This is a genomic window from Dokdonella sp. (assembly GCF_019634815.1).
GTDB lineage: Bacteria > Pseudomonadota > Gammaproteobacteria > Xanthomonadales > Rhodanobacteraceae > Dokdonella_A.
In genome coordinates this window covers 1-115,343 of sequence record NZ_JAHCAP010000008.1, presented here as the reverse complement: position 1 = coordinate 115,343, position 115,343 = coordinate 1, and the positions used below count along the sequence as shown (strand labels likewise).

General features: G+C 64.9%; 87 protein-coding genes, 5 tRNA genes, 1 other RNA gene and 3 pseudogenes (1 of these 96 running past the window's edge). 42 read left to right on the top strand and 54 right to left on the bottom strand.

Annotation, left to right across the window (positions count from 1 at the left end):
• Nucleotides 1-566 carry the 3' portion of a zinc-dependent metalloprotease family protein gene (locus KF759_RS06260; protein ID WP_291223676.1) on the top strand. 115 nt of this gene lie to the left of the window's left edge, so 566 of the gene's 681 nt are visible here — the last part of the coding sequence; its start codon lies beyond the left edge, outside the window; it ends in the stop codon at nucleotides 564-566.
• Between the two features lie 92 nt (nucleotides 567-658).
• Here the strand turns inward: KF759_RS06260 and KF759_RS06255 are convergent, their stop codons facing one another.
• From KF759_RS06255 to KF759_RS06235, 5 genes are all read right to left on the bottom strand, one after another.
• A complete protein-coding gene (locus KF759_RS06255; protein WP_291223674.1) occupies nucleotides 659-2,374 on the bottom strand; it encodes a heparinase II/III family protein in 1,716 nt (571 codons plus the stop codon).
• A 114-nt stretch (nucleotides 2,375-2,488) separates the two neighbouring features.
• Nucleotides 2,489-3,244: a DUF1698 domain-containing protein gene (locus KF759_RS06250; protein WP_291223672.1), complete on the bottom strand. Its 756-nt coding sequence runs from the start codon at nucleotides 3,242-3,244 to the stop codon at nucleotides 2,489-2,491.
• Between the two features lie 46 nt (nucleotides 3,245-3,290).
• On the bottom strand, nucleotides 3,291-4,232 hold the full coding sequence (locus KF759_RS06245; protein WP_291223670.1) for a DUF3187 family protein: 942 nt from the start codon (nucleotides 4,230-4,232) through the stop codon (nucleotides 3,291-3,293).
• Between the two features lie 65 nt (nucleotides 4,233-4,297).
• On the bottom strand, nucleotides 4,298-7,492 hold the full coding sequence (locus KF759_RS06240; protein ID WP_291223668.1) for a multidrug efflux RND transporter permease subunit: 3,195 nt from the start codon (nucleotides 7,490-7,492) through the stop codon (nucleotides 4,298-4,300).
• A gap of 102 nt (nucleotides 7,493-7,594) precedes the next feature.
• A complete protein-coding gene (locus tag KF759_RS06235) occupies nucleotides 7,595-8,752 on the bottom strand; it encodes an efflux RND transporter periplasmic adaptor subunit (protein WP_291223666.1) in 1,158 nt (385 codons plus the stop codon).
• Nucleotides 8,753-8,995: 243 nt separating this feature from the next.
• On the opposite strand from KF759_RS06235, the gene KF759_RS06230 reads away from it, so the two are divergent.
• From KF759_RS06230 to KF759_RS06220, 3 genes are all read left to right on the top strand, one after another.
• A complete protein-coding gene (locus tag KF759_RS06230; protein ID WP_291223664.1) occupies nucleotides 8,996-13,915 on the top strand; it encodes an NAD-glutamate dehydrogenase in 4,920 nt (1,639 codons plus the stop codon).
• 117 nt (nucleotides 13,916-14,032) lie between these two features.
• On the top strand, nucleotides 14,033-14,797 hold the full coding sequence (locus KF759_RS06225; RefSeq protein ID WP_291223662.1) for an NAD kinase: 765 nt from the start codon (nucleotides 14,033-14,035) through the stop codon (nucleotides 14,795-14,797).
• 220 nt (nucleotides 14,798-15,017) lie between these two features.
• Nucleotides 15,018-15,290: a hypothetical protein gene (locus tag KF759_RS06220; protein ID WP_291223701.1), complete on the top strand. Its 273-nt coding sequence runs from the start codon at nucleotides 15,018-15,020 to the stop codon at nucleotides 15,288-15,290.
• Nucleotides 15,291-15,353: 63 nt separating this feature from the next.
• Here KF759_RS06220 and KF759_RS06215 read toward each other — a convergent pair whose 3' ends face one another.
• Nucleotides 15,354-15,659: a hypothetical protein gene (locus KF759_RS06215; RefSeq protein ID WP_291223660.1), complete on the bottom strand. Its 306-nt coding sequence runs from the start codon at nucleotides 15,657-15,659 to the stop codon at nucleotides 15,354-15,356.
• Between the two features lie 297 nt (nucleotides 15,660-15,956).
• Between KF759_RS06215 and KF759_RS06210 the strand changes: the two genes are divergently transcribed.
• The 4 genes from KF759_RS06210 to KF759_RS06195 all read left to right on the top strand — a co-directional run bounded on the left by KF759_RS06210 (nucleotide 15,957) and on the right by KF759_RS06195 (nucleotide 21,243).
• Complete coding sequence (locus KF759_RS06210) at nucleotides 15,957-16,949, top strand: hypothetical protein (RefSeq protein WP_291223658.1); 993 nt, start codon at nucleotides 15,957-15,959, stop codon at nucleotides 16,947-16,949.
• Nucleotides 16,950-17,171: 222 nt separating this feature from the next.
• A complete protein-coding gene (locus KF759_RS06205; RefSeq protein WP_291223656.1) occupies nucleotides 17,172-17,381 on the top strand; it encodes a cold-shock protein in 210 nt (69 codons plus the stop codon).
• Nucleotides 17,382-17,542: 161 nt separating this feature from the next.
• On the top strand, nucleotides 17,543-18,856 hold the full coding sequence (locus KF759_RS06200) for an amidohydrolase family protein (protein WP_291223654.1): 1,314 nt from the start codon (nucleotides 17,543-17,545) through the stop codon (nucleotides 18,854-18,856).
• A gap of 458 nt (nucleotides 18,857-19,314) precedes the next feature.
• Nucleotides 19,315-21,243 (top strand): hypothetical protein, encoded by a 1,929-nt coding sequence (locus tag KF759_RS06195; protein WP_291223651.1) that lies wholly within the window; start codon nucleotides 19,315-19,317, stop codon nucleotides 21,241-21,243.
• 239 nt (nucleotides 21,244-21,482) lie between these two features.
• Here the strand turns inward: KF759_RS06195 and KF759_RS06190 are convergent.
• The 5 genes from KF759_RS06190 to KF759_RS06170 all read right to left on the bottom strand — a co-directional run bounded on the left by KF759_RS06190 (nucleotide 21,483) and on the right by KF759_RS06170 (nucleotide 24,776).
• A tRNA-Asp gene (locus KF759_RS06190) sits at nucleotides 21,483-21,559 on the bottom strand.
• Between the two features lie 51 nt (nucleotides 21,560-21,610).
• Nucleotides 21,611-21,686 (bottom strand) — tRNA-Glu (locus KF759_RS06185).
• Nucleotides 21,687-21,705: 19 nt separating this feature from the next.
• A tRNA-Ala gene (locus KF759_RS06180) sits at nucleotides 21,706-21,781 on the bottom strand.
• Nucleotides 21,782-21,840: 59 nt separating this feature from the next.
• Nucleotides 21,841-22,872 (bottom strand): hypothetical protein, encoded by a 1,032-nt coding sequence (locus KF759_RS06175; RefSeq protein ID WP_291223649.1) that lies wholly within the window; start codon nucleotides 22,870-22,872, stop codon nucleotides 21,841-21,843.
• A gap of 101 nt (nucleotides 22,873-22,973) precedes the next feature.
• Nucleotides 22,974-24,776, bottom strand: coding sequence for an ABC transporter ATP-binding protein/permease (locus tag KF759_RS06170; RefSeq protein ID WP_291223647.1), 1,803 nt, complete (start codon nucleotides 24,774-24,776; stop codon nucleotides 22,974-22,976).
• Between the two features lie 123 nt (nucleotides 24,777-24,899).
• On the opposite strand from KF759_RS06170, the gene KF759_RS06165 reads away from it, so the two are divergent.
• The gene (locus KF759_RS06165; protein ID WP_291223645.1) at nucleotides 24,900-25,382 is read left to right on the top strand and encodes a DUF4399 domain-containing protein; all 483 of its coding nucleotides are present in this window, start codon (nucleotides 24,900-24,902) and stop codon (nucleotides 25,380-25,382) included.
• Between the two features lie 48 nt (nucleotides 25,383-25,430).
• On the opposite strand, the gene KF759_RS06160 is transcribed toward KF759_RS06165, so the two are convergent.
• Nucleotides 25,431-27,239, bottom strand: a complete 1,809-nt coding sequence (locus tag KF759_RS06160) for a DUF885 domain-containing protein (protein WP_345777425.1) — start codon at nucleotides 27,237-27,239, stop codon at nucleotides 25,431-25,433.
• A 26-nt stretch (nucleotides 27,240-27,265) separates the two neighbouring features.
• Nucleotides 27,266-29,284, bottom strand: coding sequence for a bifunctional 2',3'-cyclic-nucleotide 2'-phosphodiesterase/3'-nucleotidase (locus KF759_RS06155; RefSeq protein WP_291223643.1), 2,019 nt, complete (start codon nucleotides 29,282-29,284; stop codon nucleotides 27,266-27,268).
• Between the two features lie 169 nt (nucleotides 29,285-29,453).
• On the opposite strand from KF759_RS06155, the gene KF759_RS06150 reads away from it, so the two are divergent.
• The 4 genes from KF759_RS06150 to KF759_RS06135 all read left to right on the top strand — a co-directional run bounded on the left by KF759_RS06150 (nucleotide 29,454) and on the right by KF759_RS06135 (nucleotide 32,268).
• Nucleotides 29,454-29,819 carry a hypothetical protein gene (locus KF759_RS06150; protein WP_291223641.1) on the top strand — a complete coding sequence of 122 codons (366 nt, stop codon included), beginning with the start codon at nucleotides 29,454-29,456 and terminating at the stop codon, nucleotides 29,817-29,819.
• Between the two features lie 66 nt (nucleotides 29,820-29,885).
• Nucleotides 29,886-31,298 (top strand): glutamate--tRNA ligase, encoded by a 1,413-nt coding sequence (gltX, locus tag KF759_RS06145; RefSeq protein WP_291223639.1) that lies wholly within the window; start codon nucleotides 29,886-29,888, stop codon nucleotides 31,296-31,298.
• A complete protein-coding gene (locus tag KF759_RS06140) occupies nucleotides 31,298-31,699 on the top strand; it encodes a hypothetical protein (RefSeq protein ID WP_291223636.1) in 402 nt (133 codons plus the stop codon). The genes gltX and KF759_RS06140 overlap by 1 nt, the downstream gene beginning before the upstream one ends.
• Nucleotides 31,700-31,773: 74 nt before the next feature.
• A complete protein-coding gene (locus tag KF759_RS06135) occupies nucleotides 31,774-32,268 on the top strand; it encodes a transcriptional repressor (protein WP_291223634.1) in 495 nt (164 codons plus the stop codon).
• A gap of 27 nt (nucleotides 32,269-32,295) precedes the next feature.
• On the opposite strand, the gene KF759_RS06130 is transcribed toward KF759_RS06135, so the two are convergent.
• A complete protein-coding gene (locus tag KF759_RS06130) occupies nucleotides 32,296-34,329 on the bottom strand; it encodes a TonB-dependent receptor (RefSeq protein ID WP_291223632.1) in 2,034 nt (677 codons plus the stop codon).
• A gap of 105 nt (nucleotides 34,330-34,434) precedes the next feature.
• Here KF759_RS06130 and KF759_RS06125 point away from each other — a divergent pair, with 105 nt between their 5' ends.
• The 3 genes from KF759_RS06125 to KF759_RS06115 all read left to right on the top strand — a co-directional run bounded on the left by KF759_RS06125 (nucleotide 34,435) and on the right by KF759_RS06115 (nucleotide 36,202).
• The gene (locus KF759_RS06125; protein ID WP_291223630.1) at nucleotides 34,435-34,854 is read left to right on the top strand and encodes a MerC domain-containing protein; all 420 of its coding nucleotides are present in this window, start codon (nucleotides 34,435-34,437) and stop codon (nucleotides 34,852-34,854) included.
• A 172-nt stretch (nucleotides 34,855-35,026) separates the two neighbouring features.
• Nucleotides 35,027-35,875 carry a cation diffusion facilitator family transporter gene (locus KF759_RS06120; RefSeq protein ID WP_345777424.1) on the top strand — a complete coding sequence of 283 codons (849 nt, stop codon included), beginning with the start codon at nucleotides 35,027-35,029 and terminating at the stop codon, nucleotides 35,873-35,875.
• Nucleotides 35,876-36,016: 141 nt separating this feature from the next.
• Entirely contained in the window at nucleotides 36,017-36,202 is a 186-nt protein-coding gene (locus KF759_RS06115) for a 30S ribosomal protein THX (RefSeq protein ID WP_291223626.1), read from the top strand.
• Between the two features lie 40 nt (nucleotides 36,203-36,242).
• Here KF759_RS06115 and KF759_RS06110 read toward each other — a convergent pair whose 3' ends face one another.
• On the bottom strand, nucleotides 36,243-36,491 hold the full coding sequence (locus KF759_RS06110; RefSeq protein ID WP_291223624.1) for a hypothetical protein: 249 nt from the start codon (nucleotides 36,489-36,491) through the stop codon (nucleotides 36,243-36,245).
• Between the two features lie 24 nt (nucleotides 36,492-36,515).
• Here KF759_RS06110 and KF759_RS06105 point away from each other — a divergent pair, with 24 nt between their 5' ends.
• On the top strand, nucleotides 36,516-36,725 hold the full coding sequence (locus KF759_RS06105; RefSeq protein WP_291223622.1) for a cold-shock protein: 210 nt from the start codon (nucleotides 36,516-36,518) through the stop codon (nucleotides 36,723-36,725).
• Nucleotides 36,726-36,783: 58 nt separating this feature from the next.
• Here the strand turns inward: KF759_RS06105 and KF759_RS06100 are convergent, their stop codons facing one another.
• Nucleotides 36,784-37,671 (bottom strand): PhzF family phenazine biosynthesis protein, encoded by an 888-nt coding sequence (locus KF759_RS06100; protein WP_291223700.1) that lies wholly within the window; start codon nucleotides 37,669-37,671, stop codon nucleotides 36,784-36,786.
• Between the two features lie 98 nt (nucleotides 37,672-37,769).
• On the opposite strand from KF759_RS06100, the gene KF759_RS06095 reads away from it, so the two are divergent.
• On the top strand, nucleotides 37,770-38,336 hold the full coding sequence (locus KF759_RS06095) for an NAD(P)H-dependent oxidoreductase (protein ID WP_291223620.1): 567 nt from the start codon (nucleotides 37,770-37,772) through the stop codon (nucleotides 38,334-38,336).
• Nucleotides 38,337-38,385: 49 nt separating this feature from the next.
• Nucleotides 38,386-39,009: a rhomboid family intramembrane serine protease gene (locus KF759_RS06090; RefSeq protein WP_345777423.1), complete on the top strand. Its 624-nt coding sequence runs from the start codon at nucleotides 38,386-38,388 to the stop codon at nucleotides 39,007-39,009.
• Nucleotides 39,010-39,046: 37 nt separating this feature from the next.
• Here KF759_RS06090 and KF759_RS06085 read toward each other — a convergent pair whose 3' ends face one another.
• Nucleotides 39,047-39,709: a TetR/AcrR family transcriptional regulator gene (locus KF759_RS06085; RefSeq protein WP_291223618.1), complete on the bottom strand. Its 663-nt coding sequence runs from the start codon at nucleotides 39,707-39,709 to the stop codon at nucleotides 39,047-39,049.
• Nucleotides 39,709-39,966 (bottom strand): acyl-CoA-binding protein, encoded by a 258-nt coding sequence (locus KF759_RS06080; RefSeq protein ID WP_291223616.1) that lies wholly within the window; start codon nucleotides 39,964-39,966, stop codon nucleotides 39,709-39,711. Before KF759_RS06080 ends, KF759_RS06085 begins: the two co-directional genes overlap by 1 nt.
• A gap of 137 nt (nucleotides 39,967-40,103) precedes the next feature.
• Here KF759_RS06080 and KF759_RS06075 point away from each other — a divergent pair, with 137 nt between their 5' ends.
• Nucleotides 40,104-42,092 (top strand): SDR family oxidoreductase, encoded by a 1,989-nt coding sequence (locus KF759_RS06075; protein WP_291223614.1) that lies wholly within the window; start codon nucleotides 40,104-40,106, stop codon nucleotides 42,090-42,092.
• A 76-nt stretch (nucleotides 42,093-42,168) separates the two neighbouring features.
• Here KF759_RS06075 and KF759_RS06070 read toward each other — a convergent pair whose 3' ends face one another.
• The 3 genes from KF759_RS06070 to gloB all read right to left on the bottom strand — a co-directional run bounded on the left by KF759_RS06070 (nucleotide 42,169) and on the right by gloB (nucleotide 44,833).
• On the bottom strand, nucleotides 42,169-42,633 hold the full coding sequence (locus tag KF759_RS06070) for a phasin family protein (RefSeq protein WP_291223612.1): 465 nt from the start codon (nucleotides 42,631-42,633) through the stop codon (nucleotides 42,169-42,171).
• A gap of 95 nt (nucleotides 42,634-42,728) precedes the next feature.
• The gene (locus KF759_RS06065; RefSeq protein WP_291223610.1) at nucleotides 42,729-44,075 is read right to left on the bottom strand and encodes a transglycosylase SLT domain-containing protein; all 1,347 of its coding nucleotides are present in this window, start codon (nucleotides 44,073-44,075) and stop codon (nucleotides 42,729-42,731) included.
• Complete coding sequence (gene gloB, locus KF759_RS06060; RefSeq protein WP_291223607.1) at nucleotides 44,072-44,833, bottom strand: hydroxyacylglutathione hydrolase; 762 nt, start codon at nucleotides 44,831-44,833, stop codon at nucleotides 44,072-44,074. The genes KF759_RS06065 and gloB overlap by 4 nt, the downstream gene beginning before the upstream one ends.
• Before the next feature lie 68 nt (nucleotides 44,834-44,901).
• On the opposite strand from gloB, the gene KF759_RS06055 reads away from it, so the two are divergent.
• Genes KF759_RS06055 through dnaQ form a run of 3 tightly spaced genes read left to right on the top strand, consistent with a single transcriptional unit; the run spans nucleotide 44,902 to nucleotide 46,807 of the window.
• Nucleotides 44,902-45,657, top strand: coding sequence for a methyltransferase domain-containing protein (locus KF759_RS06055; protein WP_291223605.1), 756 nt, complete (start codon nucleotides 44,902-44,904; stop codon nucleotides 45,655-45,657).
• Nucleotides 45,654-46,109: a ribonuclease HI gene (rnhA, locus tag KF759_RS06050; RefSeq protein ID WP_291223603.1), complete on the top strand. Its 456-nt coding sequence runs from the start codon at nucleotides 45,654-45,656 to the stop codon at nucleotides 46,107-46,109. Before KF759_RS06055 ends, rnhA begins: the two co-directional genes overlap by 4 nt.
• Nucleotides 46,109-46,807, top strand: a complete 699-nt coding sequence (gene dnaQ, locus KF759_RS06045; protein WP_291223601.1) for a DNA polymerase III subunit epsilon — start codon at nucleotides 46,109-46,111, stop codon at nucleotides 46,805-46,807. The genes rnhA and dnaQ overlap by 1 nt, the downstream gene beginning before the upstream one ends.
• Before the next feature lie 9 nt (nucleotides 46,808-46,816).
• Here dnaQ and KF759_RS06040 read toward each other — a convergent pair whose 3' ends face one another.
• The 3 genes and pseudogenes from KF759_RS06040 to KF759_RS06030 all read right to left on the bottom strand — a co-directional run bounded on the left by KF759_RS06040 (nucleotide 46,817) and on the right by KF759_RS06030 (nucleotide 48,921).
• Complete coding sequence (locus tag KF759_RS06040; RefSeq protein ID WP_291223695.1) at nucleotides 46,817-47,524, bottom strand: PP2C family serine/threonine-protein phosphatase; 708 nt, start codon at nucleotides 47,522-47,524, stop codon at nucleotides 46,817-46,819.
• Nucleotides 47,525-47,854: 330 nt separating this feature from the next.
• A pseudogene (locus KF759_RS06035) lies at nucleotides 47,855-48,505 on the bottom strand (class I SAM-dependent methyltransferase); the annotation flags it as partial.
• Nucleotides 48,506-48,833: 328 nt separating this feature from the next.
• Nucleotides 48,834-48,921, bottom strand: a tRNA-Ser gene (locus KF759_RS06030).
• Between the two features lie 100 nt (nucleotides 48,922-49,021).
• Here KF759_RS06030 and KF759_RS06025 point away from each other — a divergent pair.
• Nucleotides 49,022-49,663 carry a response regulator gene (locus KF759_RS06025; RefSeq protein ID WP_291223599.1) on the top strand — a complete coding sequence of 214 codons (642 nt, stop codon included), beginning with the start codon at nucleotides 49,022-49,024 and terminating at the stop codon, nucleotides 49,661-49,663.
• Nucleotides 49,664-49,708: 45 nt separating this feature from the next.
• Here the strand turns inward: KF759_RS06025 and KF759_RS06020 are convergent, their stop codons facing one another.
• On the bottom strand, nucleotides 49,709-52,999 hold the full coding sequence (locus KF759_RS06020) for an Rne/Rng family ribonuclease (protein WP_291223597.1): 3,291 nt from the start codon (nucleotides 52,997-52,999) through the stop codon (nucleotides 49,709-49,711).
• A 634-nt stretch (nucleotides 53,000-53,633) separates the two neighbouring features.
• Between KF759_RS06020 and KF759_RS06015 the strand changes: the two genes are divergently transcribed.
• Nucleotides 53,634-54,608, top strand: a complete 975-nt coding sequence (locus tag KF759_RS06015; protein WP_291223595.1) for an RluA family pseudouridine synthase — start codon at nucleotides 53,634-53,636, stop codon at nucleotides 54,606-54,608.
• Nucleotides 54,601-55,314, top strand: coding sequence for an HAD family hydrolase (locus tag KF759_RS06010; RefSeq protein WP_291223593.1), 714 nt, complete (start codon nucleotides 54,601-54,603; stop codon nucleotides 55,312-55,314). Before KF759_RS06015 ends, KF759_RS06010 begins: the two co-directional genes overlap by 8 nt.
• A 6-nt stretch (nucleotides 55,315-55,320) precedes the next feature.
• Here the strand turns inward: KF759_RS06010 and KF759_RS06005 are convergent, their stop codons facing one another.
• Nucleotides 55,321-55,674, bottom strand: a complete 354-nt coding sequence (locus KF759_RS06005; protein WP_291223591.1) for a 4a-hydroxytetrahydrobiopterin dehydratase — start codon at nucleotides 55,672-55,674, stop codon at nucleotides 55,321-55,323.
• 96 nt (nucleotides 55,675-55,770) lie between these two features.
• Between KF759_RS06005 and KF759_RS06000 the strand changes: the two genes are divergently transcribed.
• Nucleotides 55,771-56,367, top strand: a complete 597-nt coding sequence (locus KF759_RS06000; protein ID WP_291223588.1) for an NfuA family Fe-S biogenesis protein — start codon at nucleotides 55,771-55,773, stop codon at nucleotides 56,365-56,367.
• A 41-nt stretch (nucleotides 56,368-56,408) separates the two neighbouring features.
• Here the strand turns inward: KF759_RS06000 and KF759_RS05995 are convergent, their stop codons facing one another.
• Both KF759_RS05995 and KF759_RS05990 read right to left on the bottom strand, forming a co-directional pair.
• A complete protein-coding gene (locus KF759_RS05995; protein WP_291223587.1) occupies nucleotides 56,409-56,753 on the bottom strand; it encodes a cytochrome c in 345 nt (114 codons plus the stop codon).
• A 25-nt stretch (nucleotides 56,754-56,778) separates the two neighbouring features.
• Nucleotides 56,779-57,054, bottom strand: coding sequence for a cytochrome c (locus tag KF759_RS05990; RefSeq protein WP_291223693.1), 276 nt, complete (start codon nucleotides 57,052-57,054; stop codon nucleotides 56,779-56,781).
• Between the two features lie 459 nt (nucleotides 57,055-57,513).
• Here KF759_RS05990 and KF759_RS05985 point away from each other — a divergent pair, with 459 nt between their 5' ends.
• From KF759_RS05985 to KF759_RS05970, 5 genes and pseudogenes are all read left to right on the top strand, one after another.
• The gene (locus KF759_RS05985) at nucleotides 57,514-58,713 is read left to right on the top strand and encodes an efflux RND transporter periplasmic adaptor subunit (RefSeq protein WP_291223585.1); all 1,200 of its coding nucleotides are present in this window, start codon (nucleotides 57,514-57,516) and stop codon (nucleotides 58,711-58,713) included.
• 11 nt (nucleotides 58,714-58,724) lie between these two features.
• Nucleotides 58,725-60,278, top strand: a pseudogene (locus KF759_RS14250) (efflux RND transporter permease subunit); the annotation flags it as partial.
• 435 nt (nucleotides 60,279-60,713) lie between these two features.
• Nucleotides 60,714-62,411 (top strand): annotated as a pseudogene (locus tag KF759_RS14245) (efflux RND transporter permease subunit); the annotation flags it as partial.
• On the top strand, nucleotides 62,408-65,530 hold the full coding sequence (locus tag KF759_RS05975; protein ID WP_291223581.1) for an efflux RND transporter permease subunit: 3,123 nt from the start codon (nucleotides 62,408-62,410) through the stop codon (nucleotides 65,528-65,530). The pseudogene KF759_RS14245 and the gene KF759_RS05975, both read left to right, overlap by 4 nt.
• 211 nt (nucleotides 65,531-65,741) lie before the next feature.
• Entirely contained in the window at nucleotides 65,742-67,469 is a 1,728-nt protein-coding gene (locus KF759_RS05970; protein WP_291223579.1) for a GGDEF domain-containing protein, read from the top strand.
• Between the two features lie 8 nt (nucleotides 67,470-67,477).
• Here KF759_RS05970 and KF759_RS05965 read toward each other — a convergent pair whose 3' ends face one another.
• Nucleotides 67,478-68,290: an AraC family transcriptional regulator gene (locus KF759_RS05965; RefSeq protein ID WP_291223578.1), complete on the bottom strand. Its 813-nt coding sequence runs from the start codon at nucleotides 68,288-68,290 to the stop codon at nucleotides 67,478-67,480.
• Nucleotides 68,291-68,494: 204 nt separating this feature from the next.
• On the opposite strand from KF759_RS05965, the gene KF759_RS05960 reads away from it, so the two are divergent.
• Entirely contained in the window at nucleotides 68,495-70,864 is a 2,370-nt protein-coding gene (locus KF759_RS05960; protein ID WP_291223577.1) for a M9 family metallopeptidase, read from the top strand.
• Nucleotides 70,865-71,290: 426 nt separating this feature from the next.
• Here the strand turns inward: KF759_RS05960 and KF759_RS05955 are convergent, their stop codons facing one another.
• The 4 genes from KF759_RS05955 to KF759_RS05940 form a co-directional block, all read right to left on the bottom strand.
• Entirely contained in the window at nucleotides 71,291-74,437 is a 3,147-nt protein-coding gene (locus KF759_RS05955) for an efflux RND transporter permease subunit (protein WP_291223575.1), read from the bottom strand.
• Complete coding sequence (locus tag KF759_RS05950) at nucleotides 74,434-75,906, bottom strand: efflux RND transporter periplasmic adaptor subunit (RefSeq protein WP_291223572.1); 1,473 nt, start codon at nucleotides 75,904-75,906, stop codon at nucleotides 74,434-74,436. Before KF759_RS05950 ends, KF759_RS05955 begins: the two co-directional genes overlap by 4 nt.
• Nucleotides 75,903-77,135 (bottom strand): TolC family protein, encoded by a 1,233-nt coding sequence (locus tag KF759_RS05945; RefSeq protein ID WP_291223570.1) that lies wholly within the window; start codon nucleotides 77,133-77,135, stop codon nucleotides 75,903-75,905. The genes KF759_RS05950 and KF759_RS05945 overlap by 4 nt, the downstream gene beginning before the upstream one ends.
• Nucleotides 77,136-77,288: 153 nt before the next feature.
• Nucleotides 77,289-77,807, bottom strand: coding sequence for a hypothetical protein (locus KF759_RS05940; RefSeq protein WP_291223568.1), 519 nt, complete (start codon nucleotides 77,805-77,807; stop codon nucleotides 77,289-77,291).
• 61 nt (nucleotides 77,808-77,868) lie between these two features.
• Here KF759_RS05940 and KF759_RS05935 point away from each other — a divergent pair, with 61 nt between their 5' ends.
• The 3 genes from KF759_RS05935 (at nucleotide 77,869) to KF759_RS05925 (ending at nucleotide 82,979) form a co-directional block, all read left to right on the top strand.
• Nucleotides 77,869-79,128 (top strand): dipeptidase, encoded by a 1,260-nt coding sequence (locus KF759_RS05935; protein ID WP_291223566.1) that lies wholly within the window; start codon nucleotides 77,869-77,871, stop codon nucleotides 79,126-79,128.
• Nucleotides 79,129-79,506: 378 nt separating this feature from the next.
• On the top strand, nucleotides 79,507-82,569 hold the full coding sequence (locus tag KF759_RS05930; protein ID WP_291223564.1) for a ligand-binding sensor domain-containing diguanylate cyclase: 3,063 nt from the start codon (nucleotides 79,507-79,509) through the stop codon (nucleotides 82,567-82,569).
• Entirely contained in the window at nucleotides 82,566-82,979 is a 414-nt protein-coding gene (locus KF759_RS05925; RefSeq protein WP_291223562.1) for a VOC family protein, read from the top strand. The genes KF759_RS05930 and KF759_RS05925 overlap by 4 nt, the downstream gene beginning before the upstream one ends.
• A gap of 24 nt (nucleotides 82,980-83,003) precedes the next feature.
• On the opposite strand, the gene KF759_RS05920 is transcribed toward KF759_RS05925, so the two are convergent.
• The 16 genes from KF759_RS05920 to KF759_RS05845 all read right to left on the bottom strand — a co-directional run bounded on the left by KF759_RS05920 (nucleotide 83,004) and on the right by KF759_RS05845 (nucleotide 106,060).
• On the bottom strand, nucleotides 83,004-85,505 hold the full coding sequence (locus KF759_RS05920) for a DUF349 domain-containing protein (RefSeq protein ID WP_291223560.1): 2,502 nt from the start codon (nucleotides 85,503-85,505) through the stop codon (nucleotides 83,004-83,006).
• The gene (locus KF759_RS05915; RefSeq protein WP_291223558.1) at nucleotides 85,505-86,722 is read right to left on the bottom strand and encodes a TraB/GumN family protein; all 1,218 of its coding nucleotides are present in this window, start codon (nucleotides 86,720-86,722) and stop codon (nucleotides 85,505-85,507) included. Before KF759_RS05915 ends, KF759_RS05920 begins: the two co-directional genes overlap by 1 nt.
• A gap of 2 nt (nucleotides 86,723-86,724) precedes the next feature.
• Nucleotides 86,725-87,609 (bottom strand): carbon-nitrogen hydrolase, encoded by an 885-nt coding sequence (locus tag KF759_RS05910; RefSeq protein ID WP_291223556.1) that lies wholly within the window; start codon nucleotides 87,607-87,609, stop codon nucleotides 86,725-86,727.
• Between the two features lie 74 nt (nucleotides 87,610-87,683).
• Entirely contained in the window at nucleotides 87,684-88,724 is a 1,041-nt protein-coding gene (locus KF759_RS05905) for an agmatine deiminase family protein (protein ID WP_291223554.1), read from the bottom strand.
• Nucleotides 88,724-89,116: a hypothetical protein gene (locus KF759_RS05900; protein ID WP_291223552.1), complete on the bottom strand. Its 393-nt coding sequence runs from the start codon at nucleotides 89,114-89,116 to the stop codon at nucleotides 88,724-88,726. Before KF759_RS05900 ends, KF759_RS05905 begins: the two co-directional genes overlap by 1 nt.
• 183 nt (nucleotides 89,117-89,299) lie before the next feature.
• Nucleotides 89,300-89,425, bottom strand: a complete 126-nt coding sequence (ykgO, locus tag KF759_RS05895; protein WP_005913193.1) for a type B 50S ribosomal protein L36 — start codon at nucleotides 89,423-89,425, stop codon at nucleotides 89,300-89,302.
• Between the two features lie 191 nt (nucleotides 89,426-89,616).
• On the bottom strand, nucleotides 89,617-90,111 hold the full coding sequence (locus tag KF759_RS05890) for a hypothetical protein (RefSeq protein ID WP_291223549.1): 495 nt from the start codon (nucleotides 90,109-90,111) through the stop codon (nucleotides 89,617-89,619).
• Between the two features lie 226 nt (nucleotides 90,112-90,337).
• Nucleotides 90,338-94,756 (bottom strand): DEAD/DEAH box helicase, encoded by a 4,419-nt coding sequence (locus KF759_RS05885; protein WP_291223547.1) that lies wholly within the window; start codon nucleotides 94,754-94,756, stop codon nucleotides 90,338-90,340.
• 41 nt (nucleotides 94,757-94,797) lie between these two features.
• On the bottom strand, nucleotides 94,798-97,473 hold the full coding sequence (gene mgtA, locus KF759_RS05880; protein ID WP_291223545.1) for a magnesium-translocating P-type ATPase: 2,676 nt from the start codon (nucleotides 97,471-97,473) through the stop codon (nucleotides 94,798-94,800).
• A 243-nt stretch (nucleotides 97,474-97,716) separates the two neighbouring features.
• Nucleotides 97,717-98,703: a tetraacyldisaccharide 4'-kinase gene (gene lpxK / locus KF759_RS05875; RefSeq protein WP_291223543.1), complete on the bottom strand. Its 987-nt coding sequence runs from the start codon at nucleotides 98,701-98,703 to the stop codon at nucleotides 97,717-97,719.
• 8 nt (nucleotides 98,704-98,711) lie between these two features.
• Nucleotides 98,712-100,493: a lipid A export permease/ATP-binding protein MsbA gene (msbA, locus tag KF759_RS05870; RefSeq protein WP_291223541.1), complete on the bottom strand. Its 1,782-nt coding sequence runs from the start codon at nucleotides 100,491-100,493 to the stop codon at nucleotides 98,712-98,714.
• Nucleotides 100,490-100,921: a biopolymer transporter ExbD gene (locus KF759_RS05865; protein WP_291223540.1), complete on the bottom strand. Its 432-nt coding sequence runs from the start codon at nucleotides 100,919-100,921 to the stop codon at nucleotides 100,490-100,492. The genes msbA and KF759_RS05865 overlap by 4 nt, the downstream gene beginning before the upstream one ends.
• Before the next feature lie 7 nt (nucleotides 100,922-100,928).
• Nucleotides 100,929-101,606 (bottom strand): MotA/TolQ/ExbB proton channel family protein, encoded by a 678-nt coding sequence (locus KF759_RS05860; protein WP_291223538.1) that lies wholly within the window; start codon nucleotides 101,604-101,606, stop codon nucleotides 100,929-100,931.
• Nucleotides 101,607-101,735: 129 nt separating this feature from the next.
• Nucleotides 101,736-104,045, bottom strand: coding sequence for a DNA internalization-related competence protein ComEC/Rec2 (locus KF759_RS05855; protein ID WP_291223536.1), 2,310 nt, complete (start codon nucleotides 104,043-104,045; stop codon nucleotides 101,736-101,738).
• Nucleotides 104,046-104,082: 37 nt separating this feature from the next.
• Entirely contained in the window at nucleotides 104,083-104,787 is a 705-nt protein-coding gene (lolD, locus tag KF759_RS05850; RefSeq protein WP_291223535.1) for a lipoprotein-releasing ABC transporter ATP-binding protein LolD, read from the bottom strand.
• A gap of 16 nt (nucleotides 104,788-104,803) precedes the next feature.
• Complete coding sequence (locus tag KF759_RS05845; protein ID WP_291223533.1) at nucleotides 104,804-106,060, bottom strand: lipoprotein-releasing ABC transporter permease subunit; 1,257 nt, start codon at nucleotides 106,058-106,060, stop codon at nucleotides 104,804-104,806.
• A gap of 166 nt (nucleotides 106,061-106,226) precedes the next feature.
• Between KF759_RS05845 and KF759_RS05840 the strand changes: the two genes are divergently transcribed.
• The 4 genes from KF759_RS05840 to KF759_RS05825 are packed head-to-tail and all read left to right on the top strand — an operon-like array spanning nucleotide 106,227 to nucleotide 110,811.
• Nucleotides 106,227-107,171, top strand: a complete 945-nt coding sequence (locus KF759_RS05840) for an AAA family ATPase (protein WP_291223531.1) — start codon at nucleotides 106,227-106,229, stop codon at nucleotides 107,169-107,171.
• Nucleotides 107,172-107,174: 3 nt separating this feature from the next.
• A complete protein-coding gene (locus tag KF759_RS05835; RefSeq protein WP_291223529.1) occupies nucleotides 107,175-108,158 on the top strand; it encodes a DUF58 domain-containing protein in 984 nt (327 codons plus the stop codon).
• Nucleotides 108,155-110,188 carry a DUF3488 and transglutaminase-like domain-containing protein gene (locus KF759_RS05830; protein ID WP_291223526.1) on the top strand — a complete coding sequence of 678 codons (2,034 nt, stop codon included), beginning with the start codon at nucleotides 108,155-108,157 and terminating at the stop codon, nucleotides 110,186-110,188. The genes KF759_RS05835 and KF759_RS05830 overlap by 4 nt, the downstream gene beginning before the upstream one ends.
• Nucleotides 110,185-110,811, top strand: a complete 627-nt coding sequence (locus KF759_RS05825) for a Slp family lipoprotein (protein ID WP_291223524.1) — start codon at nucleotides 110,185-110,187, stop codon at nucleotides 110,809-110,811. The genes KF759_RS05830 and KF759_RS05825 overlap by 4 nt, the downstream gene beginning before the upstream one ends.
• 18 nt (nucleotides 110,812-110,829) lie before the next feature.
• On the opposite strand, the gene KF759_RS05820 is transcribed toward KF759_RS05825, so the two are convergent.
• The 4 genes from KF759_RS05820 to dnaX form a co-directional block, all read right to left on the bottom strand.
• Nucleotides 110,830-111,174 carry a histidine triad nucleotide-binding protein gene (locus tag KF759_RS05820; protein WP_291223522.1) on the bottom strand — a complete coding sequence of 115 codons (345 nt, stop codon included), beginning with the start codon at nucleotides 111,172-111,174 and terminating at the stop codon, nucleotides 110,830-110,832.
• Between the two features lie 69 nt (nucleotides 111,175-111,243).
• A complete protein-coding gene (recR, locus tag KF759_RS05815; protein WP_291223520.1) occupies nucleotides 111,244-111,840 on the bottom strand; it encodes a recombination mediator RecR in 597 nt (198 codons plus the stop codon).
• 121 nt (nucleotides 111,841-111,961) lie between these two features.
• Nucleotides 111,962-112,285, bottom strand: a complete 324-nt coding sequence (locus KF759_RS05810) for a YbaB/EbfC family nucleoid-associated protein (protein ID WP_291223518.1) — start codon at nucleotides 112,283-112,285, stop codon at nucleotides 111,962-111,964.
• A 10-nt stretch (nucleotides 112,286-112,295) separates the two neighbouring features.
• Nucleotides 112,296-113,924 (bottom strand): DNA polymerase III subunit gamma/tau, encoded by a 1,629-nt coding sequence (gene dnaX / locus KF759_RS05805; protein WP_291223516.1) that lies wholly within the window; start codon nucleotides 113,922-113,924, stop codon nucleotides 112,296-112,298.
• 410 nt (nucleotides 113,925-114,334) lie between these two features.
• Here dnaX and KF759_RS05800 point away from each other — a divergent pair.
• Nucleotides 114,335-114,426, top strand: a tRNA-Ser gene (locus KF759_RS05800).
• A gap of 157 nt (nucleotides 114,427-114,583) precedes the next feature.
• Nucleotides 114,584-114,680, top strand: an RNA gene (gene ffs / locus KF759_RS05795) — signal recognition particle sRNA small type.
• A gap of 119 nt (nucleotides 114,681-114,799) precedes the next feature.
• Here ffs and KF759_RS05790 read toward each other — a convergent pair.
• Nucleotides 114,800-115,343, bottom strand: a 544-nt coding sequence (locus KF759_RS05790; RefSeq protein WP_291223514.1) for a hypothetical protein, incomplete at its 5' end; no start/stop codon positions are given.

Sequence of the window (115,343 nt, the reverse complement as noted above, 5' to 3'; positions counted from 1 at the left end):
GAAACGACGCACAGGCGAGCCCGGTCATCGCCGCACTTCGGAACGCTGTTCGCGCCGATGTGGTCAGCGTGGTCACCGAGAACTTCGCCACCCTCGGAGCCTGTGGCGTCGCTTTCGTTCAACGGCCGGGGTGCACCTTCCCGCCGACGGCGGGCTGCGATGTGGGGGCGCAGTTCAACGCCTTCGCCTACAACATCGTGGCGCAAGACTGCGCAATCGCCACCGACGCGTTCGCACACGAGTTCGGGCACAACCTCGGCGGTGAGCATGATCCAGCGCATGCTCCTGCACCGGCTCAAGCTTCCTTCGTGCATTCGTTCGGGCACTTCGTCAGCGGCGCTTTCGAGACGGTGATGTCAGTCTCCCGTCCCGCCGGCATCCCGCAGATTCTCCACTTCTCCAAACCGAACGTTTTCTTCGGGCCAAACCCGACCGGCATTGCGAACCAACGCCACAACGCGATGACAATTGAGACGCTGTACCCGGTGTTTCGGCAATTCCGCGACGGCCCTGTGTTCGCCGACGGATTCGAGTCGCCGGACGCGTGCCCGACGATTACATTCTGACTGGCGCTACTTAGTCGTTCGATGAGTGCAGGCAGCCGATTCCCGTTGCGCCTACGCGTGTTGCGTGATGAATGGGCGTTCCAGCCGCAGCGTCAGGCGTCGAAACCGTTGGCGAAGATCGTGTCGCCGGTGCTGAACTCGACCACATAGGCGTTGCTGCCACCGCTCACGTCCAGGCGCCAGCCGCGGTTGTAGGTTTCCCCGCCCCCGCTTTGCGTGGTCCAGTCGAGCGCGCTGAGCGTGGCATTGGCCGGTGAGATCACGCGGATCTTGAGGGTGCCCGCGGTGGCGGTCAGCCCGTTGATCACGGGCTGCACTGGCGTGTTGACCTGGAAGATCGCCTGCGTGCCGGCGCCAAGCGTGAAGGCATCGCTGACGGTGAGCTTGCGACCACCGAAGTCGATCGTGCGCAGCCAGGAGCCGACCGCCGGATTGCCGTTGTAGGCGGGCGTGAGGTTGGCGACCGCGTGCACGGCGCCGCCGCTGCCGGGCGTCACGGTCATGGTCGAGAGGGTTGATCTCACCTGGGGTACCACGGCGCCGTTGTTCACGAAGCGCAGCACGTTGTGCACGTCGGTTTCCTGCACGATGCCGCTGTGGGTCCAGATGTTTTCGGTCACCGCGAGCCAATCACCTTCGAACAGGGTGAAGTTGCCCTGGTCCTGATGCGCGTGGCTCTGCTCGAATGGCCCGGCGGTGAAATTGAGCCACATCGCGCCGGTATCCCATCCGGTGCGCGCGAACAACTGTCCGGTACCGTCACCGTGGTAGACGAGTGAGGCTGGCGGCGTGCCACCGGGGCCGGCAGGCTGCAGGTTGTGGCGATAGTTGAAACCGCTCTCCATGTCTTGATTGGCGATCGCGTGCAGCCACCACGAGGCATCATCGCGTGCCGCGGCATCGCTGGAAGCGCTGCGGGCGTGCAGCATGAGCTTGCGGTGATAATCGTAGATGACCGGCTCGGACACGCGCGCCTGGTCACCGATCGCGGCGACGCGATCGAGCGTCGGTACGGTGGCGTGAATCCACCACTCGATACTGTCGCTCACGTGGGCATTGCTGTTGGCAATGTCCTGGCCGGTCGAGTCCTTCCAGACGTGATAGATCTCGAACAAGGTGCCGTGTGACAGGCCATAGCCGGTGCCTTCCTCGCTGCCACCGCCGGTGAGCGTTGCGGTGTAGGCGAGCTGCTCGGGCCACTTGTCGTTCTGCAGCAGGTTGATCCATGTGGCATTGTTCGATGCCAGGCCCCAGTACATCGTCGCGCGCAGGAAGCTGTAGTGATAGTTGTTGGCGGGATCATCCACGCCCCAGCCTGCCCACGGGAACGGGTTGCCGCCCCAGGATGCGGAAGCGTGATTCCACACGTTCCATACCGCCTGCTGCGCGTAGTTGGCCCAGCGTGTCCTTTGCGAGGGCGTCACGTAGGCCGCGCACCAGTCGTAGGTGAGCGCGAGGTCCTCGATCATCGGCCCGACTTCGAGGTACTGGTCGCCCGAGATTTCGGGGCGGCCGCCGCCGGCGATCGCGGTTTCAGCCGCGCTGACCTGGGCCTCGACCATCTGCACCGCGAGGTTGGCGTATTGGGCCTGACCGGTGAGCTTGAACATCCAGGCGGCGTCAGCTGCCGAGAACGCGTAACCGGGATTGCCACCGACCGCGGCGTCGACGAAGTCCTTGAAGCGCAGGTATTCGGGCGAGCTCTGGTTGACGAAGGACAGATCGATCGTGATCGCTGCCTTGAGTGGCGCAACCGCGGTCAGTGCGAGGGCGAAGGTGCAGCCGAGCAGGGGGATGCGGCGGATCATAGCGGCGCTCCATGTCGTGTCGGCGCGATCCTACGCGATTGCCCGCCTTGGCAATGTTGGCCTGCACCACAGTTTGTGCAGGCCCATCGACGCGCGAGGTAGCCTGCTACTGGCTCAGTCGACGTAGGCAGCCACCATCACGCGCTTGCCGTGGGCAAGCTGCTCGTAGGCATCGGCGGGTGGTGATACCAGTTCGACTCGCGAGAAACCGACCTTGCGCAGGATCCAGAACAGGGCTTCGAGGCTGGGCACCAGACAGATGCCGGTGGTGCTTGCCTCGGGGCCGTGCGTGTCGTCGGTTTCGTCGATGATCCCGAACGAACCCTTGAGCGGCCGCACGAAGCGGTAGCTGCCGTAGTCGACCATGCCGCTCATGCCGGGCACGACCTGGGTCTCGACCACGCACAGGTGGCGGGTGAGCGCGCGCGCCTGGCGCAAGGCACCGATCGGGTTTTCCAGGTGATAGATCAGGCCGAGCATGAGCACGAGGTCGAATTGGCCGAGGCCGGTGGTGTCGAGCGCGTGCACGTCGCTGCGCAGCGTTTGCAGTTTCGACAGGTCCAGTGCGCTGCGCACCAGTTCGACATCGGCAATGTGTTCGGCGCGCGCATCGACCGCGAGTACCGCGTCCGCACCCCACTCGAGCAGTTGGGTCGAGAACCAGCCTTGATGGCAGGCGATGTCGATCGCCTTGCGCCCGGCCAGCGAGTCGCCGAAACGGGCGCGCACGATGTCGTGCAGCATCGCGCGCCGGGTATCGTGGATCGCATCGAGTGCGCCATCGTCGTAGGTCGGCGTGACACGGCCGCTGGGCAGCCGGAAGCGATAGAACCAGGTCTTGTCGAGCAGAGCTTGTTCGTTGGTGCTCATGGGGAAGTGATCTGCGGTTCAATCCTGCGATTGTAGCCGCGTCGGATCAGCGCGATAAGCCGACGAAGAAGGTCACGTCCTGGGCATGTCGCGCTGGCAGGTCCTCGACCAGGCCGGCGCGCAGACTCCAGCCGCTGTCTGCATGCCAAGCGCTCGACAGGGTCAGCGTCCCGGCCGAGCGCAGCAGCGAGATCGCCGAGTCGTAAGGCGCGCCGTGCCACTGGTACTGCGCCGCCACGTCCCATTGCGGTGTGATTTGGAATCCGAGCACGCCATCGACGAAGGGCACCTGATCCTTGCGACGCCCGTCGAGCAGATCGCCTTCGCCACGGAACCACACACCGGCACGTGCGCCCCAGCGCCAGCGCGTGGCGCTGGTCGATTGCAGCGCGGTCCACAGGCTGAGATCGGTGGCGCGATCATCGATCAGTGGCGAGACATGCGAGGTCGGAATCTTGAGGGTGCCGCCGAGCAGCCACTCGCTGCCCTCGCCGGGTGCGCGCCATGCCAGATCGAGCAAAAGCGGGGCAAGCCCGGAACGCGCGCGCGCGAGTTCCACCGCGTGGCCTTCGGAATCGCTGTAGCGGATCGTGTGGCCATTGCCCGGTAGCCTGCCGCGATCGCCATTGTCGAAGCCGAAGATACGGTGGAAGTCCTCGACGAAGCCGTCGAGAAAGCCTTGATCGAATCGCACCAGCGCAGTACTTGCACGCGCGACCCAGCGTTCGCCGAAACTGTGCGACACCGCGAGCCGCAGCTCGTGGATTTCCATGTCGTAGCGCAATTGCTCATCGCCACGGCTGATCCCGATCTCGGTGTTGCTGGCAGCAAGCACGGCGTCGAGATGCCACCCGCCGTCGGCGCGAGTCGTCGGCGGTGCGAACGGCAAGCCGCCTGCGGCGACGAAGGGATTGCTGTCGCGCCCAAACTGCCACGGCGCGGGCGCGTGGTCGGTGGCGGCTGTGGCTGTGGCTGTGGACAGCAGCATCAGTCCTGCCGCCAAGACCCGCCATTCCGACGCGCGCCGGGGGACGCGCGCGGGCGGGGCGCGCTTCATTTCTGTCGTCCCTGATTGGCCAACAGCGCGGCGCGGGTTTCTTCGATCGGCTCCATCTTGTCTCCAAGCAGGCGACGCACCGCAACGTAGAACACCGGGATGAAGAGCAGGCCGAGTACCGTCGCGAACAGCATGCCGCCGACCACGCCGGTACCGATCGCATGGCGCGAGTTGGCGCCGGCACCGCTCGAGATCGCGAGCGGGAAACAGCCGAAGATGAAGGCCAGCGAGGTCATCAGGATCGGCCGCATGCGCATGCGTGCGGCATCGATGACGGCACCGCCGAGTGGTCGGCCGGCACGCTGTTCGGCGACCGCGAATTCGATGATTAGGATGGCGTTCTTCGCCGCCAGACCGATGATCGTGATGATGCCGATCTTGAAGTAGACGTCGTTGGTGAGGCCGCGCGCCATCGTCGCCAGCAAGGCACCAAACACGCCCAAGGGCACAGCCAGCAACACCGAGACCGGGATCGACCAGCTTTCATACAGTGCGGCCAGGCACAGGAACACCACCAGCAGCGACAGGGTGTAGAGGATCGGCGCCTGGTTGCCGGAGATGATCTCCTGCAGCGATTGGCCGGTCCAGTCGTAGCCGAAGCCCTGCGGCAGGTCCTTGGCGACAATGTCCTGCATGGCCGTCATTGCATCGCCTGAACTGCGTCCGGCAGCCGGGTTGCCATTGATCTGCACGGCCGGATAGCCGTTGTAGCGCGCCAGGGTCGGCGGCGCCATTTTCCAGTGGGCGCTCACCACGTTGGACAGCGGGATCATTGCCGGCAGGGTGGTGCTGGTGCCGTTCGCGGTGATGGTTTCGGAATGGGTGGCGCTGGGCACGAAAAAGCGCGTCAAGGCATCGGGCCCCATGCGAAATGGCGCATCGGCCTGCATCGTCACGCGCTGCACGCGGCCCTGATTGAAGAAATCGTTGGCGTAAACGGGCGCCAGCATGAGCTGAATTGCGGTGTAGACCTCGCCAAGTGACAGGCCCATCGACTGCGCCTGCACCCGGTCGACGTGCATCTCCAGTTGCGGCGTGGGCGGCAGGGAATTCGCGCGTACGCCGGTCAGCAGGTCCTTGCGCTCACCGGCCTTGGCCAGCAACACGTCCTGCGCCTGCGCAAGCGCCTCGTGGCCGCGGCCGCCACGATCTTCCAGATACATGTCGAAGCCGGCAAAGCGGCCAAGGCCGCGGATGGTCGGCTGATTGAGCACGTTGACGGTGGCGTCCTTGATGTTTTCAGACAAGGTCCGGTTGAGCTGCTTGATGACTTCGGTGGCGACTTGCTCGTGGCGGGTCCGCTCGGCCCAGGGCTTGAGGCGGATGAAGGCCATGCCGGTATTCTCGCCATTGCCCATGAAGCTGAACCCGGTCACTGCGATCACGCCCTGGGTCGCCTTGTTGGCGAGTACGAGTTCAGTGATTTTTGCCATGGTCTGGCGGGTGCGCTCCATGCTCGCTCCGGCGGGCAGTTGCACGACGCCCATGATCGAACCCTGATCTTCCTCGGGTACGAAACTCGAGGGGATGCGGGTGAACATGAAGCCGCACAGCACGGTCACGACGAGGAAGGCGGCGAGCCAGCGCGGTGCATGGCGGATGGCGGCAAGGGTGTGGCCCAGGTAGGCGTTGCGCAGACGTTCGAACCCGCGATTGAAGGCGCGGAAGAAGGCGTTCTTGTCGGCCTCGTGCACGGGCTTGAGCATGGACGCGCACAGCGCCGGCGTGAAGACCAGGGCGAGGAAGGCCGAGAACGCGGTCGACAGGGCAATCGTCACGCAGAACTGGCGGAAGATCACGCCGACCGAGCCGGCCTGCAAGGCGCTGGGAATGAATACCGCCATCAGCACCACGGCAATGGCGACCACCGCGCCGGAGATCTGGCCCATCGCCTTGCGCGTTGCCTCCTTGGGACCAAGGCCTTCCTCATCCATGATGCGTTCGACGTTTTCGATCACCACGATCGCATCATCGACGACGATGCCGATCACCAGCACCATGCCGAACAGGGTGAGCTGGTTGATCGTGAATCCGGCCAGCCATAAACCGAGGAAGCCGCCCATCAGGGCCACCGGCACCACCAGCAGCGCAATCGTGGTCATGCGCAGGTTCTGCAGGAACAACAACATCACCAGAAACACCAGAACCACCGCTTCGCCAAGCGTCTTGACCACTTCGCGGATCGAAAAGACGATGAATGGCGTGGTGTCGTAGGGGACAAACCATGTCACCCCTTGCGGAAAGCTGGTCGAAAGCTCGGCCAGTCGTGCCTTGACGGCTTCGGCAACGCTGAGCGCATTGGCGCCGGTCTGGAGCTGCACGGCAAAGCCGGCCACAGGCTGGCCGTTGTAGGCAACCGAACTGCCGTAAGAGGAGGGTCCCAGTTCGACCCGGGCGACATCCCTGAGTCGCACCGTGGTGCCGTCGTTGTTCGCGCGCAGAATGATGTCTTCGAACTGGGCGGGCGAGGTGAAGCGGCCTTCGGCGGTGACCGTGGCCGAGAAACCGTTGCCAGGCACCGCAGGTTGCGCGCCAAGCGAACCGGTGGCGACCTGGATGTTCTGCGCACGCACTGCCGCCAGCGCCTGGGCTGCCGAGAGGTTGTAGCCATGCAGCTTGTCGGCGTCGAGCCAGATGCGCATCGCATACTCGGAACCGAACTGGCGCACGCCACCGACGCCGGGTACACGCTGGATTTGCGGCACCACATCAGCGGCGGCGAGGTTGTTGAGGGCCGCCGAATCGAGACTGCCAGTCTCCGAGCGCAGCATGCCGATCAGCAAGAAGTCCGGATTCTGCTTGGCGACGACGATTCCCTGCTCGACCACCTCATTGGGCAAGCGCGGCGTCGCCAGCGCGACCTTGTTCTGGGTCTGCACCTGGGCGGTGTCGGCATCCGTGCCCGGTTCGAAGGTGAGCGTGATCGAGGCGGAGCCGTCCGAGCCGGAATTGGCGCTGAAGTAGGCGAGGCGGTCGATGCCGGTGAGTTGCTGCTCGATCACCTGGGTCACCGATTTCTCGACGGTGGCCGCATCGGCGCCCGGGTAACTCGTCGAAATCACCACCTGCGGGGGAGCGATCGACGGGTACGACTCGATGCCCAGGCTGCGCACGGACAGCACGCCACCGAGTGTGATCAGGATCGCGATGACCCAGGCGAACACCGGGCGATCGATGAAGAACTGTGACATGGGAAATTCCTTGCAAGCTCGGAGCCTTGAATTGATCCGGTTGCGCGTTGGGTGCCAAGCCTCGGTGCGCGCGGCACGATGCCGACGTGCGGGTCGCGGGCGTCAATGCGCGGCGATGGGTGCCGTGGCGCCAGCGCCCGGGTCCTGCCACGGCGTGGCCTTCACGGCGATGTCCGGACGCAGCTTCTGGATATTGCTCATGGCGATCTGATCACCATCGGCAAGCCCTTCGGTGACGATCCAGCGGCCGTCCTGCGCAGTCTCGGCCGCAATGTGCTTGAGCGCAGCCTTGCCATTGGCGGCCACGTACACGTAGAGCCCCTGCGCATCGCGCTGCACGGCAGACTGCGGCACCAGCCAGGCCTGCTTGATTGCGCCCAGTTCGAGATCGACATTGACGAACATGCCCGGCATCAGGTTGTGCTTCGGATTGGGCACGCTGCCGCGGAGGCTGACTGACCCGGTTGCCGCGTCGACCGTGGCAGCGGTGAAATCGAGCAGGCCGGTTTCCGGATACGGCGTGCCGTCTGGCAGGCTGATCCGCAACTGCACCTGATCGCGCTGCGTGAGCGTGATCTGTCCGCTCGCGGCGGCCCGACGCATGGCTTCGAGTTCACCGACCGCGAGGCTGAAATTGACGTACAGAGGGTCGATCTGCTCGATCGTGGTGAGCAGGGTGGCATCATTCTGCCCGACCAGTGCGCCCTCGGTGACCTGCTGCTTGCCGGCGCGGCCACTGATCGGCGCGCTCACTTGGGCATAGCCCAGATTGATGCGTGCGGACTCGACATTGGCCTGCGCCTGCTTGACCGCTGCGGCAGCGGTACGCTCGGCGGCTTCGGCGCTGTCCAAGCTCGAACGCGACAGCAGGCCCTTGGCGGACACCGCGCGCGCGCGCTCGGCGGCAATGCGGTTGTTGTCATAGGTGGCCTTGGCCGCGGCGAGATTGGCAAGTTGGGCATTGAGGGCGGCCCGCAGCGGCGCAGGATCGATGCGAAACAGAAGCTGCCCCTGCTTGACGTCGCTGCCTTCGTCGTAGACGCGCTGTTCGAGGATGCCTGCCACGCGGGCGCGGACGTCGGCACTGCGCAACGCGCTCAGGCGGCCCACTGTCTGTCGAGACAGCGGCACGCTCTGCGCCGCAGCGGTCAGCGTGCCGACTTCGACGGCCTGTTCCGTCGGCGCGATTGGCTTGCCGCTGCCACAGGCGCCCAGCGTCACCACCACGGCGACGACGAGGAAACGATGTGCGACCTTCATGGGAATCCTCGGGATGTCCAGTGAATCGTTCACGATGGCAGGATCTCCGCCATCCGGGGAGTGTAGGAAGTTGGGCCGCCACGCGTGCTTGCAGGAATTGCCGGGCATGCGCATCACGGTCTCGTGCGGCAGCATTTTCCGTGGGTGGTTTCAAGTCCGCGCGGGCCGGCGCGTGGTGGCCTTGTTCAGGGGCGCGGCGTATCCTTGCGGTCTTTTGCAAACCGGCCATTTTTCGGGAGCGACATGAGCAATTCCGGCGTTTCGGGCAGTGCGGCAATGGAAGCGATCCTCAGCCAGCTTCCGTCCTTGATCGCTGCAGGGCAACAGGCTGATGCCGCGCGACTTGCGCATGCTTTGCTGGAGCGCGTGCCGCGCGACGAAGTCGAGGCGCGCACGGCGCAGGAATGGGCGACGCTGGTCGCGGCGGCCTTGAGCTTGCTTGGCGAGCGTCAAGCACGTACACCCGTCGTGCGCATCAGCGAAATCGGCAGCGGCCGCAGTGCGCGAACCGCGGTTGACGTGGTTACCGATGACATGCCTTTTCTGGTCGATTCGGTCGGCATGGCGATCGCCGATGCGGGGCTTGCCACGCATGCGCTGATCCATCCGGTGATCGCCGTGCGGCGTGATGCAGCGGGCAAGCTGCAGTCGCTTGCGGAAGGCCATGCCGAAGCTGCCGTGGTCGAGTCGCTCATGCATTTCGAAGTCGATCGCGTCGCCGACGCCGATGCGGCTGCCGCACTCAAAAGGGCAGTGGTCGAGGCGCTCGCCGACGTGCGCGCCAGCGTCGGTGACTGGCAGGACATGCGCAAGACGATGCTGCGCATCGCCGACGACCTGTCGCAACGCAAGCTGCCGGTGGCTGCCGAGGGTGTGGCCGAGGCCCGGGAATTCCTGCGCTGGGCTGTCGACGACAACTTCACCTTCCTCGGCTATCGCGAGTACGAGGTCGCCAGCGTCGACGGCGAAGAAGTGCTGCAGGCAGTGGAAAACTCGGGTCTGGGCATCCTGCGTGGTGCCGAGCGCGCGCAGGCGGCACGATCCTTGCGCACCCTGGTCGCGCGGCAATTGCCGCAATCGGGTTCGATGGACGCCATCATCCTGACCAAAACCAACGCGCGGGCACGTGTGCATCGCGCAGGCTACATGGACTACATCGGCGTGCTGCGCTTCAACGAAGCCGGGGTGCCGATCGCCGAGCAGCGTTTCCTTGGTTTGTTCACCACCAATGCCTACATGGCGCGGCCGCAGGACGTGCCGCTGGTGCGGCGCAAGGTCGAAGCCGTGCTCAAGCGTTCCGGTCTGCGTCGCGACGCGCATTCGGGCAAGGCGCTGCGCCACGTGCTTGAACTGCTGCCACGCGACGAACTGTTCCAGGCCGACGAGGACGACCTGTTCGACCTGGCCACCAGCGTGCTCGCTCTGCGTACGCGACCGCGGGCGCGCCTGTTCGTGCGGCGCGACCGCTATGGCCGCTTCTATTCGTGTCTGGCTTATGTTCCGCGCGAGAGTCTCAGCAGCGATGCGCGCGATCGCATCACCAACCTGCTGAGCACGACCTTGCGCGGCAAGCAGGTCGACTCCTCGGTGCAGGTCAGCGAGTCGCCGGTAGCCTTGCTGCATCTGGTGATTCGTCCGCAACCGGGCGAGCATGCCGAGTACGATGTGGCTGCGCTCGAGCGCGGCGTGGCCGGGATCGTGCGCGACTGGAGCGAAGAACTGCGCACGGCCCTGATCGAAGCGCATGGCGATGTCGCCGGACGCCAACTGGCGACACGCTATGCCGGACTTCCGACCAGCTACATCGAGACCGCAACGCCGCGTGGCGCGGCGGCCGACATCGCGCTGGCTTCGCAGTTGCAGGGTGACGACGATATTCGACTCAGCCTTGCGCCCTCGCATCGGGATGCCGCGACCCAGCATTTCAAGATCTTCCGTCATGGCAGCGACATTTCGCTGTCCGAGGTGATCCCGCTGCTCGAGAACATGAACCTCAAGGTTTTGACCGAGCAACTGGATGAGCTCGATCTCGGCGATGTTCACCTGCGCATCCAGGACATCGTGGTGCAGCCGCAAACCCGATGCGCATTCGATGTCGCCCAGATCGGGCCGGCCTTCGAGCGCGCGTTCGAGCAAATCTGGCGCGGCAACGCCGAGAACGATGCGTTCAACAAGCTGATCCTCGGTGCGCATCTTGGCTGGCGCCAGGTGGCGATGTTGCGAGGCTACTGCAAGTACCTGCTGCAGACCGGCGTGCCGTTCTCGCAGAGCTACATGGAAGAAACACTCAATCGCTATCCGGCGCTGTCACGCTTGCTGGTCGAACTGTTCGAGGCAGGGTTTGATCCTGCGCGCGAGGCAGGTGCGGTCGCCGGGGCGGATGAATTGGTGGCCCAATTGCGTGCGTTGTTGCCCGCCGAGGTACTGGCAAAGTTGCCGGGCGACTACCTCGACACGCTGACCGCCGCCCGGGCGCAGCCGCGGATTGGCCAGATCACGGCGGTGGTGAGTGCGATCAAGGCGTTGTTCGAGCATGTCGCCAGCCTCGACGAAGACCGCATCTTGCGCGCCTATCTGGGCGTGATCGGCGCGACCCTGCGCACCAACTATTTCCAGAACGCACGAGACGGCAAACCGCACGCATACATCGCCTTCAAGTTCGATTCGTCCAAGGTGCCGGACCTGCCAAAGCCGCGGCCGTATCGCGAAATTTTCGTCTACGGTGCGCGCGTGGAAGGCATCCATCTGCGTTTTGGCGCGGTCGCGCGCGGTGGCCTGCGCTGGTCTGACCGCCGCGAGGATTTCCGTACCGAGGTGCTCGGTCTGGTCAAGGCGCAGATGGTCAAAAACACCGTCATCGTGCCGGTCGGTTCCAAGGGCGGCTTCTTCGTCAAGCGACCGCCGGCCGAGCGCGACGCGCTGTTGGCCGAGGGCATCGCCTGCTACAAGATGTTCATCAACGGCCTGCTCGATGTCACCGACAACATCGTCGACGGCAAGATCGTGCCGCCGCGCGACGTGGTGCGTCACGACGCCGACGATCCGTATCTGGTCGTGGCTGCCGACAAGGGCACGGCGAAATTCTCCGACATCGCCAACGGCATCAGTGCCGAGCATGGCTTCTGGCTCGGCGATGCCTTCGCATCGGGCGGTTCGGTCGGCTACGACCACAAGGGCATGGGCATCACGGCGCGCGGCGGATGGGAATCAGTCAAGCGCCATTTCCGCGCCTTGGGTCACGATTGCCAGAGCGAGGACTTCACGTGCGTCGGCATTGGCGACATGTCCGGTGACGTGTTCGGCAACGGCATGTTGTTGTCGCGTCACATCCGCTTGATCGCGGCATTCGACCATCGCCACATCTTCATCGACCCGAACCCGGATGCAGCCACTTCCTTCGCCGAGCGCGAGCGCATGTTCATGCTGCCGCGGTCTTCGTGGGAAGACTATGACGCCAAGCTGATTTCCAGGGGCGGCGGCATTTTCCCGCGCAGCGCAAAGACGGTCACCCTCTCGCCCGAGGCGCGTGCGGCACTGGGCATCAGCAGCGACGAGCCGCTGACACCGACCGCGCTGGTCAGCGCGGTGCTCAAGGCGCCGGTCGATCTGCTGTGGAATGGCGGCATCGGCACCTACGTCAAGGCCGAGAGCGAGACCAACGCCGATGTCGGAGATCGTGCCAACAACGCGCTGCGCGTCAATGGCGGCGAGCTGCGTTGCAAGGTGGTGGGCGAGGGCGGCAATCTCGGCTGCACGCAGAAGGGGCGCATCGAGGCCGCGCGCAAGGGCGTGCTGCTCAATACCGACTTCATCGACAACTCGGCCGGGGTGGATACCTCGGACCATGAGGTCAACATCAAGATCCTGCTCAACGACGCCGTGCAGCGCGGAGAGCTGACGATCGAACGGCGCAACTCGCTGCTCGCCGAAATGACCGACGAAGTCGCACGCCTCGTGCTCAACGACAACTATCGGCAGAATCAGGCGATCACGCTGATGGAGCACATGTCGGCGCAGCGCATTGGTTCGAACGCACACTTCATTCGCACGCTCGAAGCCGAGGGCATGCTCGACCGCCAGATCGAGTTCCTGCCCAGCGAAGCCGAGCTGGCCGAGCGCAAGGCCCGTCATCAGGGCATGACGCGTCCTGAACTGGCCGTGCTCTTGTCCTATTCCAAGCTCAAGCTGTTCGAGCAGTTGCTGCATTCGGACGTGCCCGAAGATCCTTTCCTGTCCAAGGAACTCGTGCGCTATTTTCCGGAGCCCCTGCAACAACCCTATGCCGAGCACATGCAGCGGCATCGACTCAAGCGCGAGATCATTGCCACCGCGGTCACCAACTCGCTGGTCAACCGCATGGATGCAACGTTCATGTTGCGCATGCAGGAAGATACCGGGCAGGGGCCGGCGGCGATCGCCAAGGCCTACAGCGCAGTGCGCGAAATCGTCGGCTCGCGTGAGCTATGGGCAGGAATCGAGGCGCTCGACGGCGAAGTGGCCGAAGGCGTGCAGATCGATGCGCTGCTCAAGATCTGGAATCTGCAACGCAATCTGACGCGTTGGCTGCTCAATCATCGCGGCAGCGTGCTCGACATCGCCGAGCTGGTCGGTCGCTACGGCCCCGGCGTGAACGCTCTGCGCGCGGCGTTTCCGCGCGTCCTCACGGCCAACAGTCGTGCCGACTACGATGTCGATGTCGAGAAATGGCAAGGTCTGGGCGTGCCCGAGCAACTCGCGCAATCGCTCGCACAGATCGCCGAGCTCGATGCCGCGTTCGACATCATCGAAGTCGCGATCGACAGCGGACAGGCACCCGATCGTGTCGCCGCGGTCTACTTCGAACTCGCGCACGCGCTCGATATCAATGGCCTGCGCCGCCAGATCGAAGCGCTGCCGGTGGAGAGTCGTTGGCATGCGCAGGCACGCGGGGCATTGCGCGACGAACTGTCATCCCAGCATTGCGCCTTGATGCGGCAGATCCTCGCCGCGGCGCCGGCGAAGGAGCCGCATCCAGTGGCGCGCTGGATGGAGCGGGACGATCCGGCGCTCAAGTTCACGCTCGGCATGCTCGAGGAGATCAGCACCCAACCGGTCGACTATCCAATCGCATCGGTGGCGCTGCGCCGCATTGCCCAGCTGGTTCAGGCTGGCGCCAAGAGCTGAGTCCGGCGGCAAGGCAACGCTGGCCGGCGTTGCCGTGAAGCGTGCGAATACGGGCCCGGCTTTCGCCGGGCCCGCCAAGATGCGAAGCTTCGGCACCCGTCCCAAGGGCATGCCCTGATGTCCCAGCGTATCGCCTTCGTTGCCGCACAGACCGAAGAGGCCGCCGCCGCGCGCGTCGAACTCGTCGCGCGTTATGGCGACGCGTCGCTCGAGACGGCCGAAGTGATCGTTGCGCTCGGTGGGGACGGTTTCATGCTGCGCAGTCTGCACCGGCACATGGCGCGTGGCGTGCCGGTGTACGGCATGAAGCTCGGCACGGTCGGCTTTCTCATGAATCAACATGCGGTCGACGGATTGCCCGAGCGCATCGCCCAGGCCCAGCCGACCTTGCTGCGGCCGCTGGAGATGCGGGCGACCACCGAAGCCGGAGGCGATGCGGTGGCGCTGGCCTTCAACGAAGTCTCGTTGCTGCGCCAGACCAAGCAGGCGGCGCATGTGCGCGTTGCGCTCAATGGTGTGGTCAAGATCGAGGAGCTGGTCTGCGATGGCGTGCTGGTATCAACCACTGCGGGATCGACGGCCTACAACCTGTCCGCGCACGGCCCGATCCTGCCGCTGGGTTCGCAGTTGCTGGCGCTCACGCCGATCAGTCCGTTCCGGCCGCGGCGTTGGCGCGGCGCGATCCTGCCGGCGGTGACCGAGGTGCGCTTCGAGATCCTCGATCACTACAAGCGCCCGGTGAGCGCGACCGCCGATTCGCACGAAGTGCGCGATGTCGTCGAGGTCCGCATCCGCGAGTCGCGCGAACGGACGATGACCCTGCTGTTCGATCCCGAGCACAACCTCGAAGAGCGCATCCTCAACGAGCAGTTCGAGCTGTAGCCCACTGCATGGCTGCTTTCGCGGTTTGCACGGCGAGGTCGATTCGCCATGTCGGCAGCGCAGCTGCGGATCTTGCCGCACGCTGAACCATGGGATTGCGTGGGTCAACGCATGGTGTCCAATCTCGTTGAAGCCGATGTCGGATCGCCCGATCCGGTTTCACGAGGAGATCGCAATGCTGTCCCGCAAGCTCTCAGGTTCGATGTTCGCGGCCGCCCTCATGCTCGGCGTGTGCACTGCCGTTCCGGTGCAGGCGCGCACCTGGGTCGGTGTTTCCATTGGTTTTGCGCCGCCGCCGGTGCGCGTCGAACGCGTGGGCATCCGCGCCGGTTACGTGTGGGCGCCGGGCTATTGGCGCTGGAGTGGCAGTCGTCACGTCTGGGTGGGTGGGCGCTGGCTGCCGGCGCGGCCCGGTTATCACTACGTCGGGGCGCACTGGGTGCATTGGGGCCACGGCTGGCGTTTGCGCGGCGGCGGCTGGGTGCGTCGGTGAGGTGCACAGCCGGACACGGCGACGTCACCCAGGCAAGCGGGGCCCTTCGTGGGCCCCGTCGTGTCACTGCCCGTGCGACCAGCGTTGGTATTCACGTGTTGATATACGGCCGTCGCGATTGCTGTCGGCAAAGATGAAGTCATTGGCGAGCGGTGGATAGGCAATGGCGTCGGCGGGGGTGAGATAGCCACGCAGAGCGACATCCAGTTGCGCGAATGGCGGGGCCGGGCCGAAGTGATTCAACGGCGCCTCCCGCGTGGTCACGATCAATTCGCCCTGCGCAGTCTGGTAGCGCGCGCTGCTGATGGTCTGGGCCTGGGCGTTGCCGGCGAGCAGGATCGCGGCGAGGCCTGCGAGTTGACGGTACATGTTCGAAACCTGTGCATCGACGCCGGGGCGGCGCCGATTGGATCTTGAGCCGCGAGCGGTTAACGTCGGCGAACCGTCGCATGGCGGGTGTTGAACTTTTCATGGCGTGGGGGCGAGATGCAATCGGGAAATCCGCGGTGTGTGCACGTCATGCTGATCGCTGCTGTCCTTGTCGGCGCGCTAGCGGGCTGCGGCAAGGAGCCGACGCCGGCTGCCGCGCTCATGGCATCGGAGGCCGCCGTTGTCGAGCCCGGCTCCATCGCACCGGCTCCCATTCGCGAACCTGCCGCAGAGGCGATGCCGAGTTTGCCGGAGAATCTTGCACAGGTTTCCGGTGCGATGATCGATTCGCTGCTCGACGGCGCGCGCCAGGTGACTTCGGCGGCGTGTCTGGCGAAGTCGGCTGCTGGCGAGGGTTCGAAGCTTGCGGTGCAACGCTGGACCGACGCCCAGGGCATCATCCACTACTCCGATCGCAAACCACCGACCGGCGCGCGCGATGTGCGCACGGTCACGCTCGCTGCGGTGCCGCGCGTCGTGATCGAGGCAAGTGGCCACGACGTGAATCTGCCCGACCAGTTGCAGCAGCGAGCGGTGGCGGATGCGCTGGCGGTCGAGCGCGTCCTGCATGACACGCTTGCGGTGTCGATTCCCCAAGGTTTGAGTTTGCGGATTGTTTTCGTGCGCTCCGCGCAGGAGTACGCGCGCCTGATCGGCGCGCCTGCGCTGGCGCAGTCGGCAGGCGCCTATTCGACCGCGACGCGCACGATTCATGTGCGCATGCAGGACGAGGGAGAAGGCAACTTCGCCGTGCTGCGCCACGAGATCGTGCATGCGCTCGTGCACGAGGCGGTCGGCAACCTCGCGGTGTCGATCAACGAGGGGCTGGCTGAATACTTTGGCCGCTATCGCAGTGCCGGCATGGGTGGGCAGGTCGACATCGGCAGTGAACGGACGGCGCTGCTCGCGGCAGCACCGGACGGCGATGGCACCGAAGCGCTGGTGGATCTGCTGGCGCCGGAAGGTGAAGCCTTCTATCTCGACGGCAGCACGATGGCCGCACGCGAAATGCGCTATCGACGAGCGTTCGCACTGGTGGCGATGCTCATGGGCAGCAGCGAGGGGCGCGACGCGCTGGGCGGATTGCTGCACCAACAGGCCGCGGCGCCGTGCACGGCGGTGGCGCCGGAGCGCTGGTTCGAGCAGCACTACCCCGGCGGACTGCGCTCGCTCGCGCAAGCGTGGCAGGGTTTCATGCGCAGCCCGCCGCAAGAAGTGCGCTCCTATTGAGCCTCACAGGCGGCCTGCGTTGTTGCGCACCGCAGCATGCGCGCGAGGCTGGCAAGACCGCGCGAGTCGAGTAGACTTGCGCCGCTGTGTCTGCACGGTTTTGCGTGCGCGGGATGTTTCCGTGCGCGACGGATGATCCGCTTCATCGTTTCACCGGCATACCCAGTGCTCGCCATTCCGCAAGGAATGGGATTTTTCCCCAGCGTTGCAACGGAGAGTTACATGTCGGATCGTGAATCGGGTACCGTCAAATGGTTCAATGAGAGCAAGGGCTTCGGCTTCATCAGCCGCGAGAATGGGCCGGACGTGTTCGTGCATTTCCGCGCGATCACCGGTTCGGGCTTCAAGACCCTGCAGGAAGGCCAGAAGGTGACGTTCCGCGTCGTGCAGGGCCAGAAGGGGCTGCAAGCCGAAGAAGTTTCACCCGCCTGAACTTTTCTTCCTGAAAGACACCGGAGCCGCAGCCTCGCGCTGCGGCTTTTTTTGTGCGGCGCGTGGCGTCCCGAGGCATCACGCGGGCTTCGAGCTTGCCGCAACCTTGTTTGCGTGCGCACAATCCAAAGCCGCGATCGCTGCCTGTCGAAGGGGGTCTCATGCGTCCATCTGTCTTGGTGGGTGTTCTCGTCGCGTTGTGCATCCTGAACCGGCCATCGCTCGCCAGCGCCATGCCTGCGCCGGCTGGCGATCTGCTGCTGGTGCCTGACAAGGTCTGGAGCGGGCAGGATGATGTCGCCCGATCCGGACTCGCCGTGCTCGTGCATGATGGCGTGATCGCCGCGGTGGGCGCCGAGGCGTCGCTCGAGATCCCAGCCGGCGCGCGCCGCATTGCCCTGCCGGGCGCCACGCTCACGCCGGGCCTGATCGACCTGCATTCGCACCTGTTCCTGCACCCCTACAACGAGGTGTCGTGGAACGATCAGGTGCTCAAGGAGCCGCAGGACTATCGCACCGTGCTCGCGGCGAACCACGCCAGGGCAACGCTCATGGCCGGCTTCACCACCTTGCGCGATCTGGGCACGGAAGGTGCGGGCTACGCCGACGTGTCGATCAAGCGCGCGATCGATGAAGGCTTGATCCCCGGCCCGCGCCTGTTCGTCGCTACGCGCGCGATCGTCGCCAGTTCCAGTTATGGTCCGGGGCCGAAGGGCTTCCGGCCCGACCTCGATCTGCCGCAGGGCGCGCAGCCGGTCACCGGCGTGGACGAAGCGCTGCGCGCGGTGCGCGAACAGGCCTCACGCGGGGCGGACTGGATCAAGTTCTACGCCGACTATCGGGTCGGCCCGAATGGAGAAACCATGCCCACGTTCAACGCCGTGGAAATGAAGACAATCATCGACGCTGCGCACCAACTCGGCCGACCGGTCTCGGCGCATGCGGGCAGTGACGCGGGCGTGCGCATGGCGGTCGAGGCCGGCATCGATACGATCGAGCATGGCGATGCCGCGACCGAGGCCACCATGAAGCTGCTCAAGCAGCATGGCGTGGTTTACGTGCCGACCCTCACGGCAGTCGCGGCGATCGGTGAATACTTCGAGAAGTACGTGCCCGGCGGCGAGCCGACGCCACGCATGCGCGAGTCCGAACATGCATTCCGTACCGCGCTCAAGCTCGGCGTGACGATCGCCAATGGCAGCGATGTGGGCGTGTTCAAGCATGGCGAGAACTGGCGTGAACTGGAGTGGATGGTCAAGCTCGGCATGAGCCCGGCGCAGGCGCTGCATGCAGCCACCGACATCGCCGCGAAAGTCCTGCGCCAACAGGATCGGATCGGCCGCATTGCGCCGGGCATGCGCGCCGATCTCGCCGCCTTCGAAGGCGATCCGAGCGTTGCAATCGACGCGCTGCGCAAGCCCGTGTTCGTGATGAAGGACGGTGTGGTGTATCGCGCGCCCGACGATGCGCGCTGAGACAACAACCATCTGAATGTGCGAACCAGTGATCTTCCGTGCACGATCAAATGATGCAGGAAGCTGCGGTGCTCGGAGATGCCAGCCGTGTCACATTGGTACGCGTGGCGTGAGGGACTGCCATGCTTGGTAGTTCGTCATGCTTCGCCTGTTTGTGTGCTCGCGTTGAGTTGCTCGCGCGACCTGCATGGCTTGTTGGCGCGGAAATTGCACATCGAGGAAGCGTTTGAGAACGGCCCTGGTCCTGCATACAGCCGTAACGGACTCGCTGTGCATTGTGCTTGACTCGGCAATCTCTCGCGCGGAGCGCGGCCAAGATCTAGGTCAAGTAGATCGACATGGCAGGCACGCGTCGATGGAGGCGTACGCAGGCGGTTCGCGCAGGTCCGCATGTCGAAACCATGGGGTCGCGAGAGCGGCATCACTCGGATAGTTCTACCGGAGCGGGGGGAATGAGTATGAGTTCTTTTGAGACTGCGGGACGTTCAAGGATGGTGCGGACCTTGGTCGCGATTGTTGCGGCCAGCTTCGTATCACCTGCGGTCATGGCATCGCAAACAGACATTTCGGGCCCATCTGGCAGCATGAAATTCGGAACTACGGTGACAGCGCTGCCAAACGGGAACTTCGTTGTCACGGATCCACAAGCGACGATTGCTGGTCAGGTGAAGGCAGGCGCGGTCTACCTCTACTCTCCCGCGGGGACCCTGATTTCCACACTGACTGGAACCATGACCTATGACAGCGTTGGAAGCGGCGGCATCATCGTGGTCGGCGATGGGAATTTCGTGGTCTTGAGTCCGAGTTGGAGCAGTCCATCGGCCACCGATGCTGGTGCCGCAACATGGATCAGTGGCACGAGCGGAATGAACGGACCTGTCTCTGCAAGCAATTCACTGATCGGTTCAGCAAACAACGACAACGTAGGCTTGAAGGCGTTCGCGCTGACCAACGGGAACTATGTCGTCTTGAGCCCATACTGGAACGGTGTGGGTGCGGCGACATGGGCCAATGGCAACACTCCGACGGCGGCGCTGGTGTCCATAACCAATTCATTGCATGGCACGACTAATGGTGATTCCGTGGGGTTTGATGGCGCCGCGCTTTCAAATGGCAACTACACGATCAACAGCCCGATGTGGAGCAACGGGTCGGTCGACGCTCGCTATGGCGCCGTGACTTGGGTCGATGGAACGGAGGCAACAGGTACTGCGGTTTCCATCACCAATTCACTGTACGGGACGACAGTCGGTGACCGAGTTGGGGTGTCCGGAACGGTTGCATTGAGCAACGGTCATTACGTCGTATCCAGCAGGTATTGGAACAATGGTGTGCCAGATGCCCGCGTCGGGGCTGCCACATGGGGCAATGGTCTGGTCGGAACGGCAGGCGCCGTGACGACCAGTAACTCACTCCATGGCGCCGCGCCTGGCGAAGAGGTGGGCACAGTCATCGCACTTCAGGACGGAAATTACGTGGCGTGCACCCCGTATTGGTCGAATTCGATGGGCGCCGCGACTTGGGGGAGTGGCACCGTCGGTGTGGTGGGCGTGGCTTCGACGGGCAATTCGCTGACGGGCACAGTGTCCGGGGACAGGGTCTGCAACAAGGTGGATGCACTGATTGGCGGCAACTATGCTGTAAGCAGTCCGAGTTGGAATGGTGGGCAAGGTGCTGCGACCTGGTGTGCGGCCGGGGGTATTTGTACAGGACAGGTGACAGCAGCGAATTCCTTTACCGGCACGAAGTCTGGATGGGCGTTCGCTCTGGCGGACGGGAATTACGCTGTCGCAAGCCCCGGCTGGAATAACGGCGGTGCGACCGCTGCGGGCGCGGCAACCTGGGCCAGCGGTTCGCTCGGCTTGTTCGGACAAGTGGCGCCAGGTCAGTCGCTGATAGGTGTTTCTGCCAACGACCGGATAGGAAGTAACGGGATCGTGGGCACGGCGGCAGGCAGTTATGTGGTTGCGAGCAATAACTGGCATGACGCTGGTGGTGCTCAGGTTGGTGCAATCACTTGGGTTCGTGGCGGCCAGGCGCTTCCGGGATTGGTCACGGCCAGAAACTCATTGGTCGGTGGTAGCTCAGGCGATGGCGTCGGCTTGGCCTTCGGCTTGAGTGACGGCAACTATGTGGTGTACATCCCCAGTTGGGACAATGGCGCCCTCGCCGATGCAGGGGCGATGACTTTGGCGAGTGGGCACTACCGGCTCGTTGGGAAAGTCGCGGCATGGAATAGTGTGCGTGGTGGTGTGGCCAATGGTGGCGGTTCGATGGTGTACAGCTATGACCCGACACGCCAGCAGTTGGTCGTCGGCAGGCCAGCAGAGAACATTGTCAGCCTCTTCACGATGGATCAGATTTTTGCCGATAATTTTGAACCCTGACGGCGGGGTGCCCGCCATGCCCGAGTATGGACGCTTGGCGCGCAGGGCGTGTCTATCCTGTGTTGGTCAACCTGTGCGCATCCACAACCTCCGGAATTCTTCCGTCCTGCGCACAGTCGTACTCACAATCCGTTCCGGCTGTCATTGGACGCCGCTGAACGCCGTTCAACAAAAAACCCCGCGAATCGCGGGGTTTCTGTGTTCCGTCGGACGTTCTCGGACGCCGTCGGACTTGTAGATGGCGGAGCGGACGGGACTCGAACCCGCGACCTCCGGCGTGACAGGCCAGCATTCTAACCAGCTGAACTACCGCTCCGCGCTGTTTTCACTCTGCCGCATCCTGCAGCAATCGTTCCTTTCACTGAACTGGCGTCCCCAAGGGGATTCGAACCCCTGTTACTGCCGTGAAAGGGCGGTGTCCTGGGCCTCTAGACGATGGGGACGTCGGAAACCGGAAACCTTTGGTGGAGCCAGCCGGGATCGAACCGGCGACCTCTTGCATGCCATGCAAGCGCTCTCCCAGCTGAGCTATGGCCCCTCAAGGGAGCGCGAGAGAATAGTGAGCTGCGCGCCTTTCGTCAACCTCAATTTGCATCCTCAGCGGTTGCGGCCGAACAGGCCGCTGCGACGCTGCTCGGCGCCGGCATCGCGATCGCTCGATTCGGCTTCGATATGACCGCTGGCGTTGTAGGCATTGATGAAATTGGCAACGTCGGCAGCCGATGAGCCGCTGGCCTCGGCAATTTCCTCGACGGTGGCGTGGGCTTTCATCATCGCGGTGGCGATGCGGAAATGCTTGGGGAATTCGCGTTCGCTCTGCGGCCAGCGCGCAAGCTTGTAGCGGCCGGCCGGATCCAGCTGGGCTTCGAGCTGGCCGTTGCTGCCAAGCAGGTGGGCAAGCCAGGACAGGCGCGCGTAAGGCAGGGAAGCTTGGTTGCGGATCGCGGGCACCAGGGTGGTGGCATCAAGCTGCTCGAGCTTGATTGCGTCCAGCGGCAGGCTGCACCAAGGCGAAAGCGCCTTGAGGGAAACGTCCTCGGCATAGGCGAGTTGATGACTGCCGTCGAGCACCAGGGCCGGTTGGCCATCGTGACGAAGGCGCCAGCGCTTGCCGGGCTGTTCGGGGCTGCCGAGCAGGTCGAGCAGAGTTTGCGGTCCGGCCGGAATGGCGGCCACGGGCGGCTCGGCGTGGGCTGCCGCTTCGACCTGGACCGGCGCCGCCGGCGCCGGGCGAATCGGAGTCGCGGTGACGGCTGCAGCCGCGTGGTTGGTTGGGGCAGGGGTGTGCGCGACGGGCGGGGCGGCACTGATTCGCACAGCAGGTACGCGGGCGGCGACATCGGCCAGCAGCGCGGCCAGTGCGCTGGTCGAAAACGGCTTGCGCAGATGGTATTCGGCGCTGTGGGCATCGCCCGAAGAAACGGCCGCGACCGGACGACCTGTTGACTGAGCCTTGAGCCAGTCCATGTGTCCGTAGACCGAATCGACATCGACCAGCAGCAGGTCGGCGCTGTCGGCAGTGCCCATCTGCCAGGAACGATCGGGCAGGTTGTCGAGCAGGCGCGTCAGCACGGTGTTCTGGTCGGCAGTGGCACCGAGCATGTAGAGCGTGTGGGTCTTGCGATTCACTGAGGTGCGTCCATCAGGGGTTTGGCAATCCGCTAGCAAGAAACATACCGGCAATCCGGCCGATCCCGACCAGCCAATTGCGCCAAAACTGACGTTGAGTGTCAGGCTTCGACCGGCTCGGTGGCATTGCCGGTTGCATTCGCGTCAACCGCGCGTTGCTGCATTGCCCACAGTTTCGCATAGCGGTCCCCGGCCGCAAGCAGTTGCGCATGCGTGCCGCGCTCGACGATGCGCCCCTGCTCGAGCACGAGGATGAGATCGGCGTTGACGATCGTCGACAGCCGATGGGCGATCACCAGTGTGCTGCGGCCGCTGGCGATTTCGACCAGCTCACGTTGAATGATCTTTTCGGTGCGGGTGTCGAGTGCACTGGTGGCCTCGTCGAAGATCAGGATGGCTGGCTGCTTGAGCAGGGTGCGGGCAATCGCAACGCGTTGCTTTTCACCACCCGAGAGTTTGAGCCCGCGCTCGCCGACGTTGGTTTCGTAGCCATTGGGCAGCGACTCGATGAAGTCATGGATGTGGGCGGCACGAGCGGCGGCGATGACTTCCTCACGGCTGGCCTGTGGCCGGCCATAGGCGATGTTGTAATAGATGGTGTCGTTGAATAGCACGGTATCCTGCGGCACGATGCCGATCGCAGCGCGCAGCGATTGCTGGGTCACCGTGCGGATGTCCTGGCCATCTATCGTGATGCGCCCTGCGTTCACGTCGTAGAAGCGGAACAACAGGCGCGCAAGTGTCGATTTTCCCGCGCCGGTGGTGCCGACCACGGCTACCGTCTGGCCGGGGGCGACGCGGAAGCTGAGGTCATGCAGGATCGTGCGCTCGGGCTGATAGCCGAAGTCGACGTGGTCGAAGACTATCTCGGCACCAGTGACCGCCAGTGGCAAGGCGCCCGCGGGATCCTCGACCTCACGCGCCTCGCCGAGCAGTTCGAACAGGCGCTCGATGTTGATCAGGCCCTGCTTGACCTCGCGGTAGACCATGCCGAGATAGTTGAGCGGCGCGGAGAGCTGAAGCAGGAAGGCATTGACGAGGACGAAGTCGCCGATCGTCATGCTGCCCGCGATCACGCCCTGTGCCGACCGCCACAACAACAGGGTCAGGCCGACCGCGACGATCGTGACCTGCCCGACATTGAGTACGGCAAGCGTCTTCATGCTCTTGACGGTCGCCTCTTCGTAACGAATCAGCGAACGGTCATAGCGCGAGAATTCGTGGCCCTCGTTGCCGAAATACTTGACGGTTTCGTAGTTGAGCAGTGAATCGACCGCGGTCTCGTTGGCTTCGGTGTCGGCCGCCTTGGCAGCGCGGTAATAGCGCATTCGCCACTCGGTTACCGAGAAAGTGAAGGCGATGTAGGCAACCAGGGTCGCGAGCGTGATCAGGGTGAACGAGACATCAAAGCGCGACATCAGGATGGCGCAGACGATGACCACTTCGAGCAGGGTCGGCAGGATCGTGTAGATCGTCCAGTCGAGCAGATCCGAGGTTGCGGTCATGCCGCGCTCGACGTCGCGGGCAACGCCGCCGGTGCGCCGGTCGAGGTGAAAGCGCAGGCTGAGCCGATGCAGGTGCTCGAAGGTGCGCAAGGTGACATTGCGCGAGGTGCGCGCAAGCACGCGCGCGAACACCACCTGACGAAGTTCCTGAAAAGCCGCCATGCCCATGCGGAACGCGCCATAGGCGAGCAGCAGGGCCAGCGGCACCAGCAGCGGGCGTGGCGAGAGGTCGAGCGCGTCGACCAGCAGTTTGAGCACGATCGGCACGCCGATCGTGGCCAGCTTGCCTGCGACCAGCAGGATGAGTGCGAGCCCGACGCGGCCACGGTAGCGCCACACTTCAGGCCAGAGGCGTGTAATGACCGACCAGGTATCGATGCGACCGCGGAATTGGCTCACGAATTCGGACCTGATGAACGCGAACGCAATAGGTTGGGGGCATTCATGCTCATCACAAGCCGATGAGCTCGAACCCGCCCAAGGGCTATGATGGCGTGGTTTCGTGATCGAAGGAGTCAGTTGATGAGCATTTTTCCACGCCGTGTTCTTGTTGGAGCCATCTCCAGCCTTGCCTTGGCCGCAATGTCACCCGCGCTGGCACAAGACGCGACAAGCCATGCAAGCCATGAGGCGCCGGGCGGACTTGCGCCGTTGCCCGCACCCAAGGGCGCCAAGGTCGAGATTCTTTCGCCGCGCGATGGCGACACGGTCGGCCGCGAAGTCACGGTCAAGTTCGGCATCAGCGGCATCGCACTCAAGCCGGCAGGGGATGCGACGCCGGGTTCCGGGCATCACCATCTGCTGATCGATGTCGACAAGCTGCCGCCGCTCGATCTGCCGATTCCAGCCGATGCAAACCATCGCCATTATGGCAAGGCGCAGACGCAAGACACGATCGAACTGACGCCGGGCACGCATACCCTGCAGCTCGATCTCGGTGATGCGCGGCATGTGCAGTTCGATCCGCCGATCGTCTCGCCGCGCATCACCATCCACGTCAAGTGAGTGCTTGGCCGCGCTGCCGATCCGGAGTCGGCAACGCGGCGCACGACATCACTGGATCGGCAGGTCGAACATCAGCTCGCGCACATGGCGCACCGGTGGCGAGCCGAACGACAGCACGGCATCGTTGTAGCGACGTTGGTTGAAGGATGCGCCCCAACGCTGCTCGGCTTCGCGGCGCAGGTCGAGGTGTTCCTGCCAGCCGACGAAATAGGTCGGCAGTTGGGCTGCGGTGAGCTGGGCGCGCACCCACTTCGCCGCCGCCTCGCGCTCCTGCTGGAAGGTCTTGACCGTCATCAGGTGCATTGCCTCATCGCGCGTCATGCCGTCGACCTGCACCCCCTGGTCGAGCAGGGCGTTGGCGATCACGCGCAGGTTCCATTTCAGGTGCACGAGGTCGAACAGCGGATCGTGGTCGAGAAAGCCCTGATCGACCATGAGCTGCTCGGCATACACCGCCCAGCCTTCGATGAAGGTGCCCGAGCCGAGCACCGCACGCAGCACCGACGGGTAGCGGTTGGAATGCCAGAGCTGGAGGAAATGTCCGGGCATCGCCTCGTGCACGGTGAGCTCGGCGATCGAGCGCGTGTTGTATTCGCGCAGGAAGGATTCGACCTGCGGCTTGGTCCAATCGTCCGGAATCGGTGAGACCGCATAGAAGGTCGCCAGTCCCTTGTCGAGCGGGCCGGGCGAATCGCAGTAGGCAAGTGCCACGCCGCGTGCGAATTCGGGCATGGTGATGACCTCCACCGGTGCATCAGGCATGGCGACCAGATCGTGGCTGCGCACGAAGTCGGTGGCCTTGGCGAGTTCGGCCTGCGCGGTCGCCACCACCTGGTCGCGCGCGGGATGCTCGGCGTAGGCAAGTTCCAGCGCAGCCTGGATCGCTGCCTGCTGCTGCTTCTCGTTCGGATGCTCAGGCAGCGCAGGCGCCTTGCGCTTGCCCTTGAGTACGCGCCGCGCGATTTCGTACATCTGTTCGCGGGTGTCACTGAGTGCCTGCTCGGCGCGTTCGCGGATTTGCTGGCGGGAGAGCGGTGAATTGAGCGAAAAGGCAAGCTTCTGATCGTACAGCGTGGCACCAATGCGGAAGTCACCTCTGGCCTTGGGTACCAGTTCGGTGTCGATCCATTTCTGGTTGTCGTCGATGGCCTTGCGCAGCCCGGCAATCGCGGCATCGAGCCGTTGCCGATCTTCGCCGCCCAGTTCGCCCGCATGCGGAATGATCTGGTCGTCGACGATCGCAAGCACGCCCTTGAGCTGCCTGGACGCGGTTTCGGCATGGATTTTCGGTACCCGCGCCGGATCCAGGTTCGCACGCATCTGCGCGTAGAGCCCGGGCAGTTTCTCCATGCGTGCGGTGGCGGAGCGCAGGCGTTGCGGCAGCGGGGCGAAATCGCGTGCCATCAGAGTGAACAGCGAATTGCCGGCTATGCCGGTATAGATCAGCGGATTCCAGGCCCACTCCTGCAGCGTTTGCGCTGACCAGATATCCGATTGCAGCTGGTTGTGCAGGATCGCGTAATCGACCTGGTTCTCGCGCGAGAGCGCGGCGCGGTCGATGTGATCGAGATCAGCCAGCACCGATTGCGAGAAAGCGAGCGCATTGGCACGGGCAGTGGGACCGAGGTCATCGAGCGCGCTGTCATGGTGGTGGTCGCCGAACTGGGTGGCGTTTACCGGACTGGCCTTGAGGATGCCGTCGAGCCAACGTTGGCCCAGCGCGCTGAACTGCGCATCGGCGCTTGCGGGCGCGGTTGAAGCCGATTGCACCGGTGACGTGGTCGGCGGTGGCGTCACTTGCTGCGCGCAGGCGCCAAGCAGGAGGGCAATGGTGAGGGCGAGTGGCAGGCGGGACATGGCGGGCTCCTGAACAAGCGCGAAAATCAGCGGGTGGTTGTGGACAGATCGATGGCATAGAGCGAAGTACCGTCGCCATTGTCCTTGAGCACGCGGATATTGACCAAGCCGGCAGCCTTGGCGAGCTCGAGCTTGCCGCTGGCCGATGCGAAGGTCACCGCAGCCTTGGTCTTGACCGGCACGAAGTGCCAATTGCGATTTGCGCCATCCTCAGCGCGTGTCAAATGACGGTGTTCGCGCACCCAATCGATCAGCACGTCGCGATTGGCGTCGGGCGCCGCCAGCACGATGTTGCTGCCATCGAGGCCGGGAAAGCTGCCGCCACCACTTGCCCGGTAGTTGTTGGTGACGACGATGAAGTCTTGGGTCGGCATCACTGGGGCACCGCGATGGCGCAGATCGACGATACGCGAGCCTGCCTCCCTGGTCACATCGATCGCGTAGCTCAGGTCACCCTGGATCACGTCGAAGTTGTAGACGGAAAAGCGCCGGTTGACGAGTACCTGCACGTCGTTGCGGTCGGGGTCGATGCGATTGAAACGCTGCGCGGATCGCTCGAGCCAGGCTTTGAGCGTGGCGCCGTCGATCTTCACCGCCGTCAAGGTGTTCGGGTAGAGATACAGGTCGGCGGCGTTGCGGATCGCCAAGGGGCCGGCCGGCACATCGGTATAGTCGCCGGGGCCGCCAAAGCCGCCCTTGAATGGAGCGGCCGCAGACAGCACCGGCAATTCCTTGTACTGCGGCAGATTGTCGGCGATGTAGCGACGTACGTAGTCTGCTTGTGCAGCGTTGACCGGCTGCAGCGCGCTGACATCGCCGACATCGGCGAAGTAGGTCGTCATCGGGTAGTCGCTGTCACCGATCGGCGTGGCGACATAGCGGCGCGTGGCTTCATGCACGGGCTCGACCAGCGTGGCGATTTCCCGATCGGGTTCGACGTAGCTGCCATCGGCCTGCTTGATGTCGCGTACCTCCACCTTGGTGGTGTCGGGGTCGATCTTCCAATGGCCCGCTTCACGCACCAGCGCGAGCTGGATCACGCCCAGACTCTTGCCCCAGAAATTACCCATGACCGCTGGCTTGCCGTGGATGAAACCGCGCTCGTCATCCACGCCCGCAATGCCGGCAAATCGACGCTTGCCCTTGCGCTGGCCTTCCGGGAAAACGGTGTGCGAGTGGCCGAGCAGGAGCACGTCGATGCCGGGCTCGGCGGCAAGATAGAGATTGGCGTTCTCCATCATCGGCATGTACTGCGAACGGTCGATGCCACCGTGCGAAATCGCGATCACCAGATCCACGCCTTGCGCACGCAGCCTGGGCAGGTACTGGCGCGCCGCCTCGACCAGGCCCTTGACGAAAATCTTGCCCTCGAGATTGCGCTGGTCCCACATCATGATCGGTGGCGGCGTGAAACCGATGATGCCGATGCGGATCGGCGCCGTGAGCTGTTTGCCGTCGAGTTCGACCTTGAGCGTGCGCTCGAGTACCGCGTAGGGCGGGAAGATCGGCTGCTGGTCGCGCGCACTGAACACGTTGGCGAGCACCCGCGGGAAGTTCGGCCCCGCACAGCGGCGCGTGTTGACGCCATCGACGTTCATCGTCTCGCCGCTGACCTGGGCGAGGAAGGGCAGGCCATAGTTGAATTCATGGTTGCCGATCGTGCCGCCGTCGTAGCCCAATGCATCCATCGCGCGGTAGATCGCCAGTTCCTCGGTACAGGGCAGTGGTTCGACCAAGGCCTGATAATCAGCCAGCGCCGTGCCCTGGATGGTGTCGCCGGCATCGAACAGCAGGCTGTTGGGAAATTCAGCCCGGGCCTGGCGGACGAGGGTTGCCATGCGCTCGAAGCCGAGCGTCGGGTCGGCCTTGTCCTGGTAATAGTCGTAACTGCGGATGTTGGCGTGGAGGTCGGTCGACTCGAGGATCGCCAATTGCGCGCGCGTGCCGACCGGCACGGTCGCGGAATGGTGCGGCGCATGTGCGCAGGCGGTCAGCAGGGCCAGCAGGCAGCAAAGCAGGAAGGTGCGGAACACAGCCGGGGTCATGCCGCGGAACTCCAGATTGGACGGGACGGGTGAAGGCGCTTCAGCCGAGGCGGCTGCGTGTTTTCCGCAGCCGGAGGATGCAGGGGCGCATGGGTTGATTTGCAAGAGTATGCCAATGGCATGACTTCTGCTTTGCCTGTCTTCTCGAATTCATGCGAGCGGAGTGTTGATGGACCTCAGAATTGCATCGATCGGACTGGCGCTGATGCTGGCCGGCTGCGCCGCGCAGGGCTACCGCCCACTCGTCGACTCCGGCGTGAGTCGCGGCAACTACGACGATGATTTGGCGGATTGTCAGGACCTTGCCGCGCAGCGGCCGGCCGCGGCGCCCGCTGCAGGTGGCGCCGCAGCCGGCGCCGTGATCGGGGCGCTGCTCGCGGTCGCAGTGGGGCTGCGCGGTGACGATGTCGCGCATGTCGCGGCCTGGGGCGCGGCCAGTGGCGGCATCGACGGCGCCGCCTTTGGCGTTGCCCGGCAGCGCGAGATCGTCAGTCGCTGCATGGCGGGCCGCGGCTACGACGTGCTGGACGACTGATCAGCAGTACGTCGGCAGGCCGGGGCGCTTCGACTAAACTACGCGTTTTCCCGCAAGACGCCGCGCATGACCGTCCGTACCCGCTTTGCCCCCAGCCCCACCGGCTACCTGCATATCGGTGGCGCGCGCACCGCGCTGTATTGCTGGCTTGAAGCGCGCCACCGTGGCGGCCAGTTCATCCTGCGCATCGAGGATACCGATCGGGAGCGTTCCACCGATGCCGCGGTCCAGGCGATCCTCGACGGCATGAACTGGCTCGGTCTTGCCCACGATGAGGGCCCGTACTACCAGACCTTGCGCATGGATCGCTATCAGGCGGTGGCTGCGGAACTGCTCAATGCCGGCAAGGCCTACTACGCCTACGAGACCAAGGAGGAAATCGAGGCGATGCGGGCGGCAGCCATGGCCAAGGGTGACAAGCCGCGCTACGACGGCCGTGCACGTGACCTGAATCTGCCGCGGCGCGAAGATCCCAATCGCGTGTTGCGCTTCAAGAATCCGGCTGCCGGCACGGTCGTGTTCGAGGACAAGGTCAAGGGGCGCGTCGAATGGAGCAATGCCGAACTCGATGACCTCGTCTTGATTCGCTCCGATGGCTTTCCCACCTACAACTTCGCGGTGGTGGTCGACGACATCGACATGGCAATCACCGACGTGATCCGTGGCGACGACCATGTCAACAACACGCCGCGCCAAGTCAACATCTATCACGCGCTCGGCGCCAGGGTGCCGAGTTTTGCCCATCTGCCGATGATCCTCGGTGCCGATGGGCAGAAGTTGAGCAAACGGCATGGGGCGGTCAGCGTGATGCAGTACCGCGACGATGGCTTCCTGCCGCACGCCCTGCTCAATTACCTCGTTCGTCTGGGTTGGTCGCACGGCGATCAGGAAATCTTTTCGATCGCGCAGATGATCGAGTTGTTCGACGCAGCAGACGTCAACAAGGCGGCATCGCGTTTCGACCTGGAAAAGCTTTCGTGGCTGAACCAGCAATACCTCAAGAACGATGATCCGGCCGAGGTTGCCGTGCATCTGGGATGGCACCTGAGCGCGCAAGGCTTCGACTTGCGCGATGGGCCGGCGCCGGCCGACGTGGTGGTGGCCTTGCGCGACCGTGCGCGCACCCTCAAGGAGATGGCCGAAAAGGCGCGCGTCTGGTACCAGCCGTTGCTGGCCTTTGATGAGACTGCTGTCGCCAAACACCTGCACACGGCCACCGCACGCGCGGCGCTGGAAGCGGCGCTCGCGCAACTCGCGGCGGTATCGCAGTGGCAGGTCGAGGCGATTCACGGCGCGATCGAGGCGGCGGCGGCAGACATCGGCGAAGGCATGGGCAAGATCGCGCAGCCGTTGCGGGTGGCAATGACCGGAACCCAGGTCTCGCCATCGATCGATCAGACGGTCTATCTTGCCGGTCGTGACGAGGCCCTGCGTCGCATCGAGGCCGCGATTGGCATGATCGGATCGGGAGACTCCTGATGGCGCTCGAGTGTTCGCTGTCTGCCTTGGCTGCACTGGATCGGGACGATCTCGATGCGGTGCAGGCCTTGCTTGATGCCTGCACCAAGGCTTTGCTCGAACCTTCCCTGTGGTATTGGGCCCTGGGCCTGACGGTCGCTTGTGCGCTGGTGGGCGCCTTGCTCGGCATGACCAAGGGACGTTGGCTGTGGGGGCTGTTGTGGGGACTGGCGCTGGGACCGATCGGCTGGATCGTGGTGATGTTGTCGGCCTCCAGGCAGCCGTTGTGCCCCGAGTGCGCCAAGCCCAATCCCGCGGGGCTCAAGCGTTGCCGGCATTGCGGGACCGATCTTGCCCTGGCGGCGACGCGTTCTTCGCGCTCGCGGCTGCGTGATGCGAGTCAGTCGCGCAACTGGAAGTGAGCGCTGGCGCAGACGGGCAGGATTCAATCCCGCTGCCGTCGGCGCTAGCATGCCGTGCCACAAGGTGAATCCGGATGTCGCCAAACCTGCACCAGCACGTACAGCGCCATGAGCATCGCCATGATGCCCGAGGCTTCGTCGCTGCGGTCGAAGTCGCCTGCGAATCGCGCGGATTGCGACTGACCCCGCTGCGCCTGCGCGTGCTCGGATTGATCGCGGCGGCAGACAAGCCGATCAAGGCGTACGACCTGCTCGATCAATTGCGCGCGGACCACGGCAATGCGGCGCCGCCGACTGTTTACCGCGCGCTCGATTTTCTGCTCGAGAACGGCTTCATCCACAAACTCGAATCGATCAACGCCTTCGTTGGCTGCCACCATCCCGAAGAAGCACATCAGGTTCCATTCCTGATCTGTGACGAATGTTCGAGTGCCGCCGAATTGTGCGACGAGCGGGTGGCACTCCTGCTGGGCGAGCAGGCGCGTGAGCGCGGCTTCACTGCGCGCGCGCAGACTCTGGAAGTGCATGGTGTTTGCCGCACATGCGCGCGCAAACACAATAGCGGCTGAAATCGGTCGAGGCGTTCCGACGCCGGCTCAGAAAATCCCGCGCACGCCGACGCTGAAATTGCGTCCTGGCAGTGGCACTTCGTCCTTGACCAGCGAAGTCGACAGGCGCGCGAGCCGGTTGCCGAGATTGCTGCCATCGACAAACACTTCCCAGCTCTGGCGATCGGTGTTGAGGAAAGACCACGCCAGATGCGCGCTGAGCAGGGTGAACCCCGCGGTCGGTGTTTCATTGATCGCGATGCGGTCGTGACTGAAGTAGCGCGTCACGCCGATGCTCGCGCGCCAATCGTCATCGTGCCAGCGCAGTTCGGAGCCGAGCCGACCGGTGGGAATGCGCGGCACGTTGCCGCCGCCATTGCCGAGCGTGGCGCGGACGAGATCGCCCCAGAGCCGCAGGTCGAAGTGACCACTGGCGTTGCTGGCCAAATGCCAGGTTGCTTCGACCTCGCCGCCGCGGAAAAGGGCGTCACGCTGCGTCCAGTGGCGCACCGGCAAGCCCTCTTCGAACGCGCCGGCGTCGACGAGATGTATGAAATCATCGTAACGGTTGACGTATAGCGAGGCTTTGGCTTCAAGCCGGTTGCCGTGGTAATGCAGTCCGACTTCCGCCTGATTGGCGGTCTCGACAACGAGTGCGGGATCGCCGATTTCCCAGCTGAAGGATGCTTGATGCGGCCCGTGTGCAAACAGCTCCTCTTCTGCCGGAGCACGTTGGGCACGATCGAGATTGAGGGTCAGGTGCCAGACAGGGTCGAGGCGCCAGACGAGGCTCGCCGAAAGATTGAGCGGATCGAATGAGCGTTCGATCAGGCCATGTGGCCGGCTCGATTGGCTGTCGATGCGCGCCCCGAATTCCGTCGTGACCGCGCCAAGGTCGCGGCGCGCGGAGATGAACAGGCCCAGCGCATGGGTCCGGGTTGAAGGAATGAAGGATTCCTCGCCGATCGCTGCCAGTTCACGCTGCTTGAACTGCAGTCCGAACGCGCCGAGCCAATTGGCCCAAGGCTGTGTGTTGGCAACCAGGCGCGCTTCGCGGCTGCGATTGGTGAACAGGGTGCCGGCGAGCTCGCCCTCGTATTCGGTGTGCTGGTAGTCGACATGGCCCAGATTCCATTCCAGCCGCTGCAGGCCGGGCAGCGGGGCGGTGAGCGCGCCGCGTGCCTCGACGCGGGTCTGTTGCATGCGCAGGTGGACGGCAGGCTCGCCTTGCGCCGGATGACCGGGTTCGGCGGGATTGCCGTAGTCATTGAGATAGCGTGAAACCGCGAGACCGGCATATCCCCAATCATCAATCCAGGAACCACCCAGCGCGCCCGTGCTGGTCTGCACCGCACTGTTGGGCAGGATCGCGCCGGGGATCGTGTAATCGTGATCATCGCGGCGCAGGCCGTCGGCATGGAAAGCCAGATGGCCGCTGCCTGCGTCAAAGCGAAAAGCACCGGTGTTCCCCGACGATACACTGTCCAATCCAGCCTGTACGCGGCCGCTTGAGCCGGAACCAGGCAATTGCTCGGGAATGCGTCCATCGATGACGTTGACCACGCCACCGATGGCTCCCGAGCCGTGCAGCAGTGCAGCCGGACCCTTGAGGATTTCAATGCGGTCGGCGAGAAACGGTTCGATGCTCACGCCGTGGTCCTGACTCACGGCCGAGACATCACCGGAGCCCATGCCATCGGCAAGTACGGCGACACGCGGCCCGTCGAGCCCGCGAATCACCGGACGACCGGCACCCTGACCGAAGGCCGTGGTCTGCACGCCCGGGATGTTCGCAACGGTCTGGCCAAGCGTACTTGCGCGCACTTCATCGAGACTGATGCCATCGAGGACGCTGGTGGGCGCGGCCAGAGCGTTGACCGCGGGTGCCGCGGTCGACGCCTTGACGTCGACCGTTGGCAGGCGAGTCGTTTCGTTGCGGTCGATGTCCGGCAATGAACCGGTTTGCTCACGGTCCTGCCCGGGAGGCTGAGCATGGATCGAAAGCCCGGCTGCGGGGACGTTGGCGATGGGACAGACGAGCAACACGAAGTTGAGTGAAGCGGACAGGGAACGGCTGGTCATGAGGCGATTCAGGGTTGCTAGATGCGATGTTATGAAATAACATAACGCCTTCGCCCTGAAACTGGAAGCCGCTCCCGGTATCGGTTCGCTCAAAGCCCGCTGCGCATGCAATCTTCGCAACTGCACCAAAGCTGGACTGTCCTTGCCGATCGATTCGGAGCAACTGCTTCGTTCCTGTGTGCGCTGCATTGCGCCCTGCTGCCGTTGCTGATTGCGGTCCTGCCAGTCATCGGACTCGGATTTTTGGCCGACCATCGCTTCGAACGCGGATTCGTGATTTTTGCCGCGCTGCTCGCTTCGATCAGCCTGTGGCTGGGCTATCGACGCCATCGCCGGACGAATGCCTTCGGCTATTTCGTTCCGGGAATTGTCTTGATGGTGGTCGGAGCCCAGCTTGCATTGGATGATCCCGCCCATCTGCACGCGCTGCTCGTGACTGTGGGCGGCAGCCTTGTCGCCTTTGCCCATGTGGCCAACCTGCGCCTGGCACGGCGGCATGTGCATGATGCTTCCTGCAGACACTGAGCGCGGGTGATTGTGTAACCGGGCGGCAGATCCATAGCATCCGGGCTCATCACGCATCCCTCGGTTCGAACCGCCGATGTCGCACTCCCACAGCCACGCGCACTCCCATAGCCACGCGCACGACCACGATTCGATCGCGGCGTCGCCCGACCGGCGAGAGGGGAAGCTGTTCGTGGCCTTTGCGCTGACCTTGGTCACGCTCATCGTCGAAGCCATCGGCGGTTATCTGTCCGGCTCACTGGCCCTGCTCGCAGACGCCGGACACATGCTGGTCGACGCGCTGGCCTTGCTGTTTGCCTGGCTGGGGGCGCGGTTTGCCAAACGCGCCGCCGATGAACGACGCAGTTACGGCTATGCACGCGTCGAAGTATTGGTCGGATACACCAATGCGCTGGCCCAATTTGTTCTGGTCGCCTGGATCGGATTCGAGGCGATCAGCCGCCTGTTTGCGCCGGCGCCGATTCTCAGCGGCCTGATGTTGTGGGTGGCGATCTCCGGCCTGGCGGTCAATGGCCTGGTGCTGCGCATGCTGCACGGTCACGACGAGAACGACCTCAACACCGCCGGCGCCCGTCTGCATGTGATGGGTGATCTGCTCGGTTCGCTCGGCGCGGTAGTGGCGGCCTCGTTGATTGCTTGGTTCGACTGGTTGTGGGCTGATCCGGCAATCTCGATCCTGGTTTCCTTGCTGATCCTGCGCAGCGCCTGGCGGCTGCTCGCACGCAGTGCGCATATCCTGCTGGAAGGCGCGCCGCAGGGTCTGGGGGCCGCGCAACTGAGCGAGGCGGTCACCGCCGCCGGAATCGGCGTGGATGAAATTCACCATGTGCATGTATGGGAACTTGCCGGTGGCCGAGCCATGGCAACCCTGCATGCGCGGATTGGAGCCAGCGCCGAACCCGACACGGTATTGGCGCAATTGCGTTCGCTGCTGCGTGAGCGGTTCGGCATCGTGCACGTCACCGTGCAGATCGAATCAACGCCCTGTCGCGGCGAGCAGTGCGGTGGCCTGCACGGCTGACAGGTCGCGCAAGCTTCGGCCTTGCCGCTCAGGCTCAGTGAATCCGGCATCGAACGGACATGACATGGCGCTGCCCTAGTACGGGAGCTGCGCAGGCTGCTATCCTGCGCGCCCGTTTACCGAACCGTTCGAGGATTTTTCATGGGCAAGGGCGATCGCAAGACCCGCAAGGGCAAGATCTCGATCCGCAGTTATGGCAATGCACGACCGCATGTCGCCAAGAAAGCCGCTGCCGGCGTCGCCAAGCCCGCAGTGAAGAAGGCCGCAGCGCCGGCCAAGAAGGCTGCCGCCCCGGCCAAGAAAGCCGCTGCCAAGAAGGCGGTCTGATCCTGTCGCCATCAGGCCTGCGCGAGCGGTTGCGCGGGCCTCATGCCGAGGCAAATCCTGTGGAGAAAGTCGCGGCCGGATCGGCTTGGATGCCCGTACCTGCGATTGCTTTACAGAAAGTTAGCTTTTTCAGCAACATGCCGGTATAGTCGCGCGCACTGTGTTTGCTAGGGTCACTGTGAATCGTGGCCTTGATGCAGTTGATCTGACGATCCGCTTCATCGTTTCGCCTCGCTAGCTCCCGGCAACCCAGTCTCGATGCGGAATGTTCCGCAGTCGTGATGTCCATTGTGTTTTCAGGAGTTTTGCAAAGATGTCGAATCGTCAAACCGGAACCGTCAAGTGGTTCAATGATGCCAAGGGCTTCGGCTTCATCACGCCGGAAAGCGGCCCGGATCTGTTCGTGCATTTCCGCGCGATCCAGGGCACCGGCTTCAAGTCCCTGCAGGAAGGCCAGCGCGTGAGCTTCATCGCCGTGCAAGGCCAGAAGGGCATGCAGGCTGATCAGGTGCAGGTCATCTGATCCTCGCTGTCCATGCTGAACGACATGAACCCCGGGCCGCAATGCCCGGGGTTTTTGATTATGCGCAATTGCGCTCCTGCGGCGGCCAATCGACGCTGCCGGCAATGATCGTGTGGACAGCACCACCAACCCAGATTTCACCTTGCTCGATCCGCACATCGATTTCGGCGTCGTGGCCGATCTCGCGTCCTTGGCTGACGTGATAGCCGTGCGCTAGCGAGCCTTCGGGTTCGCGTCCGGCGATCCACGCCGCGATCAGCCCATTGGCTGCTCCCGAGGCCGGATCCTCGGTAATTCCGACCCCGGCCGGAAACGCGCGCACGATCAGTTCGTGCCGACCCTGGCCGCGCGCAAAGATGCACAAGCCCAGGCTCTCGCTTTCGCGAGCAAGTTCGGCAATTGCCGCGTGATCCGGACGCCATGCGCGCAGATCGGTTTCCCTGGCGAATTCGACGACCCACCAGCGGCGGCCGCCATCGAGGAAAGCTGGAGGAAGACTCCCCAATTGGATGCCTTCAAGCAGCCGCGACAATCGACCGTCGACGCCCACACGCAGGACACGTGCCGCCGGTGCACGCACCAGCAGCCGTCGCCGACCGCCAGCTTCGTTAACGCGGATTGGCAGCAAGCCCGCCTGGCATTGCTGGACCAAGGGACGGTCAAGTTCGACGATTCGCCTTGATTCGAGCACCGCATGGGCGCTGCCAATGGTCGGATGCCCGGCAAAGGCGATCTCGCGCTCAGGGGTGAAAATGCGCACGCGATAGTCAGCCGAGATCTCGGTTGCCGGCAGAACGAAGGTCGTTTCGACCAAACCTGTCCATGCGGCGAAATCCTGCATCTGCGTCGTGCTCCAATGCTCGGCATCAAGCACGACGCCGAGCGGATTGCCACCGCCGCAGCGCAAGGCGAACACATCCAGTTGCAAATAGCGGGACCTCAAGATCAATGCGCTCCCTGCGTGGCTCGTGCATGATATTGCAACGCCCCGCCCATGTCGTTTCGAGCGCGCGTGGCCATTTTGCACCGGCAGGAGAGGATTTCATGAGTCGCGACATCGCGGTAATCGTCGGCAGTCTTCGGGCTGGCTCGTTCAACCGCAAATTTGCCAAGGTACTGGTCGAAGTCGCACCCGCGTCGTTGCGCTTGTCGTTTGTCGAAATCGGCGCATTGCCGCTCTACAACCAGGATCTGGATGACGGCAGCAAGGCGGTACCACCGGCATGGATGGCGTTTCGCGAGCGCATGCATGCGGCGCAGGGAGTGCTGTTCGTGACCCCCGAATACAACCGGTCGGTGCCCGGCGTGCTCAAGAATGCAATCGACGTGGGTTCACGTCCCTATGGCCAAAGCGTCTGGCAGGGCAAGCCCGCGGCGGTGGCAAGCGTGTCGATCGGTGCGATCGCCGGATTCGGCGCAAACCATCATTTGCGCCAGTCGCTGGTCTTCCTCGACATGCCGACCCTGCAACAGCCCGAAGCCTACATCGGCGGTGCCGACAAGCTGTTCGATGACAACGGCCAGCTGCTCAACCAGGGGACGCGCGACTTCGCCGCGCGGTTCATGCAAGCCTACGCGGCCTGGGTCGAACGAATCGTGCAGTCGCATTGAACCGGGTTGATGGTTGTCAGATTCCATCTTTCTTCGAGGATTCCAAAACGTGGCCGAACCAGGCATCGTGACCCTGCTCATCATCGGCGTGACCTGTGTCGTGTCGTTCATGGGATTTTCCAATCAAACGCTGATTTCGCGCCTGATCCTGTGGCCGCCGGCGATCACGCGCGGCAAGGAATACTGGCGCCTGGTGAGTTGCGGCATCATCCACGCCGATGTGCCGCATCTGCTGTTCAACATGATCACGCTCTATTTTTTCGGGCGTCTGATCGAAATGTTTTACACGATGCAGGCCGGACCGCTGGCCTATTTGTTGTTTTACGTCGGGGGCCTCGCAGTGTCCTCGTTTCCCAGCTGGTACGAGCATCGCAACAGCAGCAGCTATCGCAGTTTGGGTGCTTCGGGTGCGGTCAGCGCGGTGCTGTTTGCCTACATCCTTCTGCAACCGTGGGCCACCATCATCGTCTTCGTGGTACCGATGCCGGCGATCGTCTATGCGGTGCTGTACCTTGGCTACACGATCTACATGGATCGCCAGCGCACGGATTACGTCAACCACAACGCGCACCTGTGGGGCGCGATCTACGGCATCGTGGTCACCATCGCGTTCCAGTGGCGTGTGTTGCCGGCCTTTTTCGCTCAACTGATGCGGCCATTCGCATCAGGTTGAGATCGCTGCGAGCTGTCGCAGGCAAGGGCGGAAACGCTTACGCGCCGTAGGCTGCCGCCAGACGCTCAAAATGCGCACGCGCAGTGGCGTCGAGGAACGGGGCAAGCAGGGCGATCACACGGCGCATGCCCAGCAGCGGATCGTTGGCGTGACCGTTGAAATGGCCACTGCGCACCGTGTCGTAACCAACCCAGAAGGTGACCAGTGCGATCGCATTCTCGACCAACGGCGGCAAGTCCTCTTCGCGCGCGTGCAAGACGCCGGTTTCAACCAAGGCACGCAGGAGGGAGGTTGCGCTGATGCTGGCGCGGTCGAGGATGCGCGCGAAGCGAATGCGGACCCGGCGGTTGCGGGTGAGGATATCGACCAAATCGCGGTGCAGGAAGCGATAGCTGCCGATCGCCTCGAACAGCAAATGCAGCTGCAACCACAGGTCTTCGAGGTTGGGTGCGCGCGTCGTGGGCAGCAGCAGCGCCTCGTCGATGCGTGCTTCGTAGCTCGCGAACAGCTGCTCGACGATGTCGTCCTTGCTGCGAAAGTGGTAGTACAGGTTGCCCGGGCTGATGCCGGTTTCGTCGGCGATGTGGTTGGTGCTGACGTTGGGTTCGCCAAACGCGTTGAACATGGCCAAGCTGGCGTCGAGGATACGCTCGCGGGTGCGCGTGGCGGCGGGGCGCCGGGTGGCGCGTAGTGACTGCATCAGCCGCCGAGCTTCTTGACCAGATCGATGTACTTTTGCTGCGCTTCCTCGTTCTTGGTGCCCTTGAGCTTGGCCCAGGCTTCGTACTTGGCGGTGCCGACGAAATCGAAAAAGCCGGGTTTGGGCCCGGAAACGTCACCCTCCGAACCTTGCTTGTAGAGCGCGTAGAGCTTCAGCAGGGTGTCGTTGTCGGGACGCTCATCGAGCTTTTTGACGGCTTCTGCGGCCTTTTCGAAGCGTGCCTTGAGATCAGCCATGACGGATTTCCGTAGCGCAGCAGCAAAGAGAGGCGCAGCTTACAACAGCGGGGCCGACCGACGTCAATCGAACATAGCCAGTCACGCTGCGGCACGGCTATGCTTGCCACGGCACGCATCTTGGAAGGGGACAGACGATGACGTATTTCGTTACCGGCGCCACAGGATTCATCGGCAAGCGGCTGATCGAGAAACTGCTGGAGCGCAAAGGCACAGTCCACTGTCTTGTACGCAAGCAATCGATGCCAAAGTTTCTCGCTTTGGCGGACAGCTTTGGCAGCGAGGGCAAGCGTCTGGTCGCCGTCGTGGGCGACCTGGGCAAGCCGCGGCTGGGATTGGCGCCGGCAACGGTGCGGGAGCTCGCGGGAAAGGTGAGGCACTTCTTCCATCTCGCCGCGATTTACGATCTTTCCGCCGATGAGAAGAGCCAGATCGTCGCCAATGTCGAAGGCACCCGTCATGCAATCGAGGCTGCCGAGGTTCTGCGTGCGGGCTGCTTTCACCACGTGAGCTCGATCGCTGCAGCCGGGCTGTATCCTGGCGTGTTTCGTGAGGACATGTTCGACGAAGCCGAGGATCTGGATCATCCATATTTCCGCACCAAGCACGATTCCGAGGGCCTGGTGCGCAAGGAATGTCGGCGGCCTTGGCGTGTCTATCGCCCCGGCATCGTGGTGGGCGATTCGCGCAACGGCGAAACCGACAAGATCGACGGACCGTACTATTTCTTCCGCCTGATCAAGAAGATGCGGCAGACACTTCCGCCCTGGATGCCGACAATCGGACTCGAAGGGGGGCGCATCAATATCGTGCCGGTCGACTGGGTTGCGACCGTGCTCGACCACATCGCCCACAAGCCAACGCTTGATCGCCATACTTTCCACCTGACCGATCCGGCACCGCGGCGAATTGGCGAAGTGCTCAACCTGTTCGCGCGCGCCGGTCACGCGCCACAGATGACGATGCGCCTGGATGCCCGCATGTTCGGCTTCATTCCGGGCAGCGTGCGTGCGGCGATTGGCAACCTGCCGCCGGTGCGTCGCGTGGTCAATGTGCTGCTGCGCGATCTGGGCATACCCGCGGCGGTGATGAAATTCATCAATTACCCGACGCGCTTTGACTGCCGCGAAACCGAACGCGCACTCAAGGGCTCGAAGATCAAGTTGCCCAAGCTCGAAGACTACGCCTGGCGCTTGTGGGACTACTGGGAGCGCCACCTCGACCCCGACCTGTTCGTCGATCATTCACTGGGCGGCAAGGTACGCGGAAAAGTGGTGCTCATTACCGGTGGCTCGTCGGGGATAGGCAAGGCGGTCGCACTCAAGGTTGCCGCCGCCGGCGCCAAGCTGGTGATCTGCGCGCGCGGCGAAGACGAGCTGGCACAAACCAGGGCCGAGATCGAGGCGGCTGGCGGCATTTGCCATACCTATGTCGCCGATCTTTCCGAACTCAAGTCCTGTGATGAACTGGTCTCGCGGGTACTCGCCGACCACGGCCATGTCGACATTCTCGTCAACAACGCCGGGCGTTCGATCCGGCGTGCGATCAGTGCCAGTTACGATCGTTTCCATGATTTCGAGCGCACCATGCAGCTCAACTACTTCGGTGCCCTGCGCCTGATCATGGGCTTTCTGCCGAAGATGACCGAGCGTCACCGCGGCCACATCATCAACATTTCGTCTATCGGTGTACTGACCAATTCACCGCGTTTCTCGGCCTATGTGGCTTCCAAGGCGGCACTGGATGCGTTTTCGCGCTGCGCCCAGGCCGAGTTCTCGGACAATGGCGTCAACTTCACCACCATCAACATGCCGCTGGTGAAGACACCGATGATCGCGCCGACCAAGATGTACGAATCGGTGCCCACGCTGTCACCCGAGGAAGCCGCCGACATCGTGGTCGAGGCGATCATCGAGCGGCCCGTGCGCATCGCCACCCGGTTGGGGACCTTTGCCCAGGTGTTCTACGCGCTGGCGCCGCGCGTCTACGAGATCGTGATGAACACGGCATTCCGCCTGTTCCCCGATTCACAGGCATCCAAGGGCATGAAGGGGCGCGGCGATGCAACCGAGCCGACCACCGAACAGATCGCCTTTGCCTCGTTGATGCGTGGCGTGCACTGGTAGCACGCAGGCGACGTGGACTGCGGAAACGAAAAGAGCGGGCCATGCCCGCTCTTTTCCAGCCTGCCATGAAGCGCAGTTACTTGGCGCCGCGCTTGGCAGCGACCTTGCGCACGGGAGACTGCTTCTTGCCGCCGCGGGCAAGTTCATCGATGCGGGCTTCCAGGCGCTTGATGTCGGCTTGACCGGGGATGCCCAGTCGCTTGAGCGAACGCGACACGCGATCTTCGAATACCTTTTCGAGCTTGTCCCAGGTTTCCTGGCTGCGCTCACGCACCTGGCCCAGCGTGCTTTCGACGTTGCCGCGCGCCTCATCGACCTTGGATTGGGTGAACTTGCGGGTCTTGGCTTCGAGCGAGGTGCCTTCCTTGACCAGTGCCTCGAACAGCTTGCTGCCTTCCTGTTGCGCCTTGGCAAAGGCGCCCAGACCGGCAAGCCAGATCTGCTGGGCTGAATCGATCACGCTCTTGCCGAGGTGGCGGGCATCGCCGCCGGCATGGGAAGTTGCCTTCTTCGCAGCGCTCTTGAGTTTGGGCTTGGCCATTGTCGTGTTCTCCTTGGGTCGCGGCCCATGCCGCGTCGTGGAGAGTCTGGATGCGCGGACTAGAGCAGTCACACTAGGGCAGCGCGGCTTCAATATCAGCTTTCGTCCGGCTGCAGTCGCAAGCGACTGCCGATGCGCAATTTGCCCGTGGCTTGCGGATTGAGCGCGCGCAGCGCGCGCAGTGACAGGCCGTGCCGACGCGCGATCGAACCCAGGGTGTCGCCGGCGGCAATCACGTGCACTGCGGCAGCGGCTGTGCGCACCCGCGGTGTGGCCGCGAGGCGCGGTTCTCGCCCGGGCAGCAGCAGCCGCGTGGTGTGGGTGACATGCCCCCCGACTGGCATGGCATTGGCTGCGGCGAGCGCTTCTGGCGGTATGCCGCTCGCGCTGGCCCAAGTGTCCAGCTGACCACTGCGACCGGCAGCTTGCTCATGCCAGTCATTCCAGTACGCCAGTGGAACCGACGCGGCCGCATGCCGGAACGAATCAATCCGTGCGTGTGGGATCAGCAGTCGGCGTGGCGCGGACTCGGGCATGCGATCGTCGAGATAGGCGGCGTTCCAGCTGCGCAGCTTGTCGAGGGGCAAACCCGTCAGGCGCGAGGCCAGGCGCAAATCCATGCCGTTCTCGAGATCCACCACGGTAAGTCGGGTATCGGTCGTTGCCTCCGGCAACGTAACGCCGTAACGCGACGGGTCTTCGATGATGCAGGCCAGCGCCAGCAGGCGATCGAGATGATCGTGACTGACCCGGCGCAGTGGCAGCTTGCCCAGTTGCGCCGCCGATAGTTCTCGCGCATCGCGTTCGCCGAGCGCTCGCTTGACACGAAATTCGCCGGCGTTGAAGGCCAGGTCGGCCAATCGCCAATCGGCGAATTCCTTGTAGTAGTGGGCAATCAGATCGAGTGCGACCCGGGTCGAATCGACGAGGTCGAGCCGGCCATCGTAATCACGCTCCACGTGCAAGCCGTTCGCGCGGGCAGTCGCGGGAATAATCTGCCACATGCCCGCCGAACCCTTGCCGCGTGCAGGCAACGGGCGGTAGTCACTTTCGACGAAGGGCAGCATCGCGAATTCAGCGGGCAGGCCGCGTTGTTCGATTTGTTCGGTGACCCAGTCGAGCAGGGGCAGGGCGTCAGTCCATCGGGCGAGAAAATGGCGTGGCGAACGGGTGTAGGCGCGCGCCCAGTGCTGGACCTGTGGCCGATAATCGCAGCGCTGCATTGCGAAGTACTCACGCAGTCTCGGCCAAGGCGAGATCGGCGCGGGTGCACGCGCAGGCGCAGCTTCGGGCGCCGCCACGGGCGGTGGCGTCGGTGCCGCCTGCAGGGATTGAGATTGTGGCGGCTGCGGCGGACGCTGCGGCGCGGGTGCGCAGGCAGCCAGCAGCAGCGCGAGGGCGGCGAGGCCGAACGAACCTTGCCGGTGCCATGCGTGCCTCATGCCACGACCGCCTTGAATTGGTCCTTGTGTCGGCGCAATTGGGCAAAGCGTTCGACGCGCGACCCGGCGTCTGCTGCGCCACCGATCGGCAGGACACTGACACGCAGGAACGGGTTGCAGGCCAATTCATCGCCCAGGGTTGATGGCAGGCTCGGCAGGCCGTCTGCACGCAAGGCGCGGGCCCGGGCTTCGTACTGGGCAAGCGCCGTGTTGTGCGGATCGATGCTGCGGGCGAAGGCACAATTGGCGAGCGTGTACTCATGTCCGCAGCAAATGCGTGTCGATGCGGGCAGGGTTGCCAGGCGGTCGAGCGACTCGAGCATTTGCTGCGGCGTTCCCTCGAACAGGCGCCCGCAGCCGACGCTGAACAGGGTGTCGCCACAAAACAGCATCTCGTGGCCGAAATAGGCTACGTGACTGAGCGTATGACCGGGCGTCGCGATCACCTCGAACCTGAATAGGCCGTCGGCGAGCTCGAGTTGCTGGCCGGCCTCGACGCGGATATCGGCCTCGGCGATGCGTGGGTCGAGAGGCGCATGGATTGCCGCCCCGCTGGTGGCTGCGAGTTCGGCGGCACCGCCGATGTGGTCGGCGTGGTGGTGCGTGAGCAGGATCGCACGCAAGCGCCAGCCAGTGCGTGCCAATGCGGCATGCACCGGCGCTGCCTGGCCGGGATCGACGGCGACCGCATTGCCGACCTCGTCAGCGAGCAGCCACACGTAGTTGTCGCTGAGCGCGGGGACGGCTAGCAGGATCATGGATCGCGGACTATAGGCGGCCACTTGCTGCGAATGGTTAACTCGATGTTGGTGTCGCGGGACCACGCTTGCAAAAGATCGCCCGTGTGCGCACGCGCAGCGGTTACACTTTGCCGCAACAACCAGCGGCCGAAGCCTTGATTTCCGCTCCCGACAGCCTCTACGCCTTGCCCGAACCCACTGCGCTGCTGCGCAGCGAACTGGCGCTGGTGCCGCTGCTTGCTGCGGCGCGACCCGCGGGTCATGCCCTGCTTCTGCAGGCTTGTGCGACGCATCAAGACTGGTCGGTGGACACGCGTCACCTGCGCCTGTCACGACTGCATGTCGATGGCGACGGCTTGCGGGGTGACCTCAGCTGCCGCGCGGATGCACTGCCGTTCGAGGATGCCGCATTCCAACTGGTGGTGGTGCAGCATGCCGCCGATGCCTTGCCCGCCGCTCCCGACCATCTCGCTGAACTCGCGCGCGTGCTCGCGCCGGGAGGCACCCTGCAGTGGTTCGGATTCAACCGATGGAGTCCGTGGCTGGTCTGGTTGCATTGGCGGGCGCGTGGCGGTCTGGAAGCGCCAACGACGAGTGGCGCCGATGCCTTGCGCAGACGCTTGTCCGCGCTGGGCCTGTCGGTCGGGCGCGCACGCATGTTCGGTTCGTGCTGGCCTTCGCTCACTGATGCCGATGGCGTTATCAAACCATTGCGCGCGGCCTGGGCGTTGACGGCATGCAAGCAGCAAAGCGTGCTCACGCCCCTGCGACCGCAGCGCAAGCGCGTGCGGATCGCTGCACGACCGTCGCTCGCGGTACCGAGCCGGCGCAATGCCGGATGAAGCAGCAGCGCAATCACGTCGAGTTGTTCACCGATGGCGCCTGCCTGGGGAATCCGGGACCAGGGGGCTGGGGCGCACTGCTGCGCGCCGGTGGGCACGAGCGCGAACTCAGCGGCGGCGAAGCACAGACGACCAACAATCGCATGGAACTGATGGCGGCGATCGCGGGGCTGGAGGCGCTCAAGCGGCCTTGCGTCGTCGAGATCACCACCGATTCGCAGTACGTCAAACGCGGCGTCGAGGAATGGATGGCGCGCTGGCAGGCCAATGGCTGGCGCACAAGTGATCGCCAGCCGGTCAAGAATCGCGAACTGTGGGAACGCCTGCGGACTGCCCTGGCTGCGCATCAAGTGCGCTGGCACTGGGTCAAGGGCCATGCCGGGCATGTCGAGAACGAGCGCGTCGATGTGCTGGCGCGTACCGCAGCGGAAATGGCACGGGAGGAGGCTTGATGAGACAAGTGGTGCTGGACACCGAAACCACCGGACTCGAAGTCGCGGCCGGCCATCGTGTGATCGAAATCGGCTGCATTGAACTGGTGCAACGGCGGCGCAGCGGGCGCGAGTTCCGCACCTATCTCAATCCCGATCGGGCGATCGACGAAGGTGCGCGCGCGGTGACCGGCATCAGCGACGAGTCGCTGATCGACAAGCCGCGCTTCGGCGAGATCGCGCAAGAATTCCTCGACTTCATCGGTGACGCCGAGCTGATCGCCCACAATGCCAGCTTCGACATCGGCTTCCTCGACGCTGAACTGCAGCGCGCAGGATTTGCTGCACACAGCTTGGGCGGGCGCGTGTCGGTCATCGATACGCTGGCGTTGGCGCGCGAAAAATATCCTGGCCAGCGCAATACGCTTGACGCACTGTGCAAGCGACTCGACGTCGACAACAGCCATCGCAGCCTGCATGGGGCGATGCTCGACGCCAACCTGCTGGTCGAAGTCTATCTCGCGCTGACTTCGGGCCAGGCGGCACTCGGTTTTGCCGAGGAAGACAGCACCGCGCCAACGCGCGCCAACGTGGAACTGCAGCTCATCTTGCGGCCGCTCGTGCGCCGTGCGAACAGCGCCGAACTCGTCGCACATGACGCGCGGCTAGCCGCGATCGAAGCGGCGTCGAAGGGAAATTGCGTGTGGCAGCGCAGTTGAACGGCCGCCTCAGGTGCGGCGCACCAGCAGCACGGTGACGTTGTCGGAGCCGCCGCCTTCGAGTGCTGCGAGGATCAGGTGCTCCACGCACTCCTGCGCGCTCAGGTCGATGCGTGAAAGGATGGCTGCGATCGCATCGTCGTCGACCTCCTCGGTGAGGCCGTCACTGCACAGCAGGAGCTGCATGCCCGGTTTGAAGTCGCCGCGCACGCTTTCCACCCGCAGGGCCTGCGGATCGGTCACGCCCAGAGCCTGAGTGACCACGTTGCGATGCGGATGGTTGCGCGCCTGCTCGCTGGTGATCGCACCCTGGTCGATGAGTTCCTGCACGTAGGAATGATCCTGCGAAATCTGCCGCAGGCTGGCGTCTTCCCACAAATAGATGCGGCTGTCGCCGACCCATGCGACTTCGTAACTGTTGTCCTTGACCAGACGCAGCGCGGCGATCGTGGTGCCCATCGGCAAAGCTTCGGAACGGCGTGTCGAGTGGCGAATGATTTCCTCGTCGGCGAGCTGGATCGCACGCACCAGCGTCGTGCCACTGCCAACCTCGCGGATCAGGGTATCGCGAGCCAATGCGCTGGCGACTTCGCCGTGTTCGTGCCCACCCATGCCGTCGGCAACGAGCCACAGGCCGAGATCGGTATCGGCGTGATAGGTGTCTTCGTTGTGCTCGCGGCGCAGGCCGACGTGGGTGCTGTGTCCGAATTCGATCATGCGCGCAGCGACTGCGGTTGGCTTCCTGACGGTCGATGATGAGGCCGAACGCGATCCTTGCGCAAGCCGGGTCGGGTGCGATGCCAGGCGCAGCCGGAACCTTTCGGTGACCGCGGCAAGTGCATTGCGCGGCTGTGCGGAGCCGGCGTCTCCTTCGCGGACCTGTTGCGCAAGCATGGCCGGCAGGGGCGGGACCTGGGCTGTGCGGGTATTGCCAGCGGGCACTGCCACCGGCCGCGGCAGTGGGCGGCGGGCCACCAGTGCCAGTTCGCGCGGCCCGGCTTGCCAGGGCGCACCGGTTACGGCGTCGAGCAAGAGTTCAACTTCGAATCCCGCGGCAGTCAGCTCGGCGGTGATCGAGGCCGGGTCGAAGAATTGCAACCAATTGTAGATTTCGAGCTTGCGGCCGGCTTCGAGGATCAGATAACGGTCGAGGAGTATCTTTTCCCGAGGGTAGAGAAACGACTTGTGGAAACCGAAATAGTCATGGGCCGACCAGAACCCATCCATCAGCCGCTCCGCGCAGGTCGAAGCTTCGCGCAACGTGGCGAACTGGTGTGTGGTGAAGACGTCGACTACCAGATGGCCACCCGGGCGCAGCATGTTCTTCACGCGGGTCAGCAGTGAACTGCGCTGGGTTGGGGAAAGCGTGCAGTATTCGCCGTAGATCAGGCAGACCAGATCCTGCCGATCGGGCAGGTTGCCAAGCAGATAGTCCGATTGTTGATAGTCGATTGTGAGGCCGTGGGCCTGCGCGCTCGCCCGGGCATGTGCAATCGAACGCGCCGAGAAGTCGATGCCGATCACCTTCGCCCCGAGCCGGGCCATCGGTTCGGCATACAGTCCAGGACCGCATCCGAGATCACAAACCTGCGTGCCGGCAAGTTGGAACTTGCGGTCGAGCCACTCGATCGTCTGCGCAACCTTCGGCGCGCTGCGTGAGGCACTGTCAACGGCCGGGTCGAGATGGTGGCGCAGCATTTGCGCAGAGATGTGCGGATCGGTCCAGATTATGGCCGCCGTGTACCGTGAAAACGGTAGTGGCCTTTGCTGAAAGGCGAGCAGATCCTCGTACACGCAGCCAACCCCCCGGTTTGCCGGTTCATGGTACGCCTTGCGGTCCACGACGCACATGCTGCAGGTCACACAAGCGCTGCGAGGCGAGGCTGAGGGGTTCGGACTCAATCGACTGGCGGCGCATCTGCTGTCGCTGCCGGCAAGGGGAAAAAGGGATGCCGGAAGCTGCGCGCGCGGCGCCCCCGGACCCACTCATCGAGTTCGGCGGCTGGCGGCAAGTAGCTGTTTGCGCTGGCGGAAGGGGTGGGATTCGAACCCACGGATGGTTGCCCATCGCCGGTTTTCAAGACCGGTGCAATCGACCACTCTGCCACCCTTCCGTTGTGTTGCCGTGGCTGCCGAGGCCGCGATTATATGCGGACGCGCCGTCGTGCATGCGCTATCTTTCGATCGTGCAGCGGCAACCAGGGGAGACGAGGCATGATCCGCGTGGCACTGATCGACGACCATGAACTGGTACGCACCGGCTTTCGCATGATTCTCGCACAGCAAGCCGGGATCGAGATCGTCGGGGAAGCAGCTGACGGCGAGCGTGGCCTGGCCCTGATCCGCGCCAGCGAACCCGATGTCGCCATCGTCGATGTACACATGCCGCAGCTGAGCGGGATCGAACTCACTGACCGCGTGCGCAAGCACAAGCTCAATACCCGGGTCATCGTGTTGACGATGGCCAGCGAGGCACCGTTCCCCAAGCGTCTGATCGAAGCAGGCGCCAGCGGCTATCTGACCAAGGGCTGCGCCGCCGATGAACTGGTGCGAGCGGTGCGCATGGTGGCCGAAGGCAAGCGCTATCTCGAACCGGAGATCGCCGCCGCCTTGGCCCTGGACAGCATCGACGGCCACGAAGGCTCGCCTTTCGATGCCCTGTCGCGACGCGAACTCGACGTTGCCCTCATGCTGGTGCGCGGTGAACCGATGCAGTCCATTGCAAGCAGACTCAGCCTGAGCGCGAAGACGGTGGCGACTTACAAGTATCGGCTTTACGAGAAACTCGGCGTCGACAATCCGGTGGCGCTTGCCAATCTCGCGCGCCGCCACGGCTTGCAACCCGATCCGGCCTGAGTGACGCACGGCGCGAGGCGCCGTGCGTTCGCGATCAACCTTGCATCAAGGGGCGTTGCCGTCTGCTTGTGGCTTGGGCGCCTCTTCCGGCTTGGACGGTTGTGCAGCAGGCGACGGCGCGTCGGCCGATACGCCGCTGGCCTGTGGTGCGGCAGGGGCGGGCGTCGGTCTGGCGAAGGCGGGTTCCGCCGCGGCGTGCTGCTTGGCCGTGCCTGCACCGGGCGCGGTGTTGCCACCGTTTGCGGGAGGATTGGCCGGACGCGGGGCGCCGAGCGGAAGATCGAGCGTCTGCGTGCCGGGGAGCGGCACGGGCGCGCCACTCAGGGCCGCAGCCACGGATGCCGCGATCGGATTGGTATAGACCGGCCGCGGCGGCAGCGGCGCCGCTTGCGCCGCTCGTGGAGCCGCGGCCGCATCGCTGCGGCGTTCACTGGCCGGCAGGCGCGTATCGCCTGGATCACGCGGGGCTGCAGGTTCACCCCGTGGAGGCGATGAAGGATCTGACTGCGCAGCTGCGTCGGATTGGGCAGCCTCGTCACGCGGGCGGGCCGAGGCGTTGACGTCAGGTTGCGCCAGGCTCGACGCTGATGCAGGCGCGGACGTCGGCGCTTGGATTGCTGCGGCGGGTGCCACCGCTTCGCTGCGCACGGCGACGGGCGGAGGCGTTGGCGTCGGCGTTGGCGCGCTTGCGCCTTCGCTGATCGCTGCCACCGGCCTTGTCGGCAGATCGGGGCGCCGCGGTGCCTCGGCCGGTTCGGCACGTGTCGGTACGCCTGCAAACAGGGGCGCCGAGGGCGTGGCCGTGCCGACATGCGCGGTCGCGGCGGTTGCCGACTGAGCCGAGCGCTCTGTCAGCGATGGCGGCGAGGCGGGCGTCGACGCTGCGGCGTCGATTGCGGGCGCAGGCGCGTCACTTGATCGGACGGCTGCGGGGGCACCGGGCGCTTGTGCGGTGAGGGCCGCGGCACGGGCGTCTTCGGCACGGTCCTCATCGTCGAAATCGTTTTCGCCCAGACCGGCGGCATCACGTTCCTGTCCACCCGCGGCGGCAGCACCATCCTTGCGACGACGCCGACCACCCCGGCGACCGCGGCGCCGCGTGCGCAATTCCTCACGTGCGGTTTCGCCGTTGGCAGCGGCATTGCCGTCGATGGGGGGCGTGGCGGTGGCATCCGTGATCGGCTTGAGATTCTCGGTCGCTTCAACCGGAACAGACGTCGCGCCCGCCGTTGCAACTGCAGCTGCAGCCGGTTTGACAGTTGGCGGCGTCGGCTTGGCTTCGTTGCGTGGCGGCGCGTTGTTGCGTGCAGTCGCGGCGGCATGTCCCTGGCCACCATGGCCCGCGGCGCGATCCTCGCGCCTGGGCTGCTGACGCTCGCGCTTGTCGCCTGGCTGATTGCGATTGGCATTGTTGCCACGTCCCTCGCCACCCCTCTGGTCGCGATGGCCGGTGTTCGAACCGCCGCCGCGCGAGGACTGTTGCTGCTGCGGCTTGGCGCTGCCCGCTGCCGGTCGCTGCGGTATTGCGGCCGGGCGTGCTGCGGCTACACGCGCGGGTGGGGGGCGCGTAGTCGCTTCCTGCTCGACCACCCGTTCGCCGGCGCCGAACAGGCGCGCTATGCGTGCAAACAATCCGGTCTTCGGTGCGGGCGTCGCCGGCGCCGGCGCCGGACGTGCCGGCAGGTTGCGCGGTGCAGCGGCTGCGCCTGCCGCGGCGGGCTCGGGACGTTCGGGCGCCGGCGTGGCTCGCACGACGCCTGCAACGGCAGGCTGTTCGGGCTCTTCACTCGGGCGCAGCATCGTCGGCAGCGGAGTCGCCGCGACCGGAGTGGTGCGCTGGTAGCTGGGCTTGCTGTCCTCGCCGATGTCGGCGGCGCGCAGGCGCTGGATTTCCAGATGTGGCGTCTCGAGCTTGTCATCGGCAACGACGATGACGTTGACGTCATGCCGAGCCTCGATCTCGGTGAGCTGCTTGCGCTTCTCGTTGAGCAGGAAGTTGGCGACGCTCGGTGGCGCCTGCACCAGCACCTGACCGGTGCTGTCCTTCATCGCGTGTTCCTCGACCAGACGCAGCGCAGACAGCGACAGCGACTCGACGCTGCGGATGCGGCCATGGCCTTCGCAACGCGGGCAGACGATCTGGGTCGATTCGCCCAGGCTCGGGCGCAGGCGCTGGCGCGACATCTCGAGCAAACCGAAGCGCGAGATGCGGCCGATCTGCACGCGCGCGCGATCGAGCTTGAGCGCGTCCTTGAGTTTTTCCTCGACATCGCGCTGGTGGCGCGGGCTGTCCATGTCGATGAAGTCGATGACGATGAGGCCGCCGGCGTCACGGATGCGCAACTGGCGCGCGATCTCCACTGCGGCTTCGCAGTTGGTGTTGAACGCGGTTTCCTCGATGTCGCTGCCCTTGGTTGCCTTGGCCGAGTTGATGTCGATGGCGGTCAGCGCTTCGGTCTGATCGATCACGATCGAGCCGCCCGACGGCAGGCGCACGGTGCGCTCGAACGCATTCTCGATCTGGGTCTCGATCTGGAAACGCGAGAACAGCGGAGTGGTGTCCTGATAGTGCTTGAGCTTGCGCAGGTTGTTGGGCATCACCTGCTGCATGAACTCGCGCGCATCCTGATAGAGCTCTTCGTGGTCGACCAGGATCTCGCCGATGTCGTTGCGCAGGTAGTCGCGCAGGGCGCGGATGATGAGCTTGGATTCCTGATAGATGAGGAACGGCGATGGGCGCGCTTGCGCGGCTTCGGATATCGCCTTCCACAGTTGCAGCAGGTAATCCAGATCCCACTGCAGTTCCTCGGCGTCACGGCCAAGGCCGGCGGTGCGCACGATCAGGCCCATTTCGTCGGGGACGTTGAGGTGGTCGAGCGCTTCCTTGATGTTGGCGCGATCCTCACCCTCGATGCGGCGCGAGACACCGCCCGCCTTCGGGTTGTTGGGCATCAGCACCATGTAGCGGCCGGCCAGGCTGATGAAGGTGGTCAGCGCGGCACCCTTGTTGCCACGCTCTTCCTTCTCGACCTGGACGACCAGTTCCTGACCTTCCTTGAGCAGCTCGCGGATGCCGGCCTTGTTCGGATTCAGCCCCGCGGTGAAGTATTGCGGGGAGATTTCCTTGAGCGGCAGGAACCCGTGGCGGTCGGCGCCGTAGTCGACGAAGCAGGCTTCGAGCGACTGCTCCACGCGCGTGATGCGCGCCTTGTAGATGTTGGATTTCTTCTGTTCGCGAGAGGGGATTTCGATATCCAGATCGTAGAGGTTCTGTCCGTCCACGATCGCAACACGCAACTCTTCGCGCTGAGTTGCGTTGATCAACATGCGTTTCATTGTCGTTTGATTCCTGTAGCGGCGCTCGACTGCCGTCGGCGCTGCGCGGTTCTCGCGCTGCGCGGCTCCGCATTTCGCGGATCGACGGCGGCAGGTGCGCCTGTTGCTGCCGACGCTTCCGCGCGTCGACCAAGGTTTTGGTGTCATGCCCGCCCGTGAACCCGCGCCGTCAAGGGGACGGCGAGCAATTCACGATCCAACCCACTACGATCTGGCGAGCGGTGCCGCGTGTCGCTCCAACGGAGTGCTCGAACCCACGGCACACGCAAGGACGTGTGGGAAGGATGCGTCATTGTTTGCTTCGGCCTCCCGCGGATGGGGACCAAAGCGACGCAACCAGCGTCCGCAGCATATCAGGCCGAGGGGATTTTTTTCAATGAAGACACGGACTTCGGCGAGAAATCGCAGTTCCGGACGCAACTCGGAGGGCGCTCGCAAGGCAGGGGCCTCGACGCCGGCCAAGGCGAGCGCCTCGGGCAAGGCCCGGCGCGCCCCATCGGGCCCGGAACGCAAGCACAGCGCCGCACGTGGCCGGCCAGCCGGCGCAAATGGCGACGGCCCTGCGAGAGCTCGGTCCGGCAAGCGGTTGGCACCACCGCAGACCAGGCCCGCGCGCAACGAGCAGAGTGGCCCTTTGGCCGGACCGGAGCAGGCGGCGCCGCGTGTCGAGCGCGTGGTGGTGGCCGAAGACAGGGACGGCCAGCGGCTCGACAATTTCCTTGCCTCGCGCCTCAAGGGCGTGCCCAAGAGCCTGATCTACCGCATCTGCCGCAGCGGCGAGGTGCGCATCAATGGCGGTCGTGCCAAACCCGACCAGCGGGTAGCCGCTGGAGACGAAATCCGAATTCCACCCGTGCGGGTTGCCGAGCGCGGCGAGTCCGGACCACCGCCAGCGACACAATTGGAACGGATCGAGGCCGCGATCATTCACGAGGATCGTGACTTTCTCGTCATCGACAAGCCGGCCGGCGTAGCCAGCCACGGCGGCAGCGGCGTGAGTTTTGGTGTGATCGAACTGCTGCGGGCGGCTCGGCCGCACGACACCCTCGAACTGGTGCATCGACTCGACCGTGACACCAGCGGCGTGCTGGTACTCGCACGCAAGCGCTCGGCGCTCACCGCCTTGCAGGCTGCAATCCGCGCCGGGCAGACCGAGAAGCACTATCTCGCCTTGCTCGCAGGTACGCTGGAACGCTCGCCCTGGCGTGTCGATGCGCCCTTGCGCAAGTCGGTGCTGCAGGGCGGTGAGCGCATGGTGCGAGTCGACGAAGAAGGCAAGCCGTCGCGCTCGCGCTTCATCGAGCTCGAACGATTGGGCGCGGCGAGCCTGGTCGAAGTCGCACTCGATACCGGCCGCACCCACCAGATCCGCGTGCATGCCCAGCACATCGGCCATCCCCTGGCCGGCGACGAAAAATACGGTGCGCGCGGGTTCAACAAGGCGATTCGCGAGCGCGGCCTGCGGCGGCTGTTCCTGCATGCGGCGCGTTTTGCTTTCGAGCTGGGCAGCCGCAGTTTCCATTTCAGTGCGCCGCTCGCGCCCGAATTGGCGCAGGTGGTCACCGCGCTGCAGCGGCAGCCGCTGGCGATGGTGGCCGAGGATGATTGAACTGGTCGGCTTCGACGGCGATGACACGCTCTGGCACAGCGAGGGTTACTACCAGCACGCGGGCGTCGAATTCGAACGCATCGTCGGGCAGTACATCGACGTTGGCGATGCGGGCGTGCGCGCGCGCCTGAATGCCGCCGAGCGCCGCAACCTCGCATTGTTCGGCTATGGCGCCAAGAGCATGGCGCTGTCGATGGTCGAGGCGGCGATCGAGCTCACCGACGGTCGTATCAGTGCTGCCGACATCCATCGCATCATCGCCTTGGGCAAGAGCTTGCTCGAGCATCCGGTCGAGCTCTTGCCCGGCATCGCCGCTGCGGTCGCCGCGGTCGCCGCACACCATCGCATCGTGCTCATCACCAAGGGTGACCTGTTCCATCAGGAGCGCAAGGTCGAGCAGAGCGGATTGGCCGACCTGTTCCAGCGCATCGAGATCGTTTCCGAGAAGGACTCGCGGCGCTATGCACAGGTGCTGGCCGAATTCGAAGTGCAGCCGTCACGTTTCGCGATGGTCGGCAACTCGCTGCGCTCGGACATCGAGCCGGTGATCGAACTGGGCGGTTGGGGCATCCACATGCCCTATCACGTGACCTGGGAACACGAGCTCGAGCACAACGTCGATGTCGCGCATCCGCGCGTGCAGACGATTGCGGGCGCCGAGGGCATCGTGGTGGCGCTCGATCGCTGCAGCGGTGCCACCGGGTGAACTTGATCAGCCAGCGCGCAGATCCTCGACCTTCGCAGCACAGATGAAATCGTTGAGTGACAGGCCACCGACATCGTGCGTGGAGTAGTGCACGCCGACGCGGTTGTAGGCGACGTCGAGTTCGGGATGGTGGTCCTCGCGGTGCGCAATCGATGCGACCGCGTTGACGAAAGCCATGCTGTGAAAGTAATCGGCAAAGCTGAAACTCTTGCGTATGCCGTGACTGTTCGGGTCGATTTGCCAACCCGGCAGCTGCGCGAGCAGTTGGGCGGAAGCATCGGCGCCCAGGGCGTCGTCGGGGCCTCGGCGTGGTTGGCAATGTTGATTGCGCAAGCCGGCAATTGAATCGGTGGCAGACATGGGCATGCTCTTTGGGCGAAGACGCAAGTATAGGCGCTGATGACGCAGACTCTTTTCAGGACTAAAATAGTCCTGTTTTTCGTCTCGAGCCTTTCGATGATTTCGATTTCGCCTACGGCGCAGGAATATTTCCGCAAACTGATCGAGCAGCAGGATTTGCCGGGTCTGGGGATCCGCCTCGTTGCGGTTCATCCCGGGACACCGCGTGCCGACTGCCAGCTTGAGTTCTGCGAAGCCGGCGAACGTGACGGCAGTGAGTTCGAGATCCCTTGCGGGGCATACTCGTTGTTTGTCGCTGCCGACAGCCTGTCCTGGCTCGAGGCTGCCAACATCGATTTCATCCGATCGGGAACCGGCGGTGAGCTCACCATTCGTGCCCCCGCGCTGCGCGGCGCCGTGCCGGCTGCCGATACGAGTCTGAGCGAGCGCGTGCGCTACGTGATCGAGTCGGAAATCAACCCGCAACTGGCCTCACATGGCGGCCACATCAGCCTCGACTCGATCACGCCCGAAGGCATCGTGGTGCTGCGTTTCGGTGGCGGCTGTCATGGTTGCGGCATGGCCGATCAGACGCTGCGCAACGGGGTCGAGACCACGCTCAAGGCGCGCCTCGCGGAAGTTACCGGGGTGCGTGACGCCACCGATCATGGCAGCGGCGACAAGCCGTACTACGCGCGTCAGGCGAATGCCTGAGACGCCGGCTGCCTGTTGCGTTTGGCGAGGGCTGGGCCGGCTTACTTGTCGAGCTTGCCGTCGAGCGTGCTGAGTTTGCCCGGCAGCGCCGCAAAGTAGGCCGCAAGATCTTCGATTTCCTGATCGGTGAGCGGCTTGGCGAAGCCGAGCATGATCGCGTTGCTGCGCCCGCCTTCGCGGTACTCATGCAGGGCACGCTGCAGGTAATCGCGGTACTGGCCGGCCAGGCGAGGGTATTGGGGATCGATCGAGTTGCCGTCCACGCCATGACAGGCCTGGCAGACGATCGCCTTGGTCTTGCCGGCTTCGATGTCGCCGGCTGCCTGCGCCGGAACGACGGACGTGACCAGCATCGAAACCGCGAATGTTGCAAGAGTGCGCTTCATGGAAAAGTCCTGATCTGGCTGCCGATTACGGCGTGATGCTGGAAAGGAAGGCGGCGATGTCGCGGATGTCCTCGTCGGACATGCTTTCGCCCTGGGCGCGCATGGTCGGATGCGAGCGCTCGCCCTTCTTGTATTCGGTGAGTGCGCTGACCAGATACTCGTAGTTCTGTCCGCCGATGCGCGGCACATGGTAGTTCGGATAAGGGTTTTTCCAGCCTTCGATGCCGTGGCAGCCGACGCAGGTGTAGGCCTTGTTCCGGCCGGCGGCAGGATCACCCTTGTCAGCCGCCAAGGCAGGCATGGAACACAAAGCCAACAGCAGGAGCAGCGCAGTCGCTCGCATCATCGTGTCTTCCCGTGATGAGGGTGGAACAAGGGTGGATCGGCGAAGTATAGCCAGCAAGTTCCGCCGCGGGCCACTGCGAGAGGTGGCTGCGATCAACGAAGTGGTGTGTGTCGCCAATCGCGCAGGCGCGCCCGATCGTGGATCGCTGTTGCACGCCGCTCGGATCCAATCGCGGCTGCGCTGCATGCAACCAGGACGATTCGGTTCGCATCCAACGGGCGTTCCCTGCCACAAGACACAGTGACGCTCGGCTCACGACATCGCCTCACGGCCGGTCGACCATTGCACTGGGTGAGCTCGAAATGAGACCACCGCGAGCCGAAGCTCGGGAGCCGAGCATGACTTGCGGCCCATGGTATTGGATTAGTGTTGTAGTAATGTACAACACCATCGCATCGCGGGAAGGCTATCTGCATGAAAACACGAGACTTTATTTCACGTTTGCCAGGCTTCGGATCGCTGGCGCGGTCGCTCGTGGGCGTGGCTCTGGCGCTGGCACTCGCAGCGTGCAGCACGGGCAACTCGACGCCGGTTGCCGGTGCGGCCGATGCGAGCAGCGCGATCCCGGTGGAAACCGCGACCGTGTCCCAGCAGTCGATCACGGCGAACTATTCAGGCACCGCCTCGCTGGAAGCCGTGGGCGAAGCTCAAGTCGTGGCCAAGGCCAGCGGGATCGTGCTCAAGCTCCTCGTCGAGGAAGGCATGTACGTCAAGCGGGGCCAGTTGCTGGCCCAGCTCGATGACGATGCGGCGAGCAACAAGCTGGCGCAGGCGACCGCCAACCTGCGCAAGGCACAGGCCTCATACGACAAGGCAGAGAAGGGGTTCGCGCTCAAGATCACGCCCAAGGCGGACTACGACAGCATGCGCTATGACCTCGAGGCGCAGAAGGCGATCGTCGCCGGCGCGCAGCTCGATGTCTCCTACACGCGCATCCTCGCGCCGATCGATGGCGTGATCGCCAAGCGTTCGGTCAAGGTCGGCAATCTCGTGCAGATCAACCAGGCCTTGTTCGACATCGTCGACCTGGACCGCTTGCAGGCGGTGCTCAACGTGCCCGAGCGCGATCTCGACACGCTCAAGGCCGGGCAGAGCGTGGTCATGCAGGTCGACGCGCTCGGCGGACGCAGCTTCGAAGGCATGATCGCGCGCATTGCGCCGGTGATCGATGCGGCCAGCGGCACCTTCCGTGCGACCTGCGAATTCCGCGATACCACGCGCACGCTCAAGCCCGGCATGTTCGGCCGCATCGAAGTGGCTTATGACCAGCGACATGACGCACTGGTGGTGCCGCGCAATGCGATCACCGAGGAGGATGGCGAGACTTCGGTATTCGTGGTCGAACCGGCGCCGGCCACTGCGCCCGCGGTGGCGGGCAAGTCGGCTCCGGCGAAGGAACCGGCGCCGCGTTTCGTGGCCAAGCGTCGCGTGGTGAAGCTCGGTTATGCCGAGGATGATCGCGTCGAAGTGCGTGACGGCATCCATCAAGGTGAGCGCGTGATCACGCTGGGTCGCAATGCGGTGCGCGATGGCACGCAGGTGCAGGTGCTCGCTGACGGCAAGGCCGCGCTTGCAGCAACCGCGACGGCACAGCTCGCCGGGCTGCATCGGTGAACCTGCCGGAATTCGCCATTCGGCGGCGCGTGACGGTGGGCATGTTCACCGTCACCCTGGTGTTGTTTGGCCTCATCGGCCTGAGCAACCTCAAGGTCAACCTGCTGCCCGACCTGTCGTATCCGACGCTGACCGTGCGTACCGACTACGAGGGCGCCGCGCCCGCTGAAATCGAGAACCTCGTCAGCCAGCCGGTCGAGGAAGCGGTCGGCGTGGTCAAGAACATCCGCAAGGTGCATTCGGTTTCACGCACCGGCCAATCCGATGTCGTGCTCGAGTTCGCGTGGGGCACTGACATGGACATGGCCAGCCTGGAGGTGCGCGACAAGCTCGATACCGTGCAATTGCCGCTGGAAGCCAAGAAGCCGCTGCTGCTGCGCTTCAATCCGTCCACCGACCCGATCCTGCGCTACGGTTTGACGATGGCCGCGGGGCAGGGCAGTGGCGAGCTTTCGCTCAAGCAGTTGCGCCGCTTCGCCGATGAGGATCTCAAGAAGCGGCTCAGCCCGGTCGCAGGTGTCGCTGCAGTCAAGGTCGGCGGTGGCCTGGAAGACCAGATCGACGTGCTCATCGATCAACAGAAGTTGGCACGTCTTGGCATCGACATCAACGACATCAACACGCGCCTGAAGAGCGAGAACGTCAACGCCTCGGGCGGGCGCATCGATGAAGGCAGCCAGCGTTTCCTCGTGCGCACCGTAAACCAGTTCCAATCGCTCGAGGAAATGCGCGACCTCATCATCAAGCTCGACGGCAACGTGCCGATTCGGCTCAAGGATATCGCCACGGTCAGTCAAGGCCACAAGGAGCGCGAGGGCGTGGTGCGCATCGATGGCCGCGAAGCGATCGAGCTGGCGATTTACAAGGAAGGCGATGCCAATACCGTGACCGTGGCCAAGGCAGTCGATGCGGCCATGCAACAGCTCAAGAGCGGCCTGCCGCCCGGCGCGGGCCTGACCACGATCGAGGACCAGTCGCAATTCATCGAGGCAGCCCTGCACGACGTCAAGAAGGATGCGCTGATCGGCGGCGTGCTAGCGATCCTCATCATCTTCCTGTTCCTGCGCGATGGCTGGAGCACTTTCATCATCTCGCTGTCCTTGCCGGTTTCGCTGATCGCGACCTTCTTCTTCATGGATCAGCTGCACCTGTCACTCAACGTGATGTCGCTGGGCGGCCTCGCGCTCGCCACGGGCATGGTGGTGGACGATTCGATCGTCGTTCTCGAGAACATCGCGCGCCTGCGCGAGCGTGGGCTTGGCATTGCGCAGGCTGCGGTGCGCGGCACCGCCGAAGTCGGCATGGCCGTGACGGCTTCGACCCTGACCACGGTCGCGGTGTTTTTTCCATTGGTCTTCGTGCAGGGCGTTGCCGGGCAATTGTTCCGTGACCAGGCCTTGACGATCACCTTTGCGATGCTGGTTTCGCTGGCGGTGGCGATGACCCTGATTCCGATGCTCGCCTCGCTCAAGGCGCGCTCGCCGCTGGCCTGGCAGGAAGAACCGCCGGGATCGCAATCGTTGTGGGCGAAGGCGCTCGGTGGCAGCACGAGCCTGTTGCGCTGGCCGCTGGACAGTCCACGCCGCATGCCGCGTCGCCTGCTGTTCGCCGTCACGCTGCCGCCGCGGCTGCTGATTGCGCTGGTCTACTTCATCCTCGTTTGCCTGCTGATCGGCATCGGCCTCTTGGTGCGCGGCGTCACGTACATGGGCTTCCGCTGCGCGCGCGTGCTGCACGGGAGCAGCGCGGAAAGCTGGCGCGAACGCCTGCAGGGCGACCTCGGCACGCTGCGGAATCTGCTGCGCACTTCGGCGGCGGACTACGGCCGCTCGCCAAGCCAGCGCTTGATCGCTGCCTCGAGTCTGCCGCTGCGTGTGGTCGTGCTCCTCGCGCTGCTCGCATGGATGGTGCTGGCGCGGCTCGCTGCGCTGCTGTTGTGGTCCGTGGGCTGGCTCGCGCGCAAGCTGCTGGCTGGTCTCGGCACCATCGTCAGCGGCAGTTATGAGCGCGCCGCAGCGGCCTACCATCGCTTCCTCCCGCGCGCACTCGCGCATCCCGCGCGCGTGCTCGGCGCGGCGGCGCTTGCCTTCGCGCTCACCCTTGCGCTGGTGCCCAGCCTCGGTCTCGACCTGATTCCGCAGCTCGCACAGGGTCGCTTCGACATGACCGTGACCCTGCCGCCGGGTACCCCGCTTGCCGCATCCGACCAGGTGGTCGCGCAGATCGCGAGCAAACACGCCAAGGATCCTGGCGTGGCCTCGATCTATGGCGTTGCCGGTTCGGGGACGCGGCTCGATGCCAATCCGACCGAGTCGGGCGAGAACATCGCGCGCCTGTCGATCGCGCTGGTCGATGGTGGCAGCAAGGCGATCGAGGCCGCCGAGATCGAGCGCCTGCGCAATGACCTGCCGCGCAGCGATGCCAGCGTGAAGTTCGCGCGCCCGCAGTTGTTCAGTTTCTCAGCGCCGCTGGAAGTGGAGATCCGCGGACATGACCTCGATGCATTGTCCGCTGCCGGCCAGCGGCTGAGCGAGCTCATGCGCGCCTCGCCGCGCTTCGCCGATGTGAAATCCAGCGTCGAAGGGGGGCATCCCGAGATCCAGATCCGTTTCGATCAGGATCGCGCCGCGGCGCTGGGCCTTACCACGCGGGCGATCGCCGATCGCATCGTGCGCAAGGTCAAGGGTGAGGTGGCGACGCGATACGACTTCCGGGATCGCAAGATCGATGTGCTGGTGCGTGCGCGCGCCACCGATCGGGCCGGCGTCGCCGACATCGGCAATCTCGTGGTCGGCTATGTGGCAGCCAGATCGACCGCGGCATCCACGCCCGGCCAGGTCGCAGGCGCCGGGGAAGTCACGCTCAACGACACACCGCGCAGTCCCAGCGACACACCGATCCGTCTGTCAGCGGTGGCGGACATCGTCGCGACCCGGGGGCCGCTCGAGATCCACCGCGTCAGCCAGGAACGTGTCGCGATCGTCTCGGCCAACCTGCGCGAAGGCGATCTCGGCAGTGCGATCGCCGAGGTCGAGTCGATTGTGGCTGCGCATCCGCTCGCCGCGGGTGTGCGCGTGCATGTCGGCGGGCAGAGCGAGGAACTCGACGCATCGGTGCACTCGCTGCTGTTTGCGCTGGGCCTGGCGATCTTTCTCGTCTATCTGGTGATGGCTTCGCAGTTCGAGTCGCTGCTGCATCCCTTCGTGATCATGTTCTCGATCCCGCTCGCTGCGGTTGGCGCGGTGCTTGCGCTCAAGCTTTCAGGCTCGGCGATCTCGGTGGTGGTATTCATCGGCCTGATCATGCTGGTCGGCATCGTGGTCAAGAACGCGATCGTGCTGATCGACCGCGTCAATCAGTTGCGCGAAGCCGGAGTAGCCAAGCGCGACGCACTTGCGCAGGCCGCCGAGTCGCGCCTGCGCCCGATCGTGATGACGACGCTGTGCACCTTGATCGGCTTTGCGCCCCTCGCGATGGCCTGGGGTGAGGGCGCCGAGGTGCGGGCGCCGATGGCGCTGACCGTGATTGGCGGTCTGGCGGTATCGACCCTGCTCACCTTGATCGTGGTGCCGGTGGTTTACGACCTGCTCGATCGCCGCGGCGACGCCTGGTACGTGGCGCGTGGACGCATGTTGGCGGCGAAGGCGCAAGAACAGGCCCCGACACCCGCAGGGGCGGCCGCGGGAGCATCGGCGTGAGCATTGCCGAACTCAGCCTGCGTCGCCCGGTCACCACGATCATGGTGTTCGTGTCGATGGTCGTGGTTGGCCTGATCGCCGCGTTCCGACTGCCGCTCGAGCAATTTCCGTCGATCGATGCGCCATTCCTGTTCGTGCAGATTCCGTACCCGGGTTCGACGCCTGCCGAGATCGAACGCACGATCACGCGGCCGGTCGAGGAGGCGCTGGCGACGATTCCGGGCCTCAAGCGCATGAACTCCACTTCCGATGCCGAGTCGGCGCAGGTATTCCTCGAATTCAAGTGGGGCCAGCCGATTGCGATCAAGGCGGTGCAGGCACGCGAGAAGATCGATGCGATCCGCGCCGAATTGCCGACAGACCTGCAACGCTACTTCGTGCAAAAGTTTTCCACCGCCGATGAGCCGGTGCTGCAACTGCGCATCGCCTCGAAGGGGGCCGATTTGTCCAATGCCTGGGATCTGATAGAGCGCGAGATCAAACGTCCACTCGAGCGCGTGCCCGGCGTCGCCAGCGTCGAGGTTTCCGGGATCGGCAAGCCCGAAGTGCAGATCGAACTCTCGGCCGATCGCCTGAGTGCGCACCACATCGGCCTCAACGATCTCTACCAGCGACTGCGCGATGCCAACTTCGCGTTCTCGGCCGGGCAGATCGATGCCGATGGCAAGCGCTTCCGCGTCGAGCCACAGGGTCAGTGGCAGAGCCTCGACGATATCCGCGCACTGCCCATTGATGCGCGCGGCCTCAAACTCGGAGACATCGCCAGCGTGAGCCTGCGTCCGGCACGGGTCGAGTTCGCGCGTCGGCTCGACGGCAAGGCCGCGATCGGCATCGACATCCGCCGCGAACGCAATGCCAACCTGGTCGACGTCGGCACTGCGGTGATGGCGCAAGTGCGGCGCATCCAGGCCTCGCCCGAGTTGCAGGGCATGACGGTGTACGCGATGGAGAATCAGGCCGACAGCGTGACCGGCTCGCTCTCACAGCTGGCACGTGCCGGCCTCGAAGGCACCTTGCTGTCGGTACTGGTGCTGTTCTTCTTCCTGCGCGATTGGCCATCGACGTTGATGGTGTCGCTGTCGATTCCAATTTGCTTCGTGATCACGCTGGGATGCATGCATTTCCTTGGCATCAGCCTCAACGTGCTGTCGATGATGGGTTTGTTGCTCGCGGTGGGCATGCTGGTCGACAACGCGGTGGTCGTGGTCGAAAGCATCTACCAGTACCGCGAAAAGCACCCGGATCGTCCCTGGTACTGCGCCGTGCGGGGCACCCAGGTCGTCGGCGTCGCGATTGCCGCGGGCACTCTGTCGAGCGTGGTCGTGTTCCTGCCCAACATTTTCGGCGAGGTCAATGACATCTCGATCTTCCTCGCCCAGGTCGCGATCACGATGTCGATTGCGCACCTGGCGTCGTGGCTGGTGGCGGTGAGCCTCGTGCCGATGTTCGCCGCGCGCCTCGCACCGCCGAAGTTCCTTGGCCGTGAATCGGCAGTCAGTCGCCTGCGCGAGCGCTACGGACGCGTGATCGGCTGGACGCTGGCACATCGACGCTGGACCATGCTTGCCCTGATGGCGATGGTTGCACTCAGCTTCGTGCCGATGGCGCTGACCAAATCCGACCTGTTCGACAGCGGGCAGTCGCGCAGGTTGCAGCTGTTCTACCAGCTCAACGCCAACTATCGCCTTGCCGACCTCAAACCCGAGATCGTCAAGATCGAACGTTACCTGGAAGCCAACCGGGAACGCTTCCAGATCGCTTCGATCTACAGCTGGTATGGCGAGCAGGGGCAGGCAGTCACGCGCATCCTGCTCACCGAGCCGCCGAGCGGGCTGGGCGAATGGGCACTGAGCCTGATTGGACGGGGCAGCACCCGCCCCGCGTCACGGATCAAGGAGGAAATCCGCGCGGGCTTGCCGCGGCTGGCAGTCGGTCAGGTCGGGTTCGATGGCAACGGCAATGGCAGCCTCAGCGGTGGTGTCGACATCTCGCTGATCGGTGATTCGGTGGAGCAACTGCAGGATTTGTCTGCCAGCGTGGTCAAGACCCTCGCGCATCTGCCGAGCCTGCGCGACGTCCGCGTCGACCAGGGCAATGGTGATCGTGAGATGCAGACGCGCGTCGATCGCGTGCGCGCACGCCAGTACGGTTTCGACGCGCAAACGGTTGCCGACTTCATCCAGATCGCATTGCGCGGCATGCCGTTGCGTGATTTCCGCATCGATGACCGCCAGTTGCCGGTGTGGCTGCGGTTCCAGGGTAGCGATACGCGCAGCCTGGCCAGCCTGTCCGACTTCAAGCTGCGCGCCGCCGACGGCAGCCAGGTGCCGCTGATGGCGATGGTGAACGCGGATTCCAAGGCGACGCCGTCTGCGATCAGCCGGGTCGATCGCATGACCTCACTCAAGATCATCGCCAATCTAGCCGACGGCAAGACCATGCCCGATGCACAGCGCGAGATCAGCGCGGCGCTATCCGGCATGGCCTTTCCGCCCGGATATCGCTGGAGCTTCGGGCAGGGCTTCGATCGTTCCGATCAGGCCGGCTCGCAGATGCTGTTCAACACCTTGATCGCCCTGCTGCTGGTCTATGTGGTGATGTGCGCGATGTTCGAATCGTTGATCTTCCCGGCCGCAATCCTCACCACCTTCGTGTTCTCGATCTTCGGTGTGTACTGGCTGTTCTGGCTCACCGGAACGACCTTCTCGATCATGGCGGCGATCGGCATCCTGATCCTGATGGGCGTGGTGGTGAACAACGGCATCGTGATGATCGTGCACATCAATCAGTTGCGTCATGACGGGCACGCGCGCAACCAGGCGCTGGTGCTCGGCGCGCAGGAGCGACTGCGCCCGGTGCTGATGACGATGGCAACCGCGATCCTCGGCATGCTGCCACTCGCGCTGGGCGGCGCCCAAGCCTGGGACAATGGTCCGCCGTACTATCCGATGGCACGCGCGATTGCCGGCGGCCTGACCTTCTCGACCATCGTGACCCTGCTCGCACTGCCTTGCATCTACGCGCTGCTCGATGATGCGCGCATCGCCACGCGAGGGCTCATCGCGCAGGCGAGGGTGGGGCAGGTGCGCTCCGCCGGAACTGTTTTGCCTCAACCCTGAAGAATCGTGTGCTGGACATGCGCGCCATCGCCACCGGTTCGACCCTTCACGATCTTTCACTTGGGTTGGTCGGTTGCTTGTGCTAGGAAGGCCGCAACGGGTCGGACATCGGTGGTTGAAAATGCGAGTTCCAGCGGGGCGCGTGCTGCAAGGTGCACGTGGGCTGCTGCTTGTGGCTGCACTGGCGTTTGCGACGCCAGTGTGCGCGCAGGTGGATAAGGCAACCGGTTTCGACCTTGGCGCGTACCGGCGCTCCGCAGTACGCGATCGCGGTGCCGCAATCAGCGAAGGACGCGCCGCGCTTGCGGCCAAGGTGTTCGCCGACGCGCCCAGGCAACGCATGTTCCTGCTGTGGTACATGGGTGGCGCCGCAATCGGCAAGCCGGATCTGGAAGCACTGCAGCAAGTGCTGCGCGATCTGGAAGCGCTCGCCGATTCCGGAACCCAGGGTGCACACGCGCTGGCCGGGTTCCTGCGTGCGCAGCGTCAGCTCGATCACGGCAACAAGGCCGACGCGCTGGTCACCGCCCTCACGGCCGCCAACGCGGTACCGGAGGGCGACTCGGACTTGCGTTCGATCGCGAGCTCGGAGCTGTGCTGGGACTACCTCAGTGCCGGACAGGCCGAGCGCGCACTCGAACACTGCCATCGCTACACGCAGTTGGCCCAGCAGACCGGCAATGCCATGACCCTGGCACGCGCGCAGTACATGGAAGCCGGCGCGTTGAGTACCGCCAAGCGATCGAAGGAGGCGATCGTACGCTGGCGCGAGGCCCTGGCCACCGTCGAAGCGGCCGGCGAGTCTGCACTTGCGGGTCGGGTTTACAGTGGACTGGCGGTGGATCTCAACGCGAGCGGTGATTACGCCGCCGCATTGGGCGCCGCGCGCCGTTCGGTAGCGGCGGCACGTGGCAGCAAGAACACGTTCAGCGTGTGCATCGCCCAGGCCCAGGAGGCGCGCGCCCTGCTTGGACTTGGCCGCGCGACCGAGGCGCTGGCAACCGTCGACTCGGCACTGGCGGCGATGCATGACATCGACAGTCCGCCTACCGTGCTCGAACTGCGGCATATCAAGCGATCGGCCCTGCTTGCAACCCACGCGCCGGCCAGTGCGATCGCTGCGCTCGACAAAAGGCTCCAGGCCGATGCCGAGCCGGCTTCCGATCCCAAGCGCGCCAGCCTGATTGATGAGCTCGAGCAGCGCTACGTGAAGCGCGAGCAGGCAGTGCATGTCCGCGAGCTCGAGCAGGAGAACCGGCGCAAGGAGCTGGACATCGAAGCGGCGCGCCAGCGCGCCGGCACCCTCGAACAGCAAGCGCAGAAGCAGCGCATGCTCAAGCTGGCATGGGGCGCAGCCGCAGGCGTGCTTGGCATCATCGTGATCGCGGGCCTGCTGGTGATCCGTGCCCAGCGCAGGCTCGCCAGCACGCTGCACGAGCAGGCCTTCCACGATGGGCTCACGCGCTTGCCCAATCGACGTGCCTTGCTGCAACGGCTACGCGAGCTGGAAACCGGCGAGCCAAGGCTAGGTACCGATGCACTGCTGGTTATCGACATCGATCACTTCAAGCAAGTCAACGACAACCACGGCCACCTCGCAGGCGACCGCGTGCTTGCCATCGTCGCGCATGCGCTCCTGCTGCACGAGCCGCGCGCGGGAACGGTCGGTCGCCTGGGCGGCGAGGAATTCGTCATCCTTGCGCCCGAGCATGCCCTCGAGGCAGCACTGAGCCTTGCCGAGCAGGTCCGCAAGGAGATTGCCGACATCCGCGTGCAGCTGCATGACGGTAACGTGATCGCCGTCACCACGAGCATTGGCGTGGCCTTGCGCGAGGGCCAGGCCAGGACCGCTTCGGCCGACTGGTTCGCCGCCGCCGATGGCGCGCTGTATCGGGCCAAGGCGCAGGGCCGTGACCGCGTGGTGCTGGCCGAACCTTGAAGCGCGCCTCATGCAGCCCCGTCAGGCGGGTGCATGAGAAGTCGATACTGGCGCGGCGTCATCCCGGTGACCTGGCGAAACTGGCGCGAGAGCGCGCTCTGGTCGGAAAACCCGCACTGCATCGCGATATCGGCAATGGCGAGACCCGATCGCGCCAGCATGCGGGCCGCATGATCGACACGCGTCTTGATGAGGTACTGGCCGGCCGAGATCTGGAAGATCTTTTTCATGCGCCGATCCAGTTGCGCCGCCGACAATCGCGCGCGGCGCGCGAGATCCTCGATCCGCAGGGGCTCATCGAAATGCTCGAGCAGGTAATCGATCGCCTCGGCGAAACCCGCATCGATCAGGTGCGCACGCGTGGGCTCGACCAGATCCTTGGATATGCAGGCCAGCCCGATGATCGCACCCTTGTGGTCATGCAAGGGTTCCTTGGTGGTCAGGCACCAGCCGGCGCTGCCATCGCGATAGACGGTGAGATCGAGATTGTCGATGATCGGCTTGCCGGTGCGAAACAGGCGTTCGTCCTGGCGCGTGTAGCGCTGCGCCATCGGCTGCGGAAACAGATCGAACGCGGTCTTGCCGATCGCATCCTGTTTGCGTTGCAACCCGCAGCGCGAGACCGCGGCTTCGCTCATGCTCACATAGCGACCGTCGAGATCCTTGATCGAGTAGACGATGTCGGGCAGGCGATCGAACAAGGCTTCGACAAAGGCCGACGATGCGATCGCGGCCAGAAACTGCGCGCGCCAGTCGCTGCGCGGATCGCGTTGCGGAGCATTGGCAGCGCTTCTGGAAGATGCTGATTGACGCCGACTCATGGCTGTTCCCCTGAAGGACGCACGCATTCGCACGCTCGCGATTCGGACGTCATTGTGCAGATTTTCGCGGAAGTGCGAAGATTCCCCACAAGACGCACTCCCGTCACGATGCAATGCTCGTTGCCACGCCTGCAAGCCTTCACGACGTGCTCGTGCCGGCTTCGGCGCATGGGGCTGCTCATCTTGAATCCGTGGGAGGGTGCGATGTCGTTCACCAAGAGAATGCTGCAAGCCGGCGTGCTTGCGATCACGTGCATGTCCGGCATCGCCATGGCGAAAGCGGATGCGCGTGCCGACTATCCAGCGCCGCAGGGCGCCACTATCGACGGCAGCGTCGGCAACCGAATGCCTGGGCACGTACAGCAGCGGCCGCTGACGCCTGCCGAACTGCCTCCGCTGCCGAGCACGCGCGATCACCTGCGGGTCGATTACGACCGCATGCCGGCGTCCATTGCAAGGCCACTGGGCAGCTGTGACGTCAATGCATTTGCCACCTCGAGCGGCGGCGCTCTGGTTGGCGCGGTCAAGGCCGCAACGACCGACTGCATCAACAGCCTGTTTTCGATCAGTGCGAGTGTCGGCGCCCAGGTGTTTCCCGAGTCCAAGATGGTCACCATCGCCAATGCGCTGGCAGCGAACTCCGCCAGCTATGCGGGCAACAACGACAGCAGCACGCTGCAGTTGATCCTGTACCTGCGCGCCGGCTATTTCCTGCAGTGGTACAACCCGGCGGAAATCGGTGACTACGGCCCAACGCTGACCAATGCAATCCGGCCTGCGCTCAATGCCTTCGTTGCCAATTCCCATTTCCAGGACGTCAATGACAACCATGGCGAGGTGCTTTCCGAATTCGTCACGCTGATCGACAGCTCGGCCGAAAATGCCAGCCAGCTCACGGCGGTTCGTGGCATCCTCGATCGCTACGATGCCTCATGGGCCAGCTACTGGTACATGAAGAGTGCCGTCAACAATGTCTTCACCGTGCTGTTTCGCGGGCACTACAACGATGACTTCCGCGCCGCGGTGCAGGTGGCGCCTGGCAACGCAATCCTCGACACGCTTGTCAATTTCATTAACGACAACAAGACCGCGGATCTCGGCAGCGACCGGGAATACCTGCTGCAGAACGCGGCCGGTGAGCTAGCACGCTTCCTCAACGGCAACACTTCGTCCTATGGCTATCCGCCCGCATTCCACACCGTCGTCCATCCCAAGGCCAAGTCGATCCTCGATCAATTCAGCCTTGGCGGCAGCGGTGCGGGGATCTACGTGCGCATGGGCGGCGTGATCGACTACTACGACCATGCGCATTGCAGCTATTTCAACCTCTGCAGCTTTGCCGACGATCTCGAAGACTATGTTCTGCCTGCCGCCAATGCGCGTGACTGCAGCCCGACCCTGCGCGTGCGCAGCCAGGCGCTGACTCCGGCCCAGCTCGATTGGGTGTGCGCGCGGGTCGGCGGTGAGGAGAGCTTCTTCCACGCTGCGGTGCAGTCCAACAACGTACCGGTCGCTGATGACAACAACACCCGGCTGGAAATGGTGATCTTCCATTCCAGCACCGACTACGAGACCTACTCGGGCACGATCTTCGGCAACGACACCAACAATGGCGGCATCTATCTCGAAGGCGATCCCGCGGCAGCCGGCAACCAGCCGCGCTTCCTCGCCTACGAGGCTGAGTGGCTGCGTCCGACTTTCGATGTGTGGAACCTCACCCACGAGTACATCCACTACCTCGACGGTCGCTTCGACTGGCACGGTGCGTTCGGTGATTACCCGTTGGACGCACCGGCCTCGGCGGTCTGGTTCATCGAAGGCTTTGCCGAGTACATGTCCTATTCCTACCGCGAGCTCGTCTACGGCGACGCGGTGGACGAGGCGGCCAATCCCGACAAGTTCACGCTGGCGCAGCTGTTCGATACCGAGTACAGCACCGACTATGCCCGCACCTACCAATGGGGTTATCTGGCGGTGCGCTTCATGTTCGAACATCATCGCGATGACATCACCGATCTGTTCGTGAACGTGAGCCGTCCGGGCAACTACACGCCGGGCTATGCGAATTGGCTCAGCCCTATCCGCAGTGCCTACAACGCCGAGTTCCGTACCTGGCTGGTCTGCTTCGTTGCCAACGATGGCGACACCTCGACCTGTGGCGGTACACCACCGCAAACGGATCGAATCTTCGTCAATGGTTTCGATGGCGATGGCACACCACCGGGCGGCGGGGTGCCTGAATGTACCGACGATGACGTTCGCGTACTCGAGGACGGCTGCAAGCGCAGCGGATTGTCGGCCGCTTCGACCAACGTGGACGTGTGGCTGCTCATCTACGTACCTGCCGGCAAGACCCGTCTCGTGCTGACGATGAGTGGCGGAACGGGCGATGCCGACATGTACCAGAAGGCAGGCGGATGGCCGAGCCCGAGCACATACGACAATGCAGCAACCCAGGTCGGAAACAACGACACGATCAGCGTGAGCAATCCGGCCGAAGGCTGGCACATGATCTTGCTCAAGGCCAAGACCTCTTCGTTCGAGAATGTCGAGGTCGCCGCCGACTTGCAGTGAGCACTCCCGGAGCCCACCCACCCCAGACCGGCTCCGGATTGCCGCGCGGGTCGGCCATGATGGACGGCCCGCGCCTTTTGCTGATGCTCATTGTCGCGGCGGGCTCTTGTAGAGCCGAGCTCGAAGCGCTCTTGTAGAGCCGAGCTCGCTCGGCTCGAAGCGCACGGCAGCGGAGCAAGCTCCGCTCTACGACGGTGGTGGGTTTTGTAGAGCCGAGCTCGCTCGGCTTGAAGCATATGGGAGCGGAGCAAGCTCCGCTCTACGAGAAGCACGGCAGCGGAGCAAGCTCCGCTCTACGACGGTGGTGGGTTTTGTAGAGCCGAGCACGCTCGGCTCGGGGCGCATGGGAGCGGAGCAAGCTCCGCTCTACGACGGTGGTGGTGCGCGCTCTTGTAGAGCCGAGCTCGCTCGGCTTGAAGCGCGGGATCATCGTTCGACGCTCGAGCGGAATGAGCGCGGGCGACGCATGAGCCGGTATACCACCGGGATGACCAGCATCGACAGCAACGGGGCGCTGAGCATGCCGCCGAGCATCGGCGCGGCGATGCGCTGCATGACTTCCGATCCCGTGCCGTGGCCGAGCAGGATCGGCACGAGTCCGGCGAGGATCACCGCGACCGTCATCGCCTTCGGCCGCACGCGCTGTACCGCGCCTTCACGGATCGCGGCGAGCAGCGTTTCATCGTTTTCCGGCTCGCCTGCAGCAAGCCGGCGCTCCCAGGCATGGCGCAGATAGAGCAGCATGATCACGCCGAATTCCGCCGCCACGCCGGCAAGTGCGATGAAGCCGACCGCCGCGGCGATCGACATCGCGTAGCCGAGTGCGTAGAGCAGCCAGAAGCCGCCGACCAGTGCGAAGGGCAAGCTTGCGAGTATCAGCAGCGCCTCGTCGATACGGCGGAAGTTGAGATACAGCAGCACGAAGATGATGAGGAGCGTTGCGGGCACCACCAGCTTGAGGCGCTCGAGGGCGTGCTGCCAGTATTCGAACTGGCCCGACCAGCCCAGCGCGTATCCGGCGGGCAGCTTGACCTCGCGCGTGACAGCGGCCTGCATGTCATGCACCGCCGAGACGATGTCGCGATCACGCACGTCGACGTAGACCCAACCCGAGAGACGTGCATTTTCGCTCTTGAGCATCGGTGGGCCGTCGGCGATGCGCAGATCGGCCACCGCGGACAGCGGCAACCGTGCACCGCTTGCGGTCACCAGCGGCAGATTGCGCAAGGCCGTCAGCGAGTCGCGCAGCTCGCGCGGGTAGCGCACGCTGATCGGAAAGCGCGCGAGTCCTTCGATCGTTTCACCGATCGCCGCGCCGCCCACCGCCGAGGCGATGACCTCCTGCACGTCGGCGATGTTGAGACCGAGGCGTGCGGCGGCGACGCGATCGATATGGATGTCGATGTAACGCCCGCCCGCGAGCCGCTCGGCCAGCGCCGAATTGACGCCGGGCACCTTGCGCACCACCGCTTCGATCTGGCGCGTGATCGTGTCGATCGTGGCCAGATCCGGGCCGGCAACCTTGATTCCGACCGGACTCTTGATGCCGGTGGCGAGCATGTCGATGCGATTGCGAATCGGCGCCACCCAGGTATTGGCCAGTCCCGGGACTTGCACCCGTGCATCGAGTTCGGCGATCAGCTTGTCCATGGTCATGCCGGGACGCCACTGTGCATGCGGTTTCAAATGGATCGTCGTTTCCAGCATTTCCATCGGTGCCGGGTCGGTTGCGGTGTCGGCGCGCCCGGCCTTGCCGAACACGCGCGCGACTTCGGGCACGCTCTTGATCAGACGATCGGTCTGCTGCAGGAGCTGCGAGGCCTTGTCGGCGGACAGCCCAGGCAGGGCCGTGGGCATGTACAGCAGGTCGCCTTCATCGATATGCGGCAGGAACTCGCCGCCCAGACGCGTCGCCGGCACGAGGGTGACGAGCAGCACCAGCACCGCGCTGACCAGGGTTGTGCGCGGATGCCTCAGGGCGGAATCGAGAACGGGTCGATACAAGGCGATCAGGCCACGGTTGATCGGATTGCGCTGCTCGTCGGGCAAGCGACCGCGAATCAGATAGCCCATGAGCACGGGCACCAGGGTCACGCTCAAGCCGGCGGCCGCGGCCATTGCGTAACTCTTGGTCCATGCCAGCGGGCCGAACAGCCGACCCTCTTGCGCCTGCAAGGTGAACACCGGCATGAACGAGAGCGTGATGATGAGCAGCGAGAAGAACAGTGCCGGCCCGACTTCGGCCGCCGCCCGGGTCACCACCTGCCAGTGTTCGGCGCGCTCGATCGTGCGCCCCGGATTTTTCGTGCGCCAGCTTTCCAGATGCTTGTGCGCGTTCTCGATCATCACCACCGCAGCGTCGACCATCGCACCGATCGCGATCGCGATGCCGCCCAGCGACATGATGTCGGCATTGACGCCCTGATAGTGCATCACGATGAAGGCCGTGAGCACACCCAGCGGCAAAGCCACGATCGCGACCAGCGCCGAGCGCAGGTGAAACAGGAACACCAGACACACCAGCGCGACCACGATGAATTCTTCGATCAGCGTGCCGGTGAGGTTGCGTACCGCGCGGCCGATCAGTGCCGATCGGTCATAGGTCGGCACGATCTCGACGCCAGCCGGCAAGCCGGCCTTGAGGCTGGCGAGTTTGGCCTTGACCGCCTCGATCGTGGTCAGTGCGTTCTTGCCAGGGCGCATGATGACGATGCCGCCGACGACTTCGCCCTCGCCATCGAGTTCGGCCACGCCGAAGCGCAGGGCCGGTCCGATCTGCACGCGCGCGAGATCACCGAGCTTGAGCGGCACGCCGTCGGCGCCGAGCTTGATCGGGATGTTGCGGAAGTCATCGAGTGTCTTGAGATAACCATCGGCGCGGATCATGTAATCGGCCTCGCCGAGTTCCACCACCGCGCCGCCGGTTTCGCCATTGGCGCGGCGCACGGCTTCGATCACCTGCGCGGGCGTGACCGTGCTGCCGGCCAGTCGCACCGGATCGAGGAGGATCTGGTATTCGCGCACCATGCCACCGACACTGGCGACTTCGGCGACGTCGGGTACGGTCTTGAGCTCATACTTCAGGAACCAGTCCTGCAGCGCGCGCAATTCGCCCAGATCATGCGCGCCGCTGCGATCGACCAGCGCGTACTGATAGACCCAGCCGACGCCGGTCGCATCGGGCCCGAGCGAGGCGCTTGCACCAGCCGGCAGGCGCGCCTGCACCTGGCTGAGGTATTCGAGCACGCGCGAACGTGCCCAGTACGGATCGGTGCCATCGGCGAACAACACGTAGACGTACGAATCACCGAAGTACGAATAGCCACGCACCGTGCGCGCACCGGGCACCGAAAGCATCGTCGTGGTGAGCGGATAGGTCACCTGATCCTGCACGATCTGCGGTGCCTGACCCGGCCAGCGCGTCTGCACGATCACCTGCACGTCGGACAGGTCGGGCAGGGCATCGAGTGGCGCGCGCAGCACCGCCCACGCGCCCCACGCGCTCAGCAGCAAGGTGATCAGCAGGACGAGGAAGCGGTTGCCTACCGACCAGTGGATCAGGCGCGCGATCATTGCGGCGTCCCCGGCATCGCATGGTTCATGTGTTCATGTTCCGAAGCCTTTGCAGGCGCCGGCGCAGGCGCAGGCATCGCATGGTTCATGTGTTCGTGATCCATTGCCGGTGCGGGCGCTGGTGTTGGCGCCGGTGCAGCATGATTCATGTGCTCGTGATCCATTGCCTGCGTCGATGTGGGCGCAGCCGCTGGCATCGCATGATCGGCGTGCTCGTGATCCTGCGCCGACGCTTGCGCCGGGTCTGGACCAAGCCGACGCAGGCTGCCGCGCAGGTTCGCCTCGGAATCGATCAGGAACTGCCCCGAGGCCACCACGCGCGCACCGGAATCAAGCCCTTCGAGAATCTCGGTGCGGCCATTGGCTTCTGCGCCGATGCGCACCTCGTGCGGCATGAAGCGGCCGGCCGATTCCTCGACGATCACCACGCTGCGCGTGCCGGTGGTGATCACTGCCTCGCTGGGCACGAGCACGCGCTGGCGGCCATCATCAGCACGCAGGCGCACGCGTGCGAGCATGCCGGGCGCGAGCGCATGGTCGGTGTTTTCGAGCACGATGCGCACGCCGAGCGTGCGGCTGACCGGATCGACCTGCGGCAACACCGCGGCGATCGTTCCATCGAAACTGCGCCCCGGCCATGCCGGCACCTCGATCTGCACCGGCAGACCCGAACGCAAGGCGGCTGCTTGAGCCTCGGGCACGGCGGCTTCGACCCAGACCTGATCCAGGCCATTGATGCGAAACAGCGGCATGCCCGGCTCGACCGCTTGACCTTCGCGCGCATCGATTGCCGCGAGCACACCGTCGCGCGGCGCGACGAGGGTCACGCGACCGTTGGCGGCGCCCGTGCGCTCGCTCTGGCGAATCGCCGCATCAGGTACGCCGAGCACTTGCAGGCGCTGACGCGCAGCCTTGCGCAACGCCGCAAGATCGCTGCCCGGCATGGCGCGCAGGGCGTGGTACTCGGCCAGGGCGGCGGCCCATTCCGGCGCGACCAGATCCGCGAGCGGCTCACCCGCTCGTACTGGCGCGAGCACGCGCCGCGCATGCACGCGTTCGAGATAGCCGCGCGCACGCGCCTGTACCACTTCGACGGCCGACGCATCGAAGGCGATCGTGCCGGCGACGGTCAGCGGTTGACGCAAGACCCCACGTTCGGCCTTGACCACACGCACGCCAAGGTTCTGCGCGGTGCGTGCATCGATCTGCACGCCATCGCCGCTTTCTCTGGCAGCATTGGCGTACTTGGGGACGAGGTCCATGTCCATGAAGGGCGAGCGTCCCGGCTTGTCGAAATGCTGGTCGGGATGCATCGGGTCGTACCAGTACAGGACCTGGCGCTGGGGCGTCGCCGCCGTGGTCGATGCCGCGGGCACATGATTTGAGTGCTGCGCCGGGCGAATCAGGTAACCGAGCGCAACGCCCACGAGCAGGGCGATGACGACGAGAATCATGGCAAGGCGGTTCATGGCTGCGGCTCCGTCGGCATCAGATAGTTGAGCGCGGCCCAGGCGCGCGCTCGTTCGCGTTGTTGTTCGAGATCGGCAAGCCGGGCCTGGATTGCGGCATTGCGCGCGGCAAGCAGGGGCGTGATGTCGCTGCCCCCGGCGCGGTAGGCAGCAAGCGCGACCGTGCTGCGCTGTTCGGCCAGAGGCAGCAGGGTTTGCGCGTAGCGTTCCACGCGCCGTGTCGCGGCCTGCCAGGCCGCGAGCAGCTGCGCGGTCTTCTCGCGCTGCACGCGCACCGCTTCGATGCGCTCGGCCTCGCGTTGATCGAGTTCGGCCTGACGCGCGGCGATGGTCGCGTCCTGACGCTGGCCGGGAAACAGCGGCAGGTCGACGCGCACCTGCACCGACAGCATGTCGGCATAGGCCGGGCCACGATGGCCGTAACCGACTTCGAGGCTCCAGTCAGGCTTCTTCTCGGCGCGGGCGAGGCGCAACTGGCTTTCGGCGGCATGCTCGCGCGCGCTGTAGCTGAGCAGGCTCGTCTGCCGCTCGACCTTGTCGAGGAACATCGCCGGCGTATTGGGCAATTGCGTGAAATCGGGTGCTTGCGCCAGCGCGCGCTGCGCTGCGTCGTTGCCGAGCCAGCGGGCCAGGGTGGCCTGCGCCTGTTCGAAGTCGCGGGCATTGTCATCGAGCTGGTCTTCGAGCTGCTCGCGCGCCGCTTTTGCTGCAAGCACATCGGCAGCGCTGCCGCCGCCACCACGAAAGACTGCTTGCGCCGTGCTGAGCTCGGCGTCGAGCTGCGGGCGCAGAGATTCGATCAGGCTGCGTGCGCGTTGCGCGTAGTAGACGTCGATCCACGCGATGGCAGCCTGCCGTTGCACATCCAGCCGCGTGGCCGCAAGCTGGGCGCCGGCCACTGCAGCTTCGGCCTGGGCCGACTCGCCACGCAAGCGGCGTTTCTCGCGGCGCGGGAACTCTTGCATCACGCCGATCATGTGGGTGGTCATCGAGTCGCGCGTGAGGCTGAAGCGTTCGGGACCAGCCAGCGGCAGCGACTGGATTCCGGCGATGAGCTGCGGATCGGGCAGCTGTGGTGCGCGCACCGCGAGCGCATCGGCCGCCGCGAGGGCGGCACCCTGTGCGGCAATCGCGGGCGCGTTGCCCTGGGCGAGGCGGACTGCCTCGGCCAATGACAAGGGTTGGGTGCTGTCGGCCTGCGCGAGACCGAATGCCGACAACAACAGCATCGTTGCCGTCAGGTGGCGTGAACGAAAAGGTATCCGCACCGATGGGTGCGGCAGGCGCGAACTGGCGCGCGAGCAAGTGAACATGACAAGACTCCAGGCGGAATGCACCAGAACGCCGCGCAGGCGCGGCGCCACGCAATCAACGCTCGGAGATCAAATCTGGAAGCTGCAGTCGCGGATGTTCAATGGCGGCGCGGTGGCGCGTGCGCGCAGTTCAAGCTGATCGTGCCCGCAGGGCACATCGAGCCTCGCCGCCAGCGGCAGGATCCACGACGTCGGTGGCAGCAATACCGGCACGCCCGGAGCAGGTGGATGATCGGGCGCGGGCGTGACTGCACTGCAATGCTGGGCGCACAGCAGGGTCTCGTCCGTCGCAATCGAAGCCGTCGGGTGGCAGCAAGCGTGTTCGTCCGCCAGCGCTTCATGCTGCACCGGCACCGCCATTTCGAACGCGCACAGATGGCGCGCCAGCGCGAACTGCTGGAACAGCAGGCTGAACAGTGCGACGAGCACGATCCAGCGGCGGTGGCGGCGACGAAAGCTCAACGGATCGAACAGGGCATTGCGATGACGGGAGCGGCAGTCTACGCCATCACCAGCGACCGTGCAGCCGCGACGATCCGGACCCGGCTCGAGACTCGCAACGCGGCCCATGCCACTGACCAATGGCATAGGCGCAAGCTGCGGCCGGCTGCGAGAGTCACTGCTTCTGCCCAGCCCGGTGAAGCGCGCCATGTCCCGATCGAATCAGGCTTTCCCCGCGTCCAACATCGCCATGCGCTGTGCTTGCCTGTTGCTGTTGGGCAGTGCGAGCCTTGCCGCGCATGCCGCGCAATGCCCCTTGGTCGAGCCACCAATGGAGCAGGCGCTCGCCGTGCACGCGCGCATGCTCACCGTCGATACCCACGTCGATATCAGTCCCGATTACGGCAGCGTGAAGTTCGATCCGGGCATCTTTACTGCCAGTCAGGTGGATTTTCCAAAGATGCGCGCAGGTGGCCTCGACGCCGCCTTCCTCGTTCTCTACTCGGGGCAGGGCAAGCTCGATGAAACCGGCTACGCCGAAGCGCGCGACATGGTCGAGCGCAAGTTCCAAGGCATCAGGCGTGCTGCCCTGGCCTATCCGGCGCAGGCTGGCCTTGCCACTAGCGCAGCCGAAGTACGCGCCCTGCATGATCAGGGCAAGCGGGCACTCTTGATGGGCATGGAAAACGCCTATCCGCTCGGGCCGAGCGTCAAGGACGTGCCGATGTGGGCCAAGCGCGGCGTGCGCTATATCAGCATCACCCACATGGGCAACAACCAGTTCGGTGGCAGTTCCAATCCGAACGAAAAACTCGGTGACGGCAAGGCCGATCCGGGCCTGACTCCGCTTGGCAAGGAACTGGTCAAGGCGCTCAACGACAACGGCATCATGATCGACGTCTCTCACGTCGGCAAACGCACCATGCTCGATGCGGCCAAACTCTCGCGCGCACCTGTCCTCGCCTCGCATTCGGGCGTGAAGGGCGTGTACGACAACCTGCGCAACCTTGACGACGAACAGCTCGACGCAATCAGGAAATCCGGCGGCGTCGCGCAGATGGTTGCCTTCCGCAGCTATGTGGCCGCCACCGATCCGGCAATAGAAGCCGGCATGAAGGAACTTGGCGCCAAATACTTTCCCGATGGCTGGAAGGAGGCCAAGCCGGAAACGGTCGAAGCCTTCCGCAAGGAGAGCAGGGCGCTGCGCAACAAGCATCGGGACACCGATCTCAAGCAGTTCGTTGACCACATCGACTACGCGGTGAAGCGCATCGGCATCGAGCATGTTGGCATTGCTTCCGACTTCGACGGCGGCGGTGGCGTCAAGGGCTGGGACGACGCCAGCGAAACCGCCAACGTCACCCGCGAACTGTTGCGTCGCTGCTACAGCGAGGACGACATCCGCGCCTTGTGGGGTGGCAACCTGCTGCGCGTCATGGAGATGGCCGCCCGGCAAGCCACGCCCTGAAATGTCGGGTGGAAGCGGCCGGGATTCCTTCCTGCTGGAGCGAAAGTCGGGCGCCATCAACGGCCGCAGGCAAGCCGCCGGGCGGGACATGACCCACGGCTTTGGCCGGGTCCCCTCGCGGCGGCCTGGGCATGCAGCGAAATCATGCCGTTCCCTGAGCGCCAGCCTGCGCAATCACGCAGCTTGCATGCGTCGAAAACCTCGAGGCAGGCATGCTTGCATGACGATTGTGCAGCCTGCGTTGGCACACGACCCTGATTCGTCGTACCTTCGTTGAAGTCGCTGGCGCGAATTTCAACATTCGATGTCTCCATGGCGGCAACGGCACGGACTCGAGGGGTCGGGGAGCGAGTGAACATCAAGCGGTTGTTGGATTCGATGAATTGTCTGCACAGCTTGGTGATCGCATTCGCGCTGTCTGCATGGTTCGTATTTCCGAACACTGCGGCGGCCACTGCGCTGAGCGGACAGGACAGCGTTTGGCGCAACTTCGACCGGCCTCGTTTCGTCACACTGACCACCGCGGACGGATTGCCATCGGACAGTGTTTCCGCTCTTGCCCAGGACACCCTCGGCTTCCTCTGGATCGGTACCGGCGACGGTCTGTCACGTTACGATGGACAACGGCTCGAGACCTTGCGCCCCGGCTCCGGCAATGGCTTGCCCGACGGTTACATCCGCGCCTTGTTGCCGCTTGTTGATGGGCGCCTGCTGGTTGGGACCACGCGCGGCGGATTGCTGACGCTCGACACCAGCACTTTGCAGTTCACGCGTCTACCACTGGGCGCGCCGCAGCAACTGGATGGAAAGATATTCGCCCTGAGGCAGGCGCGCGACGGCGGCGTCTGGGTCGCCACGGCAGATGGCGCCTACCACTTCGATCCGCGCTCGGATGCCGTGACTGCGGTTCCGCTCGCGGGATTTCCATCCGGGCATTCACCGAGAATTTTCGATGTTGCCGAGGATTCCTCCGGGCGGCTGTGGCTGGCCGGCAATCCCGGGCTCTTCATGCGCGAAGCAGGAGCGGCTGCGTTTCAACCCGTGCACGCGCCAGATGGGCGGACTGATGGGCTGATCTGGAGTCTTCACCTCGACGCCGGTGGCCGACTGTGGGTCGGAACCGACACCCGCGGCGCACTGATGATCAATCCCGACCAAAGCATTGTCGAACCGGAAGGGGTTCGCGGGCAGGGTGGCCTGGCGAAGTCGGCCACCATCCGCGGCTTTCTCGAAAACGAAGACGGCAGTTTGTGGATCAGCACCTATGGCCGCGGGGTGATCGTTTGCCAGGATGCAAGCTGCGACCAGCCGAAGTCGCTGCGGGCGGTGCGCAACGATCACGGCAGCCTGGCGACGGATATGGTTCGCAGCATGTTGCGCGATCGCATCGGCAACATCTGGATCGGCACCAATCGTGGTGTGTCGATGATGCGTGCAGCGCCCCCGGCGGTATTCATTGCCAATGCCTGGAATCCGCAATTTGCCCTGCGGGCCGGGGAAGGCATCTCCGCGATCATGACTGCATCCGACGGGCGCGTCTGGCTTGGCATGCAGTCCGGCGAGGTCGTGGTTGCGGACCTTGCAGCCGATTCCGTGGTGGCGCTGGCAAGATCTGATTTCGCGATGGAAACCTCCGCAACCACCTTCGCCCAGGCCGCCGATGGAACGATCTGGGTCGGCGGTCTGGGCGTGGCAGGTTTTGATCCGAAAACGCTGCGCAAGACCAATGACATTCCGCAACTTTCCAGCGCGCGCATCACTGCGCTGGCCGCCGGACCCGGCGAGCTGGTGATCGGCACCTACGACGGAACCTTCCGTTATTCGGGCGCCGATGCGCCATTGCAGCGGATTGTCGTCCCGCAAGACGCCACATCGGGACCATCGCTGCAGGCGATCAACCAGAGCGTGATCCTCGGTCAACGACGCTGGTTCGCAGTCGTCAACGGCCTCGGCGTCGGTGACATCGGCGCGCAACACGTTCGCCTGTTGCAACATCACGACAAGGATCCACTCAGCCTGCCTGGCAACTTCGTCTTCGCGCTTGCGGCCGATCCGAGCCACGACCGCTTGTGGGTCGCCACCGAGGGCGGCCTGGCCTGGATCGCGGATGCGGGAAAGACCGATACGCCTCAATTTCACTCCGTTCCCGCGCTTGCGCATGGCCCAATCAACAATCTCGCCCTCGATGCGTCGGGAAATGTCTGGGCCGTTGCCAGGGATGGCTTGCTGCACATCGACGCGCAAAGCCTGCAGGTGCAGCAATTGGGTATCGTTGCGGGTGCGCTGCAGCATGGATTCAAGAGTGGCGCCGCCGCCGCTGGACCGTCCAATTCCGTGCTGCTGGGATCAAGCGATGGCTTGGTGGTGGTGTTGCCGGATCGTTTCGATGCATCCATGCCCGCAACGGGTCCATTGCGCATAACCAGGGTGGAGGTCGACGGAGTTCCGCGGTTTCCGCCGGCGGAAAATTCCCGGCAAATAACGCTTGACCCGCAGCAACGAAACATCAGCGTTGATTTTTCCTTGCTCAATTTCCGCGCGCCACGCGAGATCGAATACGCCTATCGACTGCTGGGTTTCGAATCAGCCTGGCATCAGATCGCCGCGGGAACACCCGCCACGGCCACCTACACCAATCTGCCCAGCGGTGATTTCCGCCTCGAACTTCGTGCTTCGATCCGAATCCAGAAGCACTCGAGCGTTAGCCAGACGTTCGAAGTCAACGTCGTCCCGCGCTGGTACGAAACCTGGCGCGGTCGCGCCGTGCAGGCACTCGCTCTGCTGCTGCTGGCGGCAATGCTGGTTTACCTTGTTCTGCTCTGGTCCCGCTATCGCCAACGAGTGCTCGACCAACTGATCTCCCAGCGCACGCATCAACTGCGCGTCGCCAATACCCAGCTCGAACTGCTTGCCACCACCGATGCCTTGACGGGTCTGTCCACCCGGCGCTATTTCATGGAACAGGCAACACGCTTGGTGAATCTGGCGACAAGCAACGGCGATGATCTCGCCATGTTGCTCATGGACCTGGACCACTTCAAGTCGATCAACGACACGCATGGGCATCTGGCTGGCGATCAGGTGCTGGCCGCCTGTGGCGCCGCCATCCGCAAGACATGCCGCGAAGGCGACATCATCGGTCGCTATGGCGGTGAAGAAATCATCATCTGCCTGCCGGGCGCCGATGCCCATCAGGCCTGCAGACTCGCCGAGCGCCTGCGCGCCGCGATCGCCAGCCTTGAAGTCGCGTGGAGTGGCACTGCCATAAGGATCAGTTGCACCATTGGAGTCGCCCTGCACGTTCAGCAGGGCGGCGGCCTCCCGGCGTTGCTGCGTGATGCGGATGCAGCCCTGTACCGCGCCAAGCGCGCGGGCCGCAATCGCGTGGATCTGGCCGTGGTTGAGCAAAGCGCCAACGGCCCAACCGAGGACCGGCGATGATTGCCATGCGCTGCGCCCATTTCATTTTCTTTGTGCGCGACCAGGCGCGCAGCAGCCTCTTCTACCAGGCCGTGCTCGAGCAAGCGCCGCGCCTGGATGTGCCTGGCATGACCGAATTCGAACTCGCCGATGGCGCGGTGCTGGGGCTCATGCCCGAAGACGGCGTCGCACGGCTGTTGGGCGATTCATTGCCGCATCCTTCACGCGCACATGGACTCATTCGCAGTGAGCTGTATCTGCTTGTGGCAGATCCACAGGCCTATCAGCGCCGGGCACTCGCCTGCGGCGCACGGGAGATCAGCCCGGTCCAGCCGCGTAATTGGGGCCACGATGCAGGCTACGTGCTCGACCCCGACGAGCACTTGCTTGCTTTCGCAAGCAATGTGCAGTGCAAGGACGCGCCTTCCTGAGCAAGCCTCGATCCCTTTTCGGTTTCAGCCCAGTCCTTCAAGCACGGCCTTGAGGGCGCGCTCCAGTCGCTTGTCGAGCGAGCCATCGGCAGCCGCGCTAAGCGTGCTCCAGCGTTCGAGCAGCGCCACAAGCTCCTGTGCGTCACCGGCGGCGCCATGGCCGCCCATGCGTGCAGCGAGGCGCTCAACCTGGCGCATGCGTCGGCGCTCCTGATCCTCGGCTGGCGAGTCGATCCGCGCGAGCGCCTCCAGTTCGACCAGGGCGTCGCGATGAGCATCCTCATCGATTGCCAGCGATGCGCCCGCTTCCAGTGCGTTCTCGAAACGCCGCGCGAGTGCAACATGGGCGATGTCACTGGCTGGCGCCTCCTGCCAACGACTGCGCAAGTCGAGCGCATCGCCGCCGGTCTCGGCTGCACGACACAATCGGTATCGTGCGAGCCAGGTCATGTAGCGCGCCTGCTTGCGCGTGCGTTCGCGCTGACTGACCCGCTCGCGCAGCCGCGCCTGCGCGGCGTCATGGCGCGCAAGCAGGTTGGGATCCTCGATGCGCAAGGCCTTCCACGCCGCTTCAATGCGCGAGATCGCGCCGCGCTCGGGCTCCTCACTGGCGGCTGCAATGCCCTCCAGTTCCACGCACAGGGCTTCGATCTGCGCGCGCGCCTCGTTGTCGCGCTGCACGCGTTCGGCTCGCTGCGCATCGAGCTTGGCGAATACCTCATCGATCGCCGCACGGAACTGCGTCCATTGCGCCTGATCCTTGCCGCGCCGACCATTGCCGGCAGCGCGCCATTGCTGCTGGAGATCGCGCGCAGCCGCCGCGGCAGCGCGTGGAAATTCATTCGCCAGTGCCTGGGCCCTGGCAATCAGGGCATCCTTGCTCGCAGCGACCGCGGCATCGCGCGCGTCCACATGCGCATCCAGCGTTGCCAAGGCGGCCTTGAGTGATTGTGCGAGGGCCTTGCGCTCGCGCGGCTCGACGCGGTCGAGTGAACGCAGGGCGTCCGCGGTTTCGCGGCGCAATGCCGTGACCTGGGCGATGTCGGGCTCCTGTGCGGGCAGGGCGGCGATGCGACCGACCAAGGCTGCGACTTCGCCGGCATGGCCTTCACGCAATTCCTGGCGCTTGCGGAAGTAACTGCGTGCAGGTTCGAGCGCAGCGCGACAGCCCGCGTGGAAGCGCCTGGCCAGGCCACCAGGATGCGCACTGCCGGCTTCGATCTTGTCGAGCAATTGCCATTCGTGCTGGGCGTCTCGAACCTTGGCCGCGAGCGCGTCGGGGTGCAGGGCCAAGCCGGGCAGGGCCTCGATTTCCTCGCACAGCTGCTGGCGGCGCTGCTGGTCGGCCCAGTGCTGCCAGCGTGACAATTCGGCGTAGCGTGCATCCGAATCGTTGATTTGAGCGAGCAGGGCGGGCGGCAACGGCGCGTCGATCTGCGCGCGCAGCGACTGCATCTGTGCGTGAGCGGCATGCGCACGCGCGCTCGCGCCCGCTTCCAGCGCGGCACTGCGTTCGGCAAGTGCCGCGTGCAATTGCTGCATCAGGTGTTGCTGCTGTTCGCGGTGTTGGCGGCGCGCCGCCTGCACTTCATCGAGCGACGCGGCAATCCGCGCCTGCGCGGCCATGTTGGCGGCCAGTTGCGCACTGGCAGCGGCCGCATCGGCGGACTCGCCCTCGGAAGCGGCAGCTGCTTGCGCATCTGCGACGGGCATCTGCAGTGGCTCATCCACTGTCGCCACCGGGCGCGGCGCGCGCGCCTGCGCGAGCAGGTCGAGTGCGGCGTCGAAGCGCGCCACCAGCGATGCCGGGGCCTGCGCCCTGATCGCGCTCCATTGCATGAGCACGGCTGCTTCATCGATCGCCACGCCATTTCCGCGGACGAGATCTTCGATGGCTTCGCACAGCTGCCGTGCGCGCGCCTCCAGCGTGGCATCGTGACCGCGCCCAATGCGCAGTTCCTCGATACGCTCGCGGGCGCGGCGATTGACTTGCTTGTCGACCTTGCGCGCGCGCTCGGCGAGCCGTTCGAGTTGCTTTTCGTCGTCGATGCGTTCGACCAGCGCAAGGCGGATGGCGGGATCGGCATCCTCGATCGCGCGGGCGAGCAACACGCCTTGCTTGTTCACGCGTTCGAGCGCGGCACGGCGCAGCTCGGGTTCGGCGGCGCGGGTCGCGATGTGCTCGACGAGTTCCGCATCGTCTTGCGCTCGCAGCAGGCGCAGGCGTTCGCTCGCGCTGGGCGCGTTGGGATGCGTACCCGTGAGCAGGTCCAGCCACAGCGCGCGCGCCTGGGTGCGCACCTGCGCATCGGCATCATCACGCGCCATGCCTTGCGCGAGCGCAGGGTCGGCAAGCCGGCGCAATGCGGCCAGGCGCACCTGGGGATCCATATCCTCGCGCGCGAGTCGCGGCAATTCGGCGCGCAGCTCGGCCGCGTCGTCGCTGGCGACTGCGCGGCGACGCTCATCGGGATCCTTGGACAACCAGCCGGGCTTGCGCAGGAAGGAGGGCAGTTTGATGGCCATCAGAACAGACTACGGATGATGTGGACGCCAGCGGCGTATTCGCCGGCAATGGTGCCGACGGTGACGAACATGAAGTTGAGCAGGGTGCGTGCGATGCGGTTCTTCCACCAGCCGCTCCAGTGCGCGACATCGTCACGAAGCGTATCGAAGTCGGCCACACGCGGTTTGCGCAACCAGGCTTCGATGCCCGCGCTGATCGCCGAGGCCGGAATGCCGGGACGGAATGGCTTGAGGGGTGCGGCAATGAAGGCGCCGATCACGCTCAAGGGATGCGCCAGCGCCGCAATCGCGCCGAGCGCCGCGGCGCCGCCGGTGATCAGGGTCCAGGCGAGCAGGGCATTGGCGCCCGCGCGCGCACCATGCGTGAAGGCCAGGCCGATCGCGCCGGCGATGACGAGGAACACCAGCGCAGCCAGGATCTTCGGCCAACGCGAGGGCGGCGGCGTGGTCGCAAGTTGCTTGGCGAGCAATTCCGGAATCTGGTTCTGCGAGGCGAGTTCGGATTCGATGCCCTTGAGATGACCCGCTCCGATCACGACCAGCACCTTCTTCGCGCTACCCTCGGCGGCATGCTCGCGCAGCTTCGCGGCCATGTAGCGATCGCGTTCGGCAATCAGGGCCTCGTACAGCGGCGGCGACTCACGTGCGAATTCGCTGAACATGCTGCCGAGCAGATCGCCTTCCTTGAGTTTTTCGATTTCATCCTCGCCGACCTCCTCGCGTGTCAGCACGCTCGAGCCCAGGCCGCCGACGATCGACAAGCGATCGAGAAAGCCGACACTGTGGTAGGCGCGCTTGAGCGTGGTGCCAATCTCGCGGTCGATCAACCACAGTGGCAATTGACGCCGTCCGGCTTCGTCGATCGCGACCTTCATCTCGGCGCCGGGTTCGATGCCGAACTGTTCGGCCAGCCTGCGCTGGAACGCCGATAGCGCCAGATTGGCCGCGACCAGGCCGACCTTGCGCTGGCGGATCACCTGGAACAGATCGAGCTTGCGCAGCGCATCCGGGTCGCTGATCGATTGATGACGCGGCCCGCACAGTTCCACCGCCACCGCATCGAAGGACTCGCTCTCGAGCATTGCGCGCACCGCCTCGGCACTCGCACGCGAGACATGTGCAGTACCGAGCAACACGAATTCAACGCCACTGCGACTGACGCGGGCGACGGGCTGTGCGGCGAGCAGCTCAGGGGCCGCGTTGGCAGGTTCGATCATGGTCAATCGCGATAGCGGCGGGTGAGGTCGGCGTAGGCGTCGATGCGACGATCCCGCAGGAACGGCCAGATGCGGCGCACCGTTTCGCTGCGCGCGAGATCGACATCGGCGAGCAGCAGCTCGGCCCCTGACTCGCCGGCGCGGGCAATGAATTCCCCTTGCGGTCCGGCCACGAAGCTCGAACCCCAGAAAGCGATCCCGCGTCCGCCATCGGGCGCCGCTTCGAAGCCGCTGCGGTTGCAGGCAAGCAGAGGCAGGCCGTTGGCAATCGCATGACCGCGCTGCACGGTGATCCAGGCCTCGCGCTGGCGCTCCTTCTCGTCCTGCGCATCGGCCGGATCCCAACCGATCGCGGTTGGATAGAGCAGGATGTCCGCGCCAGCCAGCGCCATCAGACGCGCACCCTCGGGATACCACTGGTCCCAGCACACCAGCACGCCGAGTTTGCCGACCGAGGTCGGAATCGGCTCGAAACCGAGGTCGCCGGGCGTGAAATAGAACTTCTCGTAAAAGGCCGGATCGTCGGGAATGTGCATCTTGCGATAGCGACCGGCAATCTGCGCACTGCGATCGAACACGACCGCGGTATTGTGGTACAGGCCCGCAGCACGGCGTTCGAACAGCGAGGCGACCACGACCAGACCCAGCTCCGCAGCGAGCGCGCCGATGCGCTGCGTGCTCGGGCCGGGAATCGGCTCGGCGCGCTCGAATTCGCCGACATCCTCGTGTTGACAGAAATATGGGCCGTTGTGCAGTTCCTGCAGCAGCACCAACTGCGCACCGGCAGCGGCGGCCTTGCGCAAGCCCGACTCGATCGCATCGAGATTGGCCTCGCGGCTGCCGTGGTCGGATTCCTGCAACAGCGCGACCTTGAGTTTGTGTGCCATCGGTGCATCACCCAGAAAGGCAATCGGCGATGTTAGCGCGAATCCGCCGGCTGCTGGTCGCGGCCGGGGAGCGTTCAGGCGGCGAGTACGCCTGCGGGCAATTGCATCGTCAGGCAATGCACGCTGCCGTTCTGCCAGATGAGTTCGCGGGCATCGACCGCGACAATTTCGCGCCCCGGATGGGCGGCGGCAACCACTGCTTGTGCGCGGGCATCGGCGGGATCGCCATAGGCGGGCATCATCACACCGCCATTGACGATCAAATAGTTCGCATACGAAGCCGCAAGGCGTCGGCCTTCGTCGGCGATCGCACGCGCCCAGGGCAGGGCGTGCAGCCGATAGGGCTGGCCCGTCGCGGTGCGCAGGCGCGCCAGTTCTTCGTGCATCCGCGCCAGTTCGGCATGGTGCGGGTCGGCCGGATCGTCGCATGCCTGGTACACGATCGCATCATCGGGCGCGAACCGCGCCAGTGTGTCGATGTGGGCGTCGGTGTCATCGCCTTGCAGGTAGCCGTGATCGAGCCAGAGCACGCGCTCGGCGTGGAAGGCATCGCGCAGCATGTCGTCCATCTGCGCGCGGCTCATTTGCGGATGGCGTTGCCGCAGGCAGCGCGAGGTCGTCAGCAGGGTGCCGGCACCATCGCTCTCGATCGCGCCACCTTCCAGTGCCCAGTCGATGCGGCGGTGTTCGGTTTCCGCGGCGAACACGCCGGCATCGAGCAGGCCGGCAATCAGGCGGTCGTCACGTCCGCCTGCGTATTTGCCGCCCCAACCGGTGAAACGAAAATCCAGCATCCGGAATCGGCAATCGGAAGCCAGGCTCAGCGGACCGGAATCGCGCAGCCAGGTGTCGTCGTAGGCGAGTTCGACGAAGCGCAGTCGTGTTGCATCCACCTTCGCGGCCGCAAGCATGCTGCTGGCATGGTCACGCACACCGGAATCGGCAACGACGATGAGCAGCGGCTCGAAGCGCGCGATCGCTGCAGCCAAGCCCGCGTAGGCCCGCTCGATGCGCGGCAGGCGCGGGCCCCAGTCGGTGTCTGCGTGCGGCCAGGCAATGAGGACGGCTGCCTGCGCTTCCCATTCGGCGGGCAGCCGCCATGCAGCTGCGGTCATCAGGTGGTCGGCGTGGCCGCGTCCATCACGGTATGGATCACGTGGGTCCGCTCGAAATAAACGGTGTAGCCGTTGTAACGCCAGCGATTGATGGTTGGATGGCGCGGCGTGTCACCCCCGGCGGCAGGCAGTTTGTCTACCGGCGCACCAAAGCGCTTTTCGACCTGGGCCATGCTCATCCCGCGCACCGGTACGCTGGCATTGCCGTAGTCGACGGAATGGCTGCGGCGGGCTTTTCTGGCGGGCTTGGGTTTGGCTGGAGCCGCATCGACGGGGGCCGTGGAATCGGCTGGCGCGACTACCACGTCCGTTTGGATCGCCTGCGCCGGGGTGGCGCTGAGGGCGACGCCGACAAGCAGGGGCAACGTCGCGAGAATGCACTTGCGGATCATGCGTCAACTCCTTGTCGTTCAAGGGAATGTGGCCAGTCGCCACCGAGCGTGATTTGTAGCAGAAGCGTGGCTTGGTTTCCATGCCCGCAAGCATGGAATGGAATATCGGCCTTCCGGCGCGGCTGCCGGAAACGAAAAAGGCCGCTGCGCGGCCTTTTCGTGCAAGCCCAACGGCGCGATCGCTCAGCGCTGGCGAGCCTTGAAACGCGGGTTGCTCTTGCAGATCACGAAAACCTTGCCGCGACGGCGCACGACCTTGCAGTCGCGGTGGCGGGTCTTGGCGGATTTGAGGGACGACAGGACTTTCATGGAACGCCTCGGAACAGGTTGGGAATACGGCAAACGGCGGATTCTACAGGAAATGCCGAAAGGATTGGAAGCTGTTGGTCGAGCCGCAGCCGCGGTCGCCCCAAAACCACGACGCCTGTGTCGCCGCGCACAGCCACGTGCAGTAGGTCGTAACCAAGCTGATCCGCTGACGTGGGCCGGCGCCTGCGCCATCATTCGAGACATTTGAAGGCCGCGGTCGAGGTATAGGTCGGCACGCCATCGACGATTTCATGCCTGTAGGCCACGCCCCCGATGCACTTGTAGCCGAGGCTGGCCGCGGTCGCAGGTGTGTAGTACGCAGCGGCAGCGGGCACGGCAGGTGTCAGCGGAGGCGGTGCTCGCGGCGGTGCAAGCGGCCGTGGTGTCGGCGCACGTTCCCGCGAGCGGGCTGCCGCGCTTTCCTGCGGCAGATTCCGTGCAGCGGCGAGTGGGAGTTTTTCCTCGGTATCGAGGCTCGCGGGATCCGCGAAGGTGTGGCTGATGTAGCGCGGGATGAGCTGGGTTCCGTAGATCCATGCGCTGACGACCACGATCACGGCGTTGATCGCGATCCATTTGGCGTGATATTCGCGGCGGGACGGCGGCGTGTCGCGACGCCTCGGGCCGCGGGAACGAATCTCGATCTGATGCCAGCCCGGGGCTTCCTGCGGATCGGTTGCACTCATGATTGATGCCAAAACGTTCGGCCAGACGGCTGCGGCGCTACGTCCGGTGGATGTGAAGCGGCCAGAGACGATCGATCAGGGCGTTCGTTCAGGGTTGCGCAAAGGATACGCGATCAGCGCATGCCATACCGGTTGGCATCAGCAAAAACGTGCCGTATGTATATTATGTCAAATCGTGAAACATTCCATCCAGACCCGAGCCGCGCCTTGCGGTACCCGGAATGCTCTATTCCTCTTCAGCTGTCTTCTCGATCGACCTGCCTTGGACTGGCGCCTCATAGGCCTGCCGACACGCGCTACGTCCCGGCGCGGCCATCAGAAGCTCGCGCGCAGCCCGCTCACCCGCCCCATCGAGCCCACGCTCGACTTCCACCTTGCCTGCAACGCAACGGGCAATCGGCAGGCCGTCGCGGTAGACCACACGTGAGCTCGTCACGCGCGGCAGCTTGTCGCCGGCCAGCACGCTGCCCAGCAGATTGAGTGGATCGACCCCGCTCACGCACACCAGCGCGCCAGCATGGGCTTGCGCCCGGGTGGCGCGCAGGCCCGCGATCGCCTCGGGCAAGGCGAACTGCTGGCCAGACAAACCCGCGATGAAGCGTCCGCCGCGGATCTGCCCGCGTGCTTCCAGGCGCTGGTAGACGCGCGCCAGTTCGCGCCAGGGTGGCAGCCAGGCCGCTTCGCCTGCGAGCAGGTGCCAGCAGACCACACCATAGCGTCGCAACAAGGTCCAGGCGATCGTTTCGACCGCCGATTCGCCCGCTGCCTGCTCGGCGCGAGCATCGATTTCGCCCGCTGCGCGCCGCAGCAGCGACCAGCGCCCGGCATCCTCGATGCCGAAGATAGCGCGGCGCCGGCCGTGGCGGCGCGACGCCGACGGCCGCTTGGCTGCCGGCACCAGCAACGCGCGCAGACCGCCGAAGCCATCCGCATGGATCAGGCCCGCGGCCACCAGTTCGCCCAGCGCTTCTTCCAATTGCACATGCAACAGCTGCGTGCCGTCGAGCAGTTCGTCGAAAAACGAGGCGCCGCGCCGCGCCAGGTGCTGCGCGACTGCGGCTGCGCGTGAAGACAGCACGGTTTCGCCCGCTTCGACCTGCTCCAGCCACGCCGCGCGGTGGCGTCGCTGCAGCAGCACGATCGGCGTGCTGCGCAGCGCGCCGGCGGCGATGGCAGCGGGATTGTCGCGCGCGCGCAGGCGCATCCACACGAAGCGGCCAGACTGGCACAGGTCATCGAGCCAAGCGATCTCGTAGCCAGTCAGTCGGGTCGGCAGGATCTGCCCTTCCCAGGCTGCGGCCGGCGCCTCGAACCCTTCCAGTTGCGCAAGCACGGCGGCGAGCGCATCGGGCCCGCTCATGCGCGAAGTCGCCCCCGCATGCTGCCAATCGATGAGGAAGCGCAGGAAGTCGCGCGGCTCGACCGGTTCGATCTCGCGGCGCAGGCGGCCGAGCGTGTAGCGGTGGATGCGCGCGAGCAGGCTGCGTTCGCACCATTCCTCGCTGCCCTCGCCCACAGCCGCCGCGCTGAACGTGCCGCGAAGGATGAAGCCATCGCGTTCGAGTGCGAGCAGTGCGAGCGCGACGTCGGCAGGATCCAATGCGAGTGACGCGGCCAGTTCGCCTGCGCACACGGGTCCCAAGGCAGTGAGACGAGCGCGCAGGATCTCCACCAGCGCCGCCTCGCGCGTCCAGCTCGCCTGCGCATATTCAGCCGGGGCAATCACCTGTGCGGGATGTTGATCGGCTTGCGGATGCAGGGCGATGAATTGCGGCAGGCGCTCGGCAACGGTCCAGATCGAGGCCAGACCGTGTTCGCCGCTGACCTGGCGGCAGGCCACGCGCCGTTCGGCCGCGAGCCAGGCGAGCCAGTCCGCCCACGCCACGTTGCGCTGAGCTTCGCTGGCCGTGATGAAGCCGACGCCGAGCAGGGCCGCATGCAGTTCGTTGGCGCTGCGCACTTGCGGCCAGGCTTCCTCACGCACCGCCGCGATCGCCTGCGGGTCGAGCCGACCCAGGTCGCTCGCTTCATCGGGCGCATGCCGGCGGCGCGCAGCAACCGCCTGCGTGCGGCGTTCCTCGAGTGGCGCATCATCGAGGAAGGCATAGGGGCGCGCGCCGAGGATTTCCGCGGCCAGCGGCGAGGGTGCGGTGAGGTCGCGCGCAACGATCCGCGCACTGCCCTCCTGCAGGCGGCGCAGCAGCGTTTCCAGTGCATCGATGTCCATCGCATCGAGCAGGCAGTCGTCGAGCGTTTGCGCGACCAGCGGATGGTCGGGAATCTGCCGATCACCGACGATGTTCTCCAGGCAGGCGACCTGATCGGGAAACACCTGCGCGAGCAGGTCCTCGGCCTTCATGCGCTGCAGCTGGGGCGCCACCCGCTTGCCGCCGACGCAGCGCGGCAGCGCGAGCGCGGTCACCGCGTTCCAGCGGAAGCGCAGGCCGAACATCGGCGCATCCAGCAGGGCCTGGATGAGCAGCTCGCGCACCGTGTTCGAATGCAGGTAACGCGCGACTTCGTCGAGCGGAAAGCTGTGACTGGTCGACAGCGACAACACGATCGCGTCCTCGGTTGCAGCGGCCTGCAGCTCGAAATTGAAACTGCGACAGAAGCGCTTGCGCAGGGCCAGGCCCCAGGCACGGTTCATGCGGCTGCCGAACGGGGAATGGATCACCAGTTGGGTGCCGCCGGCTTCGTCGAAAAAGCGTTCCATCGCCAGGTCGTCCTGCGTCGGCAGCATGCCCAGCGCGATTTTCGCCGCGCCCAGATAGTCGGCCAGCTGACGCGCGGCTTCCTCACCCAGCTCGAGGTCATGGACGAGCCAGGCGTGCAGCGAAGCCGGGTCGTGGTCGCTGCGCCGGGCGAAGCCGGCGCGCAAGCGCGAGACTTCCTGCGACAGTTCATCGCTGCGCCCGGGTGCCTCACCGAACCAGAACGGGATCGAGGGTGGCGCGTCCTGGGCGTCTTCCACGCGCACGCGGCCACGTTCGATGCGAATGATCCGGTAGGAATGGTTGCCAAGCTGGAAGATGTCGCCGGCGAAACTCTCGACCGCGAAGTCCTCGTTGACGCTGCCGATCATCAGTGCCTGCGGTTCGAGCACGACTTCGTAATCGGCGGTATCGGGGATCGCGCCGCCGCTGGTCAAAGCGGTCAATCGCGCGCTGCGGCTCGCGCGCAGCACGCCATGCACGCCGTCGCGGTGCAGCCACGCGCTGCGCGGACCGTGGCGCGTGGTGTAGCCCTCGGCAAGCATGCGCAGCAGCGCCGTGAAGGCATCGCGCGTGAGCGCTTCGAACGGCGCCGCACCGCGCAGCGCTTCGAACAATGCATCCTCGCGCCATTCGCGCATCGCCACCTCGGCCACGACCTGCTGGGCGAGCACGTCCAGCGGCATCGGCACGCAGCGCAGCGCATCGAGTTCGCCGCGACGTACCGCGGCCAGCAAGGCGCTGCATTCGACCAGTTCGTCGCGCGAGAGCGGGAACAGGCGACCCTTGGGCGTGGCGCCGACGGCATGGCCGGAGCGGCCCACGCGCTGGAGGAAGGTTGCGATCGAGCGCGGCGAGCCGATCTGACAGACGAGATCGACTTCGCCGATGTCGATACCTAGCTCCAGCGATGCGGTCGCAACCAAGGCCTTGAGCCGGCCGTTCTTGAGGCGCTGCTCGGCATCGAGGCGATGCTCTTTCGACAGGCTGCCGTGATGTGCGGTCACCGCATCCTTGCCGAGACGCTCCGACAGCGAGCGCGTGAGGCGCTCGGCCAGGCGTCGTGTATTGACGAAGATCAGCGTGGTGCGGTGCGCGGCGATGAGTTGTTCGAGCCGGGCATGGACTTCGCTCCAAACTTCCCCGGACATCACGGCCGCGAGCGGTGATCCGGGCAATTCCAGCGCCAGATCGCGCTGACGCTGATGCCCCGCATCGACGATCACGCAGTCGCGCCTGCTGCACGATGCGCTGTCCCGCTGGCCCGCACGGTCCTCCTGCCCGACGAGGAAGCGCGCCACCATGTCGATCGGCTTTTGCGTGGCCGACAGGCCGATGCGCACGAGCCGCCGGCCACACAAGGCTTCGAGCCGCTGCAGCGACAGTGCGAGGTGCGCGCCGCGCTTGCTGCCGTAGAGCGCATGGATTTCATCGACGATCACGCTGCGCGTGCTCGCCAGCATTGCGCGACCCGAGGCCGAGCCAAGCAGGATGTAGAGCGACTCGGGCGTCGTCACCACGATGTGCGGCGGATGCCGCTTCATGCGCTCTCGATCGGCCTGCGGCGTATCGCCGGTACGCACCATCGTGCGAATCTCGACATCGGGCAGCCACAGCTGAAGCAGCTCGTCGCGGATACCCAGCAGCGGTGCTTCGAGATTGATGCGCACGTCATTGGACAGTGCCTTGAGCGGCGAGACGTAAACGATCGCGGTTTCGTCGGGCAAGGCACCATCGATGCCGCGGCGCACGAGGTCGTCGATCACGGCGAGGAAGGCCGCGAGTGTCTTGCCCGAACCGGTAGGCGCCGCGATCAGGGTGTCACGGCCGGCGGCAATCGCGGGCCATGCCGCAATCTGCGCCGGGGTCGGCGCGCTGAAGTTGCGCGCGAACCAGGCGGCGACTGCGGGATGGAAAATCTGGTGCACCATCGCGCCAGTCTAGTCGTCGGCGTCGCAGGTGGTGAGACGGCCTACAACAACCCGAAACGCCGCATCAACGCCGCCTTCACCAGCTGCGCCAGCCCCATGTAGAGGACAAGTATCAGGGCCAGACACGGCCAGAATGCGCCGGGCAGCGCCGTGAAGCCGAATTGCGCAGCCAGCGGCGAATACGGCAACCAGATGCCAAGCAGGCAGATCGCCAGACCGGTCATGGCCAGGGGAAGGCTGGCGCGGCTGTGCACGAACGGCAGACGCCCGGTACGGATCACGTGCACGATCAGGGTCTGCGACAAGAGCGATTCCACGAACCAGCCGGTCTGGAACAGCGCTGCGTGCTCGGGGCCATTGGCCTTGAACCCGAACCACAGAATGGCAAAGGTCACATAGTCGAAGATCGAACTGACCGGGCCGATGCACAACACGAAACGCGTGATCGAAGCCATGTCCCACTGGCGCGGCCGGGAGAGGTACTCGACGTCGACCTCGTCACTGGCCACCGCGGTCTGCGAAAAATCGTAGAGCAGGTTGTTGAGCAGGATCTGTACCGGCGCCATCGGCAGGAAAGGCAGCAGCACGCTTGCGCCGAGCACGCTGAACATGTTGCCGAAGTTGGAACTGGCGGTCATCTTGATGTACTTGAGGATGTTGCCGAACACCTTGCGACCTTCGATCAGGCCTTCCTCGAGCACCATGAGATTCTTGTCGAGCAGGATGATGTCGGCAGCCTCCTTGGCGATGTCGACCGCGCTGTCGACCGATATGCCGACGTCGGCCGCGCGCAGCGCGGGGCCATCGTTGATGCCGTCGCCGAGGAAGCCGACGACATGTCCGTCCCGATGCAGGGCCTCGATGACGCGCACCTTCTGCTGCGGGCTCAGGCGGGCAAACACCTGGGTTTCGCGCGTCGCACGAGTGAGCTGTGCATCATCCATCGCCTCGACCTCGGGGCCGACCAGGCAACGCTCCACTTCGAAATCGACCTGACGGCAGACGTTGCGCGTGATGATGTCGTTGTCGCCGGTGAGGATCTTGACCGCCACGCCATTGCCCGCAAGCGCACGGATCGCCTCGGCCACGCTTTCCTTGGGTGGATCGAGGAAGGCGATGAAGCCCATCAGCACCAGATCGGTCTCGTCGGCCACCGACCAGGCGCTGCGCAGATCCACCTCGCGCATGCCCAGTGCGATCACGCGAAAGCCGTCGTCATTGAGATCGCGGGCGACGTCGCGGGCGCGGCTGGCGGCATCGGCGGTCATCGGCGTATTGCCGCGTTGCGCGTGATGCAGGGCGCTGCAGATGCCGAGCATCTCGGCCACCGCACCCTTGGCGATGAGGAAATGGCGACCCGCGCGATTGCGCACAATCACCGACATGCGCCGCCGCGCGAAGTCGAACGGCACTTCATCGACGAGCGTGTATTCGCCTTGCAAACGCTGGCAGGTGTCGGCATCGGCAGCTTCGAGCACGGCGATATCGAGCAGGTTCTTGAGCCCGGTCTGGTAATGGCTGTTGAGCCAGGCGTATTCGAGCACGCCGGCATCATCCTGGCCGTCGATGTCGACATGCCGCTCGAGGATCACCTTGTCCTGGGTGAGCGTGCCGGTCTTGTCGGTGCACAGCACGTCGATCGCGCCGAAGTTCTGGATCGCGTTGAGGCGCTTGACGATGACGTCCTTCTTCGCCATCGCCATCGCGCCCTTGGCGAGGTTGATGGTGACGATCATTGGCAGCATCTCGGGCGTGAGCCCGACGGCCACCGCGACCGCGAACATGAAGGCTTCGAGCCAGGCGCCCTTGACCAGGCCGTTGAGCACGAACACCAGCGGTACCATCACCGCCATCAAGCGAAGCATGAGCCAGGCAAAACGCTGCACACCCTTGTCGAAGCTGGTGGGCGGACGCCGTCCGGTGAGTGAACCCGCAATCGCACCGAAGCAAGTGCGCGCACCGGTCGCCACCAGCACACCCGAGGCGCTGCCGCTGACGACATTGCTGCCCATGAAACAGAGGTTGCGCGCCTCCAGCGGTGCCGTGGCCTCGAGATCGACATTGGCGAACTTCTCCATCGGCAGCGACTCGCCGGTGAGCGTCGACTGGTTGACGAACAAATCCTTGGCTGCGATCAGACGCAAGTCGGCGGGAATCATGTCGCCCGCCGAGAGATGCACCAGGTCACCGGGCACCAGTTGTTCAATCGGCACCTCGAGCTTGCGCGCTGGCAGCACGCCGCTGTCATCGGCATCCCTGCGCCACACGCTCGCGGTGTTGCTGACCAGACTGCGCAGGCGCGCGATCGCCCTGCCCGTGCGCGATTCCTGAAAGTGGGACAGGAACACCGCCATGCCGACCATCGCCAGCATGATCACTGCCCCCACCGCGTCATCGCCGAGCCAGGAGACGACCGCGAGCACGCTGAGCAGGATGTTGATCGGGTTGGTGATCAGGCGCAGGCCCAGTTCGAGCAGCAGATTGCGCTTGCGCTCCGGCGCGATCAGGTTGGGACCGAATTCTTCGAGGCGCGCCTGCACCTGGGCGGGATCGAGCCCCTCACCGTCGATGCCCAGGCGTGCCAGCACGCGCTGGCGGTCGAGGCGTGCAAGTTCGATCAAGCCCTGGGCGGCGGCACTACGCGCGCCGTTGGTGCCGGGATTGATCGGCAAGCTCGTCGCGAGCACGCCGAGGGAGCGGAATGGAAGTTTCAACATGGCGATTACCGCGGCTGGACGGACTTGCCGCTGCCAGCACGGAATTCGCTGCGTTCAAGCCTTGCCCTGCGCGGGCCACATCAAGGATTGATCGACGGCTCCGTGGCGGCAGCGCTGCTTCGTCTGGGGCTACTGCAACTTTCCACGGATGGAACCTCGTTGGTTCAATGAAGCGCAGCGCGAACGAAGCCGCGAACCGGCATGTTCGACACGACGCGCCGCGCATTGTCGGGAATGATGCTGTCAGGATGCTGTCGCGCGACGCAAAGCCGCATCGACCGCATCAAGGAACCCGGCTGGCAAGACCGCAGTGACCGCGACTTGCCACAGCCCCGCGCGCGCGAATCGCAGACACTTGACCGCATCCTTTTCGGTCATCAACACCGGATGCGCATCGCCGAACTCGAGGTCGGACGGCACGAAGGCATGGTGATCGGCGAATGGATGGGCAAGGACTTCGATGCCCCGCGCACGCAAGGCATCGAAAAAACGCTGCGGGTCGCCGATCGCGGCCACCGCGTGCACCGTGGTTCCGCAAAAGGCCTCGAGCGGACGCGCCTCGTTTCCATGCAGTGCAAGCGCCTGCTCGCCGCAAAGCTGCATCGCGACCTCGTCACCTTGCGGATCACCGCCATTGCAGACGCGAAGCGCATACGCCGCCCAACGTGCCTGCGGCTCGCGCAAGGGGCCTGCCGGCAGCAGGCGACCATTGCCGAAGCGCCGGCGGCCATCGACCACGCAGATCTCGAGATCGCGATGGAACGCCGGGTTTTGCAGGCCATCATCGGCGACCACGCAATTGACGCCCTGCCCGACCAGCAACTTCGCGGCCTCCACCCGATTGCGTCCGACCGCGACCGGCACGCCGGCACGCCGCGCGATCAGCACAGGCTCGTCACCGACTTCGTCCGCTGTGGAATCAGGCCCGAGCAAACGCGGTTCACGTGCACTGCCGCCGTAGCCGCGGCTGACCACGCCGGGGCGCCAACCGCGCGCTTGCAGCGCCTCGACCAAGGCGATCACCAGTGGCGTCTTGCCGCTGCCGCCAGCGACGATATTGCCGACGCAAACCAGCGGCACTTCGATCCGCGCCGGTCGGCGCCAGCCGATCGCATAGGGCAGCCACCGAATGGCCACCAACAGGCGATACAGGGGCACCAGTGCGGCGAGCCACCACGGCACCGGCGCGCCGCCATACCAGATTCGGCCGATGCGTTGCTGCAGGTTCATCGCAGCACTCAGTCAGCGCCGAGCATGACGGGAGTCTCGTCGCGGAATTGCAGCCGATGCAGCGCGGCGTAGTGTTCGCCGCGTGCAAGAAGCTCACGATGGCTGCCTTGCTCGACCACGCGCCCGCGATCAAGCACGACGATGCGATCGGCGTGCTCGATCGTCGACAGGCGATGCGCAATCACCAGCGTCGTGCGGTCATGCATGAGGCGTTGCAGTGCGTCCTGGACCAGGCGTTCCGAAGCGGTGTCGAGCGCACTGGTGGCTTCATCGAGAATCAGGATCGGCGCGTTCTTGAGCAGCGCGCGGGCAATGGCGATGCGTTGTCGCTGCCCTCCCGAGAGCAAGCTGCCGCCCTCGCCGACGCGGCTGTGAATGCCCTGCGGCAATGCGCTGATGAATTCCATCGCATTGGCAGCTTCTGCGGCGGCAATGATTTCGGCCTCGCTGGCTTGTGCCGCGGCGCCGTAAGCGATGTTGCGAGCGATGCTGGTATCGAACAAGGTGATCCCCTGTCCGACCCAGGCAATCTGGCGGCGCAGGCTCGCAAGCTTGTACCTGCGCAAAGGCTGGCCATCGAGCAGGATTTCTCCGCAGTCGGGTTCGAGGAAGCGCGGAATCAGATTGGCCAAGGTCGACTTGCCACTGCCCGAGCGTCCAACCAGCGCCGTGACCGTGCCATGCGCGCAGGTAAAGCCGATCTCGCGCAATGCCGGCTCATTGGCGCCGGGATAGCGCACGCCAACCCCATCGAGCACCAGATCGCCATGCACGCGCTCGATCTCGAGCGTGCCCTCGTCGACTTCTGGCGGGCGATCGATCAAGGCGAAAATCTCCTCGGCCGCCGCCAGTCCCCGCTGCAGATTCGCCTGCACCGTGGTCAGACGCTTGAGCGAAGGCAGGATGCCGCCCATCGCCATGATCAAGGCCGTGAAAGCGCCCGGTGACAGGCTGTGCAGCATCGACGGACGGGTGGCGAAGAAGATGATCAATGCGAGCGAAATCGCGGCGATCAACTGGATCATCGAGCTTGACAGGCCATTGGTAGCCGCAACCTTGACGCCCAGCGCGCGAGTCTGTTCCGACACTGCATTGAAGCGCGCCGACTCGTATGCCTGGCCACCGTAGACCTTGACTTCCCGATTGGCCGACACCGCTTCCTCGACCACGCCGCTGACCGTGCCCATCGAGGCCTGGATGCGATGGCCGATGCGCCGATAGCGCCGCCCCACGTAGACCACCAGCGCACCGACCAGTGGCACCATCACCAGCAGGGCCAGCGTCAGGCGCACGCTCGAATTGAGCATCACCAGCACGTAGAGCACGACACTCAAGCCATCGACCACTGCGATCTTGACCGAATCCGTCGAGGCCTGCGCCACCTGCTCGGCGGTGTAGGTGACGCGCGCGATCTGGTGCCCGGATGGCTCGCTGGCGAAAAACGAGGTCGGCAGGCGCAAATACTGATCAAACACCTGCTGGCGCAATTGCTGCACCACGCCGCGACCGATGTAGGCCGTGCCATAGTCGGTCACGTACACCGCGATGCTGCGCACGAGGAAAATTGCCACGATCGCGATCGGCATCCAGAAAATCGTCCGTGGATCACGCGCCACGAACAGATCATCGAGCATTGGCTTGATCGATTGCGCAAACAGGCCCATGCAAGCTGCGTCGATCACCATCGCCAGCACCACCAGCACCGCGACCGGCCAATAGCGCCGCGCGTACCCAAGCAGGCGCGCATACAACGCCGCGCCGGAGGCCTGCGCAGCGCGATGCGCGTTCATTTGCCCGCCGTCGTAGTCGGTTGGGTAGTGGCGATCGACAGGTGCGTGAAGCCGAGCTGGGCCAGCGCATCCATTGCCGTAACCACCGCCTGATGCGGCGTCAGTGCATCGGCGCGCAGGATTACCGGCCGATCATGGTCTTCGCCAGCCAAGCGGCCGATGCTCTCCTTGAGCGAGTCCAGGCTCGGATTGAGCACTTCGTTGTTGTCGATGTAGAAGCGCCCGTCGCGGTCGATCAACAGCACGAAGGCATCACGCGTGACCTCGCTCTCGTGGCTGTCGGCCTGCGGCAGCGTTACTTGCATGCGCGAATGCTGCACGAAGGTCGTGGTGAGCACGAAAAACATCAACAAGGTGAGCAGGACGTCGATCAGCGAGATCACGTTGATCTCGAAGTCATCCTCGCGGCGGCCACCGGCAATGCGCACGCGAGCCTCAAACCTTGGCCGGCGCCGGGCGCGGCGCGACCCGTGGCGCGGCTGCCGCCGCTGGCGCAGCAGGCGCGACTTCACTGGCTGCGGTCAATTCATCAGTGAGCAGAAAGACCTGGCGCTCCATTTCCACCACCAAGTCCTGCACGCGGCCACGGAAGTAGCGATGGAAGGCATACGCGGGAATCGCCACGCACAAACCCGCGGCGGTGCAGATCAAGGCCTCGCCGATGCCACCAGCCATCTTCATCGGATCGCCCACGCCGCTGACCATCACCGCGAAGAACATGCGGATCAAGCCGAACACCGTGCCCAGCAGACCGAGCAGCGGCGAAACCAATGCGATGGTGCCGAGCGTGACAAGGAAACGTTCGAGCCGATGCACGACATGACGCCCCGTATCCTCGACGCGCTCCTTGATCACCTCGCGTGGACGGTTGCGCACCGACAGCGCAGCGGCGAGCAGTTCACCCAGCGGCGAATTGGTGCGCAGGGCATCGAGGTGGCCGGGATCGAGCGATCGTGAGCGCGCCCACTGCCGCACCTCGTCACCGAGGCCGGACGGGACGATCGCCTTGCGGCGCAGCGTCCAGAAACGTTCGAGGATGATCGCCAGCGCGATCGCGGAGCAGAACAGGATGGGCACCATCGCCCAGCCGCCGGCAAGCAGGAGTTCCAGCACGCAGCACCTTTGGTCCGTCCAATCAGGATCGCCATGCCTCGGGCACGGCGACCGCTGCGATCATACCAGCGCGACCACTGCTTTCAGTGCTCGTCGGCGGCGCGGTGCACGCGGCCTGCACGGCGGCATTCACTCACGCCAGTACCGATGCCGCCGCTCGCGTTCGCGGCCCGCCAGTCGCGGCGCCGCGTCAGCAGGGAACTCCAGCGTGAGCGCGCCCGCGGATGCGGTGTTTTCCAGCGCGATGCCTGCCGCGGCATAGCGCTGCACGGTTTGCGCGGCGGGGTGGTGGAAGCGGTTGCGCCAGCCGGCCGAGACCACCGCCAGCACCGGCGAGAGCGCCTGCAGGAAGGCCGTGCTCGATGAGCGCCGGCTGCCGTGGTGCGGCACCACGAGCACGAGCGGCGGACCGACGCCGACTGCGCTGGAGACTGTCGGTTCGAGCGTGCTGCCGATGTCGCCGGGCAGCAGCAGGCGGCCGCCCTGCCCGCTCACGAGCAGCACGCAGGAGCGGTCGTTGCCCGCGCTTGGCACCGGCCTGCCGGCAGCGGGGCCGAGCATGCGGAACTCGACGCCCTCCCAGTGCCACGCCTGTCCCGCGATGCACGCTTGGCTGTCGACTTCGATGCGCGCCGGCTCGCCGGACAGGATCTGCGCGGGTGGCAGTTCGCGCGTGACCGCGGCGCTGCCGCCGGCATGGTCGTTGTCACCGTGGCTGACGACTAGTACATCGAGCTTGCGTACGCCCAAGGCATGCAGGCTCGGCAAGACGGCCGCCTCGCCCAGATCGAAGCCGGAAGGAAAGCGTGCACCGGCGTCGTAGAGCAGCGCGTGGCGCTGCGTGCGCACGAGCACCGACAGACCTTGCCCCACGTCGATGACCATCACTTCGAACGCACCCGGTTCCGGCAGCGCCTGTCGCGGCAACAACAAGGGCAGGAACAGCACGAGACCGAGGCCGCGTGCGGGAAAACCACGTGGCAGGAACAGCCACAGCGCGCCGCCCATCGCCAGCACCAATGCCCATGGCGCAGGCGCCGGCAGATAGCCATGCGCGCCGGGCCAGCGCGCCGCCCATTCCAGCAGCGCCCACTGCCCATGCGAAATCCACGCCGCGAGCAACAGCGGCGGGCCTGCCAATACAGGTGCCAGCAACAGCGCCAAGGTGCCCAGCAGGCACAGCGGCACGATCACGAAACTCACCAGCGGCACCGCGATGAGATTGGAAAACGCGCCCACCAGCGAGGCCTCGCCGAAAAACCACACGCCCAGCGGCAGCAGCGCGACCGTCATGACGATCTGGCCGGCGCTCAGCTCACGCAGGAAACCGGGAACCGAGCGCTCGCCGCGCACGAGACACAGCATGAGGAAGGCCACGCCGACGAAGGACAGCCAGAAACCCGGCGCGAGCGTGGCCAGTGGATCGAAGACGAGCACCGACAACAGTGCGAGCGCGAGTGTGTGCGGGCCACCGGCATTGCGCCGGAGCAGACGCGTGAGCGCGAACACCGCAATCATCAGCAGGGTGCGCACGGTAGGCAGGCTGCCACCCGCGAGGATGCCGTACAGCGTGGCCGTGACGAGCGTCGCCAGCGCCTGTGCCTGCGGGAAGGCGATGCGCAGGCCCCACCGCGGCCACAGACTCCACAGCAGCCACGCCAGCGCCGCACCGAACGCGCCAGCCACGCCGACATGGAAGCCGGAAATCGCGATCAGGTGCGGAATGCCGTTGATGCGCGCGACGCGCCAGTCGCTGCTGTCGAGCCCGCGCGTATCGCCGATCGCAAAAGCCTGCAGCAAGGCTGCATCGTGCGGATCGCTCACGCGCGCGGCGATCTGCGCCGAGAGTCGTTCGCGCAGGCCATCGACACAGAGCGGACGGCGGCCAAGCATGCGGTTGGCGGCATCCTCGCGCACATAGCCCACCGCGACGATGCCGCGCTCGAGCGCCTGCCGTTCGCTGTCGTGACCGCCCGGGTTGACCAGCCCGCGCGGGCGTTTGAGGCGCAGGCGCAGTTGCCAGCGGCTGCAGGCGGCGAGATCGTCGGGCGCGTCTTCGTACCAGGACAGGCGCAGCAGGCCGCGCAACGGCACGATCGCGTCATCGAGCCGCGCCGATTCGACGCGCAGCGCAAAGCGCGTGGCATCCGCGCGGCGCAGCGGCAAGCCTTCAAGTGTACCGATGACGATGAAATCGCGGCCTTCCAGCGCCCTTGGCAGGCGCGCCTGCAAGGTCAGGTCGGCGCGCAGCGCGCACCAGGCGAAGCCGAGCACACACCATGCCGGCAGGCGTGTACGCGGATGCACGAGCAGGGCCAGCGCGCTGCACGCCAGCAGCGCGGACGACCACGGCACGGGCAACTTCGGCAGCACATGCACGCACAAAGTGCCCAGCAGCATCGCCGAGGCCGCGGCCACGCCAAGCAGCGGAACTTGCATCGACGATGTGATCGGCTCCCTGCCCATGCGCATCCCTTCAGCGTCGTTGTAACTCCACTGCCTGCAGGCTGCCCGCCTTGAGTTCGAGCACGCGATCGGCGCGTGCCGCCAGCGCCGGATCGTGAGTCACCAGAACCAAGGCTGTGCCGATCTCGCGATTGAGCTCAAGCATGAGTTCGTAGACCTGGTGCGCATTGCGCTCGTCCAGATTTCCGGTCGGCTCATCGCCGAGCAGGCAGGCAGGCTGCGTCACCAGCGCGCGGGCGACTGCGCAACGCTGGCGTTCGCCACCCGAGAGTTCGCCCGGCTTGTGTTCGAATCGCGCGCCCAGCCCGACCCGCTCGAGCAAGGTCGTCGCGCGCTCACGCGCCTGCGCGATCGCAGTGCCCCGGATCAGCAATGGCATGCAGACGTTTTCGACCGCAGTGAATTCGGGCAAGAGGTGATGAAACTGGTAGACGAATCCGAGCGCGCGGTTGCGCAGCTCGCCGCGCGCCCGGTCGGACAGGCGCGACATCACCTCACCGTCTACGACGACCTCGCCCGCGCTGGGCGCATCCAGCCCGCCGAGGATGTGCAGCAGGGTGCTCTTGCCCGAGCCCGAAGCGCCGATGATCGCGACGGTCTCGCCGCGCGCGACCGAGAGGTCGACATGGCGCAGCACCTCGGTGCGCAGCGAGCCTTCCGCATAGGTCTTGGCGATGTCGCTCGCACGCAGTACTTGCGGAAGGCTTGCTTGCATCGCTGGCACGGGCACGTCACTCATAGCGCAGCGCCGCGGCGGGCTGGGTGCGTGCCGCACGCCAGGCCGGATAGAGTGTCGCCAGAACGCAGAACACGAAGGCGGTCAGCGTGATCCAGATCACGTCGTTCCAGTGCAGGTCGCTGGGCAACTCGCTGATGTAGTAGACATCGGGCGAGAGGAAGGTGACGTGGAAAGTGTGCTCGATCCAGCGCACCAGTTCCGGCAAATTCAGCGCGAGCAGCACGCCGAACAAGACGCCCAGCCCGATGCCAAGCGCGCCCACGAGGATGCCCTGCACCATGAAGGTGCCCATGATGCTGCGCGGGCTCTGGCCCAGCGTGCGCAGGATCGCGATGTCGGCCTGCTTGTCCTGCACCAGCATGACCAGCGTCGAGACGAGATTGAAGGCTGCCACCGCGACGATCAGCGACAAGATCAGGAACATCACCTTCTTCTCCATCGCCACGGCCTTGAAGAAATTGCTGTGGCCTTGCATCCAGTCGGTGACGCGGTAGTAGTTGCCGCCGAGATTGGCGGCGAGATCCTTGCCGATTTCGCGCGCAACCGACCAGGCGCGGAACATGTCGTCGAGCTTGAGGCGTATGCCGGTTGGTCCGTCGAGCCGGTACAGCACCTGCGCATCGTGCATTTGCATCAAGGCCAGCCCCGAGTCGAATTCCTGCATGCCGGCGGCAAAGATGCCAACCACGGTCATGCGCTTGCTGCGCGGAATGGCGCCGATCGGCGTGACGCTGAAGCTCGGCGTGTAGACCACCACCGAATCGCCCAGAGCCACACCGAGGCCTTGCGCCAGTTCCTGGCCCAGCACGATACCGAACTTGCCTTCGACAAGGCCGTCGAGCGAGCCTGCCACCATGTGCGAGCCGACATCGGACACCGTGGTTTCAAGTTTCGGCTCGATGCCACGGACCAAGGCTCCGCTGGTGCGCACGCCCTGCAACAGCGCCTGGCCTTCGACATAGGGTGCGGCGCCGATCACGTGCGGGTTTTTCCGTGCGTGCTCGATCGCCTGGGGCCAGTCGCGCACCGTGGTGTCCACGCCCTCGATGGTGGCGTGTGACACCATGCCCAGAATGCGTTGCTTGAGTTCGCCGTCGAATCCGTTCATCACCGAGATCACGGTGATCAGCGCGGTCACACCGACGGCGATACCGAGAATGGACACAAGCGAAATGAAGGAAATGAAGTGGTTGCGCCGCTTGGCGCGCGTGTAGCGCAGGCCGATGAAGACTTCCAGCGGACGAAACATGTAACCCGATTCCTCGAAGTGCGGCGCCGCCAACACAGAGGCGGGCACGGCGGCGCAGAGTGCCGCAAGGGCGTGCCAGCGGCAAGTCGGCACCTGTCCTTGCAGGCTGTAGGAATTTCACGCATGCCGTATTGTCTGCATGCCGATCCGACCCAACGTGCTCCCGATGAACGATCAAGCCAACGCCGACACGCAGCTCCACGCATCACTCGCACGGGCGGTGGCCCAGGTCAATTCAGTCGTGCTGGGCAAGCGCCGCGAGGTGAAACTCGCCTTCACCTGCCTGCTGGCCGGCGGCCATTTGCTGATCGAAGACATGCCGGGCGTGGGCAAGACCACGCTCGCCCATGCGATGGCCGCCACGCTGGGGCTCGGCTTCCAGCGCATCCAGTTCACCGCCGACCTGTTGCCCGGCGACATCATCGGCGTGGGCATCTTCGAACGCGAGTCCAATCGCTTCCAGTTTCATCCCGGCCCGCTGTTCACGCAGCTGCTGCTGGCCGACGAAATCAACCGCGCGATGCCGCGCACGCAGAGTGCGCTGCTCGAAGCGATGGCCGAGGAACAGGCCACGGTCGATGGTGTCACGCACAAGCTCGATGTGCCATTTTTCGTGATCGCCACGCAGAACCCACTCGACATGGCCGGCACCTGGCCGCTGCCCGATTCACAGCTCGACCGCTTCATGCTGCGCTTGAGCCTGGGTTATCCGGATCGAGAGGCCGAACGCGCGATGCTCGGCAGCGGCGACCGGCGCGAACTGGTGGCCAGTCTCAAGCCCTGCCTCTCGGCGGCGCAGATCCTGCAGCTGCGGGAGGCCTGCCGGCGCATCGTCACCAGTCCGGCGCTGATCGAATACGTGCAAGCCTTGTTGGCAGCCAGTCGGGCCGACGCCGACATTGCCGTGGGTTTGTCGCCACGCGCAGGCCTTGCCCTGCTTGCGGCCGCGCGCGCCCACGCCATGCTCGAAGGTCGTGACCACAGCCTGCCCGAAGACGTGCAGGCGGTATTCGTGCAGGTCGCCGAGCATCGCCTGGTGGCTGCGGCGTCGGCGCGGCTTGATCGCCCGCGCCTGGCGCAGCGCCTGCTCGCCACCACCGCGGTACGCTGAACCATGAATCCGTCGCTGGCCGCCGCACGCAACCGGCTGCTGGCCTGGGCCGAACGGCGCTTGCCGGCCCTGACGCGCCTGCGTGAACCCGAGGCCTTGCCACTGCAACTTGACCGCCGGCGCATCTACGTGCTGCCGACGCGCTTCGCACTCGGCTTTGCCTTGTTGCTGTTCGTGATGCTGCTGGGCGCCCTCAACTACGGCAACAACGCGGCCCTGCTGATGACATGCCTGCTCGGCGCCAGCGCGGGCATCAGCCTGTTCATCGGTTTCCGCGCCATGAGTGGGCTGCGCCTCGAGCAATTGCGCATCGGCGAGGTCCATGCGGGCGATCCGACGCACATTCGTCTGTGCTTTGCGCCCGCGCGCCGCGCCCGGGCGAGCCTGCGGGTGCGAAAGGGCGAAACGGACATCGCCTTTGCCCTGCCCGCCGACTCCGCGGGGTGGGTTGACCTGCCGTGGACACCGGCACGCCGCGGATGGAACAGTTGCGGACGGCTGCGCCTTTGGACCGAGTATCCGCTTGGCCTGTTCCACATCTGGAGCTGGGCGCATCCCGACGTGGCCTTGCTGGTATTTCCGGCGCTTGAAACCGATGCGCCACCCTTGCCTGACGGTAGCGGCGAGCAAGGAGAGCGCAACATGAGCGGCGAGGCCGAGGAATTGGCCGGCCTGCGCGACTATCGCAGCAACGATGCGCGTCGATTGATTGCGTGGAAGGCATCGCTGCGCCACGACCGGCTGCTGGTGCGCGAGAACGAATTCCGCGCGGGCGCGGCACTCGCACTCGACTATGCCGCGCTCACCGGGTTGAACCATGAAGCGCGCATCCGTCGCCTCGCTGCCTGGGTGGCCGCGGCCGATGGCTCGCATCGCCCCTGGTCGCTGCGCTTGCCCGAAACGAGCCTGGGTCCGGGCGCCGGCCCCGAGCATCGACGCACGTGCATGCGCGCCTTGGCGCTGCTGCCGCATGCGGAACGCACATGAGCAAGCCACTGCTCGGCGCCCCGCGCTTCACCCTGCTCGCGATCACGATCCTGGCCGCGATCGGCACCCATCTCGCACATGTACCGATCTGGCTTGCACCACTGCTCGGCATTCTGGTCGCCGCGCGCGTGCTGCTGCGCCGGCGGCGCCCCGGCAAACCGCCGGCCTGGCTGCGCCTGTTGCTCGCTGTCGGCTTGCTGATTGCGATCATCCTCGACTATGGCACGGTGTTCGGGCGCGACAGCGGCAGCGCCTTCGGCTGCGGTTTGCTCGCCCTCAAGCTGCTGGAAACCGAAACGCCACGCGATGCACGGGTCGCGCTCGGGTTTTCCGCCTTCGTGCTGATGTCGGCGCTGTTGTTTGACCAGGGCTTGCTCTTCACCCTGCTGGTGTGCGCCGTGCTGGTGCTGTTGCTGGCCACGCTCAATCGCCTCGAGCCCGCGCCACTGCCAGACGCCCGACCATTGCGCGCGTCCCTGGCGCTCGGCCTGCGCTTGATCGTGCTGGCGTTGCCGCTCGCGCTGGCGAGTTTCGTCCTCGTGCCCAGGCTCGCCTCGCCCTTGTGGGGCGCGCCCAATGCCGGTTCGCAAGCCCGCACCGGCTTGTCCGAGACGATGGCTCCGGGACAGTTCACCGATCTCATGTCGGATGATTCGCCAGCCTTTCGCATTGCCTTCGAAGGCCGCGCGCCACCTCCGAGCGCGCAGTATTTCCGCACCCTCGTCCTCAGTGATTTCGACGGCACCACCTGGACCCGGGCGCGCGCCGGCATCCAGCACGATGTCGCGCCCGTGCGCGACACGCAGGTCCCGTGGATCGACTACACGATCACTTTGGAGCCAACTCAACAGCGCTGGCTGCCCGCCCTCGACACGCCGATCACCGCGCCGCGCGATGCCTTCCTCACCACCGACGAGGTCCTGGTCGCCAGCCAGCTGGTCACGCACCTGCGCGAATACCGCGTGCGCTCACGTCTCGCGCCCGCTGGCGCTGCACGACTTGCGCGCAACCAACGCGAGCGCCTGCTGCGCCTGCCACCCGGCGTCGGGTCACGCGCCAGGCAGCTGGCGGCAAGCTGGCGACACGAATCGACAGACGATGCCGAACTCGTGCAGCGCGCACTGGCGATGTTCCATTCCAGTTTCACCTACACGCTCAGCCCGCCGTTGCTCGGGCGCGATTCGATTGACGAGTTCCTGTTCGATACCCGGAGCGGTTTTTGCGAGCACTATGCCTCGGCCTTCGTCTTCCTGATGCGCGCAGCCGGGATTCCTGCGCGTGTCGTCACCGGCTATCAGGGCGGCTGGTGGAGCGATGCCGGCCGCTATCTGCTGGTGCGCCAGTCCGACGCACATGCCTGGGCCGAAATCTGGCGCGATGGCCGTGGCTGGCTGCGCATCGATCCGACCGCGGCAGTGGCGCCGGGACGGATCGAGCAGGGAGCGTCCCAGGTCAATGACGCAGCCAATTGGGCGCAGGCCGACTGGCTGCGTTCGCTGCGCAACCACATCGACATCGTCAACCGCTGGTGGACGCAAGGCGTCGTGCGCTTCGATGCAATGCGCCAGCGCGCGGTGCTCAGCGAATTCGGACTTGCCGACCGCGTGGGTGGCAACCTGCTGTTGATGCTCGCTGGCGTGTTCAGCCTGATGTTGATGCTGGGCGCCTGGTGGGCAATGCGCGAGCCGCCGCCCGAGCGGGGCGATGCGCTCGACCGGCTCTGGTGGCGCCTGCGCCGACAACTTGTCCGCGCCGAAATCGAGCTGGCCGCCAGCGATGGACCGCTCACGCTGCAGCAACGCGTGCGGGCTTGCGATGCAGACTTGGCGCAATCGATGCAGCCATTGGTGCGCGACTATGCACAGCTGCGCTATGCGATGAGCGTGCCGCCGGCCGCCGCCGTCGAGACCTTGCGACGCCAGACGCTGGCGTGGTCGCGCCGCCATCTGCGACGGCGCATCGTTCAGGCACGTCTGCGTAAGATCTCCAGGCTGATCAAGACCGGCCGCTACAGACGGGATTCGCCATGAACAAGCTGCTGCTGATTGCGATGGTGAGTGTCTTGCTTGGCGCTTGCGCCACGGTGCCCAAGTCGCTGCAAGGCAAGTATGCGCAGACCACGCCACGCGATGCGCTGGCCGTGCCGCCCGCCGGTCCGGTGCGCTGGGGTGGAGAAATCATCAAGGTCGAACCCGCTGCGGATTCGACTTGCTTCGAGATACTGTCGCGTCCGCTCGACGTTTCGGCCCGACCGATGCGCAGCAAGGACAGCAGCGGCGGGCGCTTCATCGCCTGCCACGCGGGCTTCTTCGAACCCGAGCTTTATGCGCGTGGCCGCGATCTCACCGTGGTCGGCCAGATCACCGGCAGTGAAGTCGGCAAGGTCGGGGCCTTCGACTACACCTATCCGCGGGTCGCGGCGACCTCGATCCATCTCTGGCCCAAGCGTCCTGTCTATGTCGCCGACCCGTGGTACGACCCGTGGATGATGGGTCCGGGCTGGCGCGGATCCTGGGGTTGGGGTTGGGGCTGGGGTCCGTACTGGGGCGCGCCACCGGTCATCATTCACCACCGTCCGGGGCATCGCGACATGCCGCGCGCGACACCACAGGTGCCGTCACGTCCGCCTCAACCGCCGCCACTGAGGCATTGAAACCCGCGATCGGCGGCTTCAGCCGGGCGGCCATTCCAGCATGCGCCCGGCAAGCAGGTGCACATGGATGTGGAACACGGTCTGCCCGCCGTCTCGGTTGCAGTTGCTGACCAGTCGATAGCCCTTGTCGGCAAAACCCTGCGCCTTGGCCCAGCGCGTCGCGGCAAGGATGAGCTTGCCGATCAACAGCACGTCGGCCTCGCCAAGATCATTGAGCGTCGCGATCGCACGCTTGGGAATGAACAGCACGTGCACCGGCGCCTTGGGCGCAATGTCACGGAAGGCGAGCACCTCGTCGTCTTCGTAGACGATGTCGGCAGGGATTTCACGGTTGACGATCTTGGTGAACAGGGTGTCAGACATGAAGGCGCCGTGATCCGAACGAACAGGCGAAGGCTCGCAGCTTGGACGCAGGTGCGCAAGCCATCTGCATCACAGCGTCTGGCGGCCACCAAAGGCATGCGCCAGCGTACCTCGATCGATGAACTCGAGTTCGCCGCCCAGTGGCACTCCATGCGCGAGACGACTCGCGCGCACCTTGGCCGCCTGCGCGAGCTGGGCGAGCATGTGCGCGGTGGCTTCGCCTTCTACCGTCGGATTGGTGGCGACAATCAACTCCTGTACTTCGCCTTCCGCGAGGCGATTGGCAAGCATGTCCAGCCCCAGCTCGGCCGGACCGATGCCATCCAGCGGCGACAGCCGACCCAGCAGCACGAAATACTGACCGCGGAATCCCGTCGCCTGTTCGATTGCCAGTTGATCGATCGCGGTCTCGACCACGCACAGCAGGCTGCGGTCGCGTGCCTGGCTGGCACAGGTCGCACACACGGTCTCTTCACTGAAGGTGCGACAGCGCGTGCAATTGCCGATGCGCTCGACCGCAAGCAGCAGCTGCTCGGCAAGACGCCGTGCACCTGCGCGATCGCGCTCGAGCACGTGGAAGGCCATCCGCTGCGCGGTCTTGGCACCGACTCCGGGCAGGCAGCGCAAGGCTTCGATGAGGTCGGCTAATAGCGATGAGGACGACATGCAAAGGCCATGAATGGAAGACGGGAGCGGTGATGGCGTCTGCACGCCCAGGCATCACTTCATGTGCTGCCGGGATGACGACCTGTTCAATGTTGCGGTGACGCAGCGAATGCGAGGCGGATCAGAACGGCAATTTGAATCCGGGCGGAAGGTTCATGCCCGCAGTCATGCCACCGAGTCGTTCCTTGCTCAATGCCGCGACCTTGTTGACCGCATCGTTGAATGCCGCGGCGACCAGATCCTCGGCCATCTCGGCATCGTCGGCGAACAACTTGCGGTCGATCGTCACGCCGCGCACCTCGTGTGCGCCGCTCATGCGCACGCTGACCAGGCCGCCGCCGGCCTGCCCTGTGACCTCGGCCTGGGCAATCTCGGCCTGCGCGCGCTGCATCTGTTCCTGCATGCGCTGCGCCTGTTGCATCAAACCCGCGAGTGGACCTTTCATCGAAACTCCTTCACGACTGCCGCGGCTCGATCGGCCGCACGCTGTTGGGTACGACCCGCGCATCGAAGGTTTCGAGCAACGAACGTACCAGTGGATCATCCTGCATTGCCGCCTCGGCAGCCGATTGACGTGCTGATTCGGCTTGTTCGCGTTGACGTGCGGGCGCCTGCGCCTGCGCGCTTTCGCTGGCACGCTCGAAACGCACGCGCAGCTTGCGGCCGAGCACTTCGCCCAGGCGCGTCTCCAGTTGCTCGACCAGCATCGGGCTGACCAGATGGTCATGCGCGGGCGCCATCGCCAGGCGCACTTGCCCACCATCGATCGCGATCAGGCTTGCCTGCTGTGCCAATTGCCCGACCGGACCGCGCAACTGCGCGCGTTCGATCAGTTCGGCCCAGGAGCTCGGCGCATCTCCCGCTGCCAAATCCGGTTGCTCCGCGCGCTGGGGCTGCGGTGCCGCGATGACTGGCTGCGTACGTGCGCTGGGTGTGCTGCGCGTTTCGCCACCCCCTGCCCCGCCCGCATCCCGCGTGACTCGCGCGGGGGCCGGAGACGACTTCGCATCCGCGCCATCGGCTGGCGCAAACGCCAGCATGCGCAGCAGACACATTTCGAAGCCCACCCGCGGCGTCGGCGCCAGCGGCAGGTCGCGGCGTCCTGTCACCGCCATCTGGTACCAGAGCTGCACATCCTGTGGCGCGACCTGCGCAGCGAGCTCGCGCAGCGAGACATCAGCCGACTCACCGAGCAACTGCGCCAGTTGCAGTCGATGCAAGAGACCCGCGAGCTCATCGAGCACCTGGGTGAAATCCGGCGCAAACCCGGCAATGTGTTCGACCTCGTCGAGCAAGGCATGGGCATCGCCGCGCGCGAGCAGCGCCAACAAGGCCTGCACCTTGGCGCGCTCGACCGTGCCGAGCATCGCATGCACCTCGGCCGCGTGCAGGGCGCCGCCGCCGTGCGCGATCGCCTGATCGAGCAGGGACAGGCCATCACGCAACGAGCCGTCCGCGGCGAGCGCCAGCACTTCGAGCGCCTCGTCGTCGAAAGCCACCTGCTCGGCGCCGAGGATATGGCGCATCTGCCCGCCGATCTGTTCAGGCGAAAGCCGCTTGAGATTGAACTTGATGCAACGTGACAGCACCGTCACCGGCAACTTCTGCGGATCGGTGGTCGCGAGCAGGAATTTCACATGCGGCGGCGGTTCTTCGAGCGTCTTCAGCAGCGCGTTGAAGGCGCTCCGCGAGAGCATGTGGACTTCGTCGATGAGGTAGACCTTGTGGCGCCCCCGGGTCGGCGCGTACTGCGCGTTGTCGATCAGCTCGCGCACATTGTCGATGCCGGTATTGCTGGCCGCGTCGATCTCCAGCAGATCAACGAAACGGCCTGCATCGATCTCGGCGCAGGCACTGCACTCGCCGCACGGCGCCGAAGTCGGTCCCTTGTCGCAATTGAGCGACTTGGCAAAGATCCGCGCGATCGTGGTCTTGCCGACGCCGCGCGTGCCGGTGAACAGGAAAGCGTGATGGAGTCGGCCACTGTCGAGTGCATGGGTAAGCGCGCGCACGACATGCTCCTGTCCGACCAGTTCGGAAAACCGGCGCGGCCGCCATTTGCGTGCAAGAGCCTGATACGACATGGACATTCCCGGGCGAAGTGCCTGATTGTAGCAACGTGGGCGCCATCACCGCGCTCCGCCACGCCTTCTGCTTGTCTGGCCGCGCCGCGCCTAGTATCCTCGCGCGCCCTGCAGACTCGATCCCGCCCTGTGTGCGGTTCGATGTTGAAGTTGCAAGCGGGAGATCGAATTTGAAGCACTCCATTGGCGATGCAATGGAGGGCTCACGAAATACGGAGATGTGTCCGAGTGGTTGAAGGAGCACGCCTGGAAAGTGTGTAAGCGGGTCAAACTGCTTCGCGGGTTCGACAAATTTGTCTGGAACAAATTTGGACAGCCGCAGGCTGGCCCTGAGCGTAGCGAGGGGCGAGGTGCAGGAAGCACCGAGCAATCCCGCCCAACGCTGGATTTGCCGTTGGATTCAAGATTCTGGAGAGGTGTCCGAGTGGTTGAAGGAGCACGCCTGGAAAGTGTGTAAGCGGGTCAAACTGCTTCGCGGGTTCGAATCCCGCCCTCTCCGCCAGATTTTGTGATTGGAAGATGCGGGTTCGACAAATCGGCAGGAGCCGATTTGCACGGCGAAGCCGCCCGGAGCGCGAGGCACAGGAAGCGCCGGGCACATTCGACCCTCACCCATTCCCCGTCCGTGCCGGTGAGCACGTGCAGTTTCATGGTGGCTCCGTCGGTTCCTTCGCGACGATAGCCTGCAAATCCCGCCAGGTCCGGAAGGAAGCAACGGTAGCAGGTGATTCGGGTGCCGGAGATCGGCTGGCGGAGCCGCCACCCTTCTGCAACGAATGGCTGACGTGCGCGGCATGGCCCGCGCCTGCGCAGTGCCGAACAATTAGCCGCAGGCACGAGGCCTGCGGCTTGCAAAGTTCACGCTGAGTGTGACTTCAGGGCGTCTCGAAGCCGTCCGCGAAGATGCGGTCGCTGCAGTCGATCACCACGTTGGTGACATTGGCGCCCGCGATCGTGCCGCCGGCGTTCTGCGCAAAGCAGACCAGTCCGCTCGGCTGGGTCTGCACGGTGACCGCATAGGCTGCACCGTTGGCCAGACCGGTCGGGAAGGTGAATGCCGTCACGCCCGAGGTGACCGAGATCGTCTGCGCGCCCGCGTTGAGCGAGAGCTGCAGACCATTCGCGCTCAGGCCGATGATCGAACCACCCACCGTGTAGCTGGCCACGAACGGCACGCAGCTGATGTCCACGTTGGTGACATTGGCGCCCGCCACCGTGCCGCTGTGGTTGCTGACCGAGCAGGTCAGGCCGGCCGGCTGGGTGACGATGCCGACGTTGTAGGCCGAGCCATCACTGATCGGATTGGCAAACACGTAACCCGTCGCATTGGCCGGCACATCGAGCAGCTGCGCGCCGGTGTTGAGCGAGAGCTTGAGGCCCGCCGCGGTGAGGCCACTGACCGCGCCGCCGATCGTGAAG

Excerpts from the sequence above, each read along its gene's own strand:
- ykgO (WP_005913193.1), bottom strand. The coding sequence starts at position 89,425 with ATGAAAGTCCTGTCGTCCCTCAAATCCGCCAAGACCCGCCACCGCGAC.
- KF759_RS06130 (WP_291223632.1), bottom strand. The coding sequence starts at position 34,329 with ATGACCAGCCGTTCCCTGTCCGCTTCACTCAACTTCGTGTTGCTCGTC.
- KF759_RS06140 (WP_291223636.1), top strand. The coding sequence starts at position 31,298 with ATGGCGCTCGAGTGTTCGCTGTCTGCCTTGGCTGCACTGGATCGGGAC.
- KF759_RS06040 (WP_291223695.1), bottom strand. The coding sequence starts at position 47,524 with ATGATCGAATTCGGACACAGCACCCACGTCGGCCTGCGCCGCGAGCAC.
- KF759_RS05810 (WP_291223518.1), bottom strand. The coding sequence starts at position 112,285 with ATGAAAGGTCCACTCGCGGGTTTGATGCAACAGGCGCAGCGCATGCAG.
- KF759_RS05835 (WP_291223529.1), top strand. The coding sequence starts at position 107,175 with ATGAATCCGTCGCTGGCCGCCGCACGCAACCGGCTGCTGGCCTGGGCC.
- KF759_RS06000 (WP_291223588.1), top strand. The coding sequence starts at position 55,771 with ATGATTTCGATTTCGCCTACGGCGCAGGAATATTTCCGCAAACTGATC.
- KF759_RS06255 (WP_291223674.1), bottom strand. The coding sequence starts at position 2,374 with ATGATCCGCCGCATCCCCCTGCTCGGCTGCACCTTCGCCCTCGCACTG.
- KF759_RS06080 (WP_291223616.1), bottom strand. The coding sequence starts at position 39,966 with ATGGCTGATCTCAAGGCACGCTTCGAAAAGGCCGCAGAAGCCGTCAAA.
- KF759_RS06070 (WP_291223612.1), bottom strand. The coding sequence starts at position 42,633 with ATGGCCAAGCCCAAACTCAAGAGCGCTGCGAAGAAGGCAACTTCCCAT.
- KF759_RS06220 (WP_291223701.1), top strand. The coding sequence starts at position 15,018 with ATGCTCGGCGTGTGCACTGCCGTTCCGGTGCAGGCGCGCACCTGGGTC.
- KF759_RS05925 (WP_291223562.1), top strand. The coding sequence starts at position 82,566 with ATGATTGCCATGCGCTGCGCCCATTTCATTTTCTTTGTGCGCGACCAG.
- KF759_RS05825 (WP_291223524.1), top strand. The coding sequence starts at position 110,185 with ATGAACAAGCTGCTGCTGATTGCGATGGTGAGTGTCTTGCTTGGCGCT.
- msbA (WP_291223541.1), bottom strand. The coding sequence starts at position 100,493 with ATGAACGCGCATCGCGCTGCGCAGGCCTCCGGCGCGGCGTTGTATGCG.
- KF759_RS05905 (WP_291223554.1), bottom strand. The coding sequence starts at position 88,724 with ATGACCGCAGCTGCATGGCGGCTGCCCGCCGAATGGGAAGCGCAGGCA.
- KF759_RS05985 (WP_291223585.1), top strand. The coding sequence starts at position 57,514 with ATGAAAACACGAGACTTTATTTCACGTTTGCCAGGCTTCGGATCGCTG.
- dnaX (WP_291223516.1), bottom strand. The coding sequence starts at position 113,924 with ATGTCGTATCAGGCTCTTGCACGCAAATGGCGGCCGCGCCGGTTTTCC.
- KF759_RS05965 (WP_291223578.1), bottom strand. The coding sequence starts at position 68,290 with ATGAGTCGGCGTCAATCAGCATCTTCCAGAAGCGCTGCCAATGCTCCG.
- KF759_RS05890 (WP_291223549.1), bottom strand. The coding sequence starts at position 90,111 with ATGAGTGCAACCGATCCGCAGGAAGCCCCGGGCTGGCATCAGATCGAG.
- KF759_RS05935 (WP_291223566.1), top strand. The coding sequence starts at position 77,869 with ATGTCCCGATCGAATCAGGCTTTCCCCGCGTCCAACATCGCCATGCGC.
- KF759_RS05915 (WP_291223558.1), bottom strand. The coding sequence starts at position 86,722 with ATGATCGAACCTGCCAACGCGGCCCCTGAGCTGCTCGCCGCACAGCCC.
- KF759_RS05995 (WP_291223587.1), bottom strand. The coding sequence starts at position 56,753 with ATGAAGCGCACTCTTGCAACATTCGCGGTTTCGATGCTGGTCACGTCC.
- KF759_RS06250 (WP_291223672.1), bottom strand. The coding sequence starts at position 3,244 with ATGAGCACCAACGAACAAGCTCTGCTCGACAAGACCTGGTTCTATCGC.
- KF759_RS06150 (WP_291223641.1), top strand. The coding sequence starts at position 29,454 with ATGGACCTCAGAATTGCATCGATCGGACTGGCGCTGATGCTGGCCGGC.
- KF759_RS05830 (WP_291223526.1), top strand. The coding sequence starts at position 108,155 with ATGAGCAAGCCACTGCTCGGCGCCCCGCGCTTCACCCTGCTCGCGATC.
- KF759_RS06125 (WP_291223630.1), top strand. The coding sequence starts at position 34,435 with ATGCAATCTTCGCAACTGCACCAAAGCTGGACTGTCCTTGCCGATCGA.
- KF759_RS05885 (WP_291223547.1), bottom strand. The coding sequence starts at position 94,756 with ATGGTGCACCAGATTTTCCATCCCGCAGTCGCCGCCTGGTTCGCGCGC.
- KF759_RS06195 (WP_291223651.1), top strand. The coding sequence starts at position 19,315 with ATGAGTTCTTTTGAGACTGCGGGACGTTCAAGGATGGTGCGGACCTTG.
- KF759_RS06095 (WP_291223620.1), top strand. The coding sequence starts at position 37,770 with ATGAGTCGCGACATCGCGGTAATCGTCGGCAGTCTTCGGGCTGGCTCG.
- KF759_RS06115 (WP_291223626.1), top strand. The coding sequence starts at position 36,017 with ATGGGCAAGGGCGATCGCAAGACCCGCAAGGGCAAGATCTCGATCCGC.
- KF759_RS06230 (WP_291223664.1), top strand. The coding sequence starts at position 8,996 with ATGAGCAATTCCGGCGTTTCGGGCAGTGCGGCAATGGAAGCGATCCTC.
- KF759_RS05910 (WP_291223556.1), bottom strand. The coding sequence starts at position 87,609 with ATGGCACACAAACTCAAGGTCGCGCTGTTGCAGGAATCCGACCACGGC.
- KF759_RS06210 (WP_291223658.1), top strand. The coding sequence starts at position 15,957 with ATGCCGAGTTTGCCGGAGAATCTTGCACAGGTTTCCGGTGCGATGATC.
- KF759_RS06010 (WP_291223593.1), top strand. The coding sequence starts at position 54,601 with ATGATTGAACTGGTCGGCTTCGACGGCGATGACACGCTCTGGCACAGC.
- KF759_RS06135 (WP_291223634.1), top strand. The coding sequence starts at position 31,774 with ATGTCGCCAAACCTGCACCAGCACGTACAGCGCCATGAGCATCGCCAT.
- lpxK (WP_291223543.1), bottom strand. The coding sequence starts at position 98,703 with ATGAACCTGCAGCAACGCATCGGCCGAATCTGGTATGGCGGCGCGCCG.
- KF759_RS06025 (WP_291223599.1), top strand. The coding sequence starts at position 49,022 with ATGATCCGCGTGGCACTGATCGACGACCATGAACTGGTACGCACCGGC.
- KF759_RS05920 (WP_291223560.1), bottom strand. The coding sequence starts at position 85,505 with ATGGCCATCAAACTGCCCTCCTTCCTGCGCAAGCCCGGCTGGTTGTCC.
- KF759_RS06235 (WP_291223666.1), bottom strand. The coding sequence starts at position 8,752 with ATGAAGGTCGCACATCGTTTCCTCGTCGTCGCCGTGGTGGTGACGCTG.
- lolD (WP_291223535.1), bottom strand. The coding sequence starts at position 104,787 with ATGCAAGCAAGCCTTCCGCAAGTACTGCGTGCGAGCGACATCGCCAAG.
- KF759_RS06075 (WP_291223614.1), top strand. The coding sequence starts at position 40,104 with ATGACGTATTTCGTTACCGGCGCCACAGGATTCATCGGCAAGCGGCTG.
- KF759_RS06155 (WP_291223643.1), bottom strand. The coding sequence starts at position 29,284 with ATGACCCCGGCTGTGTTCCGCACCTTCCTGCTTTGCTGCCTGCTGGCC.
- KF759_RS06165 (WP_291223645.1), top strand. The coding sequence starts at position 24,900 with ATGAGCATTTTTCCACGCCGTGTTCTTGTTGGAGCCATCTCCAGCCTT.
- KF759_RS05855 (WP_291223536.1), bottom strand. The coding sequence starts at position 104,045 with ATGCAAGTTCCGCTGCTTGGCGTGGCCGCGGCCTCGGCGATGCTGCTG.
- KF759_RS06160 (WP_345777425.1), bottom strand. The coding sequence starts at position 27,239 with ATGTCCCGCCTGCCACTCGCCCTCACCATTGCCCTCCTGCTTGGCGCC.
- KF759_RS05950 (WP_291223572.1), bottom strand. The coding sequence starts at position 75,906 with ATGAACCGCCTTGCCATGATTCTCGTCGTCATCGCCCTGCTCGTGGGC.
- gltX (WP_291223639.1), top strand. The coding sequence starts at position 29,886 with ATGACCGTCCGTACCCGCTTTGCCCCCAGCCCCACCGGCTACCTGCAT.
- KF759_RS06020 (WP_291223597.1), bottom strand. The coding sequence starts at position 52,999 with ATGAAACGCATGTTGATCAACGCAACTCAGCGCGAAGAGTTGCGTGTT.
- KF759_RS05990 (WP_291223693.1), bottom strand. The coding sequence starts at position 57,054 with ATGCCTGCCTTGGCGGCTGACAAGGGTGATCCTGCCGCCGGCCGGAAC.
- rnhA (WP_291223603.1), top strand. The coding sequence starts at position 45,654 with ATGAAGCAGCAGCGCAATCACGTCGAGTTGTTCACCGATGGCGCCTGC.
- KF759_RS05955 (WP_291223575.1), bottom strand. The coding sequence starts at position 74,437 with ATGATCGCGCGCCTGATCCACTGGTCGGTAGGCAACCGCTTCCTCGTC.
- KF759_RS06110 (WP_291223624.1), bottom strand. The coding sequence starts at position 36,491 with ATGGACATCACGACTGCGGAACATTCCGCATCGAGACTGGGTTGCCGG.
- KF759_RS05820 (WP_291223522.1), bottom strand. The coding sequence starts at position 111,174 with ATGTCTGACACCCTGTTCACCAAGATCGTCAACCGTGAAATCCCTGCC.
- dnaQ (WP_291223601.1), top strand. The coding sequence starts at position 46,109 with ATGAGACAAGTGGTGCTGGACACCGAAACCACCGGACTCGAAGTCGCG.
- KF759_RS05945 (WP_291223570.1), bottom strand. The coding sequence starts at position 77,135 with ATGCTGTTGTTGTCGGCATTCGGTCTCGCGCAGGCCGACAGCACCCAA.
- KF759_RS06215 (WP_291223660.1), bottom strand. The coding sequence starts at position 15,659 with ATGTACCGTCAACTCGCAGGCCTCGCCGCGATCCTGCTCGCCGGCAAC.
- mgtA (WP_291223545.1), bottom strand. The coding sequence starts at position 97,473 with ATGTTGAAACTTCCATTCCGCTCCCTCGGCGTGCTCGCGACGAGCTTG.
- KF759_RS05930 (WP_291223564.1), top strand. The coding sequence starts at position 79,507 with ATGAATTGTCTGCACAGCTTGGTGATCGCATTCGCGCTGTCTGCATGG.
- gloB (WP_291223607.1), bottom strand. The coding sequence starts at position 44,833 with ATGATCCTGCTAGCCGTCCCCGCGCTCAGCGACAACTACGTGTGGCTG.
- KF759_RS05960 (WP_291223577.1), top strand. The coding sequence starts at position 68,495 with ATGTCGTTCACCAAGAGAATGCTGCAAGCCGGCGTGCTTGCGATCACG.
- KF759_RS06225 (WP_291223662.1), top strand. The coding sequence starts at position 14,033 with ATGTCCCAGCGTATCGCCTTCGTTGCCGCACAGACCGAAGAGGCCGCC.
- KF759_RS06065 (WP_291223610.1), bottom strand. The coding sequence starts at position 44,075 with ATGAGGCACGCATGGCACCGGCAAGGTTCGTTCGGCCTCGCCGCCCTC.
- KF759_RS06105 (WP_291223622.1), top strand. The coding sequence starts at position 36,516 with ATGTCGAATCGTCAAACCGGAACCGTCAAGTGGTTCAATGATGCCAAG.
- KF759_RS05840 (WP_291223531.1), top strand. The coding sequence starts at position 106,227 with ATGAACGATCAAGCCAACGCCGACACGCAGCTCCACGCATCACTCGCA.
- KF759_RS06205 (WP_291223656.1), top strand. The coding sequence starts at position 17,172 with ATGTCGGATCGTGAATCGGGTACCGTCAAATGGTTCAATGAGAGCAAG.
- KF759_RS06245 (WP_291223670.1), bottom strand. The coding sequence starts at position 4,232 with ATGCTGCTGTCCACAGCCACAGCCACAGCCGCCACCGACCACGCGCCC.
- KF759_RS05845 (WP_291223533.1), bottom strand. The coding sequence starts at position 106,060 with ATGTTTCGTCCGCTGGAAGTCTTCATCGGCCTGCGCTACACGCGCGCC.
- recR (WP_291223520.1), bottom strand. The coding sequence starts at position 111,840 with ATGTCGTCCTCATCGCTATTAGCCGACCTCATCGAAGCCTTGCGCTGC.
- KF759_RS05940 (WP_291223568.1), bottom strand. The coding sequence starts at position 77,807 with ATGCCATTGGTCAGTGGCATGGGCCGCGTTGCGAGTCTCGAGCCGGGT.
- KF759_RS05900 (WP_291223552.1), bottom strand. The coding sequence starts at position 89,116 with ATGATCCGCAAGTGCATTCTCGCGACGTTGCCCCTGCTTGTCGGCGTC.
- KF759_RS06200 (WP_291223654.1), top strand. The coding sequence starts at position 17,543 with ATGCGTCCATCTGTCTTGGTGGGTGTTCTCGTCGCGTTGTGCATCCTG.
- KF759_RS06240 (WP_291223668.1), bottom strand. The coding sequence starts at position 7,492 with ATGTCACAGTTCTTCATCGATCGCCCGGTGTTCGCCTGGGTCATCGCG.
- KF759_RS06005 (WP_291223591.1), bottom strand. The coding sequence starts at position 55,674 with ATGTCTGCCACCGATTCAATTGCCGGCTTGCGCAATCAACATTGCCAA.
- KF759_RS06085 (WP_291223618.1), bottom strand. The coding sequence starts at position 39,709 with ATGCAGTCACTACGCGCCACCCGGCGCCCCGCCGCCACGCGCACCCGC.